Origin of the sequence: Amycolatopsis sp. lyj-109 (assembly GCF_046548995.1) — a bacterium.
In the GTDB taxonomy this organism is placed as follows: Bacteria; Actinomycetota; Actinomycetes; order Mycobacteriales; family Pseudonocardiaceae; genus Amycolatopsis.
Genome location: NZ_JAJPWR010000018.1, coordinates 1 through 114,687, shown reverse-complemented (window position 1 = coordinate 114,687; position 114,687 = coordinate 1). Strand labels below are relative to the sequence as shown.

Sequence of the window (114,687 nt, the reverse complement as noted above, 5' to 3'; positions counted from 1 at the left end):
AAGAACCCGGCTGCGTCGGCCGGGTAGGTGTCCTGGCCGGGGCCATCTCCGACATTCGGGTAGTTGCTGTGCTGCTCGAGCGAGAACGTCTTGGCCGACGGGGCCGGCGGAGACCACCGCAGGAAGCCCTGGCAGACGGGATCCAGCGCGTGGCAGTACGACCGGACCTTGTCCCTCGGCCCCGGGAATTCCTCCGGCGGCGCATCGTTGCGCCGGTCGGTCAGCAGGCCGTCGCGGCTTCGGTCGAGGTTGCCGAGGCTGGTCCGCGCCCGGCCGTTCAGCACCGGGTCACCGAACAACGCGACCCCGAGCACCCGGTCGCGCTGCGCCGCGGTCAAGCTCCGGTAGACGGTCCCGGTCACCTGAGCGCCCTGGTCGTAACCGGACAGCACCAGCCGGGTGACCGCCCCGCAGGGGCCGCCGATCGTGGCCGCTATCTTCGCTCTGAGGTTGTTCTGTCCCTTGGTCACCGAATCCCGGTAGCGGTTCAACCTGCCGTTACCGAACGCCGACCCCGTACCGATCGTGGTGGCCCAGGCGCTCCAACCGCCCGTCACCGGCGCGGCCGGGTACTGCTCGGCGGTCTCCCCGGGGGTGTCCGCGTTGCCGTTGCCCCAGAGCCGCACTGTCAATCCCGCGGCTTCTACGGCCGGCTTGAAACGCCCGAAGAAGTTCCCGACGGTCGGGCCGGCACCGCCGCCGTCGGTGGCGTCCTCACCGGACCCCCGCGAACCGAGGATCAGGATGTCCGGACAAGTTTCGTCAGCGTGCGCCGCGCCGTGCGGAAACGCGACGGAGGCGAGGGCGACCGTCACGATGACGCACAGAATTCCCCAGCTCCGCATTGCTGCCCCCCAGTAGAACTTCGTCAGGCGAATCTAGAACACGGTCCGCAGCCTGGCCATCCGCTGATCGGTCCTACGGCGGGCGATGCGGAAACGGCCTCCTCGCTGCGGCGGTTATTACCCATCACGGCGGAGTCCCGTTGGGCAGGCCGGTGTCGCGGTGAGCTCTACCCGAGTGGACCGGTCCGGTGGCGGCTCGCCCTGGGCCCAGCCGGGGCCGGCTCAGACGAGGCCCCGGGTCGCCGGCGTGGGCGGCCGCCTGGGTGCGGTCGCGCAGGCACAGCACCCGCGACAGCCCCGGCTGCTGCCGGTGTAGTGCACAAATTCGCGGGTGCGACATTCGGCCCAGGCGATCGACTGTCACCGGGGCAGACGCTGTCGATTCGGCGCCACTTCGTCCGGCCGGGCACCCTTCAGTATCCCGATCGGGCAGGAAGATTCGGCGGTAGCGGGGAAGCGAAGGGCACCGTGTCGGGATCTCCCGCTGTACGGATTTGCCCCGATCGGCGGTGGGGCCGGCCGGGAGCCGCCTCCCCTGGGCGGTGAGTCGGGTCAGTGACGAACAGTGGCATGATGGTTGTCTGGCCAATGGTCGCGACAATGCCGGCCACCCAGGCCGGGAAAGACCCCGGCAGAAGCGGCCAGGGTCGCCTCGCTGGAACGTGAGGTCGGCCGCCTACCCCGACGACGAACTCGATGGCGTTGTGTACCACCGGTCGTACTGACGTGTCCTGGCCGACAGGCCTATCCCCGGCAGAGCCAATGCGCTGTCACGGGGGTAATCGGGATCGGCGGAATGAGCATCTCCTCGCGCAACTGCGGCCACTTGCCTCCGCTCCTCGGCATGACGAACGTTCGCGCGGCCATGAGAAGGGGTCACCATTATGTGGATCCGCGCCCCCATTCTCGTCCCCGGAGCCCGGGAAGAAGTTACTATGGCGCGCTGGGGTAGGCCGCCTTCGAGAAGGATTCGCTGATGGAGCCATCCCACACCCGGGTCCTGGTCGAGGCGGCCTACGCTGCCGGAGCCCATGACCGACGCGAGGCCGCGATGACGGTGCTGAGGCTGCTCGAGCCGGTGACCCATCACGACGCCGGCGCCTTCATGGTCTGGGATCCGGTGGCTCGAGCGCACCGAGCGCTGGCCGCGGTCACCTACGGTGACGAAACGGTCGTTGCGCTGGGTGACCGCTATGCGACGAGCGCCGAAAACCGGCTGGTCCGGGAGCGGCGCCTGCCGATGCGGATCGACGACGTGCCGGGCGACTACCGGCAGTCCCCGATGTACCAAGAGGTGCTCAGGCCGGGTGGCTTCGAGGACGGCATGACCGCTTGCCTCTTCTCCGGCTGCGGCGCGTACACGGGCATGCTGCACTTCTCCGCGGCGGCGCGCGGCTCGTTCCGCGACGACGCGGCCGAACTCCTCGAGGCCCTGGCACCCGCGCTGGCCCGGATGTGCGACGTGGCTCGACGGCAACCCTCCGGTTGCGCCATCCCTCCGGGCGCGAACGCCACCCTGATCGACCGCAACGGCCGTGCCTGGGCCGTCGAGTCGTGCGCCCCGGCGCTCGCGCCCACGCAGCCCGGCTTCGCCGCCTTCCTGCGTCGCTTCCTGGCCTCGACGCAGGTCGCCGCCACCGGGATGCAGGCGTCGAGCGAAGGCTGGCTCGCGCTGCAGGTCCTGAAGGTGGCCGATCCGCTGGGACGGCCGGAGCCGGCGGTACTGGTGCAGGAGCTTCCCACGGCCGGTCTGCCGCACTCCCTTTCGCCGCGCGAGTACGACATCCTGAACGGGATGGCGGCGGGGTTCTCGAACCAGCAGCTGGCTGCGCAGCGCGACGTCTCCTTGCGCACGGTGACCACGCATGTGGAGCGGATCCTGCACAAGATGGGACAGCCTTCGCGAGCCGGTGCGGTGGCGTCGGCGCTGCGCGACGGGGTCCTGCGCCTGGACCGCTGACGGCCTTGTCGGTAGTAATGCGTATTGAGCCGAAAGGTTGCCGAGCGTCATATTCGAGGTGAAGACCAGCCCACGTTGAAGGTGGCTCCCACCCGCCGACCGGGCTCGTTCATCCCTCAGGAGGCCCGGCCATGAACGCTCCAGAATCTCCGCAAACCGCGCCGGAAAGAGCCGGCGGCGCGGAGGACGACCGCGGCCGCCTGCACGAACTCGGTTACGAGCAGGAGCTCGCCCGCACGCTCAGCCTGGCCGACGTCGTCATCTACGGCCTGATCTACATGGTGCCGCTCGCCCCCGTCGCGGTGTTCGGCATCGTCTACAACATGTCCGCCGGCGCCGTCGCCGCGGTCTACCTGGTGGCCGCGATCGCGATGTTGTTCAGTGCCGTCAGCTACAAGGAGATGGCGGTCCGGTTCCCGGTCGCCGGCTCGGTCTACAGCTACGTGCGGATGGGTGGCAACCGCTTCCTCGGGTTCGTCTCGGGGTGGGCCATCCTGCTCGACTACCTGCTGCTGCCCGCACTGCTGTGTGTCTTCGCGGCCAGTGCGATGACCGGTGTGGTCCCCGAGGTGCCCGCCTGGATCTGGGTGGTGATCTTCGTCGTCGCGACCGCGCTGATCAACATCATGGGCATCAGCGTCACCGCGGCGATGAACAAGATCTTTCTCTACATCCAGCTGGCCGTGCTGGCCGTGTTCCTGGTCTGGGCAGCCGTTCTCCTCGTCGAGGGCCGGGCCCACCTGTCGCTCACCCCGTTCGTTCCCGCCGGCGGCGGCTCCTGGTCCCTGGTCCTCGGTGCGGTCCCCGTCGCCGCGCTGAGCTACATCGGCTTCGACGCGATCTCGACACTGAACGAAGAGGCCGAAGGCGGCGGCAAGACCGTCTCCAAGGCGACCATGATCGTCCTCTACCAGGTGGCCGCGCTGTTCGTCGTGCAGGTTTTCGTGGCGGGCATCCTGGTCCCGAGCGGGACGACGTTCGCCGACGGCGACCTGGTCAACAACGCCTTCTACAACGTGGTGGGCACGGCCATGGCCGGCTGGTTCAAGACGGTCCTCCTGCTGACCGCCGCCTTGATCGCGATCTTCGCCAACACCATCGCCTCCAACGCCACCTCGGCCCGCCTGGTCTTCAGCATGGCCCGTGACGGGCAGCTGCCGAAGTTCCTGTCGCGGGTCAGCGCCCGGCACCAGGTCCCGGTCAACGCGATGATCTTCATCGCGCTTCTGTCGGTGGGAGTCGGCATCCTCGGCGTGGAGCAGTCGGGACTGCTGACCACCCTGGTGACCTTCGGCGCCATCACCGCCTACATCCTCCTGCACGTCAGCGTCTTCACCCACTTCGTCATCCGAGGCCGCAGCCGCCGCTTCTTCGTCCACTGGGTCTCCCCGGTCCTCGGCGCCGCGCTCCTGCTGGTCGCGCTGTGGAACGCGGACCCCAACGCCAAGATCGTCGGCTCGTGCTGGCTCGTCATCGGCCTCGGCGTGGCGGCGTACTTCAAGTTCACCGGCCGCTCGCTCGGCAGCTCCGACGCCTGACCGCACCCGAGAAAGGCACCCTGATGCGCACCAGTGCAGATCGCTCGGCCGAGCTGCTCGAAGTGTTCCGCCTGCGCAGCGAAGAACGCCTGCGCAAGGAATGCACCGGCGAGGTCGCCACCGCGCACGAAGCTGCTCCGCTGGGACCGCACGACGACCGCACCCAGCGCGTGCTGCGGGCGCTGCGCAGCCTGCCCACCGCGGGCAAGCACATCATCTTCTCCGAAGGTCCCGACGGCCCCTGGCGCGTGGCGAAGATCGTCCTGAGCATGCCGGGCAACCTGCTCCTGACGCAGCAGTCCTTTGCGGACTACGAAGACGCCATGCGGTCCATCTTCACCGCGCGTGTCGCCGAACTCCTGCAGAACTAGAAAGGAACGACGAGGGCCATGGCACTCTCGAGCGGCCGCACGACGACCCAGAACGTCTTCGGCTACACCGATCGCTTCTCCGCCCGTCCCGGCGAGGAACTTTCGTTCCACATCAGCTGTGAAGGCCCCGCGACCTACGACGCCGCCCTGGTGCGCCTGCGGCACGGCTACGACGGGCAGGCGGGCCCGGGCTTCCTGGAAGCCGAGGTCCCCTCCACCATCGACGGGACGTACCCGGGGCAGTACCACGCGTGCCAGCCCGGCTCCTACGTCGAAGTCCCCGACCCGAACGGCCTGCTGGCGAACCCCGGCGCACTGGTGATCAGCGCCGCCGTCTTCCCGACCCTGCCGCGCGACAACCGATCCGGGAACCTGGGCGCCTACCGGGTCAGCCAGAGCTCGGTCGGCTTCACCGGCGAACGCCAGGCCGTCATGGGCACCTGGGACGCGGCGACCATGACCGGCTGGGCCCTGCTGCTCGACGACGGCAAACCGTCCTTCGTGTGGAGCGAGGGCGGCCGGCAACAGACCCTCACCCTGGAACAGGAGCTGACGGGCCACCAGTGGTACCGGATCGACGTCGAGTTGCCCCGGTCGGCGGGGCGGATCACCCTGCGGCAGAGCCCGCTGGGCCACTGCGCGGACCGGGTGGCACCGGCCGCCGCGGCCGCCGTACCCGAGCAGGCGAGTGCGCCCGCCTCGGCGGTCTGGACGGCATCTTCGATGCCGTTCCGGATCGGCGCGCTGGCTCGCCGGGACGGTGACCGGTTGCTCGCGGCGACCGCGTTCAACGGGAAGATCGGCGGCCTCCGCGTCGAACGCGCCACCGGCGACGCGCGCGAGCCGGTGGCTGCCTGGCACTTCGGCCGCAGCCGGCGCCCCGACGGGCTGCTGCTGTGGGACGTGGTCGACGAGGGGCCACACGGGCTGCACGGCAACTGTGTCAACGCGCCCGTCCGGGGCGTCACCGGCCCCGCGTTCCGAGGTGTCGTGGAGGACTTCCGGCTCGAGCCCGACGAGTTCGACGCCATCCACTTCCACGACGACGACATCGCCGACGCCCAGTGGCCCGCGGCGTTCACCTTCGAGGTGCCCGAGGACCTGCCCAGCGGCGTCTACGCGGTGCGGCTGCGGGCCGACGGCATCGAGCAGCACGTGCCCTTCCTCGTCGGGCCGGGCCGGCGGCGCAAGGACATCGCCGTCTTGTTCCCCACGGCCACCTACCTGGCTTACGCCAACGACCGGATCGCCTTCGAGGCGGACGGGATGGAGATGCTCCTCGGGCACACGCCCATCGTCCACAAGGAAGACCTGGTCCTGCAGGACCACCCCGAGTTCGGCCGCTCCCTGTACGAAATCCACAACGACGGCTCCGGCGTCGTGTTCGGCAGCGTCCGCCGCCCGCTGATCAGCCTCCAGCCGCGGTACCGGGCCTCGTTCATGAGCGAAGGCCCCTGGGGCCTGCCCGCCGACCTGTCCCTCGTGCACTGGCTGGAGACCGCGGAGTGCGAGTTCGACGCCCTCACCGACGAGGACCTCGACCGGGAAGGTTATGACCTGCTGCGCGACTACCGCGTCGTGATCACCGGGAGCCACCCCGAATACGTCACGCGCCGCGAGCTCGACGCTCTCGAGGAGTTCACCGCCCATGACGGCCGGCTGATGTACTTGGGCGGCAACGGGTTCTTCGCGACGGTCTCCTACGACCCCGGCGCGCCGCACCTGATGGAGCTGCGCCGCGCCGACGGCGGTACCCGTCCCCACCAGTCGCCCTTCGCCGAGCGCCGCCACACCACTTCGGGCGAGGCCGGCGGCCTGTGGCGCAACAAGGGCAAGGCCCCGCAGCGCCTGGTCGGGGTCGGGATGGCGGCTCAGGGCTTCGACCGCTGCACCCACTACGAGCGCCTCGCCGACAGCCGGGATCCACGGGCGGCCTTCATCTTCGAAGGCGTCGGGGAGAACGAGCTCCTGGGCGGCTTCGGCATCATCGGCGGCGGCGCGGCCGGCTCGGAGATCGACTGCTGGAACCCGGCGCTCGGCTCCCCGCCCGGAACCCTCGTCCTGGCCACCTCCGGGCCCTTCTCCGACAACTACCTGCTGGTGACCGAGGAAATCTTCGAGATGCTTCCCGGGATGGGCGGAACCGAGCAGCCGGCGGTCCGCTCGGACATCGTCTACTGCGCGCTGGAAGGCGGTGGCGGATTCTTCTCGGTCGGGTCCATCGCCTGGACCGGGTCGTTGTCCCACAACGGGTACGACAACAATATCGCGACGATCACCGGCAACGTGCTGCGCCGTTTCCGCGACGAGAAGCCTCTGGAGATCCAGTGACCACCGTTCTGCGTACCCTGCGAAACCACATCGGCGGGGAGTCGCTCGACGCCGCCGACGGGCGGACGATCGAGATCGTCGACCCGGTGACGGGTGAGCCCTACGCGACATCGCCGCTGTCCGGCCCGGCCGACGTCGACGCGGCCATGGGCGCGGCCGCGGCCGCGTTCCCGGCGTGGCGCGACACGACCCCGGCCGAGCGACAGCGCCTGCTGCTGAAGATCGCAGACGCCTTCGAGGCCAGGGCCGGGGAGCTCGTCGCCGTCGAGTCCGAAAACACCGGCAAGCCGCTCGGGCTGACGGCGAGCGAGGAGGTGCCGCCGATGGTCGACCAGATCCGCTTCTTCGCCGGCGCCGCGCGCCTGCTGGAGGGCCGCTCGGCCGGTGAGTACCTGGCGGGTATGACCTCCATCGTCCGGCGTGAGCCCGTCGGGGTCTGCGCGCAGGTCGCACCGTGGAACTACCCGATGCTGATGGCGGTCTGGAAGTTCGCCCCGGCGCTGGCCGCGGGGAACACCGTGGTCTTGAAGCCGTCGGACACCACCCCGGCCTCCACGCTGCTGATGGCCGAGATCGCCGGGTCGATCCTGCCCGAGGGCGTTTTCAACGTCGTCTGCGGTGACCGCGACACCGGCCGCCTGATGGTCGAACACCCCACCCCGGCGATGGCCTCCATCACCGGCTCCGTGCGAGCCGGTAGGCAGGTCGCCGAGTCCGCGGCCAGGGACGTCAAGCGCGTCCACCTGGAACTGGGCGGCAAGGCGCCGGTCATCGTCTTCTCCGACGCCGACCTCGCCCAGGCCGTCGAGGGCATCTCGATGGCCGGCTTCTTCAACGCCGGTCAGGACTGTACGGCCGCTACCCGGGTTCTCGTCCAGGAATCGGTCCACGACGAGTTCGTCACGGCGCTGGCGAGGGCCGCCACCGCCACGAAGACCGGCCTTCCCGACGACCCGGACGTGCTGTACGGACCGCTCAACAACGCCGGCCGGCTCACGCAAGTCTCCGGCTTCATCGAACGCCTGCCCGCCCACGCCAAGATCGAAGCAGGCGGCCACCGCGTCGGCGACGAAGGCTACTTCTACGCCCCCACCGTCGTTTCCGGCCTCGAACAGGACGACGAAATCATCCAGCACGAGGTGTTCGGCCCGGTCATCACCGTCCAGCCCTTCCGCGACGAGGCACAGGCATTGGACTACGCCAACGACGTCGACTACGCCCTGGCCTCGTCGGTGTGGACCAAGGACCACGCCCGCGCGATGCGCATGTCCAAGCGGCTCGATTTCGGCTGCGTGTGGATCAACACCCACCTCCCGCTGGTCGCCGAGATGCCCCACGGCGGCTTCAAGCAGTCCGGCTACGGCAAGGATCTGTCCGCGTACGGCTTCGAGGACTACACCCGCATCAAACACGTCATGACGTCATGGGACGTGTGACGCTCACGGGCCTGTTCCCGACCAACGCCACCGATCGGGGCGCGCATCGTGGAGGTCCTCGCCACAGATCCGAGCACGACCGTCATGAACCGCTTCGTGGAGTTCATCAACACAGCCGATGAGGACCTCGCTTGCGAGGTCATTTCACCGGATGCGGTGATCCACGCGCCCGGTCATCCGCAACCGCTGCGAGGGCCCGCCGGGTACATGGAAGTCATCGGGATGATGCGCGGTGCCTTCCCGGACGTCGCATGGACGCTGGAGGAGATGGTCACCGAGGGGGACACGGTGGCTGCGCGGTTCACCATGCGAGGCACCCACGACGGGGAATTCTTGGGGATCCCGGCGAGCGGCAACAAAATCTCGGTGCAGGCCATGAACTTCTGCAGCAGAATAGAGACGGGCGCGGGTTCGGCTCCGATAGCGGCAGCGCCGCCCGGTCCTCGGCATTCAGCAGCCACGACAGTGGCCTGCTAGCCGCCGCTGGCCGACGTCTCCGGCGTCGCAACCAACGACGGGGCACAGATCATCCAGTGGACCGCCGACGGCGGGGCACCCAGTTGCGGCTTTGAAAGTTTCACGGGATTGCGCTCTTCTTTCGGCGCAATCCCTAGACATGTTTGACACCGCGAGCCGACGCCGCTTATCGTTCTGTCGAACCGGTTCGAACACGATTGCTTGCCGACCGATGCCCTGCTCCGCGGGGCATGGAGCCGGTAGACGAGTCCATAGTGGACCTTTTCATTTTGACGGCCCCGGCGGTAGTGACGATGGGTCCGATGATCGGTGTATCCCCGTAGACGCGACACCCGCGAAAGGGATTTCTTGATGCGTCAGAACAGCCCTCGCACGCTATCCCGGCGCTTCGCCCGCGCAGCGCTGGCCGGCGCCACCCTCCTCGCGATCATCGACACGGGACAACCCGCCGCCGCAGGACAGCCGGCCGTCGCACCACAGCCGGCCCCCGCGGCCGCAGCTGCCGGCGCCGCCGCGATCGCCTCGGTCGACCTGGCCGGGACGTGGAGTTTCACGCCGGCGGGGCGGGGGACGACCTCGATCACCGTGCCCGGCGGCGGCTGGTACAAGCAGGGCTTCACCGACGTGAACGAGGCGGTGTACTCGCGCAGCATCACCGTGCCCGACTCGGGTCAGCCGCAGTCGGCGTGGATCGAGTTCGGGGCGGTCAACCACCAGGCGACGCTGTCGGTCGACGGCCGGGTGGTGGCGACGCAGACCACGGCGTTCACGCCGTCGAATTTCGACATCACCGCCTACGCGGCCCCCGGCAGCACCCACACGATCAGCGTCGCCGTAAAGGGTCGCGGCGCGTTGAAGGCAGCCAACGGCCGGTACCTGGTGCCCGACGCCGCCGAGTGGTCCGAGGCGGTCCCCCAGGGGATCTACCGTTCGGCGTTCCTGCGGACGTACCCGGCGGTGTCCGTCAGCGACACCTTCGTGCGTACGTCGGTGGCGAACAAGACGTTGAGCTACGACGTGTCGGTGCGTAACACGTCGGGCAGTTCCCGGTCGGTGACGTTGACCGGGTCGCTGTCGTCCGACAACGGAACGGCGTTCAGCTACCCGGAACTGCCCAGCCGTACGGTCACCGTGGCAGCCCACTCGACCGCGACCGTGACCGTCGGACCGGTCGCGTGGAACCTCGACAGCACCTCGTACTGGTGGCCCAACGTGCCGTACCGGCCGGGGTACCAGGCGCAGCTGCACCGGCTGGCGGTGCGTGCCGTCATCGATGACGGGCACACCAGCGACGCCACGTACCGGTTCGGGTTCCGGGAGGCCACCCAGAACGGTGACTACTACTACCTCAACGGCGTGCGCGTGAACTTCCGCGGCGACAACCTGCAGGGTGCCGACTACGACCGGATCAACAACGGCGGCAAGGGCGACGCCTACGACACCCTGCCCGGCTTCCTGCCCCCTTCGTCGAACAACGGCGGCTGGCCGCAGACGGTGGACAACTACCAGCGCCTCAACTACAACGTGATACGCGTCCACCAGGAGCCCGCAAGCCCGTACATGTTGGATGTTGCCGACGAGATGGGCCTGATGGTCATCGACGAGGTCGCGATTCGCGGCTCCCAGTCCGGGCAGGATTGGATCGCCGGGCACGACAACATGGTCAACCACGCCCGTGCGCTGGTCCTGCGCGACCGCAACCACCCCGCGGTCATCCGCTGGAGCCAGAACAACGAGCCGAACCAGAGCGGCCAGGATTCCGAACAGTTCGAGAAGGACCTGTACGCGGCGATGAACGGCGCCGACGGCACCCGGCCGGTCATTGCCGAGCTGGGCGTCGGCGCGAATGTCAACAGTTACCCCGGGATGACGTACCCCAACTTCGCGGTGATCTCGCACTACATCGACGGCTTCGGCAGGTACGGGGAGGGCGTGGTCACCGCGAACGGGCGGCCCGACGGCGAGGGCGAGTTCATCTGGCCGGCGTGCAACACCAAGCAGGGCTTCGAGTGGTTCGCCACGGCAACCCTGGCCAAGCGCGGCAAGAACGCCACGGACCTGCGTCCGTACACGCTGCTGTCCGCCTGGGCCAGTGTCGTGCCCGGAGTGCGGACCACCGACTTCACCCCGGAGGAGGGCGGCCACCCCATCTACGGCGCGGACAACCTCCCGGCCCCCTGGAGCAACCCGCAGATCCAGCGCGTGCAGGCGGCGTACAACCCGGTGGCCGCGGTCGACCTCCCGTACTGGTCCGCCTCCGGCGCCTCGGACTCGAACGGCACGTTCCCCCTGCCGCAGGCCGTGCCCAGCTACGCCCGGAACGCCACGGTCACCCGCAACATCACCGTCTTCAACGACGACTTCGCCGACACCTCGGTGGGCTTCACCTGGACGGCGCGGCTCGACGCACCGGACGGCGCGGTCGTCGCGTCCGGAAACACGACCCTGACCGTCCCGCTCGGCTCGCGGGTCACCCAGCCGGTGTCCTTCACCACCCCGGCCACCGGCAACCGCGTGTACCTGCAGCTGTCGACCACGAAGTCCGGTAGCCCCGTCTTCACCGACGCGGTGGAGTACTTCACCCTCGCCGGAGGCGGCGGAGACGGACCCGCACCGGGCACCTACCGCATCGTCAACCGCAACAGCGGCAAGCCGCTCGCTGTCGCGGGCAACTCCACCGCGGACGGTGCCAAGGTGGTCCAGCAGAGCGGCACCGCCACCTGGACCATCGCCACGACCTCCGACGGCTCCTACACCCTCCAGTACGTCCCGAGCGGAAAGGTGCTCGACGTCAACGCCAACAGCAGCACGGCCGGGCTGCAACTGCAGCAGTGGACGGCCAACGGCGGCACCAACCAGATGTGGTACCTGCGGTCCACCGGCAACGGCTACTACACCATCGTCAGCCACGACAGCGGACTGGTGGCGGACGTCAACGGTGCGGCGACGAGCGACGGGGCGCAGGTCGTGCAGTGGGCCGCCAACGGCGGGGCCAACCAGCAGTGGCAACTGAACCGGGCCTGACCGGACGACCGGTTCTCGCCCGCTGCCAACTCCGAACGTCGGCAAGCGGGCACCACCGAGCACGAAAAGTTTCAATTTCGGCTTTCCTCGCCCGGTGGATGGGCGATGATCGCGACGTCGCGGCCGCGGGAGACCTGGCAACGCTCGATGGGAGCGCGGATGATCGGCGTCACTCGCGCAGGTGAATGACCTCGACCGGCGTGTGCAGGACGCGGTCGTGGCCGGCTTCGCGGACCGGGCCGGTGAGGTCGAAGGATCCGGTGCAGGGCAGGTCGTTGGCGGAGCGTCCGACGAGCAACTCGATGGTCCCGGGTTCGACGATGCGGTGGCAGTCGAGCCCGGTAAAGGCGGTGCGGTCGGTGTGCAGGGTGAAGACGACCCGCGCAGACGCTCCGACTGCGAGCGGGACGCGAGCGAACCCGGCCAGTTCACGGACCGGGCGGGTGACCTGAGCTTGGACGTCGTCCAGGTAGAGCTGCACGGTTTCGTCGCCGGCCCGCTCGCCGTGTTGCGGACGGTGACCGCGATGGACAGCTGTCCATCCGTCGGGAGCTTGCTTGCGCTGATGTCGAGGTCGGAGTAGGCGAAAGTGGTGTAGGAGAGTCCGTGGCCGAACGGGAACAGCGGGGTCGGGTCGAGGTTTGCTGATGCCTTCGCTGTTGCGGCCGAGCGGCGGGTTCAGGTAGGTGCCCGGCGAGCCGCCGGGCGACCGCGGGATCTGCACCGGAAGGCGACCCGGCGGGGTCATCCGCCCGGTCAGGACACCGGAGAGGGCGCTACCGCCTTCCTCGCCGGGCATGAACGCCTGGACCAGGGCCGCCGCGCGGCCGGCGTGGCGGCCGAGGGCCCGAGGTGCCGCGGCCGAACAGCCCGGCGCGATCGCCCACCACGGCGGGTCGGTCGAGCGGCCCGGCCCGTTCGGCAGCGCCCCGGCAGCCGCGGGCACCGCGAACCTGTTGCTGACCGCACGCCCAGGCGTTCGACCCGGCGGTCACCGCACAGACCGGCCAGTTCTGGGGGACCGGCGCCTACGACCCGGTCTGGGTCGGAGCGGGCCGGAATTCCCTACGCCTACACCATCGGCTGAATCGCCGGTCGGTGGAGAAGTTTTCTTGACGGCGAAGAAGAGCTCCGAGGGGTTCGGATATTTGTTTCTGAAAGTACTTGATCGGCTCCCTCCGGGGTGCTGCGGTGGGTAGCCTGCGTCCATCCGACGGCCAACCTTAGGAAGTTCCCATGAATACGGTCGAGCTTGCTGCCATTCGCGAGATTCCCACCCATTCAGGTGTGCTGCACCCGCTGCAGATGGCAGACCGGCTGGCTCCGGTGAGTTGCCTCGCTGCCGCACATGCTGCCGTGACCGACGCACTGTTGACCGTCCAGCTCGCTCGACAGGCGACCGCCACGCCGGCGGCCGCCCACTGGGCCGGGCAGGTGAACCGCGTACTCGGTCAGGTCGCCACGCACGCCGGCGGGTTCGACGCACCCGGCGGGAACGCGGCCGCCGGCTTGAGTGCTCAGGCGGCGAACATGTCGGTTGCCGAGTTGACGATGCTGCATGGAATCAGCTGACATCGGCCGATGATGGCGGCGGTCCTGCCGGAGCGTCAATTCTGGGGCTAGAACATCGTGTTGTCGTTCGCCGATGTCGCCGGTACGTCCTGGATCACGTCCAGTGCTCGACGATCTTGCCGTTCCGCACGCGGAAGAGGTCGACGATCGCCTGTCCGCGGTCGCCCGCCGCCTAGTCCGCGCAGTGGTCGCTCACCAACGCACTACGCCTCCAGCTCGCCGACCAGGGCATCCGGGTAGCCGGACTGCACGTCGCCTCCATGGACACCGGCATGACCGAGGCCGTCACCGCACCCAAGACCGCCCCGGCCGACGTCGCACGCCTCGCCGCCGACGGCCTCGCCGCGGGCACCTACGAGATCGTCGTGGACGACATCAGCCGCGAGGCGCAGGCCGGGCTCGTCGGCGGCGTCACCGCCCTGTACCCGCAGCTGCCCTGACAAGCGACTCCGCGAAACCGGCGAGTGTTCAGCCGACCGCCGCGACGAGCGTTTTCGCCAGCTCGACCGAGGAAAAGGGGTTCTGTCCCGTGTAGAGGGTCCGATCGACCACGACGTGTGACGACCAGGGTGCCGCGGCCACGAAGTCGGCTCCCAGTGCCCTGAGCCGGTCCTCGACCAGCCAAGGTGCTTTGGCCGCGAAGTCGTTGACGGACTCTTCGGCGTTGGTCAGCGAAGTCATGCGGTAACCCGCGAACGGCCACGAACCGTCCGGTCGCTCGGCCGCCAGCAGGGCGGCGGGTGCGTACGTGGAGTTCGCGAGGGCCAATCCAACGTACTTTCGCCTGATGTTCCGGCCGGAGCTGAAGCAGCCGCACAAGAGCGAGGCCGGAGCGGAAGCCAGCGAGGCGGCGTTCGCCGCGCCGGCGGACACCGTTGGCGAATGCCTGGACGCGAAGGTGATGCGTGCCGGCGACAAGAACGTGCTGGCCGTCACCTTGTGGAGCCTCGTCCACGGCTACGCGTCCCTGTGGCTGGACGGCCAGTTGAAGCACCGCACCGACGAAGCGGCCGCGCTCGCGCATCAGGTGGCCGCGCTGGTCACGAGCCTCGCCACCGAAGGTCCGTGAAGGCTGGACTTTGCTCGGGGCGGATGCTGAATCGTCCCCGGCCCTGGCGTACTGACCACTGACTGCGGCACTGCGGCTCTCAGCCGGGTCTGTCCGACAGGGGTGATGGTGCCGATAGTTGCGCGCCGGGGGAGAATCGGACCAGGTTGGCCCGCCTGCGTGAGGGCTCCTCACCGGCGTAAACAACGTCGAACCAGACGTCACCGGTGGACCAATCGGCCGGGGCCTTGGTCGTGGGCTGGGACTTGACGAATTCCGAAGGAACTGCAGGCGGGCATCCGCGCCGTGGCTGGGGCGACGCCGTCATCGCGCTCGCCACCAGGGCGGACCAGAGGTTCTGCTGCAGGAGCCGATCGGCGCGCTTGAGGAGCGGCACCCTCACCGCGTGGGCATCGCCGACACCGCCGGCCGCAGTCACGTCGACGGGAAACTCCGACAGCACCGTGGCGAGCATCCCGGCGTTCAATCGTTCGGTTGAACGCGAGTTCCCTCTCCCGCACGCGTCATCGCGCCGTCCGTACGACGCGGTCGCCGCCTCGGCCGCGCCACACTGACGGTGGCCCATGGCGCGTGGGCTTCGCACGTCCCCCAGTAGAGAGGTTTCTCCGACGTGGCCTTCCTGAGCAGACGAAGTGTCCTTGCCGCCGGGGCGGGTGCCGCCATCGGCATCGGCGTGGGTGCCACCTCGGCGTCGGCCTCGCCCGGGTCACCATCAGGCGGCGGCCCCGAGGAGACCCGGACGCTCGACCAGCTCTACCAGGCCGCGCTGGCGGAGGGCGGCAAGCTCGTCATCTACGCCGGTGGCGACACCCCGACCCAGCAGGACGGGACCAAGGCCGCCTTCAAGGCCCGCTTCCCGGGCATCGACCTGACGCTGATCGTCGACTACAGCAAGTACCACGACGTGCGGGTCGACAACCAGTTCGCCACCGGCACGCTCGTCCCGGACGTCGTGCAGCTGCAGACCGTGCAGGACTTCGTGCGCTGGAAGGAACAGGGGCACCTGCTGGGCTACAAGCCCGCCGGGTTCTCGAAGGTCTACAACGCGTTCAAGGACCGCCAGGGTGCCTGGGTCGCGGTTTCGGCGCTCGCCTTCAGCTTCATGTACGGGACGTCGGCGGTCGGGTCGGCAGCGCCGCGCACCCCGCTCGACCTCGTCGACCCGAAGTGGCAGGGGAAGATCGCGTCGTCGTACCCGCACGACGACGACGCCGTCCTTTACCTCTACACGCGCTACGTCCAGGCCTATGGCTGGGACTGGGCGGCGAAGCTGGCCACTCAGGGCGTGCGGTTCGCGCGCGGCAGCAATTCGCCAGGTGAGGCGGTGATGGCCGGGCAGGCCGCGATCGGCATCGGCGGCGCGGGCTCGCTGACCTCGCCCGCGTCGGCGCCCGTGCGGTTCGTGGCCGCCGACGGGCACCCGTTCATGGCCTGGGGCCAGCGCGCCGCGATCCTCAAGCAGGCCAAGAACCCGACCGCCGCCAAGCTCTATCTGAACTGGCAGCTGTCGCTTCCGCAGCAGCAGGCGTCCTTCAACGGCTGGTCGGTCCGCACGGACGTCACTCCGCCGGCCGGGCTGAAGCCGATCTGGGAGTACCCCAACGCCGACCTGGGCGGATTCCCGCGCTTCATGGCCGACCGCGCCGAGGTGGAGCGGTGGAAGCAGACCTTCGCGCTGTACTTCGGCGAGGTCAAGGGCGACCCCACGCCCGGCTGGCCCGGACTGCGCCCGGGCGCCTGACTTGACGTGAGCCACAACTTGACGTGAGTCACACCGGCATCGGCTAAGCTCCTGGACGGCACAGTCCTAATTGGATATCCGTCCAGGGGGTTCGCCGTGTCCGAACACTCGCCATCGTCGGCGCGCGGAAGCCGGCTCCTGTGGCAGGTGCCACACTTCGTGTTCTTCGTCGTCGTCGGTGCCGCGATGGTCCGGCTGGTCAGCCTGAACATGCCCCTGTGCTGGGAAATCGTCGCCGTCAGTTCGGTGCTGGCCGTGGTGTACGCGGCCGGTCTCGCGCTGTGGTCCACGATGGGCGTCCGCGTCCGGTATGCGTGGGTCGCGGCCCTGCTCCTGCTGTGGACGGTCCTGGTCGCGCTGAACCCGCCGGTCCTGACCGTCGCCTACGTCTGGTGCGCTGTGCCGCTGGCCTGGGCGGTGCTGCGGGCGCTCGGACGCCGTGGCGCGACGGTCGCGGTCGGCGTGATCACCGTCGTGCTGGTCGGGCAGCTGACCCGGTCCACCGGTGGGTTCGACGCGGAGATCGTGCTGATCCCGGTGGCGGCCGTCTGGGGCACAGTGGCCCTGTACCGGGCGCTGCAGCAGGAGCAGCGCCGGGCCGGTGTGCTCGAGGAGCGCATGCGCCTCGCCCGGGACCTGCACGACACCCTCGCCCAGGAACTGGCCGGCAGCGTGATGCTCCTGCAGGCGGCGGAGCGAAGCTGGGCCGAGCCGGACGTCGCGCGCACCCGCGTTCGCGCGGTCACCGACCGGCTGAGCGCTGGTCTCGCCGAGACCCGGCGGATCATCGGGGACCTCACCCCTTCTCCCCTCCAGGAGGCCGGGCTCGGCGGGGCCCTGCGGCTGCTGTGCGACCGCGCCCGGCAGGACGGCACCGCGGCGCGCGTGCGGTTCCGCTCGGTCGGCGGCCCCGGCCCCGACCTCTGCGAACAGGCCGCCACCGCTCTGTTCCGGGTGGCGCAGGGCGCGCTGGCCAACGTCCGTGAGCACGCGCACGCCACGACCCTGCTGGTGACCCTGCACCACCACCCGGACCGCGTCGAACTGGACGTGTGCGACGACGGCGTCGGCTTCGACCACACCGGCGACCCGGCAGGTCCGGGCCGGGGCGTCGGCCTGCCGTCGGCCCGGGCGCGGCTGCGGGAGCACGGCGGTGACCTCGAGGTCGACACCGCTCCAGGCCAGGGCACGCGGATCCGGGTTCGCGTCCCCGGCCGCCTGCGGCCCGGCCCGGCCGTGCCCGCGACCTCCACGGCGGTCCGATGACGACCACACCGCTGCGCCTGCTGATCGCCGACGACCACGCGGTCGTGCGGGCCGGACTACGGGCCCTGCTCGACGGCGAGCCGGACCTCGAGGTGATCGCGGAAGCGGGCAGCGGCGAGGAGGCAGTGCTCCTCGCCGCCGAGCTGGCGCCCGACGTCGTGCTGATGGACCTGCGCTTCGCGGGCACGGACCGCGGCATCGACGGAGCCGAGGCCGTCCGCCGGCTGACCGCCGAGGCTGCCGGCCCGGCCGTGGTGATGCTGACCAGCTACTCCGGCCGCGCCGACGTCGTCCGCGCGCTGGAGGCGGGTGCTCGCGGCTACGTGCTCAAGGCGGGGTCGCCCGAGGAGCTCTTCCTGGCCGTGCGCGAGGCTGCCGCCGGCCGCATCGGCCTCGCGTCGGAGGTCGTCGGGCATCTCGTCGGCCAGGTGGTCAGCCCGCCTCCGGAGCTGAGCGAACGGGAGCGGGAAGTCGTCCGGTTGCTGGCCGATGGGCACAGCAACCGCGCCATCGCGGAATCCCTGTACCTCAGCGAAGCAACCGTCAAGACGCACCTGGTGCGCATCTACCGGAAACTGGGCGCCGACAACCGGGCGGCGGCCGTCTCCGAAGCGGTTCGCCGAGGACTGCTGGAACTCACCTGAGCGGCGAGCTTCTCCCACGGGACGGGCCCGTGAGCGCGGCTGGGGTCTGCATGTCGAGCGGTCGTACCACGAGATGTCACGACCGCGGATCCGTCGTTCGACGTCCACCTCCAGTGCAGTGGAATCACCGTGCGGGTGCAGCCCGGCCGTACCCCTCGACGTGCCGGGAAGGCACCTGCGTATCCGGCGAGACAGTGCCTGATCCTCGACGTGTAGCTACGGCAACAGCGGCAACGGCGCCAAATCGTCGCGCTCCCAGAGTTGCCGCGAGTCTTCCTCGGGGTACGCCGTGACCGTGGGTCGTGCGTCGAAGACCTGGGTCAGGCGGTGGTCGGTGTCGAACGCGGGCCAGCCCGGGTCGCCGGTGGTGGCGAAGGAGATCCAGGCCGCGCGCATGCGCGCCGACAGCTCCACCGTCTCGACCGAAGGCGTTGGGCCGCCCAGCAACCTCCGGGCAAATCCACTCTCGAAATCGCCGAACACCAACGGCTGGTCCAGACCGTGGCACGCACCGAGCAGTCCACCCGCGCCCGGCGCGGGCCAGGTCAGCTCGTAGAAGTGGGTTCGCCCACCGCCGCTCGCGTGGGCCTGCGCCAGCCGCAGCGTCGGCATGCGAAACAGCCAGTCGGACTGGACCCATTCCCAGAGTTGTTCGGCCGTGGCGTCCGGGAAGGCAGCGCGGTAGGCCTGGTCAGCGTCCGTGCCGGGGCCGAAGACATCGAGCACCCGGGCTGCTTCTTGGTCGTCGATCGCGCCCAGTTTTCCGGACGCGAACAGGAACAGCCGGTACTCGTCGCGGTTGTGCCCGGCGATCAGCTCGATGTCGTGTCCCACGCCGGCGGCCAAGGCCTGGTACGGGGTGGCCGGGAGCACGTCGCCGTCCACGTTCGGGACGAAGAACGTGAGGTGCGCGGCCATCGGCCCCCATCGGTCGAGGTACTGGCGCTGGGTCGCGGCCGTCTCCTCGCCGGCCAGCGCAAGGTCGTCCGGGTCCAGTGTGGACAGATCGGCGACGGTCGGTCGCCTGCCACGTTGGCCCGCGATGGCGGTGGTGATGTCGGTGGCCAGTTCAGGTGAGAGGAAAGGGCCGCCGAAACTCTGCGCGATGACGCGGCGGAACAGCCCTGCGGCGGCGGGCATCGCCATGAGCGTGCCGACGGAGCTGCCACCGGCCGACACTCCGAAGATGGTGACCCGGTCCGGGTCGCCGCCGAACGCGGCGATGGTGTCACGCACCCACTCCAGCGCGGCGATCTGGTCGAGCAGGCCGCGATTGGGCGGGGCGCCCTCGATGGCGGCGAAGCCTTCGATGCCGAGCCGGTAGTTCAGGCTGACCAGCACCAGGTTGCCCTCCTGAGCGATCCGGGCGTTGGCCAGGAGGTCCGCGCCGGAGCCCAGTTTGTACGCCCCGCCGTGGATCCACACCATCACCGGGAGCCGCGCGGAGCGATCCGGGGCCGGTGTCCACACGTTGAGCGTGAGCCAGTCGTCGCCGGTCGATCGCGGGGGAGTGCCCTCGCCGAGACCGAGGTTCCGGAAGCCCGCGAAGTCCTGTGGCGCGGGCGGGCCGAAGGCAACCGCCTCGCGCACCCCGTCCCACGGGGACACGGGCTGAGGCGCGGCGAACCGCGCGGCACCAACCGGGGGTGCAGCGTACGGGATGCCCAGGAAGGCGGCGAGCCGGCCCTCCCAGCGTCCGCGCACCGTTCCGGCGGTGGTGCGGATCTCGGGCTCGGCATTCGACCGTTGCGTCGCGTCGGCTGTCATCAGGCTGACCCGAGGACCGGAAGCGTGATGGCGGACGGCTGATCCGGTCCGAAGTGGACGGTCTGGTCGGCGGCGAGCAGCGTGGTGGCGGTGGCTCGCGACTCGCCGGTGCCGGGATTGCGGGCGTACCGCGGGAAAGCGCCGCTGGCGACCTGGACCAATACACTGACAATTGATGCGTATCGGCTATCCAGGGCGTCTGGACGCTATGGCAAGCGAAGGAATTTCTCACCACGGCCCATCGTCGGCATGAACCGTCCAGTCGAGTCGTGCGGGTGGCGAGCATCCTGCGCGCCCGGCACTTGTATGTCGGGCCGCTGTGGACGAGGCTGCTTAGCGGTCTGCCCTTGGAGGTGCGTTATGGGGTCCTGGATGGTTCTGCGAGGCGCCGTGGTCGCTGCGGCGTTGCCGGCTCTGCTCGCCAGCGCTGTCACGGCCAGTGCTCAACCGGACCACCGGGGCCATGGCCGGGGGATCGATCACATCGTGGTGATCTACGAAGAGAACCACAGTTTCGACAACCTGTTCGGCGGCTGGGAAGGCGTCGACGGCCTCAAACGGCCCCAGACTCAGGTGGCGCCGGACGGCACGGCGCTGCCATGCCTGCCCCAGAACGACGTCAACCTCACGTCGCCGCCGCTGCCGGTCACGTGCACCGGCACGATCGGGACGACGACGGTCAGCTCGGCGTTCACCAACCGCCCGTTCCAGATCGACGACTACATCCAGCCCGCCGACACCACGTGCCCGGCTCCGGGCGTGTTCCTGCCCAACGGCGTGCCCAAAGGACAGGGGCTACCCGGCGGCTGCACCCGCGACCTGGTCCACCGCTTCTACAACGAGCAGTACCAGATCCACGGCGGCGCGATGGACCGCTACGTCGCGGGCAGCGACGCGGTCGGGCTGACCATGGGCCACTACGACACCCGCGGCCTGCCGATCTACGAGTACCTGCACGGCCGGCACGCGCCGGACTACGTGGTCGCCGACCACTTCTTCCAGGGCGCGTTCGGCGGGTCGTTCCTCAACCACCAGTGGCTGATCACCCCGAACACGCCGACCTGGCCCGGGGCGGTGCGCGACGGGGGCGCCGACGACCTGCACTCGATCGTGGGGCCGGACGGCTTCCCCGCGGGCACCCCGCTGCACCCCGCGACTCCCGGCACGGCTGATCGGGCGCTGACCCAGGCCGCGAACGCCGATGGCAGCTGTGTCGTCCCCGCGACCGTGGGGGCGCCACCGGCCGGGACGGTGTGCGGCGACTACGCGATCAACACCGTCCAGCCGCCGTACCAGCCCTACCAGCCGGGGACCCCGGTGTCCCGGCGGCTGCCGCCGCAGACCACGCCGACCATCGGCGACCGTCTGTCGGCCGCGAAGGTGGACTGGGCCTGGTACTCCGGCGGCTGGGACAACGCCAACGGCAACGTCGGCGGTCCTGGCTGGACCAACGGCGCCACCCCTGGGACCTGCGCCAGCCCGCGCACCGCGGCCGGGGCGGTCTACCCGAACTGCCCCGACGCCACCTTCCAGTACCACCACCAGCCGTTCAACTACTACGCCAGCTTGGCGCCCGGCACTCCGGCCCGCGCTGCCCATCTGCGGGACGAGGCCGAGTTCGTCAGCGCTGCCAAGGCGGGCCGCCTCAAGCCGGTGAGTTTCGTCAAGCCGGTCGGTGAGGAGAACGAGCACCCGGGTTACGCCAGCGAGGACGCCGGCAGTCGCCACCTCGTCGACCTGATCAAGGCTGTGGAGAGCGGCCCGGACGCCGAGCACACGCTGGTCGTGGTCACCTACGACGAGTTCGGCGGCCAGTGGGACCACGTGGCACCCCCGGCCGGCCGGCACGCCGCCGCGGACCAGTGGGGGCCGGGCACCCGGATCCCCGCTCTGCTGATCTCGCCGCAGCTGCGTCGTCCGTTCAGCGTGGACCACACGTCTCACGACACGACTTCGATCATGGCCACCATCGAGCACCGCTTCCACCTGGCGCCCCTGGGCACCCGCGACGCACGCGTGGCCGACTTGCTCGCCTCCTGCGGGTGATCGACGGGTTGTCCGAGGTGTTCCGTGCGTGGGAGGGCAGTTTCGGCGCTGTTGCTCGTCCTGCTCGGCACCGGATTCTGCGGCGCCCTCACCACGTACAGCTGTGGTGGCCGTGAGTCCAGGCGGTGTGCCATTCGCGGCCTGGCGTATAGCGTCCCCCGGCACGACGGCCAACGGTTGGTCGCGCGAATCGCGGCTCCACGACTGGAGGTTGCCGCACGCCGAACGTGGGCACATGCCAGGTCCGCCCGCCGGAGCGGCCGGACCTGACGAGGTGACCCGTTACCTGCCGTCGACGGAGATTCGGTGACGGGGCAGCGCAGATGACAGAGCGCCGACGCCGATGACGTCGATCCCGACATCGCCGATCAGGGCCACCGGGGAGCCGGGTGGCCGGCGGGCAGGGCGGCCGGTGCCGGGTCGAAGTCGAAGGTGGCTTGCGCCTTGTCCGCTGCCGACGTGACCTTGTCGAAGTAGAGCAGGTTGTCGGGTCCGCGGTGCAGGTACCGGCCCGCCGGGTAGCCGATCGCCTCGAACGAGACGCCGCTGCCGGACAGTCCCCGCCGCAGGAAGAAGCTCGCCCCGGTGACGAAGTCCTCGTGCGACGTGGCGTCGCGGACCCACGCCTCCCCGTTGTCGTCACGCAGGTAGTAGTGCGGGAAGTTGGCGGATTCCAGCGATACCGTCCCGCCCTCCGCCAACCCGGGCACAAGCCGGAACTGGCCGTCCTCCGCCGGGCTGACGGCGGTGTCGAGCCGGGCCCGGTACTCGTAGTGCCGCACGGACAACTCCGGTGAGGCGTGCATCCGCAGCTTGACCGGCGCCGGATCAGCCACCGGTACGCCGAAGTTCGGGGTGCCGTCGGCGTTCCAGGTAAACGGTTGGATGCGGGTGCGCCGGTTCACGTCGTCGAGGGCGCTTCGGTCCTCGTCCTTGAATGAGTAGTCCCGGTCGTGGTACACGAGAATGTCTGTCTTGCCGTCCTCGGCGACCACGAACGAGTTGTGCCCGGGGCCGTACTGGCCGGTGGCGGCGTCGGACTTGAAGACCGGGTCCGGGGTTTTTGCCCAGGACTTCGGATCGAGCAGGTCAGCTCCCTTCCGGGCGGTCAGCATGCCGAGGCAGTAGCGCGTGTCGGTGGCGCTGGCCGAGTAGGTGAGGAAGGTCCGGCCGTTGCGCTGCAACACCGTCGGCCCCTCGTTCACGCGGTACCGCTGGATCTCCCAGTCGTAGGTGGGAGCGGAAATCAGCACCGGAGTGCCGGTGATCTCCCACGGATGTGCGCCCATCTTCGCGATGTAGATGCTCGTGTTGGTCGGGTTGGCGACGTCCGCCGGCGGGCGCTGCGTCCAGATCAGGTAGCGGGTCTTCTTCCTGTCGTACTCGTCGACGAACGTCGAGGCGTCCAGGGCGAACTTCTCGTCGGCGATCCCGGTGTGGATGGCGCCCTTCTCGGTCCAGGTCGTGGTGAGCGGGTTGGCGCCGGCACCTTCCAGGACGTACATCCGGATGTCCCAGGAGTCCGAAGAGCGTCCGGCCGCGAAGTACACGTACCACTTGCCGTTGATGAAGTGCAGTTCCGGCGCCCAGATGTGGTTGGCCATCTCACCGGTTGCGTGGTGCCGCCAGATCACCGTCTCGGGTGCGGACGCGAGACCGGTCAGGGTCTTCGCCCGACGCAGCACGATCCGATCGTATTCCGGCACCGTGCCGGTGAAGTAGTAGTACCCGTCGGTGTGCTTCATGATCTGTGAGTCGGCGCGCTGCTGGATGAGCGTTCCCGCGTACACGGTGGGCACGGACGCGGTGGGCGCGGGCACTGCGTTCGCCTGCGACTGCTGCACGACGAACCCCACCGTCGCCGCCACTGCCATCACGGCCGCCAACGCAAGCCGCCGGATAGACCTACCTGTCATCACTGTCCTGTTCACCTTCGTTGGCCAACTCGAACGGCATCGACCTGCACGTGAGGGCGACCCCCGACGGGATCGATCACCCTCGCCTCAATGACGTCACGGCAGTGTGAACGCTAACATCGCGACCGTCAAGACGTGACCTTGAGTATTGGGGCATGCACGGAGTGAATCCCCGGGACCAGTGGCGTGCCTGTCCGTTGGTCGAGGGTGGTCCGGTGTGATGCGATTCAGAGCGCCCGGAATGCCGGCAATGCCCATTGTCTGGACCAGCAGCTACTGGGCCATGAAGCCGCCGTCCACCGGGATCGCTGCCCCGGCCACGGCCACGACCCATTCGAGGACCGGTCAGGCGCCACGCATTCGCTCGAGGCTCCAATTCCATGCACTGGCAAGCCAATCACCACCTTGGTGCAGTGGTCTGCGGAGTCACTCTGCCGGTTCCTGACCGCGGGCGGCTCCGGTGCGATGCCGGTTCTCGAATCCTTGGGTCGCCGCCCAAGTGGCGAGGATCGCGAACTTGTCAGCGGAGGCAGAGCCTGTGTCGACGCTGTAGGTACAGACGGACAGGCCAGGTTCGCCGGGGAGTTCGAACACGTCGAAGGTGACGTCGATTTCGCCGACTTCGGGGTGGCGGTAGACCTTCTGTCCGGTGCGGTGTTCGTGGACCTCGTGCTCGGCCCAGTCCGCGCGAAAACTGCGGGCTGAGCGTGGACAGCTCCCCGACGAGTGCGGTGAGGCCGGAGTCGAGCGGGTCGCGTCCGGCCGCGAGCCTCAGCATCGCGGCGGTCATGCTGCGGGCAAGAGGCCGGTCGGCGTAGAAGTCCCGGGCGCGCGGATCGAGGAAGATGAACCGGGCGAGGTTCGGCTTCTCGGCCTCGAACTGCATGGCGAACAGGGCACGGCCCATGAGGTTGGCGGCGATGAGGTCGTGCCGCGCGTTGATCACGACCGCGGGCACGGCGAGGTTGTCGAGGACCCGTCGCACCGAGGCCCGCACCGATGTCCTGGCCGGTCTCCGTGGCTCCGTGGTCGGCTCGTGGAGCGAGCGAGGAGGCAAAACGTTTCACCACGGATCGCCGTTCGGCGTTGACTTGCCTTTGTAGTGGATAATAGCGTCACGGCGCCGGGTGTTGAAACCTTTTAATCTCGGGAAGGCGCGATGGTGCGACAGGATCCGGGTCCGACGGCTTTCGGTGTGCTGCCGGGAGCTCCGCCCTTCAGTGGCCGGTGGGTCACGAGCCGCCGGTGAGATCGATGGCTTCGGTGGGGACATGCACGAGCCGGAGGTATCGTGCGGCCTCCTCGTCGAGGAGTGAACAGGCGGTGGGCCGGTGAATGGTGTGCCCGAACGCGAAGACCTCGATTTCCTGGTCCATCCCGATAATCACCGGCATGCGGTTCTCCTTGCCTCGACACGACGATGTCAGCAAGGAGGGCACCGCTACTTCGAGCAGAACAGACCCCTTTTCAGCCACTCCTCGCGCGGTGCTCGGCGAGACGCATGCCATGAGAGAGCCACGCCGATGCCACCGGCGGGCAGCCGATTGTGGGAGCGACTCGCCGAGCACCTGGACCAGAGTCTGGCCGGACCCGGTCCTGCTGCCCAGCCTCAAGTAGCCGTTTGGGGATTCGGGCCGTGCTGCAGCCGAGGACTACCCGGATGGTCGCCTGGGCCTGAGGCCGGCCGCGCTTCAGCGAGGTAGCAGGACGTCGACCTGCCTGCGGATGTCCTGCACGATCTCCTCGACGCTCAAGGCGATGTTCACGCCCGCCGCCATACTGATGAACATCACGGCGGACACGATGTGTGCCAGCGTCGCGGCGTCGCCCTCTGCGACCCGTTCGTCTCGGCGCAGCACGGCGGCGACGGCCTCCTCGGTCTGCGCGAGGATGGCCAATGCCGCGCCGTGCCGGGGCTCCTCGGGGTCGCCGAAGACCATCTCTCGCAGGTAGGTGCGTCCGTTGTCGATCTGGATGCGGTTGCACTCGACGATCGGCCGGATGATCGCCAGCACCGCGTCCAGCACGCCGGGGACGGTCTCGGCGTCCGCCCGGCCCTGCTCAAGTGCTTCGACGTACTTGGCGTTCTGGACAAGGAGGAGCAGTTCGCCCTTGGTCTTGGCATAAAGGAACAGGGTCCCGGTGCCGATGTCGGCCTTGTCGGCGATCTGCTGGGTCGTGACCTCATCGACGCCGTGTTCGGCGAACAGTTCACTGGCGGCAGCGACGATGCGGTCGAGTTTTTCCTGCTTGTTCCGCTCGCGCCGGCCGACCGACTGGGAGGCGGCAGACATGGGTGGTGTCCTCGTGCGTTCTGTGTCGCCCGTCGCGGTTGCGGCGGGTCAGCTGTGGCCGATGACGGCCTTGCCGCGGATGCCACCCTGGGACAGGGACTGCAGCGCCTGCGGGGTCTGGTCGAAGCCGGCCACCTTTCCCACGACCGGATGCACCACGCCCTGGTCGATGAGGGTGGTGATCTGGCGGAGCTGGTCGCCGCTGGCGCGCATGAGCATGAACTCATACGTTACGCCGAGCTTATTCGCCTGCTTGCGGATCTTGCGGCTCAGGGCGGCGACCCCCAGGCGCAGCAGCGGGTTGAGGCCGGCCTCGCGCGCGAAAGTGGGCTCCGGGGGACCAGCGATCTCGATGGCTTTGCCGCCGGGCTTGAGCACCCGCAGGGACTTCTCGAGAGTCTCCCCGCCGAGGCTGTCCAGCACCAGGTCGTAGCCGGTCAGGAGCTGCTCGAAGTCCTGGGTGCGGTAATCGATCACCGTGTCCGCGCCGAGCGCGCGCACGAAGTCCGCGTTGGAAGCGCTGGCGGTCGTGGCGACGTGCGCACCGAGGTGCGCGGCGAGCTGGATCGCGATCGAACCGACCCCGCCGGCGCCGGCGTGGATGAGGACCTTCTGCCCGGGCTGCACCTTCCCGCGCTCCACCAGCGCCTGCCACGCCGTGAGCGCCACCAGCGGCAGCGAGCCGGCCTCATTCATGCTGATCGAGGCGGGCTTGAGCGCCAGGTCGCCCTCCGCGACGGCGATGCGTTCGGCGAAGGTGCCGATGCGGTCCTGGTCGGGCCGACCGTAGACCTCGTCTCCGGGCTTGAAACCGCGAACCGCCGTCCCGACGCTGATGACAGTGCCCGCGACATCGTTGCCCAGGATCAGCGGCAGCTGGTAGGGCAGGATCTGCTTCAACTCACCGGCGCGGATCTTCTCATCCAGCTGATTCAGCCCGGCGGCCTCCACCTGGACGAGCACGTCGTGCTCCCCCACGGTGGGCTCGGGGACGTCCGCCTCTTGCAGCGGCTCCTTGTACTTGGCGACGACGAACGCTCGCATGGGGCACTCCTTGTCTTCATCCGATTTATCCAGGCGTGAGGCCAGGTCAGCCACTTCGGCGTGACATCTGGGGCCTCGCCTCACTCGCTCAACCCGAGCACACTCAATTATGAGTCTACTCAGAATTATCGTCAAGGGAGGCCCCATGGGACGTGGCCCACATGTCGATCGGACGCCGCGAGCGGCCACCGACGTCATCGTCCTCGGTGTCGGCTCGAGCGGGTACGTCGCCGCGATCCGCGCCGCGCAACTCGGCATGAACATCCAGTCCGGCAGTGCGGACAACGGACAGTCGCAAACCCTGTCCATGACTTCGGTTCCGGCGGGCTACCGGCAGGCGGGGCGGACCGCGGTGGAGGAGCGGGGGAGCGGCGTGGCCGAATCGCGGGTCGAGACGGTCCGGCGGGCGGCCGCCGCTGACGGGCGGCCGACGAGGCCGCCGTCCTCGGCGCCGAGGGCGTCCTGGGCCCGCAACGCGCTCTCCCCGGTGCCACATACCGGCCGCGAGCACCCGCCGGCAGCAGCAGGCCCCGGCCACCACCGAAGACACCCCTCCGGCGCGAGCCGTAGCCCTGCCTCCGCTCCCGTGCGAGCCGCCGCCCCGGACGTCACCGAAGCACCCCGCGAGCCGCAGCCCCGCCCCCTCCGAAGCCCGAGCCGCAGTTCCGTCCTGTCCGGCCGGCCCCGTCCCGTTCGGCCGCGCCCGGAGCCCCGGGACCGGGCGGTCCCGGGGCTCCAGTCCCGCTCCACCTGTCCGCAGCCGACCCGGCCGGGGTCAGGCGACGCTCAGGACGATCTTCCCGGTGGTGCGGCCCTGCTCGCCGATCTCGTGCGCCTTCGCGGCCTCGGCCAGCGGGACGACGGTCTCGACCACGGGCGTGAGCGCGCCCCGCTCGGCCAGTGCGGCGATCTCGCGCAGACCCAGGTGATCGGGCTCGACCAGCATCCACACCGCCCGCACGTGGCCGGGGACGTCGGCGGGGACGTCGTCGGGGCCGGGCAGGGTGATCAGCCGGCCGCCCGGGCGCAGCACCGTCAGGGACCGCTCGGCGTTCTGGCCGCCGAGCCCGTCCAGCACCACGTCCACGTCCCCGACGGCGTCCTCGAAGCGGACCGTGCGGTAGTCGATCACCTCGTCCGCGCCCAGCTGCCGCAGCAGGTCGTGCTTGCCGGCGCTGGCCGTGCCGATGACGTACGCGCCGCGGGCCTTGGCGATCTGCACGGCCAGGTGGCCGACCCCGCCGGCCGCCGCGTGCACCAGCACCCGCTCACCGGCGCGCACCCCGGCGGTGTCCACCAGGGCCTGCCAGGCGGTCAGCGCGGCCAGCGGCAGCGCCGCCGCCTGCACGTGGGTGAGGTTCGCCGGCTTGGGTGCGAGGTGGCGGGCCGGGGCGACGACGTACTCGGCGTAGGCGCCGGCCTGCCGCGGGAACAGCGGCATGCCGTACACCTCGTCCCCGGGGCGGAACATCCCCACGCCCGGTCCGACGGCCTCCACGGTGCCGGAGACGTCCCAGCCGACCGCCGGGACCTCGCCCCACTCGATCAGGGCCCCGCTGGCCCGGGTCTTGAAGTCCACCGGGTTGACACCGGCCGCGTGGACCCGCACCAGGACCTCGTTCAGTCCCGGCTCGGGCCGGGCGACCTCGCGCTCCACGAGCACCTCCGGTCCGCCCCACTGCTCCACGACCACCGCACGCATGCTGTCCGCCTCACTCTTCCGTCTTGATCGGATACCGGCCGCCCGGGCCCTTCCCGGCGCGACGCAGTCCACGATCCGGCACCCGCCCCCACCATGGTGTTGGCCGTCTGGTCACTATGTGACAGGATCTGGCCATGAGTGAGACGCAGTGGCCGTGCACCGACCCCCGCCCCGGCCCGAGCGCCGACGCGGCCGGGCGGCACCGCATCGCCGTCCTCGCCCTGCCCGGCGTCCCGCCCTTCGAACTCGGCATCCCCTCCCGCGTCTTCGGCAGCGTCCTGGACGCCGGCTCACGCCCGCTGTACGAGGTCACCGTCTGCACCGCCGACGGCGCCCCGGTCCTCAGCGACGCCGGGTTCACCGTGCAGCCCGCGGCCGGTCCCGAGGCCCTGGCCGCCGCGGACACCGTGATCGTCCCGCCCACGCACGCCATGCCCGAGCTGGGCCGCGGCGGCCCGCTGCCGCCCGAGGTCACCGCGGCCATCGCCGGCATCCGGCCGGGCACCCGCCTGGTGTCCATCTGCACCGGCTCCTACGTCCTGGCCGCCGCGGGCCTCCTCGACGGCCGGCCCGCCACCACCCACTGGCACCTCGCCCCCGAGTTCCGCCGCGCCTACCCCCGCGTCAAGGTCGACGAGGAGGTCCTCTTCGTCGACGACGGCGACGTCCTGACCTCCGCGGGCGTCGCCGCCGGCGTCGACCTGTGCTTGCACATGATCCGCCGCGACCACGGCGCCGCCGCCGCCAACCGCGCCGCCCGCATGTGCGTCGTCCCGCCCTGGCGGGACGGCGGCCAGGCCCAGTACATCGACCGCCCGGTGCCCGAACCCACCGTCGCCACCACCACCGCCACCCGCGCCTGGGCCCTGGAACACCTCGGCGAACCCCTCTCCCTGAACCGCCTGGCCGAACACGCCCGGATGAGCCTGCGCTCCTTCACCCGCCGCTTCCGCGACGAGGTCGGCATGACCCCCGTGCAGTGGCTCACCGCGCAACGCCTGGAACTGGCCAAGCAGTTGCTGGAGACCACCGACCTGGCCATCGACCTGGTCGCCCACCGCTGTGGCTTCGGCTCCGCCAACTCCCTGCGCGCCCACATGCGCACCGCCTTCGGTGTCTCACCCGCCTCCTACCGCCGCACCTTCCATACCGACGACCTGGTGGAAGCGGGCGTCTGAGGACGCATCAGCGCCGCACGTACCCGCTCCGCGGGCCGGCCGGGATCCGCCGGATCGTCCGCTGCCGGTGCCCCCACCAGCGGAGGCCCGCAGCATCATCGCCCGCCGGTAGCGCACCGAACTCGTGCTGCCCCGGCGCACGATCTGCTGCAGCTTCTGCCCCTCGTGGTCGGTGCGCGACGTGCGCGTCCCAGATCTTCTACGCGAGTGTCCGGCCCATCATGCTTCTCCGTGTTCACGGACGAGCGGTGCAGCGGAGGCGATTTCCCGGTGGATGGTGCGGACGGCCTCGTCGAGAAGATGCTCGTCGATTCCGGTGTGGATGCCGCGGGCGTGCAGGTGCCCGATCAGGTCCCTGACCACCCGGGCCGGCCGGCCGGACCCACCACCGCGATCGGCGGTGCCGCGCGAGCTTCGCGCCGCGCCTGCGTCCTTCGTGGGCCGCGCCGACGAAGGACGCAGGCTCGACGCCGCACTGGACGTCGCGAGGGCGAGCGGCACGATGATGCTCGCCGTCGTCCGAGGCACCGGCGGGCTCGGCAAGACCTGGCTGGCCCTGCACTGGGCGCACCGCCGGCTCGACCGGGTTCCCGGATGGCCAGCTCTTCGCCGACCTCGGCGGCTTCGGCGACGGCGCACCGATGACCCCGGCCGCGGCGCTCTTCGGCTTTCTCGCCGCGCTCGGTGTCGAGCCGGATTCGATTCCGCCGGACCTGCACGGCCGGTCGGCGTTGTTCCGAACCTTAACTGCGGGCAAGCGGCTGCTGGTGGTGCTGGACAACTCCGCCGGCACCGATCAGGTCGTGCCGCTGTTGCCCGGGGGTGCGTCGTGCGCCGTGGTCGTGACCAGCCGCAACGGGCTTGCGGGCCTGGTCGCGGCGCACGATGCCCGCAGCGTTGCGCTGGGCGTCCTTCCTGCGGCGGACGCCCACGAGCTGCTGGCCGCCCGGCTTGGTGCCGCCCGGGTAGATGCCGAGCGCGAGGCGGTCGACGAGCTGGTGGGCCTCTGCGGTGGCCTGCCGCTGGCGTTGAGTGTGCTCGCCGGCCGGGCCGGGGCGCGGCTGTCCGTCCTGGTCGGGAACTGCGGGAGTTGGGCCTGGACGGCCTGGCCGACGACGACCCGGCCGCGAGCCTGCCCGCAGTGCTGTCCTGGTCGTACGCCGCGCTGACCGACGACCAGGCCACCGCGTTCGGCTTGCTGGCCCTTGCTCCGGGGCCGGACACCGCCCTGGTCACTGCGGCGAACCTGACCGGGCTGCCGCCGACACGCGCCCGGGCCGTGCTGCGCGGCCTCGAGCAGACGTCGCTACTCGAGCACGACCCGGACGGCCGCTACCGGATGCACGACCTGATCCGCGCCTACGCGGCCGAAACCGCACGGACGCTGCGCCGTGGCCTCCGGGACGCGGCCGTGCACCGGGTCCTCGATTTCTGCGCCCACACCGCCTATAACGCCGGTCTGCTGTTGGACACGCATCGCGGACCCGTCGACCTCACCCCACCCGAACCCGGTCCGCACGTCCTCGAGCTGCCCGGCGCCGAGGCCGCCATGGTCTGGTTCGAAGCCGAGCGTGCCACCCTGCTCGCCGCCCAGGACGCCGCCGCGAGCCGGGACCGGCACGAGACCGTGTGGTGGTTGGCCCTGTCGATCGACGCGGCCCAACAGCGGCGAGGCCACCGTCACGACCGTCTCGCGGGATGGCGGGCCGCAGTCCACGCGGCGACGTCGCTGCCGGGCCCGGCTCCCGCGCTCGTCGCCCACCGGCACCTCGGGCGCGCGTGCGCCGCGTCGGGACTGCGCGACGAGGCGATCCGGCAGCTGGGGCACGCCATCGGTCTTGCCGGAGACCACGACGACCGCTACGAACTGGGCCACGCCCACCAGTCCCTCGCTCGGACGCTGGAGGGGCACGACGACGAGCTGGCGCTGACCCACACCATCCGCGCGTTGCGACTGTTCGAGGAACTCGGCCTGCCGGTGTGCACGGCCCATGGACACAACGCCGCGGGCCGGCAGGCCGCCCGCCTCGGCGACCACGACACCGCCCGCGGCCACTTCGACGCCGCCCTGGCTCTGCATCGCGACCACGGCAACGCCGCGGGGGAGGCCGACAGCCTCCACCGGCTTGCCCGCCTCGAACACGACGCGGGCAACCACGACGAGGCCATCTGCCTCCACGAACGGGCGCTCACCCTCCGACGCGATCTCGGCCACCTCCCGGCGTCCGCCGAAACGCTCGACCACCTCGGCCTTTCACACGCCGCCCTCGGACGGACCGGCGAAGCGCGCGAAGCGCGCGAAGCGCGGCAGGAAGCTCTGGAACTGTACCGAGGCCAGGGCCGGGACGAGGAGTGCTAACGGGTGGAGCAACAGCTCGGCGGGTTGGGAGCCGTCCGGCCAGGGCATACTCGTGTTTCCGCTGTTCACCAAAAGGGGGAGAAATGAAGAAGATCTTTACGCTTGCCGGGCTTGTGGTCGCTGCGGCGGTTCTGGTGGTCGCCCCGGCGGCCGCGGCACAGCAGACCGGGCCTCTGTCCCGGCCCGACTGCATCGGATGCTGGGAGTAGCCCGGCCGGAGCCGGTACCGCCCTGCGCCTGGCCCGCATGCGTGGCTACGGCCAGGCCGTCCGAGGCGACGCCCGCCAGCTCGAGACGCTGCTGCCGGCCGAGTGTGTCGGTGAGATCGCGGTGGTGACGCCGTCGCCGTCGCCGTCGGGGCACGGCTTGGTCAAGACCGACCAAGAGACCGAGGACGGCAAGGTCCGTAAGCACCACTACCCGTATGGCATCGCACTCGACCGCGGCGACCTCGCCTACATCGGCCACCACCTGTACCTTGCCAGAACTCATGCTGCAGCCGTGACCTGGCGTTTGTCGCCGCCGGCATTAGATGGTGACAATTCGGTCAGCCGGCGAACGTGGTGTTGCGTCGTGCGCGTGCTCCCGCGACCTAGAGGGTGGACGGCACGTGGAGGCGCTGATGGGTAAGAAACGAAGTCCCCTGCTCATGATGCTGGCGACGTAGGCGGTGCGGCAGTCGTCGGGCAGGGTGTGGAAGCAGCCGAAGTCCAGCACCAGGTCGTAGCGGCCGCAGAGTTGCTCTCTACACGAATTTCGAGGGGACCGGTCCCGGATTGGGGCTCATAGAATGTCTTCGGCAATCCTGATGTGAAATATCAGCGCTCCAAGTCGGGAAATTCCATCATGGGAGGTTGCGTGAAGAAGAGATTCTGTGTGTTCGTGGTCGCTGTGACGACCGCTGTCATGGCGGTCGTTGGACAATCTCCGGCGACTGCCTCGCCGGTGGCCTCGTTCGCGGACGAGACTGCTTACCTCCAGCGCGATGTCACGCTCAGCCCGACCGCGCCTAAAGGGTCGACCGCGGACATCGCTCGTGACATCTATCTCAGGGCCGGGACGTACACGTTCGACGTCTCGGCCCGCCTGGTCGGCCAACCCGAAGAGGTGTGGGACAATAAGCTGATCAAGCTGAACGCAGGCACTTATCGTTGGTACGTGGCATTCGTCAAGCCTGATGTAGATATCGGCGGATACAAGGTGTTCGCAACCCTTGCTACAGGAAATCTGCCACCCGCCCAGCGATTCGCGTTCTTCGGTGTCAACAGCCCGGGACTCTGGCGAATGCAGTCTTCGCTTGCTCGCCAGTACGATTAGCGGGTCGGACGGGGCCTCTGCCGCACGCTGGTCGCTGACCAGGCCCGCCCTGGCGAGGCACGGTCAGCCCGAACGGGCCTTCGACTGCAGGCAGGCGGAGGCCCGTTCGGGTCCGGACCCTCATGAAGTTGTCGGTGGGGCGGAGGGGTGCCGGGTCATGACGCAGGTTCGGTATGTGCGAGATTGCCGGAGTCGCCACGGCCATCGGGCTGGGGCGTAGCCTCGGACAATCCAGTTAGGTCTGCGAGCTGAGGTACTGGCCGATCGCGATCCGGCGAAAGCAACTCGCCTGCGTTCGGGACCGGTCCCGCAACGCCCCTGCTAAAACAGCACCATGATCGGACCTGTCACCGCTGTCACCAACGGCGTCACTCGTACGTTCTCGTGGCGCGGCCGATCCACCCGCAGCGAGTACTGGTTCTACTTGCTGTTCGGCTGGGTGGTGATCGTGGCGCTGGTCCTGACCTCCGAATTGGTCAAGGCCGACGCGGTCAAAGTCGTGGTTGGCTTCGTCGCCTGGGATGTGGTTTTCGATGTTCTCGGTCATAGCCCGCCGGCCGCACGAAACGGGCCGCAGAATCGTGGATGCTCATCGTGTGCGTGCCGCTCATCGACCAATTCTGTTGCTGCCAGGCAAGTCGCGAGGAATCGATCAACAGCTACGTGAGAAGCCTCGGACATCAGTGCAATCAAGCATCAGGCCGACACTAGGCCGGGCAGGTGAGCGCGCCTCCGGGTCGTCAGTCACCAGCATCCAGCCGTGTTCGAGGTCGGTGGTGATCGCGAGCAGACTCAGCTCGGATACGCCCTGTTCGGGAACAGTGTCAGTGTCGAAGAAGCGGGAAATGCAGCTCGCCGCTACGCACTGAGGCACTCAGTGAGGCGGTGCACGACGGCATCGAACAGTGAGATGGTCTGCTCATATGCGGCCGTCCGTGTGCAGGCATATACCCGATTCATGCTTGAACAAATACCTGATTGGCAGATGCTTGGATATGTCCGACTCTGGTTTGCTCGGAATCGGAATCGAGAGTTCTCAAATACCACGTAAAGGAAATTTATCATGTTCAAACGTTCGCTGCTGCATCTAATCGCCGCGATGGCACTTGCGGTCGCCCTTGGTGGGCCGGCCTCGATACTCATGCCGCCGAGCGCCGAAGCGGCAGGTCGGGCCACGCTGGCTCGCGATATCTACCTCGAATTGAAGCCGCCCGCCGGATCCACCGCCTCCATCGAGCGCAACATCTACCTGAGCGCCGGCACGTACGCCTGGAGGGCGGTTCTGAGCCGAGCTAATGGCATTTCCGGTGGAGGGTACCGGGAGATATACCTCGCGGCGGATACCTATCGTTGGGTGATGACCACTCGTTACCTGGGTTATCGAGGAGGCTACGAGGAAATCTCTACTCTCAGCAGGTCTAGCGGTGGTACCGGCGCCAGCGTGAGTGGCTCTGTTGTCATCGGCAGCGAAGAAACTTATATCATGAACTCCACCCTGGAGCGCATCTAGTGGATTGTTACGCGGCCTTGGCTGAGTAACCGGCCCGTTTTCGGATGGGTGAATCTGCGGCGAATCCTGTGATGGGCTGCACTCTGTGGCTGTGTTGACCAGTGCCGAAAATGCTCCGACGTTGATCTCGTGACCTTGGGATTCAAGGTGGCGACGATGAGCCGAGTGGTGGCCCTGGTGGTGTTGGTAGTACTTGGCGTAGGAACCTTCTGTCAGCGGTAACCAGGTGCACCTGTTCGGTGTGCGGTGACGGGGTCGTGCCATTTCGGGCGGCCCCGTCCTTCGTCGGGACGTTGGTTGCCCGGCTGCACAACTGTATGTCCTCAACGCGACTCAACTCACCCTGACACGCAGGGGGGCGACAAGCCGCATCGCGATATCCGAACACGTGGGGATGGCGCTGTGTCCTCGATCCTGCTGGGGGCTGGCGAAGCACAGATCAGAACATCAGTGTGGACGAGGCATGCGTAGAGCAGTACGGCTCCGGCGCGGTGTCTCACTACGACAACTACTCCGACAAGTACTCCTGGCGGTGCTGGCGGTAGCGCGCTCAGCGTGAACCGGATCATGCCGCCGTTGAGGACGTGCTCAAGTGGGCAACCGTTCGCTGAGCGGTCATGAACGCAGCCCGGCCGCCGTCGATCCGTGCCCTACGCCTATGGCTGCTCCAATAGCCGGCGGACGCTATGGCGCGGATCCGCACCGAGGACTTCACGGACCTGGTCGGTGGGCTCGCGGCGGTCAACTTCGCGGAGCGCACCGGCAAGTGAGCGCCGGACGCGCTGGTCGGGGTCGCGGGCCAGGAGCAGCCCTACGGTGGCGTCGATGGGTGTGCTGCCTGGCCACGTGATTGCCGCGAGGGAACGGGCGGCCCAGCCCTGGTGTACTGCCAGCAGCGTCACATGGTGGAACAGCTCTTTGGCACCGAGGATCTGCAATGCGCGCACTGCGTGGTATCCGGAGTTCTGTCCCGCTCCCAGCAAGCCGAGTGCGGTTGTGCGTACGCGTGACTTCTGTTCCTCGGTGCGGGCGAGCGCTGCCGCCAGAAAGACGGCGTAAGTGCGGGTGTCGGTTATTATCCCGGTCGTCCGGAGCATCCCGAGCGGGTGGTTGCCGAGAGTGGCGAACAGGTCGGGGTGCGAGGGGCTCGGATCGCTGGCCCGAAGGAGCGCTTCGGCAAAGAGGGCTTCGACATTTTCCAGATCTGTAAACAAGTTGGCCGCGGCCAGGTAGTAGTCGGCGCGGTTGCTGCCCGGCTCGTACGGCGATGCGGCTCGGTCGAACTGCGCTTGTACAAGCACAGCTCGACCGGCCGGTGGGAGGTGCCGGGCTAGCAGCGACTGCCGCAAGGCTCCCGTCCCCACACTCACAACCTCCGCGGTATTGCGCGAAGGTGCCTTGAGCTTTTCGGCGGCGGCGCGGGCGTCGGCGAGCTGCGCCTCCGACGGCTCGTCGGCGATCAGGGCGAGTAGCGCGCCGGCGAATCGATTGTCCTGCGCTGTCAGCTCTGACAAACGATCGTGGACCAGATCTGGGTACTGTGCGAACAGGTCACCGGCTTCTTGCTCGGTCTTCTGTGCGACTCCGGAGGTGGGCTCCGCGAGCAGGTCCAGCAACTGGCCGACCGCTTCCTCGCGCAGCGAGGCGTGCGCGGTGGCGATCGCGACGCACGCGCGAACGTGGTCGTCATCGGTGTGCCGGTACTGGTTCTTCCCACGTGGTATGGGCGTACTCGGCGGCCTCGCCGTCCGGGCGGCCGGTCAGGTCGATGCTGTGGGCGTAGGTGACCCGGTCTTCGGTCAGCGTGCCGGTCTTGTCCACGCACAGCACGTCCATCGCGGCCAGGTCCTGGATCGCGTTCAGCCGCTTGACGATCACCCGCTGACGCGACAGCCGCACCGCGCCGCGTGCCTACTCGGCGGACGGCAAAGCTTCAGCTTCCGGGTTGCCGAACCCGACGCCGCCGTTACCCCGAGCGGCTGACCGGTTGCGACACGGAATTCCGGGGTGCCCGGTCGCTACGGCAACCAGCGGCGGCGTCGGCTCGGGTGGTGATCGTCAGGACGCCGCGGCGATGTCAGTCGTCGAGTTCGGCATGGTGGGCGACCATGTTACGGGCGACCTCGACCAGTTTGACGTTGAGGTTCTGGGAAGTGCTGCGCAGCAGCGCGAACGCCGCGTCGGCGGTGATGCCCTGGCGCTGCATCAGAATCCCTTTCGCCTGCCCGATGACATCGCGGGTGTCGATCGCGTGACGGAGCCCGAGGTCGTTGAGGTCGGCGAGCTCGGTGCTGCGCGCGTGAGCCAGGGCGAGAGCGGCGTGGGTGGCCAGCAGCAGCACTGTGTGCCGGTCGGTGTCGTCGAGGGTGTGGACGTCGCGAAAGTAGATGTTCAGCGCGCCGTGGAACGTCCTGGGCCGACGCCCGGCAGCACCTCGGTGGAGTGCACGGCTCGGTAGCCGGCCTCGGCCGCCGCTGCGGCGAAGTCTGGCCAGCGCTTCTCGGTGGCGAGGTCGTGGCTGGCGGCGTAGGCCGGGCCGTGGGGGTCGGCCGCGTCCAGGCAGGGCCCACTTCCGGTGGTCGGCGGTGGCAGTGACGTAGGCCCGTGACTACCGGTGGTGCAGGCTGCTCTGCTCGGGACACCGCCCACGCGAGGGTTCCCGCTGCCGGTCACGGCCCCTTGACGGGTCCGATCATCAAAGGCGGAGGTTGGGTCTCAGCCGCCGGCCGGCGACGTGCCGGGGCGGACCCTCGCTGCCGATTTCCGACAAGTCGATCCCGTTTAGCGCACAAACATGCGGGAACCTGCGTCAATCAGCAACGAGTGGTCGCGCCGATTCCCGGCGACACAGGATTGGGACTTCGATGACTACGTATCCGGTGAACGCCGACGCGGATGCCCGTACGACGTCGCGTAACGACTTCGGCGAGCTGGCTCGCCTCGTGCGGGGTAAAGGTCTGCTTGACCGTCGCTATGGCTACTACGCGGTGAAAATCAGTCTTACCCTCCTCGCGCTCGTCGGCGGGTGCGGGGCGTTCGTGGTGCTCGGCGATTCCTGGTGGCAGCTGGCCACGGCCGTGTTCTTCGCGGGGATGTTCGCCCAGGTGGCGTTTCTCGGCCACGATGCGGGGCACAACCAGATCTTCCGCAGCGGACGGGCGAATGACCGTGCCGGCTACGCGTTCGGCGCAGTCGTCGGCATGAGCTACGGCTGGTGGATGGGCAAGCACAGCCGGCACCACGCCAATCCCAACCACGAAGGCGACGACCCTGACATCGACATCCCGCTGCTCGCCTTCAGCCGGGGACAAGCTGCGGAGAAGAGCGGCTTCGTGCGCTGGACGTCGAAGCACCAGGCGTCGTTGTTCTTCCCGCTGCTGTTCCTGGAAGGGCTGAGCCTGCACTGGGCCGGCATCCGTGCCGTGTGGCGCGGGGAGGTCAAAGCCCGGTGGCTGGAAGCGGCGTTGCTGGTCGTCCACTTCGGGGTCTACCTCGGCGCGGTGTTCGTGGTCTTGTCCCCGCCGGTGGCGGTCGCGTTCATCGCCGTGCACCAGGGACTGTGGGGCGTCTACATGGGGTGCTCGTTCGCGCCCGGCCACAAGGGTATGCCGACCTTCACCGACAAGACCCGGCTCGACTTCCTGCGAAAGCAGGTCCTCACCAGTCGCAACATCCGCGGCGGCCGGTGGGTCGAGTTCATGCTCGGCGGGCTGAACTACCAGATCGAGCACCATCTGTTTCCCAGCATGCCGCGCGTCAGCCTGCGCCGCGCGCAGCCGTTGGTGCGTGAGTTCTGTGCCGGCCGTGGCATCGAGTACGCAGAGTGCGGACTGGTGAAGACTTACTACCACGTCCTGCGACACCTGCACGACGCCAGCGCGCCGCTGCGGGAGAAGAACGAACGTACCCGCTGATCTTCGCGTGTGAGTTCCAGGGCGAGTGCCTGCACGAGTGGGAGTAGCACGCCTGGCGGCGATCATGGCGGCGCCGGGTCCTTCGCCGGAGCCCACGGTGAACACTATGCTGGCTCCCTCGTTAAGGATGGGAGCGCTTTCTTCAGGGTGACACCCATGACGGCGGCGAGCTGGTGACGGACGCCGAACGTCACGGCGGCCGACACTGCCCGCGCATCGTCTGTCGGTCAGCGGGCAGAACAAGAGAGGGGCACCGGAGTACTGCGGTGCCCCTCTGCGTATTGCGGTGGGTCAGGCGCCGAGCACGAAGCCGTCACCGAGGAGACCGCCGTTGTGATCGCCGTGGTTGTGTCCGGTGATCTGCAGGCCGAGCAGGAGGCTGAGATTCAGCCCGAGGCCGTAGTGATGATGGTGCCCGTGGCTTTCGTCGGAGCTCTGCGCGACCGCCGGGACGGGCGCTGTCGAGGCGGACGCCGCGCCGGGGGCGGCGAGCGGGAAGCCGAGTGCCGCGGCGGTCACCGGCAGGCGACGGCGGAGTGTGCTCGCGGTGTTCTCCTTCTCCTCGGACGGTCATCGGACACGACCCTTCGGGAACGACCTGGGGGCTCGCTCCCGGTGGATCACGAATAGTTCGGAATGGCCGGAGCGGGCGGACAGGTCGTAGCGGCGAGACCACGCGTGTGGGTGACCTGGTCCTTACTCGCCGATGAAGCCCCCGTTGCGCCGGAGACCAAGCCTTCTCTGCGGCTCCAATCGACCCGTGAAGCTGATCGTCGGAGTGGTTGGTTGCCGTGATTCCGGCGGGCCCGGCGGTGATCACGATCCTGGCCGTGCCGTTCGGGGCGGCGTCACGACGCTCCCGCCCGAGCCGAGCAGCTCTGTGGCCCGTCGGCTATCGGCGCCGACTGGGATTACCTGTTGCGTTTAGGTCAGCGTCGAGGGATGGAACCCCTCATGATCCAGCGGCAGACCGCAGGTTCCTCGAAGCGAAGTGACCTTGTCGCGACAGCTGAAGGACCCGTGTGCCGCGGCCACCGCCTTCGGCGCGTGCGCGCGAGCCGCGCAGGTCTTGGGAGAATTCGCCGAAGCCGAGCAGTACCTCCTCGAACAGGGCGATCTCAGCCGTGCGGTCTTCGACCTCGGCACGCAGGCGCCATCGCTCTCGGACCTCGCCGAACATCATCGCCGGACGGCCCACCGCGCCGAGGCGCGGGAGCTTCACCAGCGGAGCTTGGACGTGCGCCGGGAACTCGGAGACCCGCTCGGCACCGCCGACCAGCTGCGCAGGCTGGAGGTGGTCATCGCGGAGCTCGGCCTGGCCGACGAGGCGATCGAGCTCCCGACCGGCAGCGCCGTCCCCGCCGGGAACCTCGGCGAGATCGCACGGCTCGCGGACGCCTGCCGGGCACTCGCGACCGTACACGACCGCCGAGGCGACACCCGGCAAGCCGGGAAACAGCTCACCCGGTGCTGATCGCTGTACCGACCTTGGCATGCCGGATCTGCGGTCGGCGTCGGGCCGCCCCGCCCGCGGCTGAGGACGCCCACGGCCGCGGACACCGTCACCCTGGCAACAGGCTCTCCAGCAGCACGTCGCCGGGGACGACTACGGCCAGACCGCCGTCCGGGTCGCCCCGGCCAGGCGATGCAGCTGCGGGTCATCCAGCGGGAGTGTCTTCACTCCACCGGATCGCCGTCGCTGCCGACGAAAGCGCTGCGCAACGCGTCGGTCAGGACCTCGAATCCGCGGTGGTCGCTCACGCGGGATCCAGCGCGGCCGACAGCGTGGGGACGATCACCAGTTCGTCGGTCAGTCGCGTGAGCTCGAGCGGGCGCAACGTGATGCGTCCGGTGGCCACGACCCGTACTGCCATCGGCGCCGTGCTGCGCTGGGCCCGCACCAGTTCCGCCATCCCCGCGGACGCCAGGAACCTGACTTCGGTCAAGTCGATGACCAACACCGAGGGGGCCAGCCGCCGTGCGCGGTCGACGAGGTGGCGAAGCTTCGGCGCCAAGGCGAGGTCGAGTGCCCCCGCTACGCGCAGGACAAGCGCCTCGCCCAGCGTTTCGAGTCGCACCCCGTCCACCGCACCGCCGGCGTCCTCCTGTGGCTGCCCGGTCTCCGAACCTTCCGTCTCGAACATGCCGCAATTCTGCCTCGGCCTCGTGGCGCCTGCTCACCGGTGTCGCTGCGCCTGCCCACGAGCTTCTTTACTGGTTGAGCTCGGTCCTCGGCCGGGCGGACGGATCGCCGGAACGCGTCGACGTCGCCGAGCGTGATCGTGCGCCCTGCCTCGCGGGTGGCCAGGACGCCCCTCACCGCGGGCTGAGCCCAACGCGGGGAGCCACGTCGTCCGCGCGGGTGCGCGCCTCATCGGGCGGGTGTGCGAGTCGCGGCGGTCTTGCGTCCGGGCGGTGTGGATGATGTGGTTGGGTGGACTCCGAGTGGTCGGAGGTGGCCGTGGACGGTGGGGTGCTGGGACCGGACGATGTGCTGGCGGCGGCCGAGACCGCCCCGCCCGTGGAATCCGTCGAGGTCGTCGCGCGCGACCTGGCGAAGCGGCTGGGTGCCTTTGACGTGTCCTTCCTGCTGGTCGACCTCGTCGAGGAGCACCTGGTGCGGCTGACCTCGACCGCACTGGACCCGGACGGGCGCGCCCCGGAGCCGGTCGATCTGCCGGACAGCGTCTACGAAGGGGTGCTGCGCACTCAGCAGCCGGCGCGGGAGCAGATCGAGGGTGGGGTGCGGGCGCTGCTGCCGGTGACCAACCGCGGCGACTGCGTCGGTGTCCTGGAGGTGACCGTGCCCTACTGCGACGAGGACGTGCTGGCCCAGCTGGGGCAGGCCGCACACGCGCTGGCCTACGTCATCGTCACCGATCGCCGCTTCACCGACCGCTACCACATCGGCCGGCGCACCACTCCGATGAGCCTGGCCGCGGAGATCCAGCACCAGCTGCTGCCCTCGGCGTCCTGCTGCGAGGCGGCCCAGTTCACCGTCGCCGGCGCCCTGGTGCCCGCCGACGACATCGGCGGCGACACCTACGACTACTCCCTGGACCGCGAGACCCTGCACCTGTCGATCACCGACGCCGCCGGGCACGACGTGGCCTCGGCACTGACCGCGACCCTGCTGGTCGGCGCGCTGCGCGGGGCCCGTCGAGCCGGTCGCGACCTGGCCGAGCAGGCACGGCAGGCCAACCAGGCACTGCTCGACCACGGCGGGGAGGTCGCGCTGGCGACCGGGCTGCTGTTGCGAGTCGACCTGCAAACGGGACAGGCCGGACTGGTGAACGCCGGACATCCCCCACCAGTGCTGCTGCGCGACGGTGTGGTGAAGCCGATCGAGGTGGAATCCGACCTGCTCTTCGGTGTCCGGTCGTACCGGTACCAGGTGCACCGGCTGGACCTGCGTCCCGGCGACCGGCTGGTGTTGCTCACCGACGGCATGTTCGAGCGCAACGCCGCCGGCGCCGACCTGCCCGCGCTGATCCGCGAAACCGGCGGACTGCACACCAGAGAACTGGTGCGGGCCGCGACCAGGGCAGTGACGCACGCCTGCCACGGTCACCTCCAGGACGACGCCACCGTGCTGTGCCTGGACTGGCACGGAACTGATCGGACCGAGCGCCAGGCCGACAACGGCGCGGACGTCGACACCGCCTCACCCGCCTAGCACCTCGCCGATCGCGCAGACTGCCGGGCTTCGACCTCCACGGGCGGGCACCGGGGCGACGTGTGTGGGGCGGCCCCGGGGGACCACCGAGTCGGCGGTGACGAGAACCGCAGAGTCGAGATGTCGGTTGATGTCGGACTACGCGAAGAGGCAACACAGGGTGCGAGCAGCGTGCGAAGCTGAGGGAGTTCTTGTGGTCTCGCCGGGTCGCGTATGACCGCCAGGATGCCGGCCTGCCGAGGTACGGGTTGTGAATGCCAGAGCTGGGGTGGGAGGAACTGGCGCAGCTTGCCGGTGTCGGTCGCGTGTTCCGCGCGGCTGGCGCAGGGTACGGCGACGGCATACCGGCCTCGGGACTGGATGCGTCTTACAGGTACTGAGCTGACGGAGGTCCCGCGCCCGCTCACCCGCGGGGTGCCGGGGGTGTAGCCGGGGGTTGAGCTTGCGGGCCAGGCGTTCGGGCTTGGGCCAGCGGACCTCGGTGGCCCAGCCGAGCTTTTCGAAGAGCCAGATCAGGCGCGCGGACATGTCGAGCTGGCCGCGGCGGACGCCGTGGCGGGCGCCGGTGGGGTCGGCGTGGTGGGAGTTGTGCCAGGACTCGCCCATGGACGCGATGGCCAGCGGCCAGAAGTTCGCGGACTTGTCGCGAGCGGCATAGGGGCGCTCGCCGATCAGGTGACACAACGAGTTCACCGACCAGGTGACGTGGTGCAGCACCGCCACCCGCACCAGGCTCGCCCAGAAGAACGCGGTGATCGCGCCCCACCAGGACATCGTCACCGGCCCGCCGATCAGCGCGGGGCTGAGCAGGGTGAGGACGGTCAGCGCCGGGAACCAGCGGTCGATCCGGGCGATGTCGCGGTCGACGTTCGATGGTCTCTGTCATCTCCATTGCTCTTCCTGCTGAAATCGCCGTTCGTCAGGTCCCGGGGTGATCTAGTCCGGGGGAGTAGCCCAGCGATGGCGCTTCAAACAGTGCTGTCCGAACGATCACCGGCTCTTCCTGCGCCGATCGACCGGCCGTCAGACCCGCCGATCGGTGGCCCTCTAGCGTGGCGGGCATGGAACACTCCGAACCCGACACCCGGATTCTCGAACGTGGCCTGGGCGGCTACGTGCGCGCGGTCGCGGCTGCCGTCGGCGTCCCGGACGAGAGCACCACGGTGGAAATCAGCGACACGGCCACCGCCTACCTCGGACTGCTCCGGAGGTGGCCCGGCCGGCCCGACCACGACGTCATGCTGGTGTGGAGCGAACGACGCGGGTGGTCGCTCGCCGTGGAAACCGACCCCGCGGACGCCCCGATCGTCATCGCGCGTCACAGTGATGACGACCTCGTGCCGCCCCCGGACGCGGTTGCACGGTTCGTCGCCGACACCGTCGCCGGGCACCACACCGGCCATGAGGGCCCCGGCCCAGCGACCGCCGCGACCCGCAGGTCGCTGGCCGAGCGGCTCAGTCCCTATCTCCACGCCCCAGGGGATCTCGACGCCGAAGGGGCTTGATCGACAGCCCGCCCTTTGGCGTGGGCTCCGCGCCGGGCAGTGGCAGCGGCCCGGCGAGCGTGTCTACCGGCCTGCGCTCAGACACCGAGGCGGCTGTAGATCCGACTGGCCATGGTGGCGGCGAGCTGGTGCACTTTGTCCATGGGATCGAGCTGGGCGAACTGGCCCAGCAGTTCGGCCACGGCGTAGGCCTCAGTGCCCGACAACAAGGCGATGCACCGTTCCCGCCGGCCCCGGTCGATCAGCCGGGTGAGGGCGTCGGCGTAGTCCTCGCGGTTGCGCACCGCGTCGAACTCGAACGGCTCCTGTCCGGCGACCTGATCACTCATCGCACCTGTTCTCCCCTGTCCGTGTGCTCCGGGGCGTCCACCCGAGCATTGACCTGCGAACTCCGCGAGGTAGGGGTACCCCGTTCAGGTCACGTAGTAAATCTATGTCGGCCGGATTAGACATTCGGTGCTGGGTGTGTGTAGAGTCCTGTTCGTACCGAGAGAGACAACGTCAAGCAGGCGCGGGAGAGGACGTAACTACCCGCGAAGTGAGACAGGCGGTCAGGCAGGACGGGGCCGATCAGTGAACAGGTCCCGGCTGGTGACCGAAGCAGTACCCGGGACCGGGTTGTGAAGATGAAGTCAGAGGTAACGGTCCCGGTGAAGTTAAGTAGTGCAGTAGTCAGCAATACCCGTAGTTGGCTAGATCGCAGTATGCAGTGATGCCAGGTGACCGGGACCGATCACGGTAAGGGGTTCCGGTCAGTGGCCCGCGGTAGTACGCGTGCTGGGGCCGATCAGTGGAAGGGTTCCAGCCGGTGACGACCGTGACAGCAGTACCCAGCAAGAAGGAAACACGGGAAAGAAGGGATAGGGCACATCATTGGATCGCCCGCAGCGGCTGGGCAGTAGTGCCGCGCGGGTACCGCAGTCCCATCGGATTGGCAGGTGGTTCTCGGTTACGAATCAGCGATCCCCGCGTCATCGGCCTCGGTGCCGGACGCGAGTGCAGGAAGCCGGCGGTCGCGTCGGTTGACAATGGTGAAACCCCAACCCTGGGACCCCGGGTGCCGTGCATGGCACCCGGGGTCCCTTGTGCTGTGGAGGTGGCATGATCCCTGCCCAATATGACCCGGCCGCACCCAGACCGGCCGACAAGTTCGACGACGAGCACTACCCCGGCTACACGATGGGCCGGGCGGCCGAGATGCTCGGCACCACCCAAAACTTCCTGCGCAGTCTCGACGAAGCCGGCCTGATCGAGCCACAGCGCTCCGCGGGCGGGCACCGCCGCTACTCCCGTCACCAGCTACGTATCGCCGCGCGGGTACGGCACCTCGTCGACGAGGGCACGGCGATCGACGCCGCCTGCCGCATCATCTCCCTCGAAGACCAGGTCCACGAAGCCCAGCGACGCAACACCAGTCTCCAACCCGCCGGCAAACTGAGCAGCGAGGTGTACCGCCGAAGCACCGCGGGTGGTGCACCTCGATCGCTCAATCCGGATCCGGTCGAGCGGTCAAGCTCCGCACGCCCGAACTGAAGACCGCCACCAGCGGCACAGCCAGCAGGGCACCGACGATCCCCGCGGTGACGAGCCCCACAGCGAGGGCGAGGACAACGGCCAGCGGATGCAGCCGGACCGCCCGCCCCAGCAGCAGCGGCTGCAGAACATGGCTTTCGACCTGCATGACCCCGACCACCACGGCGAGCACGATGACGGCCGACAACGCACCCTTGGTCACGAGCGCCACCAGGACGGCGACCGTGCCGGCGATCACCGAGCCGATGACCGGGACGAACGCGCCGAGGAAGACCAGCGTGCTCAACGGAGCGGCCAGGGGGACCCCGATGATCACCAGCCCGAGGCCGATGCCGGCGGCGTCGACGAACGCGACGGCCGCGGTGCCGCGGATGTAGTGGGCCAGGGTGGTGAATCCGCTGCGCCCGGCCACGTCGACGCGGTCGCGGAGTCGCGCCGGCACGGCCCGCAGCACGAACATCCAGATTGCGCGGCCCTGAGCGAGGAAGAAGATCAGGCAGAACACTACCAGCACGAACTCGGCGAGCAGTTCGCCCACGGTCACCGCCGTGGTGAGCGCCCCCGAGGCGATGACCGACTTGTTCCGGCCGAGCATGGCGGTCAGGTTGCCGAGCATGTCGTCGAGCTGGCCCTGGCTCAGGTGCAGCGGCCCGGTGCTCAGCCACGTGTGCAAGTCCGTCACGCTCGCGGTGACCTGGTCGATCAGGCCGGGCATGCCCGCGGTGACCGTGATGACCACGAACGTGACCACCCCGCCGGCCACCGCGATTCCCCCGACCAGCACGATCGCGGTCGCCAGCCCGCGCGGGACCTTCCTGGCCGCCAGCCACGAAACGGCAGGCGCGAACAGGCCGGCCAGCAGCAGGGCGACGGCGACCGGCACCACCACCGAAGCCAGTTTGACGGCCAGGAAGCCCACGACAGTCAGGGCGCCGGCGACGACCAGCGCGCGCCAGGAGGCGGCGGCCGCGACCCGGAGTCCGTAGGGAACCGCGGACAGCGCCTCTTCGGAGGATTCGCCCTCCCGGCTCACCGGCTGATCGGCTCTCATGAGCGTTCACCTTTCCATGACGTCGCCACTCGTCCCGGCGAGGACGTGGCCTGCTCCAGCGTGCTCGGGATGTCACGCCGTCGCCGGGCGGGGATTCCCGGCCGACGTAGCGGCTAACCGGTTCTCGGCCGGGCCGGGCCACCACAGCCGGAGCAGCGGCACAGCGCCTTCCGGATGCCCCAGCTGGTGCCGTCCGGATGGGCGGGCTCGGTGGCCGGTATCCGGCCGACCAGCGCCGGTCTCTTCCTTGTTCCGCGGGGCGTGGTGATCACGTATTGTGCTATCGCCCATGCACGCCTCGTTGAACGGGAGACGCCATGCAGTTTGCCAGCGAAGAGCGACAGGGGCCGCGGCAAGTGAAGGTCCTCGATCGTGAAGATATCGCTTGGTTGTCGACGAAGGCAAAAGCTTCGGCTCCGGCGATGCTCATGTTTACTGTGTCGGCGTCCATTTCCCGGCCACCGGGGAAGTGAAGTTCTACGACAAGAGCAAGGTCACGACGGTCTGACGCCGTGACATCCAAGCGCCGCAGCCGGAGCTCACGACAGTGCCGACGGTGCTTGGTGTCGACGACTTCGCGCTCCGCAGAGGACATGTGTACGGCACGGGCAAGGCGATCGATGTCCTGGACGGTCGTGAAGCCGAACTCTTGGCTCAGTGGTTGCGAGACCTCGTCGAGCAGCCGCTCCCAGATTCGGTGCGCGGTATGCCGCTGCTTGCGCGGTGCGTCCAGATCCGCCCGCGGCATCTCGTCCATCGCCGCGCGCAGCGGATCCGTCAGCGGTGTGGACCGGGCCGGTGTCTTCCGCGGCGGCGGTACCGCCGATTCCAGTGCCTGGCGCACCGTCCGCCGGTGCACCCCGTGCCGGTCAGCCAGCGCCCGAACAGACAGGCCTTCCACCCGGGGCATCCCGCCGGATCAGCGCGAACAACTCCACCCTGGACACCATTCCGGCTCCCACGCGGACGGCCCCTTTCCGGCACTGTCCACTCGGGACCCTCAACTCGGCTCACTGAATCGCACGCCACGAGCAGGAATTCGCCCGATCGGTGGGGCCCGCTAGCGGTGCCGAAGCGAACCTTCGCCAGGACCGGGTACATCATGATCAGCAGCCCGAGCGCGATCGGCAGCGAGATCCCGCCGACCTGCACCGCGGACAGCGCCGTGTTCGGCCCGGGAACCCAGCGGCCGGGAAGTCGAGCCCTCCGTGCCGACGCGGGCCGTCAACTCCGACCTCGATGCAGGCGGGCACCCGGTGCCGGATTTGCACGCACACCCGATGCGGCGCACAACACCTTCCCGATGTCGCGGCGCGCCGCCGCCGGGGTCGGCTGCCGTGATTTCACCCGGGTCGCCGAGCCGGTTCAGGCGCAGCTGGGGCGTTGGCCGTGATCAGCTTGTCGCGCCGTACAACTCAGCGGCTGTACCCCGCGACCCTGTCGGCTGTTCGTCCCCAGCCACTCGAGCAGCGTGTGGTAGACGGCGTCGTCGTGCAGCAGGCTGAAGTGGTGCAGCCCGCCGAGCCAGGCGATGTCGGCGTCTTCGGTCAGGTCGTTGCCGGTGAGGGGTGACACGAGGAGGTCGCCGACGATGCGGCCCCAGGTGCTTCCTTCCGTCCGGGACAGCGTCGCGGACACGAACAACCGGCGGATTCCCGTCTCGTCTTCGGGCCGCCACGGGGAGCCGGCGCCGGTTGCCCATTGCGTCCGGTGGACGTAGCCGTGGGCGAGGTCCTGGATGCCGTCGCTGCGGATGGCGAGCAGGCGGGCCAGGGGAGCGGTCAGGGGGGATTTGCTCAGCAGCCCGGCGAGCTGGGCGACGCGGCGTTCCAGTGGTGCTCCGGTGTGCGGGGTGCCCAGGCACACCAGCCGGCTGGCGAGGGGCAGCCATGGCGCGTTCCGTTCTTGTGCTTGGTAGAGGGCGCTTCTGGCTACCAGGCCGCCCATGGAGTGTCCGATGAGGATGATGTCGGTGACGGGCACCGGCCAGGAGGCGACGAGCCGGGTCAGGAGGGTGACGAGGTCGCCGCCGTTGTCGGAGATGTGCCGGCCGGAGTTGTAGCGCACGTACACGGAACTGGTGCCGAGGTCGTCGGCGAGGCGTGCTCCGAAGCTGGTGCCGCGGAACCAGCAGCGTTCGGTTTCGACCAGTCCGTGCAGGAAGACGACCAGGCGGCCGGTCGCGTTGGGGAAGGCGGTGGTGAGGGATCGGTGGTCGAGGCCGATCGGTCGTCGGTCGGCCCGGACGGTCATCTCTGCGGTCGTCGCTCGTCCGGCCGTGGGCAGGTGTGCTCCGAACATTCCGTGGGCGACACCGGTGGCGAAGTGTGCGGGGGGCGATTCGAGGACGGAGGTGGCCCAGTGGTCCCGGGTGAGCAGGGCGGGCAGGTGGGACGTCGCCAGGGCGAGGGCTGCCAGCCCGCCCGTCATGTCGCCGAGGGCCGAAGTGGCCGTTTTGATCATGTGCTTTTCTTTCGTGCCGCGTCGCCGCAGGACCGGCAAGCTTCGAGGGTGGATACCCGCCGCGGGGCGCGCTATGCGGATCGGCGCGGGTTTCGACGTGACGCTCGGCGCACAGCGGCCGGTGACGGCACCGACACGATCACGACGCCGTGTCGGCTCGCGGAGTCAATCGTCGAGCAGGGTGTGGCGTGCGACCATGGTCCGCGCGAGCTCGACGAGTTCGAGGTTGAGGTTGAGGTTCTGGGAAACTGAGGCCGGACGGCGAAGGCAAGGCGCCGGTTCGGGGGGACCAGCGCCGCAGAACTACTTCCGGCTGGGCGCCAGTGCGCTGACCCTGTCACGGCGCCGCCGCCATGCCGCGGTCAGAATGCCGACACTGTCTCGATGGTGAGGAATCCGGTCGAGGCGTCCGTCAGGCCGGCCATCTCCAGTATTCGCAGCGGCGCGGACTTCGTGCTCACTCGGACGATCAGCGCCGTGTCCCGCGTCTTCGCGAGCGCTGCGGCGTCCAGCAGCAAGGCAATACCGCAGCTGCTGAGATAGCCCAGCCCGCCGAGGTCGACGACGAATTCCTTGGCGCCGGAGGCTTCGACGGCGCGCAAGACCGCAGGTCCTGTGTCGTCGATGGTGTCCAGGTCGAGATCGCCGACCACGCTGATGATGACCGCGCCGGTTGCGGATTCGGTTACCGACACCGTCGCCGGCTGCATGGCGCCGGAAGGCGCCTGTGCGCTCCGGCCGGGCTGGTCCGGATCTTCGGCCAAGCGGAACCTGATGGTCGTCCCGAGTTCGTCGTGGTCGATGGCGTGGTCCTCGGACATGGCCTTGATGATGGCGAGGCCACGCCCGCGGTGACCGTTGTCGGTCGGCTCAGGCCGCCATGTCCCGTCATCGCGGACGAGGACGTCGAGCTTCCCGGCGGCGCTTCGCGTGACCGAGTACGTGACGTTGCCGGGCCGCTGGGAGTAAGCGTGTTCGACCGAGTTGGCTACCGCTTCGCCGAGACCGAGTGCCAGGTCCTGGTGCAGTTCCGGGGACAGGCCGGTCAAGGCCGACCAGTCGGCGACGTCGGCGCGCAGCTGTTGCAGCACCGAAGTGTCCGCGGCGCGGCGCCGGTGCAGCGGCGGCGGGAGGAGACGTACGGCCAGCAGGGCGACGTCGTCGATCTGGCCGCCGTCGAGGAGCGTGTCGGTGATCGCGCCGACCAGTGGTTCCGGTGCTACGGCAGCAAGCCGCGCCGCTGCCTCGCACAGGCGCTGCAGCCCTTCGTCGATCACCTCGTCGCGCCGCTCGATCAGGCCGTCGGTGTAGAGGAGCACCGACGCTCCCGGGCTGAGGGGCGCCGACCACTCCCGGTAGCTCGACCGATCCGGACCGCCGAGCACGCGGCCGCCGCCGGAGAGCAGACGCGCCGCGCCGGCGTCGATGACCAAGGGCGGCGGGTGCCCGGCCAGGGCCCACCGCAATTCGCCGGTCTCCCAGTCGAGGGTGAGGCACGCGCACGTCGTGCCGGCCGCTCCGTCCGTGCGGGCCGCGAACGCGTCGAGGCGTTCCAGGGCGGCGGCGGGGCCGTGCCCGTCGAGCAGGTTGCTCGCGAGTGCGCTGCGCAACTGTCCCATCACGGCCGCGGCCCGCGGACCGTTGCCGACTACGTCGCCGACCGAGAGAGCGACCAAGGAACCGCCCAGGGCAACCAGTTCGTACCAGTCCCCGCCGGTCTGCGCGTAGGCGGCCGCAGGCCGGTAGCAGGCCGCCGCGGCCACCCGGGACAGCGCGGGCAGTTCGCGTGGCAGCAGGCTGCGCTGGAGTGTCTCGGCGATCTCGTGTTCGCGGTGGAGCAGCAGTTCACGCAGCGGACTGGCCGACCATCTGACGGGTCCTGCGCGCGTGCTGCCGGTGACCTACTGGGCGACCTTGAGCTTCGTCGGATTCCGATTGTGCTTGCTCGTGGCGCGCATCGGCCGCGTCGCCGTCCCGCCGAGCCTCGAGCGGCTGCGGCTTGCGTTGCTGTGCGGCGGAACCGGGCTCGCGCTCGCCGCCGTACGGGCTCTCGCCACCGTCGGCCCGAGTGGTATGCGCACCGGTGCGGTGGTGTTGGCGTCCGGCCTGGCCACCCTCGCCGTCGCGGTGATCAGCGTCGGCCGGGACTTGTGTCGTGTTCCCCGGCCGGTGCGGTGACCGGATCTGTCATTGGCACGGATTGACGCCCGACCACCCGACGTTGATCGAGCGCCTACCCGGGTCTGCCGGACTATGCGGCTTGGTTGATCATGGCGGGCGCGGGCAGGCCGAGCAGGATCCGGTACTGGGCCTCGAATGTGGCCAGCGAGTCGTCGATGTCGTGGCGCGCGACGATGGCCCGGGACTCCGCGCCCATCCTGACCCGGGCTTCGGGATCCGCGGCCAGGTCGGCGATCCACCGCGAAATGGTGGTGATCGCGCCCGGTTCGAAGAGGTAGCCGTTGGTGCCGTGGTGCACCAGGTGCGGGAGGGCGAGCGCGTCGGCGGCGATCACGGGCAGCTCGGCGGCCATCGCCTCCATCGTGGCGAGGCTCTGCAACTCGGCCGTACCGGGCATGCAGAACACGTCGGCTTCGGCGTACCGGTGGACGAGCTCGGCGTCGGCAACGAAGCCGTGGAACGTCACGCGATCGGTGAGGCCCAGCTCGGCGGCGAGCGTCTCGAGGTCGTGGCGGCGGGTGCCGTTGCCGACGAGGTCCGCGCGGACGTGGGGCAGTGGCGTGAGGGCGCGCAGCAGCTGGTCGATGTTCTTCTCCGCATCCAGGCGGCCGACGAACAGCACCGACATCGGCCGGTCGGCCGGGCGGACGGCGGGCGCGGCGTAGTGGGCGAGGTCGATGCCACAGGAGACGACCTGGACCGGCTGGTCGAGCCCGATCCCGGTGAGGACCTCGGCGGCGCGCGGCGTCGGCGTGGTCACCAGGCGCGCGTCGCGGTAGACGCGCAGCAGGTCACGCCAGGCCCAGCGGGCGATCGCGTCCTTGATCCGCCGGGGGAAGGGTGTGTAGCCGAGCAGGTTGTCCGGCATGAAGTGGTTCGTGGCCATGCCGGGAACTTCGCGTTCGGCCGCGGCCTCGAGCAGGGCGCGGCCGACGCCGAAGTGGGCCTGGACGTGGACGACGTCGGGGCGCAGCCGGTCCAGAAGCGGCCCTACCTCCGCACGGGCGCCGCCCGGGGTGCAGAACCGGTAGTCGCCGTGGAAGGGGATGGCCCGGGATCGGATCCGGTGGACGGTGTAGCCGTCGCGCTCCTCGGTGTGCGACGGGCCGTGGGCGGACGGGCACGCGACATGGACGTCGTGGCCACGCGCCGCCAGCCCGCGGGCCAAGCGCTCGGCGAAGAACGACGCGCCGTTGACGTTGGGCGGGAAGGTGTCGGCGCCGATCAGGATGCGAAGGCCGGACGGGTGCTCGGGCACGGAGTTCTCCTTGGCTCGGGACGGATCTTGCGAGAGGGCACCGGCGAGCACGCGCACACCGGCGAGAGCGAGGACAGTGGCCGCGGCCGCGAGGACCGCGGTGGTGGCGGTGAGGTGCGGTGCTTCGCCGTAGGCCAGGGTGGCCACGGCGACGGCGGTCAGCGGGTCGAGCACGGTCGTGGTGCCGACGACGACCGCGGTGTGCCCGGCGGCGTAGGCGCGGTGCAGGACGACCCCGCCGGCGCCCAGCAGGAGCAGGGCTTGCGCACCGAGCGGGACGGCGGCGGCGAGCGGCTGGGTGACGGCGGCGTGCACGATGGCCGAGCCGAGTCCGAAGAGGACGGCCGCGGCCCCGGCCAGGACGGCACAGCTCGCCCGGGCGAACCAGACGACCGCGGCCAGGACGAACCCGGCCACCGCGACCGATTCGGCTGTTCCCCAGCTGATCGACGTGGCCGTGGTGGCGGACGCCGCGAGCGTCACGAAACCGGCGACGCCGAGCAGGACCAGGACCACAGCGCCGAGGACCCGGCGGTTGCGGGCGCGGCGGGCGAAGACGACCGTGAGGACGAGGCTGAAGACGCCCAGCGGCTGGACGACGGGAAGCGGCGCGAGGGACAGGGCGACGACGTGCAGCAGGCTCCCGCCGATGGCTAGGGACGTCCCCGCCCACCACCCGCGGGACCGCAGCAGCCGGGCGAGGGTGCGCAGCCGAGGGGTGCGGTCGACGGCCAGGCCGGCGACCTCGTCGTGCTGGCGGGTGGCCGCCGCGGCGAACAGGACGGCGGCGAGCAGGGCACAGGCGATGGCCAGGGCGGTCATCGGACGGCCCGCCGCAGCGTGGTCGCCATGGTGGCGATGATCAGGAATTCGGCCAGGAGCGCGATGCGTTCGAGTAGGCCGGCCGGGAGCCAGCCGACGATTTGCGCCATGCCGAACGCAGCCGCGGTCACGACGCCGGCGACCGCGCCACGCCGGAGGGTGGCCGCGGCGGCGAGCCAGCGGGTGTCGGTCCGGAGCCGGGTGCTGAGTGTCCACGCGGCCAGCGGGAGACTGGCGAACAGCACGGCCCCGCCGGCGCGGTGAATCTCTCCGGACGCCGTCGGGTTCGCGGCGTTGAGGTTGCTGCGGAACAGCAGGATCACGACGAGCCCGGCCGTCCACAGCAGGAACAGGGCGCTCGCGAGCGGTGTCCGGGGCAGCGCGGCGAGGTGGGCGGCGATCGCCAGCGCCGCGGCGGCCGCGAGCAGGAGCACGACGGCCACCGCGAACAGGAACCGGCCGCCGCGGTGCCAGGCGTAGTCGCTGACCGGGTCGTGCCAGGGGTTGACGTTGCCGGCGAAGCCGAGGGTCAGCCCGGCGATGATGGCCTGGGCGACGGCGGCCATCACCAGCGTCAGGGTCGCCAGCGGAGTGGGCGAGAGCGCGGACCGTGGAGTCACCCCTCAGACGGTGGTGCCCGTCCATGAGAGTTCGATGAAGATCACGCGCGGTTTCGTTAAGAAGCGGCCGGCGGGAGGACCAGGTCGAAGCGAGCGCCGCCGGTGTCGGCCCGGCCGGCTTCGGCGCGTCCGCCGTGCTGGGTGAGGACCTGGTCGACGATGGCCAGCCCGAGGCCCGAGCCGGGCAGGGCGCGGGCGGCGTCGGCCCGGTAGAAGCGCTCGAACACGTGCGGCAGATCGGCGTCGGCGATCCCCGGGCCTTCGTCGTCGACGCGGACCCGCACCGCGTCCGGCGTCACCGACGCTGTCACGGTCACGGTCCCGCCGGGTGGTGACCACTTCGCGGCGTTGTCGAGCACGTTCAGCACGGCGCGTTCGAGGGCGGCCGGCCGGACGAGGATCTCGGCGTCGGTCAGTTCGGCGGTGAAGGTCACCTTCGGCCACCGCGACCGGGTGCGTTCGAGCGCGGAGCCGACGATGTCGGCCAGTGCCACCCGCTCGGGCACTTCGCTGGGCCGTTCCCCGGTGGAGAGGTCGACCAGTTCGCCGATCAGCGCGGTCAGCTCCACGGCTTGGGTGTCGAGGTCGGCCAGCAGCCGCGACCGGTCGTCGGCCGACAGCTGCCGCTGCGGGTTCGCCTCGGCGTGGATGAGCAGCTCGATGTTGTTGCGCAGGCTCGTCAACGGGGTGCGTAGCTCGTGGCCGGCGTCTTCGACCAGCCGCCGCTGTTCGTCGCGGGAGCGGCTCAATGCGCTCAGCATCGCGTTGAACGCCGTGGCCAGCCGGCCGATCTCCCCGGCCGCGGTGACTTCGATGGCCGCGGACAGTTCCTGCGTCCGGGCGACGTCCTCGGCCGCCGCGGTCAGGTCGTCGACCGGGCGCAGCGCCGACCGGGCGATCACCCGGCCCACGAGCGTCGCCCCGACGACCCCGGCCAGCGACACGACGACGAGCCAGAAACCCAGCCGGCCGAGCGTGTCCTCGACGTCCTCGGAGTCCTGGGCGACCTCGACTGTGCCCCCGTCGGACCGCTGGGCCGTCCACACCCGGTACCGGTCGCCGTCGATCCGGCGGGTGTCGGAGGTGCGACCGAGCGCGCCCGAGGCCGGCGGCGCTGCCGATGGCAGGGGCGGGATGAAGGGTTTGGCGCCCGCCGTGCCCGTGACGACGCCGGTGGGGGACAGGAACTGCACGGTCAGGCCGCCGCCGCGGCCGGGTCCGTCCCGGTTCTCGGTGGAGCGAAGTGTTGCCAGCGCTTCGGCCGGGGACGAGGTCTTGGCCGCCAGCTGGGCGTAGGACTGCAGCCTGGCGTCGAACTGGTCGAAGAGATCCGCGCGGGTGATACTCCAGGAGATCGCCGACACCAGCACCACGGCGATCGCGACGGCGGCGGCCACCAGGACGCCGAGCCGCGCGCGCAGCGAGAGCTGCTTCCACCGTGGGCGTTTCACAGTGGTTCCTCGCGCAGCACGTAGCCGACCCCGCGCACGGTGTGCAGCAACCGGGGCTCGCCCTCGGCCTCCAGTTTGCGCCGCAGGTAGCTGACGTAGACGTCGAGGCCGTTGGACGCGGTGCCGAAGTCGTAGCCCCAGACGTTCTCGAACATCACGGTCCGGGTCAGCACGATCCGCGGGTGGCGCAGGAACGCCTCGAGCATGGCGAACTCGGTCCGGGTCAGGTGCACGGGACGGTCGCCGCGGAACACTTCCCGCGTTGCGGGGTCCAGGGTCACGTCCGCGAACCGCAGCGCCGCGGGGGCCGACGGTGCGGGCGGGGCGTTGTACTCGGTGCGGCGCAGCAGTGCGCGCACACGCGCCAGCAGCTCTTGCAGTGCGAAGGGCTTGACCAGGTAGTCGTCGGCGCCGGCGTCGAGTCCCGCCACCCGATCGGTCACGGCGGTCCGCGCCGTCAGCATCAGGACCGGCACGGTGTTGCCTTCGGCCCGCAGCAGCCGGCACACCTCCAGGCCGCCGAGCACCGGCATGGTGACGTCGAGCAGCACGCCGTCCGGCGCTTCGTCGCGGATCAGTTTGAGCCCGGCCGCGCCATCGCCGGCGACGGAGATGGTGTAGCCCTCGAAACGCAGGGTCCGCGAGAGCGAGTTCTGTAAGGCTGTCTCGTCGTCGACGATCACCAAGTGCACGCGGCGTTCCTTCGTCCCAGTGGCGATGACACAGGGTAACTGTAGTTGAGAGCGGAGTGGGGGCGCGCAACTCTCATCGAACATTAACGTTCGACGGGGCCGAGTGCGGTTTTCCGCGGTTAACCTCGCAACAAGGGCTATCCGCCACGAAGGAGGAAATGATGAGGGAGAATCCGGCCGGGTCGACGTTGCCCACGGACACCGCGGACGGGATCCGCTGCTCGGATGCGGAACGTGAGCAGGTCCGGGCCGCGCTCTACGGGGCGGCCGGCGAAGGTCGGTTGACGATGGATGAGGTCGAAGAACGCCTGGCGCGGATCGAAGAGGTCCGCTTCCGGCACGAACTCGCGGAGGTGACCGCGGATCTGCCCGCTCCTTCGCCGGAGGTGGCGCCGGGCTGGCGGCCGATCGTGGCCGCCGCTCGCCGGAACCTCGCCGCCGACCTCGCGGTGCTGCTCGGGCGTGCCCCCGAACCGGCCCCCGGCCGTCGTCGGCTGCTGATCATCGTGACTGTCCTCATCGGACTCGTGGTCGCCGCGGCGATCGTTCTCGCCACTGTGCACGGTTTCGGTGGCGACGGTTTCGAGCCCCACGGAATCGACGCGGGTGAGCACGGTCACGGCTGACGCCCCCATTCTCGATCGGCGCACCCCCGGCTGAGTTTGCCCGCCGCGACGAGTTGCACGGTCACCAGGATCGAGACGGCTTCGGCGGCGAGGAGCCCGATCAGCACCAGTACCTGCGTCATCCCGGCCTGGATCGGCCCGGCGCCGCCGAGCAGCACGCCGACGTAAGCTCCGGGCAGAGTCACCAGGCCGACCGTGCGGGTCTGGTCCAGTGCCGGGATCAGCGCGTGCCCAGCGGACGGGCGGCAGATCTCCAACGCGGCCGGGCGCGGCAGGAAGCCGAGCGCAAGCGCGGCTTCGTATTCGCCGTGGCGGGCCTTCAGCTCGTCCAGCGCCCGCCGGGCGGCTTGCGATGTCGCAGTCATCGCGCCGCCGATGACGATGCCGGCGATCGGCACGACCGCGATCGGCTTCGGCGGGACCACCCCGGCGCCGAGGACCAAGGAGAGCACCGGCGCGACGCCGGCGGCGATGGCGAGGGCCGTCCAGGGCAGGTTAGTCCAGGTCCCGGCGCGGCGGGCCGAGGTCACCGCGGCGATGCCGAACATCAGCAGCACGAAGAGGCCGGTGAGCGGGGCCGACCGCAGGACGGCGGTGATCACCAGTGACACGGCGGCGAGCTGCGCGATCGCGCGGGCAGCGGCGATCAGCACCGCCCGGCCCTGCCCGAGCTCACCCCAGCGGACGACGGCGGCGCCGGCGGCGGTGAGCAGGATGAGCACCACTACCAGGGCGGGTCCGAAGGTGATCGCGGCGTCGTTCACTCTGCCGACTCTGCCGTGGTCGCCGGCAGTGGGGGTTCGTCGAGCAGCTGCAGGACGAGGGCACCGGACAACCACGCGGTGACGAACGCCAGGCTGCCGAGGACGTCGGTGGGCCAGTGCACCCCGAGGTACACCCGGGTCCAGGCGATCAGGAGGGCGTACGCGACCGCGATCAGCCACACCACCCACGGCGTCACCCGGCCGGCGAACCGGCGGATGACGAGCCAGCCGATCAGGCCCGCGGCCAGGGCACCGTCGGACGTGTGTCCCGACGGGAAGGACAGCCCGCCGGCCTGGACGGCCCAGTCCGCAGTGGACGGACGCGGGCGGGCGATCAGTTCGGAAATCCCGTAGCGGCACAGCACGGCGCACAGCATCACGGCGAGCACGAGGCAAGCGCGGACGAGCCGGGCGCGGAGGTTTCCGTGGGTGAGCACCGCCGCGACCACGAACACCAAGGGGGCGGTGAACGCCGAGGACGCGGTCGACGTGATCGCCGCGGCGACGGAGGTGAGCGCGGTCGTCCGGTGCGAGATCACCCACGAGTGGACGCCGAGATCGAACCCCGAAGCCCACGGCAGTGCGTCGCTCGCCGAGGCCAGCAGGGCCAGGAACGCCAGGACCCCGAGCGCCGTGGCCAGGAGCGGTCGCCGGACGCGACGGCCGGTGTCCTGTTCCGACGACATGGAGGCCACGGCGCCAAGTTATGACGAATGCGGTCAGCAACCGGTTTGCGTCAGGCAAAGGCGCGTTAACCCGCGGAACCGGAGGGACAATGACGGTCATGCGGATGCTGCGGACCGTCGCGTTGGTGGCCTGGCCCATGAGCTGGTACCTCATCTGGAAGGAGATTTTCGTCTGGCGCCACATGACGAAGTCGTTGCGGTTCCAGGTGCCTGACCTGCCTCCGGGGGTGACGGTGACCCCGCGGCCGGGTGTTCCGGTGATCTGTCTCCGCGCGGTCGCCGTGGCGTCGCCGATCGTCTGTGTACTGGGGTTCGCCGTCGAGGCGTGGCGTCGAGAACAGCTCAGGCGGGCGGGTTCGGGCGGGTCAGGCCGAGGTCGTAGGCGAGGATGACCGCTTGGATGCGGTCGCGGGCACCGATCTTCGCGAGCACTCGGCCGACATGGGTTTTGACCGTCGATTCCGACAGCACGAGGCGCTCGGCGATTTCCCTGTTGGTCCACCCTTGCCCGATCGCCACCAGGATGTCCTGTTCCCGGGCGGTCAGCGACTCCCAGCGAGGATCAGCGGGGTGCTCGGGCGTGGCTCCGCCGTCGGGGAGCCGGTGGCCGTAGGTGTCGAGGAGCCGCCGGGTCACTGCGGGCGCGATGACGGCGTCGCCGCCGGCGACGGCCCTGATCCCGGCGAGCAGTTCTTCGGGGTGGGCGTCTTTGAGCAGGAACCCGCTGGCTCCGGCGCGGAGGGCGGCGTAGGCGTATTCGTCCAGGTCGAAGGTAGTCATGACGAGGACGCGGGAGCGGCCGCCGGTGGCGAGGATCCGGCGGGTGGCTTCGATGCCGTCCATGCCCGGCATGCGGATGTCCATGAGGACGACATCAGGCCGTAGCTCCGCGGTCCGGCGCACGGCCTCTGCCCCGTGGGCTGCTTCGCCGACGACTTCGGTGTCCGGGGTCGCGTCCAGCAGCATGCGGAAGCCGAAGCGTTGCAACGGCTGGTCGTCGGCGATGAGGATGGTCGTCACGACGCCCCGTCCGGTAGGCCCGGCAGAGGCGCGACGTCGAGAACGGCCGTGACGACCCACCCGCCGCCGGGTGTGGGGCCCGCGTCGACCGTGCCGCCGTACAGGGCGGCACGCTCCCGCATCCCGGCCAGCCCGTTCCCCTTCTCCGACGGGTTGACAGGTTGTGCCGGGCCGTCGCCGCGCCCGCTGTCTCGGACGCGGATGCGCAGCTCCCGGCCGTCGGCGGCGATCAGGACGTCGATCCGGGTGCGGGGACCGGCGTGGTTGAGCGTGTTCGTGAGCGCTTCCTGGACGATGCGGTACGTCATCAGCTGCACGCCCCGGTCGAGCCTGTCCAGGTCGCCGCCGGACCGGTAGACCACCTCCGGGCCGGCCGCGCGGATCCGCGCGCACAACGCGTCGAGGTCGGCGATGCCCGGTTGGGGATCCAGCTCGGGTGCGTCGCCTTTCTCGCGCAACACGCCCAGCATGCGCCGCAGTTCGCCCAGCGCTTGACGGCCGGCGTCGCCGACCAGCCGGAGTGCTTCCTTGCTGCGTTCGGGGGCTACGTCGGCCGCGTAGGCGCCGCCGTCGGCCAGGGTGATGATGACCGACAGGTTGTGGCCGACGATGTCGTGCATCTCGCGGGCCACCCGGACGCGTTCGGTGGCGGCGGCCAGCCTGCTGCGCTGGTCGCGTTCGATCTCCAGCTGGGCCGCGCGGTCGCGCAGGCTCGCGAGCTGGGCCCGGCGGATCCGCACGGCCAGCCCGAGCGCGACGGCTGCGGTGACCGCGGTGAGCAGGAAGAACAGCGCCTCCCAGAACGACACGAACCCGGAAACTCGCGCGGCTACGGGAATCAGGAGCGCGACCTCGGCCGCGCAGGCCCACGGCAGGTGCCGCAGACGCCCGTGCAGGGTCACGCTGTAGAGCGCCACGAGCAGCGCGACGTCGGCGCGCAGGACGACCCCGAGCGACCACTGGATCAGGAAAACCGCCGCGGTCAGGGCCAGCGCGACCGATGGCGCCCGCCGCCGCCACAGCAAGGGCAGCACCAGGCCGGCCTGCAGTGCCAGGGTGCCCACCGGCGGCAGGTGCCTGAAGGTGAGGAGGAGTTCCTCGGGGCCCCCGTCTTCGTCATGCGGAATCAGATCCGGCAGGCAGAACATCACGAACAGCGCGGCGACGACGGCCAGGTCCAGTACCCACGGGCGGCGCCGGTCTGCCTGCCGGACCCGCTGGCCGAGCCGGGTCAGCCAGGTGACCAGCGGGTGCGCCGGCAGGGGAGCGGTCCACGACGAAGGCGGGTGGCCCACCTGTTCGTCACTGCGCACGTGCCTCACCTGTCCATCGTGGAGGGAAACCGCCGGTGCGGCACCCGGGCGACGCGCACCGGCGGAGCCTCGGTCAAGCGTCCGACTTCGCCAGCCGGTAGGCGGCTCCGCCCAGCAGCAGGACGGTCCAGCACAGGAAGACCAGCAGCCCGGCGGTCGGCGACAGGCTGGTCGAGTCGTGGGTCAAGGCGAACATCGACTGTCCCGCGTTGCTCGGCAGGTATGGGCTGATGTCGCCCTGCCAGGACTTCGGGAGCAGCGAGATCAGGCCCGGGATCAGCATGAGTGCCGCGACCAGGACCGAGATGCCGCCGGCGACCGAACGCAGCAGCGCCCCGAGCGCGACGCCGATCACACCGACCAGGCCCAGGTAGAGACCGGCGCCCAGCAGGCTGCGCAGGACACCGGTGTCCGACAGCGTCATCGCCGCCGGCGTCCCGGCCACGATGGCGCTGCCGAACACGAAGGCGAGGAACGCGCCGATCACGCCGACGAGCAGCGCGACGACGCCGAACACCGCCGACTTGGACCACAGCACGGGCAGCCGGCGCGGAACCCCGGTCAGCGTCGAGCGGATCATGCCGGTGGAGTACTCACCGGCGGTGACCAGCACGCCCAGCACGCCCAGCGCCAGTTGCGCGAAGTTCGTCCCGAAGAGCGACAGGCTGAGGGCGGTGGCGCCGGCGAAGTCCTCGTCGAGGGGCTGGCCGGAGCCGATGTTGGACTTGTACCGGGCGGCGGAGATCAGCCCGAACGCCACCAGGAAGACCAGGCCGAGACCGAGGGTGATCCAGGTGGAGCGCAGGGACCAGAGTTTCGTCCACTCCGAGCGCAGGACGTGGCGTCCGGTCACGCGGTAGGCCGGGCGGGCAGCGCGGGTGGTGGGGGCCGCGGGCGTGGTCATGGTGCTCATGCCGCGCTCCCGAGCGTGTCGAGTCCGGTGGTGGCGCCGTGGTATTCGACGGCGTCGCGGGTCAGGTCCATGAAGGCGTCCTCGAGGGAGACGGTCCGGGGGGAGAGTTCGAACAGGGCGATGCCGTGCTCGGCGGCCTTGAGCCCGATGGAGCGGGTCGAGAGGCCGCTGACCTGGAGTTCCTCGGAGCCAGTGCGGCCGACGATCTCGACGCCCGGTCCGGCCAGGACCTCACGCAGCCGGCCCGGTTCGGCCGTGGCCACGTGCACGGTGTCGCCGCCGGCGTCCCGGACGAGGTCGTGCACGCTGGTGTCGGCGAGCAGCCGTCCCCGGCCGACGACGATGAGGTGCTCGGCGACGAGGGCCATCTCGCTCATCAGGTGCGAGGAGACGAAGACGGTCCGGCCGTCGGCGGCGAGGTCCGTGAGCAGGGTGCGAATCCAGAGGACGCCCTCGGGGTCGAGGCCGTTGACCGGCTCGTCGAGGATGACCGTCGCCGGGTCGCCCAGCAGGGCCGCGGCGATCCCCAGCCGCTGACCCATGCCGAGGGAGAAATTTCCAGCGCGCTTCTTCGCGACCGACTGCAGCCCGGCCAGCTCGATCACCTCGTGGACCCGCCGGCGCGGAATGCCGTGGGTCTGGGCCTGTGCGAGCAGGTGGTCGAAGGCCGACCGGCCCGGGTGCACCGACTTGGCCTCGAGCAGGACCCCGACCTCCTGCAGCGGCGCGCGGTGCTCGGCGTAGCGGCGGCCATTGACCATGACCGAACCACTGGTCGGCGCGTCGAGCCCGACGATCATCCGCATCGTGGTCGACTTGCCCGCGCCGTTGGGCCCGAGAAAGCCGGTGACGGTGCCCGGCCGGACGGTGAAGTCCACTGTGTCCACCGCGGTTTTTTCCCCGTACCGCTTCGTCAGCTGGTGTGCCTCGATCATCGCTCATCCCCTGGATACCCGGACCGGACGACCCGGTCCGTTCGCTCCCCACGTTAGGCACGGAATCCCGGCGGCTCGTGGTACCGGAGAGGGGAATCCGATGTCGTCCGTAGTACCGCGGTACGACAAATCACCGAGTGGTTGCGAACCCTCTTCGCAATGCCGGAAAATGGCCAACCTTGCCGGGGGTGAGCGAGAATTTCAGGTATCCGTTGAATAACTTCCCGCGCGTTCGCTAACGTCGTTCACGATCAGGTCGACTGGAGTTCAAGAGAGGGTAAAGGCTGCACGATACGGACGGGATTCTTGGGGGCGCGTGATGCAGTCGTTTCGTTCGCTCGTGGTGAGAACTTCGCGTGTGCGGCTTCCCGCGGCGCTGGTGGAAGCCGGAGCTGCGACGACTCTGGCGGTGCTCGTGCTGTGGCAGTTCGACCGATGGGACGGTGTACCGCTCGGCGCGCCCACTGAGGACGCCGGCGTTGTCCTGGCGCTGGCGGCTGCCGGGCTCGCCATTGCCGCGGCGGTGGTCGACGTGCTCGGACCCGCCGGGGCCGGATGTCGGAAGTTGTGGGCGCCATTGGGGTTCTACGGACTCGTGGTCATCCCGGTCGGGGTCGTCGGGGTGCCGGGTCCGGGTATGACGATCGTTCGGTTCGTGGCCGGCAGTGGTTTCCTGGTATTGGCCGCGAGCGCGTTGCCCTGGCGGAGCCGGTGGCGTGCGGCGTTCTCGCTCGCTGGGTTGCTGCTGGCCGCGGGTGCCGTGGCAGCGCTTTCCGGGGATTTGAATGCTGCGCACATTGTCGTCGTCGGTGGCTGGTGGATGGTCGCGGCCGGCTTCGTGGCTGCGGGCAACGCGCGGCGCGAGCCGAGGACCTGGCGAATCGGCATCGGCCTGTCGCTGGTCGCACTGGCACACCTGGAAGCGTTCACGAGCATACCCCGGTTCAGGTCCTTGCCCGAGCTGGAGTTCGGTGCGCTGCGCCTTCTCGGGTTCGCCGTGCTGCTGATGGTGCTGTTCAAGCCGGTCGCCGGGGCCGTGGCGACGGCTCGCGGTGCGGCCGAGCGCGAGCACGAAATCCGCAATGTCCTTTCCGGACTGTCCGGGGTGGGGCACCTGCTCGGCGCCGGCCCGGACGACCTGAGGCACGGGGACCGAGCCGAGCTCGTCTCGGCCGTGCGGGCCGAGCTCGACCGGGTCGGTGCCCTGCTCGGCGGTTCTGCCGGTCGTCAGGAGGCCGAGACCCTCCTGCACCCCCTGTTGAGCCGGCTCGTCGCCCTGCGGTGCGCCCGCGGCGAACGGCTCGAGCTCGACGTCCCACCGCGGCTGCGGGCCGCCATTCCTCCGCACGCGCTGACCCAGGTGATGGCCAACCTGCTGGTCAACTGCGACCGGCACGCGCACGGCAGCCGGGTGCGGGTGCGCGCCGCGGCGGAAGGCGAACGCGTGACGATCACGGTGGCCGACGACGGCCCCGGGCTACCGGTGGACGGCCCGCCCAGGACCGGTATCGGCCTGGGCGTCTGCATGCGCCTGCTGGCCGAACACGGTGGGACGCTGTGGCTCGGCCCACCGGGTCCGGGCTGCACGGTCGAGGTTCGCGTGCCGGCCGTCGCGGACATTCCGGCACCCCGAGGCGGGGCGATCCCGGTCGGTGTGCCGCGGGCCGGCTGACCATGGCGTGCCGTCCGGTCCTGGTCATCGACGATCACCCCCTGGTCAGCACCGCATTGGTGGTTGCTTTGCGTGCCGAGGAGATCGACGCCACGCGGATCCCGGTCGTGGACCGGGCCGGGATCCTGCGCGCGGTCGCGCAGCACCCGCCGGGTCTCGCGTTGCTGGACCTCGACCTCGGTGAGGCGGCCGGGTGCGACGGGTTGGATCTGATCACGCCCTTGCGCGAAGGCGGCTGGGCGGTACTGATCGTCACCGCGTTGCGAGATCGCCGTCCGGTCGCGGCCGCGATAGCGCGGGGCGCCGTCGGCTGGGTCAGCAAGCTGGAATCCTTCGAGCGGCTCGTGGAGGTCGTCTCCGCCGCGGCCGCCGGACGCGAGGTGCTGGCTCCGTCGATCCGCGAGGAACTCGTGCTTCTGCACCAGTCCGCCCATCTCCGGCGCGAGCAGCTCGAGCGGGGTCTCGCGCGGTTGTCGGCCCGCGAACACCTGGTGCTCACCCGGCTGGCCGCCGGGCACGCCGCGGCCGAAGTAGCGGCCGAGTTCGCCGTCTCGATGACGACAGTGCGCGCGCAAATTCGTTCCATCCTGGTGAAACTCGACGTTCGCTCCCAGCTCGCCGCGGTCGCCGTGCTCAACGAAGCCGAACGTTCCGGTCTTGGTTGACGGCTCGGGAAGCACCAATCCTCAAATTTGACGATGCGGCTTCCGCTGCCGCGATGGCGCAATGGAAAGCCATCGTGTGGGAGGGGAGTCCTGCCATGACGCGCTGGATCGTCGGTCAGAGCGTGAAGCTGCGGCTGCTGGTGCTCGTCGGCGCCGCGGCACTGCTGGTCTTCGGCTTCACCCAGCTCCGGGCCTCGTCGCTCGACGCACTGCCGGAGTTCTCGCCGACCTCGGTCGAGGTCCAGACCGAGGCGCTCGGCCTTTCCGCAGCCGAGGTCGAGCAGCTGATCACGGTTCCGCTCGAGGCGGACCTGCTCAACGGCGTGGCGTGGCTGAAGACGATCCGCTCCGAGTCGGTGCCCGGGCTGTCCTCGCTGACGTTGGTGTTCGACGAGGGAACCGACCCGCTCAAGGCCCGCCAGGTCGTGCAGGAGCGCATCACGCAGGCCAAGGCCCTGCCGAACGTGTCCAAACCGCCGATCATGCTTGAACCACTGTCCTCGTCCAGCCGGGTCATGATGATCGGACTGACTCCGAAAACGATCTCGCTGATCGATACCTCCGTGCTCGCCAGGTGGACCATCAAGCCGCGGCTGATGGGCGTGCCCGGGGTGGCCAACGTGTCCATCTGGGGCCAGCGCGACCAGCAGCTGCAGGTTCAGGTCGATCCGAAGCGCCTGGCCGCCGGCGACATCTCGCTCGCGCAGGTACTGCAGACGGCGGGCAACGCGATGTGGGTGTCCCCCCTGAGCTTCCTCGAAGCTTCGACGCCCGGTTCCGGAGGCTTCTTCGACACGAACAACCAGCGGCTCGGCATCCAGCACGTGTCGCCGATCGTGTCGGCCGAAGACCTCGCCAAGGTCACCGTCGAAGACACGCCGGACCGCATCGTGCGGCTCGGCGACGTCACCACCGTCGTCAAGGACCACCAGCCGCTGATCGGCGACGCCGCCGTTGGCAGCGGCCCGGGTCTGGTGCTCGTCGTCGAGAAGTTCCCCGGCGCGGACACCCTCGCCGTCACCCACGGCCTCGACCAGGCGATCGGTGAGCTGAGCCCCGGCCTGCAGGGCGTGAACGTCGACACCGGCGTGTTCCGCCCGGCGGTGTTCCTCGAGTCCGCGATCGGCAACGTCGGCCTCTGGCTGCTGATCGGCGGCATCCTGCTGCTGGCCGTGTTCGCGCTGACCCTCCGCTCCTGGCGCGGCGTGCTCGCGGCCGCCGTCTCGCTCACCGTGTCGCTCGCCGCCGGCTGGGTCCTGCTCAGCCTGGCCGGCGCTACGGTCAACCTGCTCACCATCGCCGGGCTGGTGGTCGCCGCCGGCCTGATCGTCGACGACATCCTCGTCGACCTGAGCGAACTCCGCCGGGGCGCGGGAGCGACCGGGGAGTCCCGGTCCGGGCATGCGGTCGAAGCCAGCCTGCGCACGCGCGGTTCAGCGATCTTCGCCACCGCGATCGCCCTGCTGGCCGCGGTTCCGGTGCTGTTCATCGACGGCCAGGCCCGTACGTTCTACCTGCCGCTTGTCCTGGCCTACGGTGCCGCGGTGCTGGCGTCGTCGGTCGTCGCGCTGACCTTGACGCCGATGCTGGGTGCGCTGCTGCTCCGTCCCGGCCGGGCCGGGCCACGACCGACCGGCCCGGGAGCGCGTTACGTCCGGTTCCTCGTGCGCGCGCTCGCCCACCCGTATCGGATCCTGGTCGGCGCACTTGTCGTGGTGGCCGCTGGAATCGGCCTCTTCCCGTTGCTCGGGTCGTCCCTGATCCCCGCCGCCAAGGACCCGGACGTGCTCGTCGAGTTCGACGGGCCGGCCGGCACGTCGCTGCCCGAGATGAACCGCATCACCGCGCGGGCGGGCGACCGGCTCAAGCGGATCGACGGCGTGCGGCGTGTCACCGTGCAGGTCGGCCGGGCGGTACTGGCCGACCAGGTGGTCGGCACCAACTCCAGCCAGCTGTGGGTCACCGTCGATCCGGGTGCGGACTACGAGGGCACCCTGGCCTCTGTCCGCCGGGCGGTCGGCGGCTACCCCGGTATCAAGAGCAAGGTGCTGACCTACGGCGCGAGCCGGACGGCGGAGATCCTCGCGACGAACAGCGACGACGTCACGATCCGGTTGTACGGGCAGGACAGCGACATCCTGCGCCGCAAGGCCGAGGAGGTCCGCGCGACGGTCGCCGGAGTCTCCGGCGTCGTCGGCTCGCGGGTCGAGACGCAGGCCGAGGAACCGACCATGCTCGTGGACGTCGACCTCGCCGCGGCGGCGCGGTCCGGGATCAAACCGGGTGACGTCCGGCGTGAAGCGGCGACGCTGGTGAACGGCACCGAGGTCGGCAGCCTGTACGAAGGTCAGAAGATCTTCGAGGTCGTCGTTCGCGGTACGCCCGCCAGCCGGGCCAGTCTCTCCGGCGTGCGCGATCTGGTGCTCGACACCCCGAGCGGCGGGCACGTGCGGCTCGGCGACGTCGCCAAGGTGACCGTCGGGTCCAAGCCGACGGTGATCAAGCGCGAGGACGTCTCGCGGCGGGTCGACGTCACGCTCTCGGTGTCAGGGCGGTCGGTGAGCGAGGTGTCCGCGGACGTGCAGAGCCGGCTCGACGACGTCCGGTTCCCGCTGGAGTACCACGCCGCGCTGCTGGGCGACTACTCGGAAAGGCAGGACGCGCAGGGCATGCTGCTGGCGGTCGCGATCGCCGCCGCCCTGGGCGTGTTCCTCCTGCTGCAGGTCGCGTTCGCCGGCTGGCGGCTGGCCGGGCTCACGTTCATCGCGCTGCTCTTCGCGCTCTCCGGCGGGGTACTGGCGACCGTGCTGTTCGACGGCGAACTGTCGCTGGGCTCCTTGGCGGGCATGCTGCTGGTGTTCGGCGTCGCCGCGCGGGGCGCTGTCGCACTGGTCCGGCGCTACCGCCGCCTCGGTGACGACGGCGCGGAGTTCGGTCCTGGCCTGGTTGTGCGCGGCACGCACGACGCGCTCGGCGGCGTGGTCGCGACCGCCGGCGCCTTGGCCGTGTTCTTCCTGCCAGTGCTGTTCTTCGGCACCGCGGCCGGGCTGGAGATCGTGCGTCCGATGGCGGTGACGGTACTCGGCGGCCTGCTCACCTCGACGGTGCTGGTCGTGCTCGTCGTCCCGGCGCTGTACCTGGCTTTCGGGGCCAGGCGCGGTGAACAGGTGACCGATACGGCACTCGCCGACGAGCAGCCCACAGCCGATGGTCATGTCTGAGTCCGTGGAAGGAGCGAAAATGCGCAGCAGCAAGCACGTCTGGACCGGCGTCCTCCTGGCCGCCGCGGGCCTGGCCACAGCCGGCTGCGGCGCCGCGACCGGGGCGGCGGCCGAGGAGCCGCCCGCGGCCGTCGAGCAGGTCGCCGAGGGCGAGATTCCCGCGGTGACGCTGAAAGCCGACGCCGCGGAGCTGATCGGGTTGCAGACCGACACCGTGCGCGAGGAGAAGGTCGACGGCGTGCCGCGCAAGGTCGTGTCTTATGGGGCGCTGCTGTACGACGCGAAGGGCGACACCTACGTGTACGGGACTTCGACACCGCTGGTCTTCAAGAGGGTCAAGCTCGTTGTCGACACGATCTCGGGTGATCGTGTCGTGCTCACCGACGGCCCGCCCGCCGGCACGACCGTGGTGACCATCGGCGCGGCCGAACTGTTCGGCGCCGAATCCGAGATCGGCGACTGACGTCAGGAGCCCTGGCATGCTGCGGTGGATCGTCGGGTCGAGCCTCAAAGGCCGGTTCCTGGTACTCGCGCTGGCCGGCGCGCTGCTGTTCTTCGGCGCCCTGCAGCTGAAGAAGACGCCGGTGGACGTGTTCCCCGAATTCGCGCCACCTCGCGTCGAGGTGCAGACGCTGTGCGTCGGGTTGAACGCGACCGAAGTCGAAGCCCTGGTCACCGTTCCGCTCGAGCACGCGTTCAACGGGGTCGCGGGCATCGAAACCATCCGGTCGAAGTCGGTCTCCGGCGTCTCGTCCATCGAGATGATCTTCAAGGGCGGCACCGACGTCCTCAACGCCGAGCAGCTGGTGTCCGAGCGCATCGGCACCGTCGCCCACCAGCTCCCGACCTGGGCGGCACCACCGGTCATCCGCCCGCCGCTGTCGGCGACCAGCCGCGCGATGCACATCGGAGTCAGCTCGAAAACCGTCGACGCGCTCGACCTTTCGACCATGGCCTACTGGACGCTGCGATCCCGGATCTTGCGCGTCCCGGGCGTGGCGAACGTAGCGATCTGGGGTGAGCGACTGGATCTGCAGCAGGTGCAGGTCGACCCGAAACGCCTGCAGGAAAAGGGAGTCACCCTCACTCAGGTGATGGAGGCGACCTCGAATGCGGTGGACTCCGGGCTGCTGCAGTTCACCAACGGTGCGGTCCTCGGCACCGGTGGCTTCGTCGATACGCCGAACCAGCGGCTCGGCCTGCAGAACCTGCCGCCGATCGTCACCCCGAACGACCTCGCGCAGGTCGCCGTCGAGCGGACCGACGGCACGTCGGTGCGGCTCGGTGAAGTCGCCGACGTCATCCGCGACCATCCTCCGCTGATCGGCGACGCAGTGATCAACGACGGCACCGGGCTGATGCTCGTCGTGGAAAAGTTCCCGTGGGGCAACGCTCTCGACATCGACAAAGGCGTCGAGCGGGCGATCGACGAAATGCGGCCCGGCCTGCAGGGCATCGACATCGACACGACGATCTTCCGGCCCGCGACGTTCATCCAGTCGGCGCTCGGCAACCTGACCACGTCGATGATCATCGGCGCCCTGCTGCTCGTGCTGATGCTGGGCCTGTTCCTGTGGGACTGGCGGACCGCATTGATCAGCGTAGTGGCGATCCCGCTGTCGGTGATCACGGTGGGGCTGATCCTCGACGCCGCGGGCTACACGATCAACACGATGATCCTGGCCGGGCTGGTGATCGCGCTCGGCGACGTCGTGGACGACGCGATCGTCGATGTGGAGAACGTCTTCCGGCGGCTGAAACAACATCGCGCCGCACATCCGGACGCCACGCGCGGTGCGACCGCGCGGGTGATCCTGTCGGCGTCGCTCGAGGTCCGGAAGGCGATCATCTACGCGACGGCGATCGAAGTCGCCGCGGTGTCGCCGGTGATCTTGCTGCCCGGGCTGTCCGGTTCGTTCTTCCGGCCGTTGGCACTGGCCTACGCGCTGGCGATCCTGGCGTCGATGTCGGTGGCGTTGACCGTGACGCCGGGTCTGTGCCTGATCTTGTTGCGCAAAGCCAATTTCGAGCGACGCGAATCACCGGTGGTGCGTTGGTTGCAACCCCGGTACACGGCACTGCTGACCCGGGTCGTGCGTCGCCCTCGGCGCGCGTTCGCCGCGGCCGGTGTGCTGCTGGTCGCCGGAATCGCGGTCCTGCCGCTGCTCGGGCAGTCGCTGTTCCCGGAGTTCAAGGAGCGTGGCTTCCTGATCCACTGGGTCACCAAGCCGGGTACGTCGCTCACCGAGGAGCGGCGGATCGTCGAGAGCATCAGCAAGGACCTCCGGGAGATCCCGGGCGTACGGAACTTCGGCTCGCACATCGGGCAGGCGTTCCTCGCCGAGGAGATCGTCGGCGTCGACTTCGGCGAGAACTGGATCAGCATCGATCCGGACGTCGACTACGACAGCACCCTCGAAGCCGTCGAAGAGGTGGTCAACCGGTACCCCGGCATGTTCCACAACGTCGAGACCTACCTCGCCGAACGGATCGAGGAGGTGCTGACCGGGTCGAGCTACCCGATCACGGTGCGGATCTTCGGCACGGACCTGGAGGCCATGCGGGCCAAGGCGGACGAGGTCAAGAACGCGATCGCCGGGGTCGAGGGCACGGTGGACGCGAAGGTCGAGCTGCAGCAGGACGAGCCGCAACTGCAGGTGACGGTGAAACTCGACGAGGCTCAGAAGCACGGGCTCAAGCCGGGTGACGCGCGCCGGGCAGCCGGCACCTTGATCGCGGGGGAGGAGGTCGGCGACATCTACCGCGGCGGCAAGACCTACGACGTCCAGGTGTGGAGCGTGCCGCAGGTCCGCCACAGTGTCACCGACGTCCAGAACCTGCTGCTGGACAAGCCCTCCGGTGGCCAGGTGAGGCTGGGCGACATCGCGGATGTCACCCTCGTCCCGGTGCCCAACGCGATCAAGCACGAGAACGCCGCACGCCGCATCGACGTCACGGCGGAGGTGTCCGGTCGTGACCTCGGCGCGGTGGTCGGCGACATCGAGCAGAAGCTGAAGGACGTCCAGTACCCGCAGGGGTTCCACGCCGAGCTGCTCGGCACGTACCAGGAAAGGCAGGCGGCGCAGGAGCAGATCCTGCTGGTCGCGATCGGCGCGGCGGTGGCGATTCTGTTGCTGCTGCAGTCCGCGTTCCGCAACTGGCGGATGACGATGCTCGCGTTCGTCGCGTTGCCGATGGCCGTCGTCGGCGGCATCCTGGCCGCGCTGATCAACGGCGGCGTGCTTTCGCTCGGCGCCCTGGTCGGGTTGTTCACGGTGTTCGGGATCGCCGCGCGCAACGGGATCATGCTGATCAGCCACTTCCACCACCTGGAAGAAGTGGAAGGGATGCCGTTCGGCCTGGACCTGGTGCTGCGCGGGGCCCGCGAACGACTGCGGCCGATCGTGATGACCGCGCTCGCCACCGGGCTGGCGGTGCTGCCGCTGGTGGTCGCGGGAGACATCCCGGGACACGAGATCGAGCATCCGATGGCCGTGGTGATCGCCGGGGGCCTGGTCACCTCGACCCTGCTCAACCTGTTCGTCCTGCCGGCCCTGTACCTGCGCTTCGGCCGGGCCGGGCGGTCCGCCGAGGTCGAAGACGCACCTGCGCCGCAGCACGTTTAAGCAGTTCGCCGCCGATGGTGGAGGTCCTGGTCGGCGCCCGCGCTACCGAGGGAGGGTGACGGTGATGGTGAGGCCGCCGCCGGGTCTGGGGTGGGCGGTGATCTGCCCGTCGTGCACGGCGGTGATCGACGCGGCGAGGGCCAGACCGAGGCCGAAGCCGTCGCTGCTGGTGCGGTCGTGCAGGCGCCGGAACGGTTCGAACAGTCCGTCGAGGTCGTCCGGGGGAACTGCCGGGCCGGTGTTGGCGATGGTCATGACGGCCTGGCCGTCCCTGGTGGTCGTGGCGAGCCAGATGTCGCCGCCGGGGACGTTGTAGCGTGCGGCGTTGTCGACGAGGTTGGCGACGAGGCGTTCCAGGAGTACCGGATCGCCGGAGGTGACAGCCGGTCGCAGGGCCGGGTGCGGGCGGCGGTCGCGGAGGTCGGCGGAGTCGAGCACGTCCTCGGCGACGGTGGCCAGGTCGACGTTCTCCCGTGCGGTGAGCCCGGTTTCGTTGCGGGCGAGGGTGAGCAGCGCGTCCACGAGCCGCTCGGCGTTGTCGACGGCGACGCGGATGTCCTCTCCCATGCGGATCAGGTCGGCCGATCGGGGGTCCGGCTTGGCGTGCACGACGTCCACGGTGGTGCGCATGACGGCCAGCGGGGTGCGCAGTTCGTGGCTGGCGTTGGCGATGAACCTGCGCTGGCTGGCGAACGCGGCCTGGAGCCTGCCGAGCATGTCGTCGAAAGTGTCGGCCAGGTCGCGCAGCTCGTCTCGGGGGCCGGTCAGCGACACCCGAGCGGACAGGTTGTGCTCTGACGCGGTGCGTGCGGCCGCGGCGATCTGGTGGACCGGCCGCAGCACCCGGCCGGCGACGACCCAGCCGGCGAGCGCGGCGAGCGCGATGACCACCGCCAGTGTTGTCAGTGAGTACCCCAGCAGGTGGGACAGGGTCGCGTCACGCTGGTTCCGGGCGCCCTGCAGAGCATCGATCATCGAGGGCAACGAAGCGCATTTCTCTCGCAGGTTCGCGTCCACGGCGGCCTGGCTCTGCTGACGGCACTGGTCGAGGGCCGCCTGCGGATCGCCGGACACACTGATCTGCTGGGTGCCGTTGACGAGCGGCAGGCCGGCGACGAGCACATAGGTGACGACTACGACGACGGCTCCACACGCGGCGAACAAGCCGGTGTACAGCACGGTCAGGCGCGTCCGGACGGTCAGCCGTGGCCGGATCAAATCCGGTACCCCTTGCCCACCACGGTCTCGATCAGCGGTGGCGACCCGAGCTTGCGACGCAGCCGAGTCATCGTCACGGAGACGATGTTGCTGAACGGGTCCACATGCGCGTCCCAGACGTGCTCGAGCAGTTCCTCGGCGCTGACCACGGCGCCGTCGGCCGCCACGAGCAACTCCAGGATGCCGAACTCCTTGCGCGTCAAGGACAGCGCGCGGGTTCCGCGGCCGGCGCGGTGCCGGGCGCGGTCCACGGTGAGATCACCCCGCCGGGCGACGGGCGGCGCGGACGGCACCCGGCGGCACAGCGCGCGCACCCGTGCCACCAGCTCGTGGAACGCGAACGGCTTGCCGAGGTAGTCGTCGGCGCCGAGCTCCAGCCCGTCGACCCGCTCGTCCACCCCGGACGCCGCGGTCAGCATGAGGATCCGGGCGCCGCCCTCGGCCGCGGCGAGCGTCCGGCACACCTGGTCACCGTGCACCCCCGGCAGGTCCCGGTCGAGCAGCACCACGTCATAGGCGGTCTGCCCGGCGAAGTCCAGCGCGGTCGCGCCGTCGTGCACGACATCCACGGCCATGCCCGCGTCGCGCAGCCCCTCGGCGATCCGAGCGGCCAACGTCGTGTGGTCCTCGACCACCAGCACTCGCACGGCACCATTGTGCGCCGCCGTGCATGACATCCGCGCAACATCCGCCGTAGGGCTGGTGTCACCGGCTCCGGCGTAGACCTGACGGCCATGAGACGACTTGTTCCGTTGACCCTCCTGCTGCTGGCCTTGCTCGCCGCCTGCGACAACGGTGGATCGGCGCCCGGGGCGGGCCCGACGACGAGCGCGAGGGCGGTGAACTCGATGGCGGACTTCGCCAGGTGCCTTCGTGAGCACGGCCAGAACGTGCCGGACCCGGATCCGAACTCCGCCGAGCAGTCCCTCGCCGCGCCTGCCGGGGCGTCGAGCCAGGAGTGGAACGCGGCCACGCGGGCCTGCCGGCATCTGCTGCCCGACGGCGGAGCACCGCAAGTGCAGGACCAGCAGGAGCTCGACGGGCTGCGGGCGTACGCGGTCTGCATGCGCGAGCACGGAATCGACATGAGCGACCCCGACCCGGAGACCGGCCAGAGCACGATCGGTGGGCGCCTCGCCAACGCGGACCGGGCCGTGATCCAGAACGATCCGGGCTACCAGGCGGCGCAACGGGCGTGTGAGGGCAAACTGGCCGGGCCGAAAGGCAAGGGCAAGTGAATCGGCGAGCCATCGTGGCGACCGGCTCGGTGGTGCTCGCCGGGGCGGCGGTCGCCATGATCGGCATCGGCGGGCAGGGTTCGGCGCCGCCGTCCCGGGCAGCGGACTTGCCACCGGCCACCGCGCCCGTGATCCGAACGACGTTGACGCAGACGCAGGACGTGGGCGGGACGCTCGGCTACGGCACCGCGGTCCCGGTGACCACGAGTGGTCCGGGCACCCTCACGTGGCTGCCGGAGCCGGGGTCGGTGGTCGGCCGTGGGCGGCCGGTCTGCAAACGGGACAACCTGCCGGTGCCCCTGCTCCTCGGCAGGCTGCCGCTCTACCGGCAGCTACGGTCCGGACTCGACGGCGACGACGTCAGGGAGGTCGAGGACAACCTCGCCGCGCTCGGCTACACCGGGTTCACCGTCGACAGCAGCTACACGGCGGCAACCGCGAGCGCGGTGCGCGAATGGCAGGACGATCTCGGGTTGCCCCGGACCGGTGTACTCGACCCGGCCGGCGTCGTCGTCGCGCCCACCGCGTTCCGGGTCACGTCGATCACCGGGCACGTCGGCGACCACGTGGGTGGTCAGCTGCTCACCTACACCGGCACCACCAGAGTCGTGCAGATCGCCCTCCCCGTGGCCCTGCAGACATTGGTCCGGCCCGGCATCGCGGCAAAGATCACCCTGCCGGATGCCAAGAGGGTCCCCGGCACCGTCGTGACAGTCGGGTCCGTGGCCGTCGCCGGGCAGCGGGAAGGCGACCCCGCGACCATCGCGGTCACCGTCCGCGTGGCGGACCAGGCCGCGCTCGGCACCCTCGACCAGGCGCCGGTCACCGTCAAGCTGATCTCGGCGACCGCACAGGACGTGCTGACGGTCCCGGTCGCCGCGCTCACCGTGCTCCCCGACGGCCGGTACGCCGTGCGGGTGGTGACCGGATCGGCCGGCCACCTCGTGCCCGTCGACCTCGGCATGTTCGCCGACGGCCGGGTGCAGGTCGCCGGCGCCGAAATCACCGCGGGCACGCGGGTGGGAGTGCCCTCGTGATCACCCTTGATCGGGTCGGCAAGACCTACCCCGGCGGTGTCCAGGCCCTTCGCGACGTGTCGCTCACCATCGAACACGGCGAGTTCGTCGGCGTCGTCGGTCCGTCCGGATCGGGCAAGTCGACGATGCTGCACCTGATCGGCGCGCTGGACCTGCCGTCCAACGGCTCGGTCACGGTCGCCGGGTACGACCTGTCCCGGCTCTCCGATCGCCGGCTGTCCGCGCTGCGCGGCCGAACCATCGGCTTCGTGTTCCAGCAGTACCACCTCGCGGCGGGCGTACCGGCGCTGGACAACGTGGCCGACGGCCTGCTCTACGCCGGAGTCGGGCTGCGCGAGCGGCGGCGTCGTGCCGAGCGGGCCCTACGCCGGGTCGGCCTGGAACACCGCACCACCAACCGCCCGCACCAGCTCTCCGGTGGCGAGAAGCAGCGGGTGGCGATCGCCCGTGCCATCGTCGGCGAGCCGGAGCTGATCCTGGCCGACGAACCCACCGGAAGCCTCGACTCCCGCTCCGGGGCACAGGTGCTGGAGCTACTGCTCGACCTGAACGCCGCCGGAACCACAGTTGTGGTGATCACTCACGATCGTGAGATCGCCGCCGGTTTGCCGCGCCGGGTGGAGATCCGCGACGGGCAGGTGATCTCGTGACCACCGCGACGCAAGCCGCCCGGCTCTCCCCTCGGGACGTCGTCCGGGTCGGGGCGGCCGGCCTGCACACCCGCCCGCTCCGGGTGGTGCTCTCCGCGCTGGGCATCGCGATCGGCATCGCCGCGATGGTCTGCGTGGTGGGCATCGCGAGCTCGAGTGCGGCGAGCCTGGACCGCCGGCTCGCCGCACTCGGCACGAACCTGCTGAAGGTCGCCCCCGGCCAGAGCCTCTTCGGCGACGCGTCCCACCTGCCGACCGAGTCGGTGGCGATGATCGGCGGGCTCGACCGCGTCACCTCGGTGACCGCGACGGCGAAGCTGACCACCGCACACGTGTACCCCAACGACCGCACACCGCCGGCGGAGACAGGCAGCCTCTCGGTGCTCGCCGCGCGGACCGACCTCCTCGGCACGGTCGGTGGTCGAGTGGCCGGCGGCACCTGGCTCAACGCAGCGACCGACCGGTACCCCGCGGTGGTGCTCGGCTCGACCGCCGCGCGGCGGCTCGGTGCCGGGACCGCGACGGTGGACACCCAGGTCTGGCTGGCCGGCCGGTGGTACACCGTGGTCGGCGTGCTCGACCCGGTCCCGCTCGCGCCGGAGCTGGACTACGCGGCGCTGATCGGCTGGCCGACTGCGATGTCCGACCTGCGCTTCGACGGGTACCCGACGACCATCTACACCCGGACCCGCGACGACGCCGTCGTGGACGTGCAGGGAATCCTTGCCAGGGCAGCCAATCCGGAACACCCGAACGAGGTCAGCGTGTCACGCCCATCGGACGCGCTCGTGGCCAGGCAGGCCGCCGATGCCACCTTGACCGGGCTGCTGCTCGGGCTGGGCGCGGTCGCGCTGCTCGTCGGTGGCGTCGGCGTGGCCAACACGATGGTGATCTCCGTGCTGGAACGGCGCCCGGAGATCGGCCTGCGCCGTGCGCTCGGTGCCACCCGCGGGCAGATCCGCATGCAGTTCCTCAGCGAGTCGCTCCTGCTCTCCGTGCTGGGCGGGCTCGGCGGCGTAGTGCTCGCGACGGCGGTAATCACCGGATATGCCACCTACCAGGACTGGCCCGTGGTGGTACCGGCCTGGGCGACCGTCGGCGGCGTGCTCGCCACGCTGGTGATCGGCGCCGGTGCCGGCGTCTACCCGGCCTGGAGAGCCGCCCGCCTCTCGCCCACCGACGCCCTGAGCACGACCTGAACACGTCGGCTCCCGTCACCGGGGTCACGACGCGCCGGCGCTTCGATGCTCGCGGATGTGAACCGGTCGGCCGGGCTTCCCGGGGCGGGTAGTCGCGACCGGGGTCCGGGAGTACCGGACCGCGGACGTCGAGTACACCGGGCCCGATGGGCGAACCAGGACGGAGACCTTCGAACACAACAAGGGTGGGATCCGCCCGGGCCACCGGGTCCATATCCGGGTGTGACCGGATGAGCGGCGGGCGAAATTCGACGAAGGCGATAAGTACACCGCGCCGATCGTGGTCGGTAGTATGCTGACTCTGCTCGGCGAGGCCGCCACCGTGGTGGTTTTCACGTGGCACCATTGCGCACGACGATGGTTCGTGTAAGAAGGGTGACTCTGCGCTACAGTCATCGCATGATTTCCCCAAACACGGGAGATATCCCACGTATGGGGGTTCAAGTCCCCCTTTGAACACGCAGACATGGGGTAATCTCCCGCGTTCTGGGCGCTTCCCGCAACCCGGCCGCGCGGATCGTCGCCTGTGGGTTCGAGGGTGCGCGGGTCGGGACATTACTGATAGCCGATGACGCTGGTGGTTTCGTGGTCATGGCGCAATGACGCTGCCGTTGTTACTTCGGGTGGGCCGCTCGGGGTTGTCGGGAGCTGTGGTGTCGCCGTGCACTTGGAATTGTCATGAGTGTCGGTAAGCCGGTTCGGGCGTGAGCTCACCCAGCTGGCAATGGACTCGAACGCGTCCGGGTCGGTCGCGGAATTTGTCAAGGTGGGTGAGACCAGTGGGTGTTAGGCGGCTTCGGGCTTGGGCTCCTGGCTGGTGTCGTCGGCTGGTCGGTTGATCCACACGGTGGCGGGGAGATCGAGCACCTTCGGTGCCGTGGTGATGCCACCGAACCGGTGCGGGTGCCTGGCCCGGACCTGCGGAACGCCGTGGACGGTGAAGATCTGTTCCATCAGTTCCTTCGCCAGGACACCGGATTCGTGGGCGTGGACATGGACGCCGACGATGAACCGGGAGTAGATATCGATCATCACGTACGCGTCGAAGTAGGTGCCTTTCACCGGCCCTGCGAGCTTGGTGATGTCCCGGCTGTAGACCTGCCGGGCTGCGGTCGCGACCAGTTCCGGGCAGACGGCCGAGGGATGGCGCGCCAGCCGGCGGCGTTCCTTGACCTGCTTGTTCTCCGCCAGCACCCGGTACATCGTGGACACCGAGCACACGTAGACGCCCTCGTCGAGCAGCTGGGCATAGATCTGCAACGGCGCCAGGTCCACAAATCGTTCGCTGGTGAGCACCTGGATTATCCGCAGGCGTTCGGAAACGGTCAGCTTGTTGACCGGGTCCGGCGCCGGATGCGCCACGACCACCGGCGTGGGCGCGGCGGCGGTCGTGCCGTGACGGATCGCCGTCGAGCGCGCCAGCCCGGTCAACCAGGCGGCTTGCCTCGTGGGCACACCATCGGCGGTCATCGACGCGTAGGCGTGGGTCAACGCTTCTTGCGCTTCTCGTCGGAATCCGCTCTCTCGGAAAGACCTTCCAAGAGAGCGTGCGCTTTTCCCATGATGTCCAGAGCCGTCTCGGTGGTGTTCAACCGCTTGCTCAAACGGGCGTTCTCCCGCGTGAGCCGCGCGATCTCAGCCTGCTCGGCGGACAGCCTGCCGACCTTCTCGCCGGGCTTTTACCCGCCAGCACGCCGGCATCACGCTGCTTGCGCCACTCGCTGATCAACGACGAGTACAGGCCTTCCCGCCGCAGGTACCCGCCGCCGTCGCCCTGCTCGCACGCCGCCTCGTAGGCGTCCAGATGCGCGAGCTTCTCCGACGCGGTGAACGTGCATCGCCGCCGTGGCCCGTCGCTGCGCGGGTGCTGGGAATCCATCCTCTCATTGTCGCCCTCGACTACCGGGGACATGGTCTTGCGGGTCATGTCAGTCGATCCGTATCTCGCCCTGCATCAGGCCGGGTTGCTGTGACCCAGTGGACTCAACTCACCCTGACACGCAGGGCCTCGGCGATCTTCCCGGCCTGGAGCAGGCTGAAGTAGCGGCGAACGACCGCACCGACGTCGGTCTTGGCGGGGTGCTCCGTCCAGATCTGCACCCCGAGACGCTACAACACCGCAGGTAGCCCTCCGTGAAGTCGCTGCTGACCGGGTCCGCAGCTCACACTCGGAGCAGGGTGTGCACCTCGCCGAGCGGGTCGGTAGCGGCGAGCACGCGGGCGCCGTCGGGGAGCAACCGCAGTGGGCCGGAAGAGGTACGCGCCGCGAGCAGCGCCTGCTCCCAGATCAGGACGATCTGGACGATGACCGCCTGGTAGGCGTGGTGGGCGTCGCTTCCGCGGGGCTTGCCGAACCGGCGGTAGATCTCCTTGTCCAGCACGTTCCTGGCTCGCTCGCGCCCCAGTCCGACACCCGTGAACGTCACCACGAACGTGCTGGCAGCGAGCGGGAGGATCGCCTCGCTGAGCAATGCCTCGGCGCCGGCAGTGGAACTCTCGGTCATGAACAGCACAGTACCGACAAACGTGTGGGAGCAAGGCGCGGCCGCGGCGTACGCAATCTGACGTACGTGAGATCAGAGCGTGAGCGGATGATGCGGGCGCTCGTGGTGGCGAGAGTAGGAGGCGACACCACGAGAGAAGGACTGCACCAAGCTCTCGCGGGCCATATAGGGACTTGGTCGGGGCGGCTGCTGTTTGGCGGTGAACCGGGTGCTGGAGGGAGAGCCGTTCGCTGCACCGGAAATCCGGATCTCATGCATGGCGTGGCGAACTGCCGGGCGAGACTGATCGACGCGAGCGGGGGGCTGCTCCCCTTGCCAGTACCCGGAGTCCAAACGCGATCTGCCAGAGGCCGATGAAGAGGGTCGGCAGCCGCTCGTGGATACCGGCCGGGGACCCTCCGCCGTCGTGGCCGTTTGCCGCTGAGACGGCTGCGAAGAACAGTGCGACGGCGATGAGCGACAGAACACCGCTCGCGCTGGAAAACGCAGCCCAACCACGAGACATGCGGACCGCTGTGACGAGGATGGCGGCCGGAAACGCCAGGAAGACCACCAGAGCTCCGATGCTGTGTATGGTGCCGCCAGGTGTGACGATGCCGGGCTGCCCTGGGGGGAAACCCAGGATGGGGTCGGTCCGGAACGTGCCGATGACCAGGAGCCCCAGCCCGGCGAGGGCAAGGAGGGCAAATCCCCACGCGCTGACCGCGCTCGAACGTCTGAGCCCTTCGGCAAAGCACAGCGTAAGTACTCCGTAGAGCACGAAGCTGGTGTCTTGGATCCAGCCGTGGTCGGCCAGGCTGAGTGTGCTGATGGTGTTGTGCCATGAGCTGTAGCCGGCCTGTGTTGCCCCGTTGACCACATAGGACGCGACGAAGGCTATCGGCCCGGCTGCGCCTGCGGCGAGAAGGACCAGACGTGTACGTAGTACGTTCATATGTACAACGTACACACGCTAGGATACGTTGTACACATCTGGGAGGAAGTGGCATGACGTCCCTGTGGGAGCGGCTCGAACAGGCGTCCACCGCGGCCCGGCCGGCCCTGTCGGCTCAGCGGATCGCCACGGCCGCGGTGGGCATCGCCGACTCGGACGGACTGGACGCCATCACCATGCGACGCCTCGCCACCGAGCTGGGTGTCGCCCCGATGGCCGCCTACCGCCACGTGTCGGGCAAGGACGACGTCCTCGAGCTGATGGTCGACCTCGTCTACGGCGAGGTCGACGTCCCCGACGGCGCCGGCTGGCGCGAGACCATGCGAGCGTTCGCCACTGGCATTCGCGCCCTCGTGGTGAAACACCCGTGGCTGACCCAGCTTTCCGCGCCACGGGCAGCGTATGAGCTGACGCCCAACCGGATGGCCCTCGCAGAGCGGGCGTTCGCCTCCCTGCGGGGCTTCGATCTCGACGCCGACACGATGATGAGCGTCTTCCGCACGGTCGCCGCCTATGTGCACGGGGCCACGAGCGCCGAAATCGGCCTACGCCAACTGATGCAGGAGAAGGATTGGGCCAGCGGCACCGAGGCGAGGACCGGACTGTCGGCGCAGATGACGTGGCTGCTGGGCACGGGCCGCTATCCGACGTTCGAACGCTACGTCCACGAAGGCACCCGCAAGGACGACCTGCGATGGCAGTTCGAGACCGGGCTGGAACACGTCCTCGACGGCATCGCCGCCCATCTCGGCTGATCAACCACACCGCCTCGGCGGGCGGTGATGCCGACTGCTTCCTCGTCGGTCGGGTTCTCCTCGCGGTGCGGCACGTACGGCGGCACGAAGATGTAGTCGCCGGGGCGCACACATCGAGGCGGCCGCCGCGGGCCGCTTCAGCCCCGACGGCCGGACTCCGGTCAGTACCGGATACTACTGGACCGTCCGCGTCTGGGATGTCACGCGCGGCGCGCTCACCGCACCGGTGGTCCTTACCGGACACGCCGACACCGACACCGGTGCGTCTTCAGCCCGGACGGGAAGTCACTACTATCGCCAGTCGCGACAGAACCGTCCGCACTTGGTCCATGGCCGACCCCGCCAACCGGTATTGACCGCGGCGGTGTCCGACCCGGACGCCCGGATACCGCCCTAGACCGAGGATTCCCGCACCTTCTACACCGTCGACGACACGCTCACCCCGCGTTTGGGGCACCGATCTCGAGGCCGTCGCTCGGCAGATCTGCAGCCACGCCGGCGCGCCGATCACACCGGTGGACAGGGAACAGCACTTCGGCGACGACCTCTACCGGCCGTCCATTTCGCCGATGGTCCCGAGTATGGAGCTCTCACCCGCGCATTTCTGATCGACGGCGGGGCATGCATGGTCGAGCGCGGGTTCCAGGCACGAGAGCTGCCGCATGCGGCAGGAGTCATGACCAAAGGCGCAGCCGGTGACTCTGCGCTACAATCAACGCATGATCTCCCCAAACACGGGGGATATCCCACGCGTGGGGGTTCGGGCCGGCGTCGGCGAGGCGGTAGCCATAGGGTGGCCGACCGCCAAGGAACCTACCCTGCACGCAGGTCTGAATGTGCATCGCAGCCAGCACCCGGTGCCGGGCGCGCAGCACCTCGCGACGCGACTGGGACCCGAGCGGCGGCATCAACGCCTGGTGTACCGGGTCGTCAAGGTTCACCGGACCGCCCGCTTCGGGTAGCCACAGCTGGATACCCTGCTCCCGGAGCGCGGTCAGCACGTCGTCGAACTGGTCTCCGTAGAACGCTCGCTTGTGCTCTCCGATGACGACGGCGTCGAATGAACGGTTCGGTTGTTCCGCTGCTGCGATCAGCTGTGCAGCGGCCGGCCGTTCGCGCCAAGGCAGCCGACGCGAACACCCTTCGTCGAAGTACTCCGCCACGATCACGCCGTGCCCTCGGATTGTCTCCTCGGCGACCTCGCGCTGCCGCCCCGACGACGTCGTCCGGTCCTGGAACTCGACCGTGGACATCCGCCCGTAGAACGCGAACCTCAGCCCATGGCCACCGACGGTTCGCCGGCTAAGCCGGGCACCGGCCCGACGCGGGGATACGGAGCCTGTCACGGCGGCTCTGTGGAGACTGCTGAGCATCGTGCACCTCGGTGCTTGGGGCGGTTCGGGTCGAGGGCGGAACGCAGTCGCCTGGCACCTGCTGGCGCCGCCTGACCGAATGGCACGAGACCGGCGTCTGGCACAGCGCCGGTCATTCCGGCCAGTTCAGGCGCGGCGAACGGGCACCCGGGACGGCACGAGGTCCGTGGGGAATGTCGGCCCGGCGGCTGATCGCGCGACGGTGCCGCGGGCAACCCTGTGGCGACACGACGGCGTCACGTTCCACGCTTGGGTCCGGCCGCTGCTTCCGGACGAAGCGGACTGCCGGGCGATCGAACGGCGCTATCTGAGGTAGCCGGCACCGTGACCGTGTGCCGTCCCGGTCCCGCGCCGGTGCTTTCCTGGCAGGACGCCGAATGTCGGTGCAGTGCCGGGCGCGGATGCGGGCGGCGGCGGGCACGATCGCCGCGCCGGCGACGAGCGCACCGATGCCGGGCCGTTCGCAGGGTGCGGGACTCCAGGCCACGGTGACGTACTGCGCGGCCAGGTAGGTCACTCCGCCGACGAACGCGAGCAAGGCCGGCTCCGGGCCGTAGGCGCCGGCTCGCGAGTCGGGTCGACGCCGGCGAGGCGGGGAGTCCAGTCATATCGTTCCACGTACCGCGACCCGCCGGCGGTTCTCGGCAGTTTGCCGGGCTCCGGCTCACCGCTGTGCGCCGCCGAATTGCCCGGCCAAGTTCGGGACCACGGATCCGAGCGCGTCTGCAGTGGTCAACGCGGCGACGTAGCGATCAAGGCCGTTGCCGCTGTTCTTCATCGGGGACATGCTCGGTGTCGAGCCGGTGGACCGCCCGGATCTGCTCTGCTGGTCGGACGACATGATGGGTGGGCTGGGATCGCCCGATCCCGCCCGCCTGTCCCGCGCGATGACGGCGTTCAGCGAGTACACCGGCTACATCGCCGAGCGGATCGCACGGCGACGGCGGGACGGCGACGAGAGCGGCCTCGTCGGCGTCTTCGCCAACGCACCGTCGCCGGGCTCCCAGGCGAAGTCCTGATCAGACGTCGCCGGCCAGGTCGCGTCGGACAGGCGCGACCTGGCCAGGACAGGCTGGCTACGCTCCGGTCAGTGGACCTGCCATTGCTGGTTCGTCCCGCCGTGGCACGTCCAGAGCACGATCTTCGTGCCGTTCGTGGTGCCCGCGCCGTAGGCGTCGAGGCACAGTCCGGACTGCACGCCGGTGATGGTGCCGTTGGAGTTGACGTTCCACTGCTGGCCGCCGCCACCGGAGCAGTCCCAGATCACCACCGGGGTACCGGCACTCGTGCCGCCGCCCTGGGCGTCCATGCATTTGTTGCCGTAGACGGTGATCTGTTTGCCGGCGGTGCGGTTCCACTGCTGGTTGCCGCCGCTGTTGCAGTCCCACAATTGCACCGCGGTGCCGTTCGCCGTCCCTGCCCCGTTGACGTCGACACACCTGCCCGCCGACACCGACGTGATGGTCCCCGGCGTACCGCCACCGCCCGGCCGCTGGAACAGGCCGAACTCGGCGATCGCCGGTACCGCTCGGGAGCCGGTGATCCGCAGTCGCACCTGGCTGGTGGTGACAGGCGAGGACAGGCGGATGAGCTTCTTCTGGCCGATCGTGGTGTCGCTCGCGATCTGGTTCCAGGAGGTGCCGTTCCACGCGTCCACGGCGTACGACTTGACCCGCTGGCCGATGTTGAGGTCCTCCTGCGTGGAGACGACGTCGAAGGTACGTGCAGCCGGTAACGTGAACACCAGTCCGCCGGTGGTGGAGGTGAGCTGCCAGGAGGTGTCCAGGTTGCCGTCCAGCGCCAGGTTCGGGGTGTGCCCGGCGGTGTTGGCCGATCCGGTGTCGTCGGCCACCGTGGCGCCGCCGGCGAGGTTGGTGCCGAACGTCCCGGTGATCCTGGCGTTGAGCTGGGACAGCGCGGTCACGGCCGACTGGTCGAACACGCCCTGCCGGTTCGGCGGGACGTCCAGCAGGAAGTTGCAGTTGCGGCCCACGGAGCTGTAGTAGATCTCCTCCAGTTCCTGGGCGCCCCGCCAGGTGTCACCGGGCTGCCAGAACCAGTTGTGGTGCGCCGACAGCGTGCCGTTGCACTCCGGGGGCGACCAGCGCAGCAGGTTCCACGCGCTGGTCCCGTCGGACTTGCGCTGGGACAGCAGGCTGTCACTGCCCAGATCGGGGGCGGCGTAACCGCCGGGCGGGTTGATGACGGTGTCGGCGGCGGTCGCGGCGTTGCCGGTGAAGGGCACGACCGACCATTCGGACTGGCGGGCGTAGCCGTTCTCGTTGCCGACCCAGCGGATGTCCGGCCCGCCGTCGTTCTCGATCGCCGCGCCGGGTTGCAGCCCGCGGACGATCTTGATCCAGTCGCTGAAGTTGTACGGCTGGTTGCGGCCGGTCGGGTTGGCGCCGTCCAGCCACAGCTCGTCGATGCTGCCGTAACGGGACATCAGCTCGTAGAGCGTGTTCTCGTAGTAGGTGTTGTAATCGTCCGAGTTGAGGTGGAACGTCACCCCGTTGACGACCTCCGAGGAGTCGCTGGGAATGGTCACCGCCCTGGCCGGGCTGCCGTTGGCGAACTTCCCGCCGGGCTGGTTCTCGTGCAGGTCGGCCGGGGACAGGTAGATACCGACTTTGAGCCCGTACTTGTGCATGGAATCGGCGAAGTTCTTCACCACGTCGCCGTTGCCGCCTTGCCACGCGCGGTCGGACGCGACTCCGAACGCGGACGCTTTGGAGGGGAACAGCAGGAAGCCGTCATGGTGTTTGGCGGTGAGGACAGCCCCTTTGAACCCGGTGTCCTTGAGCGAGGCCGCCCACTGGTCGGTGTTCAGGCCGGTGGGCTGGAAGATGTTCGGGTCCTCGGTCCCGGTGCCCCATTCCCGGCCGTCGAAGGTGTTGACGCCGAAGTGGATGAACGCCATCTGCTCCGCCCGCTCCCAGGCCAGCTGGCGCGCGGAGGGCACGACGTTCGCGGCGTTCGCGATGATCGTGGCCGGTGCGTCGTTCGGCGCCACGGCGATGACCTCGGCCGGGTTCGCCGCGGCGGCCGTGTTGGTCATGGACAGGGCGAGTACGGCCGCACCAAGTGCGGACAGTGTGCGCCTCTTCGGCACGGATCTGATGTCCATGGCTGTGATCCCTCGTTCAGGCTGGTACGAACTGCCATTGCTGGTTGGCGCCGCCGTTCGCGCTCCACTGCACCACCTTGGCGCCGTCGGTGGTGGCCTGGCCGTACACGTCGGCCAGCAGCCCGCTGTCGTGGCTGACGATCGTGTAGTAGCCGTCGCCGGTGGACCGCAGGTACCACTGCTGGTTGGTACCGCCCTTGCCGCTCCACTGCTGCACTTGCAGCCCTTCTGTCGAGGAAGAGCCGTTGACGTCGAGAACCTTGCCGCTACCGGTGTAGGTCAAGGTGACCGCGCCGCCGGTGGTGCTGACGGTCCAGGGAAGGCCGCCGGTCTGGTGGACGACCAACGCTCCCATCCGCGGTGAAACCATCATTCGAATGTTAACGTGAACATTTGAGCGATGATTCAGCGACATGGAGAAAACGGATGACCACCAGGGAGCGTGCAGGGTGCGAGACGTCGATGTCACGGATACTCCTGGAACGGATTCGAGGGAGTGTGCTCGAAGGTGCGCACCGCTCAGCTGATGTCGCCCGTGGAAATTCGACACAATCGACACATGCGCGACGCCAACGGTGAATCGCGGGCTGCGCAGCCGATCGCGGGGTTGCCCCATTTCTGGTTGGCTCCGCTGACATCCGAGCACCTGCCGCCGCGCGTGAACATGCCATTGGTGAACGCCCGCAGCTGGGCAGGGCCTGCGTTGCAATCCCATGTCTGTACGGCCGAGCCACTGCTTGGCGCACCCCAGCCGGTCGAAGCTCGAGGATGCACCTGCCGGCCCCGTACCCCGGCTCGAACAGGTAGTCCCCAGGATCGCGTTTCGCGCGGTTTCGGGGTGGTCCACCAGCAGGTGGGTGTTTCCGCCGCCACCGCCTTCGCGGTGGGGGTGTCGATCACGAGCCCCGACGGCAAACCCGGCCGCCGAGGGCCGGTGGGCCGCCCGCCGCGAGGATGTCCTTGACATCAACCGCCTCCGGAGTGTGTGCCGGTCGAGGTACCTTCCAGCGTCAGCCCGACGCGCGAGGAGAGCCCGGTGTGTTCCGCGCTCGGCTCGTGGACGCGCTGTCAGCTGCGCAGGCTCCATCGTTGGTTGGCCCCGCCGTTGCACGACCAGAGGATGATCTTCGTGCCGCCGGCTGTGCCGGCGCCGCTGGCGTCCAGGCAGAGGCCGGACTGCGCGCCGGTGATGGTGCCGTTCGAGTTGACGTTCCATTGCTGGTTCGCCTGGCCGTGGCAGTCCCAGATGATCACCTGGGTGCCGTTGGTGGTGCCCTGGCCGTTGGCGTCGAGGCACTTGGTGCCGTAGACCTGCAGCCCTCGGTCGGGCGTGGTGGTCCAGCGCTGCCGGTCGGCGCTTTGGCAGTCCGCCAGCTGCACCTGGGTTCCGTTGGTGGTGGAGCTGTTCGGCACCTCGACGCACCGGCCGGACTGGCTGCCCACGATCTGGGCGCTGCGCGGCGGGCTGCCTCCGCCGGGTGGCGCGTACTGGGCGGCGGTGATGTTCGCCTGTACAGCCTCTTCGGTGGCGTTGGACGGGTAGCCGGAGGTCAGAACGCCTTCGTAGAAGGTTCCGGCGCCGGAAACGCTGTTGTCTCCGCCGATGCCGAGCAGGATCGCTCCCTGCTTCTTCATCGGGTGGTACCCGCTGGGGCGCGGACCGTCGAACGTGGTCGACAAACCACCTGACTGCGCGTCCCCGCTCCGGATGGCCCAGTGGTTCGGTTCGCCCTTGACGATGGCGGTCACGAAGCGGTGGTTGACGGTCGGGTTCGGGTTGTGGCCCGCGTTCACGCCGGAGAACAGTCCCCACTCCAGGTCGGCCATGACCCACGGGCCCGGGCCGTCCCCGTAACCCCACTGCCGGTCGGCTCCGAAGTAGACGGTCTCCATGATGGCGGGCGCGTCGGCGTGGTTGGTCGTCTGCGCGTTGCCGTAGTCGAAGCAGCACCAGTTGTTGTAGTGGACGCCGTCGACGACCGCGTAGATGCCCTCCGGCTGGTCACCGGTCGCGACGCCGTGAGTGCTGTTGTTGCGGTAGCCGGTGCCGGGTGAGATGTAGACGCCGTACGCTTTCTGCCCGCCGACGGTGATCGGGGCCGCCGTCGCGTCGGCGAGGTTGTCCCAGCCGCCGGGTGCGGGGCCGGGCCAGTTGCCGGGGGGCGCCTGGGTGAGGTGGTTGCCCTTGCCGGACTGGTCGTAGATGACGGTGATGAGGCACGTCGTGCCCGCGCAGAACGAGTCCTGGGCGGCGGCGTCGGCCGTACCGCCCGCGCTGAGCACGCCGATGTCTCGCACGGTGTTGTCCGACGCTCGCTTGACCTGGTACAGCGGGCCGTTGTACGAGCCGTACAGCGCGCGGGTCGTGCTGTGCGCGGCCACGCACGGGGTGCCGCCCGAGGCGTAGACGTCGCATGGTCCCGTCGTGGCGGCTTGCGCGACGGGAAGAACGGGTGCTCCCACGGTGACGGTGAGCGCGAATGTGGTCGCGACGGCAGCCGTGATGCGAGCGGAAGCGGAAAAGGTGGTTCGCCGTTGAACCATGACGACTCCGAACGAATCAGTAGTACTCGAATCGGTTCGACTAGACATCGAACGATACGCCGTCTCTGCCTGCTACAGCAAGAATTGAACTTGTCGAATCGGTTCGCTCCGCCCGCCGGGTGTGAGAGCGGTCGTCGGTGACGGTCACCGTCGCGACGTGTCCGGTGCTCCAGCCGCCGTTGACGTACCGGCTTGCCGAGCACCCGGCCAACGGCCGGACCACGGTCACCGGCAGCGGTAAGGTGAGGTCGCCGCCGCCGCGGTGTCCGTACCGGTGAGCATCATCGCCACGAGGGACGCCGTGACCGCTCGTCGTTTCCGCCATCGCCGGCAGCCATCGACGTCTCCACCCGATCCCGTGCGCGGACGATTCCGTTCGCCGTCAGGATGCCGGAGGGGAGGTGACAGCTGTCAAGCTTTTCCGGGTCCAAGGTGAATTCCGTTGTTCGGTAAGGAAAATCCGGCCGGGCCGGAGGTGGTGACCCGTGAAACTTTCACCGCGTCCCTGATCGGTCACCCGGTCCTGATCACCATGGCAAGACCGCATCAGGCTGTTCACGAGGCTCCCGCCGGCCGGTGAGAGGATTCCTCCGGCGCGCCGGTCTCCTTGACGGGTAGTTCGATGTGGATCCGGGTGCCGGTGCCGCCGGAGGATTCGATCGTGACCGTTCCGTCGTGGGCGGCGATGGTGTCGGCGACGATCGCGAGCCCGAGGCCGGAGCCGGGCAGTGCACGGGCTTCGGGGGCGCGCCAGAACCGTTCGAACACGTGCGTGCGGTGGTGTGCGGGAACACCCGGCCCCTCGTCGGTGACACAGATCCGGCCGGGCTCCGACTCGACCATGATCGTCGACCCGGCCGGGGCGAACTTGATCGCGTTGTCGAGCAGGTTGACCACGCAGCGCTCGAGTGCGCCCGCATCACCCACGGTGGACCATTCGGTGGCCTCGACGTCGATGTGGTGCCTGGTGGAACGACTTGCCGCGCGCCGTACCGCCCGCTCGATGACGGTGTGGACCCGGACCGGCAGGTGATCGAGGGTGCGCTGGTCCCTGGCGAGGGTGACCAGTTCGGTCACCAGTTCACCGAACTCCTTGGATTGGGACTGGAGGCTGGCGATCAGCTGGCGCCGATGGGCTTCGGGAAGCGGCCGGCGCGCGTTCTCGCTCCGGGCAAGCAGATCGATGTTGGTGCGCAGGCTGGTCAGCGGCGTGCGGAGTTCGTGAGCGGCGTCGGTGACGAGGTCGCGTTGACGGCGCCGGGATTCGGTCAGGGCGTCCGTCATCGCGGCGAAGGCCCGCCCGAGCCGGCCGGCCTCGTCCCGGCCGCTGACGTCGACCGGCGTCTCCAGATCCTGGGTGCGGGCGATGTGCTCGGCGGTACTGGTCAGCCGTTCCATGGGCCGCAAAGCCTGGCGGGTGAGCAGGAGACCCGCGGTTCCGGCCACGGCGACGCCGATGAGAGACACTGCGAGCAGGGCCGCGCGCAGGCCGGCGAGAGCGTTGTCGATGTCGGCCACGCTCCGGCTGGTGATCAGCACCGCGTCGCTGCCGAACGGCCGCACCATGGCACGCACGGTGACCCCGCCGGCGGTGACCCCGTCACGCAGCTTCGCCGTGGTGACGGCGAGATCGGCGGCGGTGGTGACGACCGGGTCGACTCCGTCGGGCACACAGGTGGAGCCGTCCCGGAAGAGGAACTGCAGGCCTTCGACGAATCGCTGGAGTGGCTTCCCGGCCGCGGTCTTCCGGCACATGGCCTGGAGGTCGGGGAGAGGTGGTGCCCGGTCGGCCGCGCCGGGCGCGGGCGGGATCGGCGCCTGGGTCAGCGTGTCATCGAGCTGGGTGCGGAGGTTGTGTTCGGTGACCAGCCAGGCGATGACGCTGACCCCGGAGATGGACAGGGCGACCACGAGGGCGGTGGTCAGCGCGATCCGGCTGCGCAGGAGCAGTCGTCGTTCGCGGGCCGGACGACGCCGGCGCCTCATCCGGGCTCACGCAGGACGTAGCCGACGCCGCGGGCGGTGTGGATGAGCCGGGAGCCCCCGCCGGCCTCGAGCTTGCGGCGCAGGTAGCCGACGTAGACGTCGAGACTGTTCGTCGCGGGTTCGTGGCCCCAGATCTGCTGTTGCAGGTGAGCGCGGCTCTGCACCCGGCGAGGTTCGGCCATCAGCTGAGCCAGCAACTCGAACTCCGTCGGGGTGAGCGTGAGCGCGTGCCCGCCGCGGTTGGCCTCCCGGGTCGCGAGGTCGAGCTCCAGGTCGCCGAACCGCACTACGTGCCGGGCCGGCACGGCGCCGGCCGGTCGAGCCCGGCGGGTCAGCGCGCGGAGCCGGGCGAGCAGCTCTTCCAGGGCGAACGGCTTCATCAGGTAGTCGTCGGCGCCGGCGTCGAGGCCGGTGATGCGGTCGCCGAGGCCGTCCCGAGCGGTCAGCATCAGCACCGGCATGCGCTCGCCCGCGGCACGCAGGTTCCGGCATGCTTCGAGGCCGTCGGTGCCGGGCATCATCACGTCCATGATCACCAGTTCGGGACGCAGGGCGGTGGGCCCGATGCACTGGCGGACGGCTTCCGCGCCGTCGGCGGCGGTAGCCACGTCGTAGCCTTCGAATTCGAGACTGCGTTGCAGGCTGTCGCGCACGTCGGGATCGTCGTCGACCACCAGGATCCGCAGGGTGATCACCTCATTCTGCTTGCGTCCTCAGGGCAGGGACCGTTCCGCCACCCGGCGAGGCGGAACGGTCCCGTTCGGGTGACCTCAGGCGTGGCACTCGTTCAGCGTCGACGAGTCAGTGCCACCGTAGGCCGCGGGATCGATCTTGGTGCAGTGCTGCTCGATCCACTGCGAGCGGGCACTGGCAGCCCCGCCGGCCCCGCCGAACATACCGCCCGGGCCGCCGGCCCCCATGCCGGAGGACGGGCTGAGGACGAACCTCAGGGTGCCGTCGGCGACCCAGCGCTGCAACTGCCCGACCGACGGCGAGTCGTCGGTCCCGCTGAACCCGCCCATGCCGATGACGGTGTCGTCCGAACCGAGGATGTAGGGCGCCGCCATCATCGCGGAGCCGTCCACCGCGAGCGTGATCGCCGCGCCACCGCCGTGCTGTTCGGCATAGGCGAGAACCTTGCGTTGCTCCGTGCTGAGCCCCGCGGCACCACCGAACATGTTCCCGGCCATTCCGGCACCCGGGCCGCCGGCGTCCGCGGGCCGGCCACCGCCCGGCTGCTGTGGTACCTGGCCCCCGGTGGGCATTCCGGGGACCTGCCCGTTCGAGGGAAAACCGCCGGTACCCGACGGAAGGCCCGGCAGCTGTCCCTGCCGCATGCCGCCACCCATTCGCCCGGCACCGGGAAAACCGCCGCTCGGGCCCGCGGCCGGGATGTTCCCGTTGTCGCTACCGGTGGTGGCCGTCGCCACCGACCACGCTCCCGGGGTCACCAGCGCCGCGACGAGCCCGATCAGCACGGCCGGGCGCTGGGCCCGGCCGAACTGCGCCGGCGCGGTCCTGGCGACGGCCAAACCCGCGACGGTCAGCACCGTGGCGACCAGCACGACCCAGCGGAGCCAGCCGAGATAGCCGGTGTCGCGGGACACCAGGACGAAGGCCCACCCTCCGGTGATCGCGATCGCGGCCGGCAGCAGGAGCCAGGCAGACCCGTCCGGGGCGCGGTAGAACCGCCAGAACTTCGCCAGGCCGGCGGCGGCGATCGCGGCGATCGCCGGAGCGAGCATCGTGGTGTAGTAGGAGTGCCAGATCCCCTGCGCGTAGCTGAACACGACGGCGGTGACCACCAGCCAGCTGCCCCACATGAGCCAGACTCCGCGTGCTGCCCGGTCGGTGGCCGTCTTGGTGGCGATGCGGCGGATTCCGCCCACGCTGGCCACCGCGATGACCAGCAGAGCGAGGGGGAGCAGCCAGCTGATCTGGCCGCCGACGTCGGCACCGAACATCCGGCCGGGACCGATGTCGCCCCCGAACATGCCACCCATCCCGCCCGTGGGCAGATCCATCCCGGCCGGCAGTTCCAGGCCCGAGGGTCGCGCGCCGCCGCCGGGCATGCCCTCGCCTCCGCCGAAGATCCGGCCGAAGCCGTTGTACCCGAAGATCAGGTCGAGGGCGCTGCCGTCGGTACTTCCACCGATGTAGGGCTTCTCGCCCGGCCACAGGTCCACCAGCGCGACCCACCAGAACGACGACGCGACCAGGACGGCGGCCGCCGCCAGGACGTCGAGGATACGGCGTCTGACGGGTGCGCCGCTACCGGCGAGGTAGGCCGCAGCGAATCCCGGAACCACGATCCAGGCCTGCAGCATCTTGGTGACGAACCCGCAGCCGATGAAGAACGCGCACCACAGCAGCCAGCGGGTCCGTGGCCGGCTCTCGGTGGCCTGGACGGAGCGGGTGAAGGCGTAGGCCGCGGCCACGAGCAGCAGGACCAGCAGCGTGTCCGGGTTGTTGTCCCGGTTGATCGCCACGGTGATCGGTGTGACGGTGAGGATCAGGGCGGCCGCCAGCGCCACGTTCTCGCCCGCCCACCGGCGCACCGTGCGGTGCAGCAGGACCACCGCGGCCACGCCTTCGAGGACCTGCGGCACCAACAGCGCCCAGCCGTGGAACCCGAACACCCACGTCGACACCACCTGCGGCCACAGGCTCATCGGTGGTTTGTCCACAGTGAACACGCCGTAGGCGTCGAACGAGCCGAACAAGAAGTTCGTCAAGCTCGACGACATCGACTTCACCGCCGCCGAGTAGTAGGAGTTGCCCATCCGGCCGTCGGCGATGCCCCAGGCGTAGAGGATCGCCGCTCCCACGCAGATCCCGGCGAGGGCCCACGGCTGCCATCGCCGTTGTGGGCGCACCGGCGGATCGGGATCCCGCGTCGCGTGGATGTCGGTCGTCCTGATAGACAAGTCTTCTCCTTTTGTGGCGGGCGGATCAGGCTGTTGGAAGGCGTTCAGATCGTGGGTTCGGCGGTGCTGGCGAACACCCAGCCGCGCAGCAACAGGAAGCGCCCGATGGTGCCGACCACCGAAGCGATGGCCAGTACCAGTACTTCCACCAGTTGCGACGGCGCGGCGACGAGCGCGTGCAGCCCGAGCAACGCGCCCGAGGTGAAGGCGTAGTACAGGCCGAACACGACCAAGCCCTTCAGGTGCGCCCGGTCGGCACCGCCGCGGCGCCTGGCGAAGGTGAACCTCCGGTTCGCCTCGGTGTTGAACAGCGTGCACAGGACGAGCGCCAGCAGGTTGGCTCCGAGCACGGGCAGCCACTGCCGCAGCAACGCGTACAACACCAGGTACGCCGCGGTGGACAGCACACCGATCACGGCGAACGACAGGACCTGCCAGGTCATCGTGGGGTTCCCGGCGCCGATCACCGCGTCCGGGTGGGCCGCGCGCGGCTCGGGGCGCCGGGGCAGATCCGGGATGCGTGCCGTGCCCACGGCCTTCGCCCGCGCGACCCGGATCAGCCCCCGGAGATCATCGCGGGCGGTCGAGACCACATCCACCCGGCTGTCGACGTCCTCCACCCAGTCCACCGGTACCTCGTGGATGCGGAGCCCGTTGTGTTCGGCCAGCAGGAGCAGTTCGGTGTCGAAGAACCAGGCGTCGTCCTCCACGTGGTCGAGCAGCTGCCGCACGATGTCGGCGCGGGCAGCCTTGAAGCCACACTGGGCGTCGGAGAACCGCGCGCCGTGGGTCCACTTGATCACGGTGTTATAAGCGCGGGAGATGAGTTCCCGTTTCGGACCTCGGACGGTCCGTGAGCCGGGCGCCAGCCGTGATCCGATCGCCAGGTCCGAATGTCCGTTGACCAGCGGCGTCACCAACGGCAGCAGGGCGTCCAGGCCGGTGGACAGATCGACATCCATGTAGACGACGACGTCGGCCGGGCTTGCGCGCCATGATTCCTTCAGGGCGTGCCCGCGGCCCTTGCGTTCCAGGCGCACCGCGCGCACCCGCTCGAACTGAGCGGACAGTTCCATCGCCAGTTCGAAGGTGCCATCGGTGCTGGCGTTATCGACGATGGTGATCGAAGCCGGGAAGGGAAATTCCCGAGCCAGGAAGTCGTCCAGCACCCGCACGCAGCCCGGCAACGACCGGACCTCGTTGTACACCGGTACGACGATGTCCACGGTCGCCGTCGAGAGCGTTGCCATGGTGCCGGGTGCTGCGGATGCCGCCCCGGTTGCCCTGTTCCCCGTCATCATCACCAATCTCTTGCCGCCCAGCCGGACAGGCCGGCGCCATCCGGCGCCGCCGGATCAAGTACCTCCCGCGTACGTGAAACCACGCTCTGGGCAACCTGAAAAGATCATGAGAAGCGGAACTCCGCGCAGGGCGTTGCCATGTCGTCCACTGCGAAACTTTCCTGTATCGGCATCACCCGACCTGCCGGATTTCTTGGCCGGGAGCAGGAATCTGATACCCGGTGCAGTGAACGAAATTGCTGCCATTCCCGGCGGGGTACCGGTCGGCTTCAGATCGCCGGCTCACCTGCTCTGCACCCCACGTGCTCGCCGCTCTCAGCAGGGGATGCGCCCCGCGGGCCACGTGGTGGCCCGCGGGGCGAAGAACGGTATTCGAAAGCGTTGGTGAACGATCCCCGCTGTGTTTGCGGGTAATTTTCGCGACTCGGTCAGAGCCCCAGAAGGGGCACAGGCGTTGTGCTCCAGGATGTGGTCGACCTGCTCGGTCGGCAGGCCGGCGTCCTCGATGGGGGTTCGTGCTCGCAGGTACACGTGGAAGTTGGCGGCGTCCCACCACATCTTCTTCCATGCCTCCGACGGCTCGGAGAATCCTTGCTGCCAGTAGGGGCGGTTGTCGTCGATTCGTTGGGCGAGGAAGGGCAAGGGGCCACCCAGGTGGGCGACAAGGACCTTGATGCCGGGGTGGCGCTTCAGGACTCCGGCGGTCATGAAGTGCAGCAGGCCGATGGTGTCCTCGAACGGCGCGCCGACCACCCAGCGCAGGCCGTGGTCGGCGATCAAGGGGGATGCGGCGTCTGGCCGGAGGCGTGGATGTAGAGGATCGCGTTGCGGCGGCTGAGCTCGGCCCAGAGTGGCTCGAACGCCGGGTCGCCGAGGGTCCGGTGTGCGACTTCGGTGCCGATGGAGGCGCCGAGGAGGCTGAGGTTGTCATGGCGCGGGCCAGTTCTTCGGCGGCGGCTTCGCCGTGCGGAAGCAGTGTCGTGGCCAGCCCGGCGAAGCGTCCGGGGTACCGGGCGATCAGGTCGGCGTAGAGGTCGTTCGCGAGCCCGGCACTGTCGATGGCGTGGGCGGCATCGTCGAAAGTCGGCAGCTGCGGGGTCGCGGACAGCAGTTGCATGTCAACGCCGGCGGCGTCCATCAGCGCGAGGCGGTTGTCGATCTCGCCGGGCCCGTCGCCGGCGCCGAGGCCGCGGGCGATGGGGGTGAAGTCGCTGCCGTGGCTCTCGAGCTTGTCGAGGTAGCGGGTGGGGAAGTAGTGGGCGTGCATGTCGATGCGCACGGGTGTTCGCTTCCAGGTTGCGCGGATGGTTCTGTGGTGGGGTGGTGTTACCGGGGTTCCAGCACCAGGACGGGGATCGTGCGGCGTACTGGGGGAACGCCGTGACGGCGTAGTCCCACCATTCCGCCCGTTCCTCGCCCTCGAGCTCGCGGGCGAGGAAGGCGCGGGTCTCGGTGCCGTCCTGGAGGTCGGGATGCCCTGCGGCGCCGCTCTTGGAGGCGACGACGGCGTAGCGGCCGTTGTGTTCCACGCGCACGACGGGCGTGTGGCGCACCTTGCCGGACTTCGCGCCACGCAAGGTGAGCAACACGATCGGCAGGCCCTGTGCGTTGAGACTCCTGTGTTTCGCCGAGCGGATGTCGCTCGGTCAGTTCGATGTGGTGGTCAGTCCGAGGCCGGGGGTGGCCGGGGGCCGTGGTGGTCCCCGGCATGGGGTCGGGGCGTACCCGCCAGAGGACCAGCCGCCCGCCCAGGACGCCGACGGCGCCCGCGACGAGATAGCCGGTGTCCAGGCCGGCCACGATCGACGCGGCGGTCGATTCGGTGCGGGGGGGCTTGTCGGGCGGCGGCCGCGCCGACGAGGCCGGGATCGTGGGCGTGCTCGCGACCGTGGTCCGGAACACCCGTCACCCGCACGGATGCGGACCGTCCGCTGCTGCGCGTACTGTCGCATGACGGGCGCGCCTCCTACCCCTCGCTTGCCGGGGAGACGGGGTGGTCGGAATCCACGGTGGCCCGGCGCTGCGAGCCGCGGGGGTCCTGTTCTTCGACGCCGACATCGACGAGAAGGCACTGGGCTTCCGCGCGGAAGCCCGGCTGGGGGCCGCCGTGCCCCCGTCGCAGCTGGCCGAGACCGGCGCGGCGATCGCCGCCCACCCGGAGGTCGCGTTCTGCGCCGCCACGACCGAGGTCACCAACATCCTCGCCGCCGTCGTGTGCCGGGACGGACCTGACTTCTACCGGCACCTGATCGAGCGGATCGGAGGGCTGCCTGTCGTGCGCGAGGTGGAGACGGCGCCGTTGATCCGGACGGTGAAGTGGGCCGGTGCGCTGCCCTGAACGTCGGCTCCGGTGCTCGGCGGCGGCCACGAGGCCCGACTGAAGCATCCGGCGGTACGTGCAGGCGATTCCGGGGGCGGAGCAGCGGTCAAGTGACTGGTGCTCGCGATCAGGGCGAGTAGCCGGCGCGCGGCGGTCGGTCCTGACGCGCGCAGCCATTTCGCGCCGGGGAGCTGGCGGCCGGTGGCGCCCCTTCCTGCCGGGCCGAGGCCCGGTCATGCGCCGGGTGCGGCGGGGTCCGGGCGGCGATGAGGGCCACGTCGTCGCGGGTGCTGCCGAGGTCGCGGGCCAGCTGGGCGCACAACGGGGACAGCGGCAGGTCCTGGTGGCCGGCGGTGTACCGGCGCAGGCGCGTCATGCCGGTGTCGATGTCCTGGGTGCGGGATTCGATCAGCCCGTCGGTGTAGAGCACGAGGGTCGAACCGGGCGGCAGTGTCTCGCGGGCGGTGGGGCGGGGCCGGTCGGGGTGGGCGCCGAGGAGGACGGCGTGCGCACCGTTGAGGTAGGTCGTAGTGGTGCCGGTGCCGAGGAGCAGGGGTGGCGGGTGGCCGGCGACGGACCAGGACAGCTCCCACGATCCACCGTCCGTGGGGTGGAGGCGGGCGAAGATCACGGTGGCCAGATCGTCGAAGGCGAGGCGGGACTGGGCGAGGTCCAGTCGTTGCAGGATCTGCCCGGGTTCTTCATCGGGGCGGTCCACGGCCAGGGCGCGCAGCATGTTCCGCAGCTCGCTCATGCGGGACGCGGCGCGGATGTCGTGACCGACGACGTCGCCGATGACCAGTGCGATGCCGTCCTCTCCCAGCGGGAAGGCGTCGTACCAGTCGCCGCCGACTTCGGCGACGCTGGCGGCGGGCCGGTAGTGGGCGGCCAGTTCCAGACCCGGCACCGTGGGGAGTTCCGTCAGCAGGGCGCGCTGGAGGGTCACGGCGATGTCGGCTTGCGCGGCGTGCAACCGGGTGTTTTCCAGCCCGAGTGCGGTGCGCCGGGCGACTTCTTCGGCCAAAGCCCGGTCGGCCTCGTTGAACGGTGGGCCGGCCGCGGCGCGGGTGAGGGTCAGCGCTCCGAACGTCGTGGCCCGCAGCCGCACGGGCACGACGAGCGCGTCGGCCGCCGCCGACGGCGTGGAGAGGTGCCGGGTTCCGCCGCCGCGCAGAACACCCCGCAGGGCGGCTTGGTGAGCGGAATGCTCCGCCGTTCTCGGAGGCACCGCGTCACCGAGATCGTGGGCCCAGGCGATGCGCCGCAGTTCCCGGCCCTCGGCCAGGTCGATGACGGCGGCGTCGGCGAGGCGGGGTACGAGCAGCCGCACGAGGCGTTCGAGGGCCTGCCCGGCGTCGAGGGTGCTGACCATGGCGAGCGTCACGTCGCTCAGCCAGCTGATCTCCGCCAGGTCGTATTCGGCCTGCTCTCGCATGGTTTCGCTGTGCGCGTAGCGGTTGGCGCGCCGGCCGTCGCGCTCACGCTGCGCGGACATGTCGTGGAAGACGACCACGGCGCCGGTGCCGTGCCCGGCCTCGGGCGGCAGCGGCGCGGCGGACCACCACGCGGCAAGCGCGGAGCCGTCCCGGCGCAGCAGCACCGCGCGGTCACCGCTGATGCGCTTGCCGAGCGCGGCCTCGCGCAGGACCGGCTGCCGGCCGGGGAAGCCGGAGCCGTCACCGGTGTGCGGTTCGAGCACGTCGTGGGCGTTGACGCCCGGCAGCGTGCCCGGTTCGTAGCCCAGCAGCCGCTCCGCCCACGGGTTGCAGGCGATCACCACACCGTCGGCGTCCACGGCGTACACGCCCGCGCCCGCCGCCGCGAAAATCGCCGGCACCAGCGCTTCCGCCGTCCGGGAAACAGGCGGCGCATCGGTATCGGGGATGCTCTCCACGCATTCTCTTTGCCCCGCGCGGCCGGCGTTCAACCCCGGGCAGGAGCCGTCGGAGCGGAGCCGGCGCTCACACTCGGTCGTCCGAGTTGCCGGGCGGCGAGGCGGTGTCGGTGTCGGCGCCGTTGTCGGCCTGGCGTTCGGTGCGGTCGGTGCCGTGCCAGTCCAGGCACAGCACGGTGGCGTCGTCCTGGAGTTGATTGCGGCAGGCGTGCCGCACCGCCCTGGTCGCCGCCCGCACCACCTCCCGGGAGTGGAGCTCCTCGGTCTCGCGGATCAGAGCGGGCAGGTCGACGCCGGCGGCGGCGCGTTCGAACATGCCGTCGGTGAGCAGTACCAGCCGGTCGCCGGGGCGCAGGTCCAGCCGTTGCACCCGGTACTGGTACGGCTTGAAGCCGAAGAGCAGGTCGATCTCCAGCTCGATCTCCGTCACCGCGCCGTCGCGCAGCAGCAGTGGTGGGGGATGTCCGGCGTTCACCAGCTCGACCCCTCCCGCGCGCAGGTCCACGCGGAGCAGCAGCCCGGTCGCCAGGGATACGTCCTCGCCGTGGTCGAGCAGGGCCTGGTTGGCTTGGCGGGCCTGTTCGGCCAGGTCGTGGCCGGCTCGGCGGGCGCCGCGCAGCGCCCCGACCAGCAGGGTGGCGGTCAGTGCGGAGGTCACGTCGTGGCCGGCGGCGTCGGTGATCGACAGGTGCAGGGTGTCGCGGTCGAGGGTGTAGTCGTAGGTGTCGCCGCCGATGTCGTCGGCGGGCACCAGGGCGCCGGCGATGGTGAACTGGGCTGCCTCGCAGCAGGAGGCCGAGGGCAGCAGCTGGTGCTGGATCTCCGCGGCCAGGCTCATCGGAGTGGTGCGCCGGCCGGTGTGGTAGCGGTCGGTGAAGCGGCGGTCGGTGACGATGACGTAGGCCAGCGCGTGTGCGGCTTCCCCCAGCTGGGCCAGCACTTCGTCGTCGCAGGAGGGCACGGTCGCTTCCAGGACACCGACGCAGTCGCCGCGGTTGGTCACCGGCAGCACCGCCCGGACCCCGTCGTCGTTCTGCTCCTGCCACGGCTGCTGGGTGCGCAGCACCTTCTCGTAGGCGCTGTCCCGCAGATCGACCGGCTCCGGGTCGTGCCCGTCGGGGTCCTGTGCGGTCGAGGTCAGCCGGACCAGGTGTTCCTCGACGAGGTCGACCAGCAGGAACGACACGTCGAAGGCGCCCAGCCGCTTCGCGAGGTCGCGCGCGACGACCTCGACCGACTCCACGGGCGGGGCGCTCTCGGCCGCCGCCAGCACATCACCCGATCCCAACGCCCCTCCGTCCACGGCAACCTCCGACCAACACCTCGAGCCCGCTCAACCTCATCATCCACTGCCCCGCCGCAGTGCGGGCGAGGTGTCGTACGACGGGGTTGACCGCGGCCGCCGCTGACGACGGGACCGGTCGTTCCCCGGCGCCTGAATGTCCGTTCTGCTGGTCCGGTCCTCGCGCTGCGATGTCCGCGGCCTCCCGGGCCGCCCAGGTGCGGCGCAGGTGGGCGAGGAGGTCGTTCAGCCGGTCGCGGTCGGCTTGGGCGAGACCGCGCATTTCCTCGATCGCCGCGTCCGTGACGCGCGCGAAGTCGGCCTGCGCCGCGGCCACGCCGGCGGGCGCCGCGACACGGTCGTCACGGTCCCCAGCGTGAGCGGCCGCCCACGCGGCATCCTGGGCAGCGGACAGCCGGCGGCCTCCGCAGCGAGCAAGTCCACACCGCGAGCCTCGGCGACGACGCTCTCCGCGGTACTGACCGCGATCTGGTGCATCAGCGTGCGCTGCTCGGCGTCGGCGGTCTCGGCCAGCCGCTCTGGCACACCTGGATCTGTGATCCGGTCCCGTTCGGGACCACCCCTCGGACGGCTCGGTCATGATCACCACGTTTCCGGTCGCGTGGGCAGCGCGTGTCCCGTGTCGTTCACCCGCGTCGGCCGGTCGGGTGTCAGGTGCCGAGACGGCCGTAGATGCGGCCAGCTGGTTCAACGCGGCCGGCGGGTCGAGTTGCGCGAACTGCCCGAGCAGCTCCGCCGCCGCGTAGGCCTCGGCCTCCGACAGCACGGCCGCGCACCGCTCCCGCCGGCCCTGCTCCAGCAACCGCGTCAAGGCTTCGGCGTACTCGGCCATGTCACGCACTCCGACCAGGCCGTAGCGCTCATCGAGCGGGCTCTCCTGCGTGATGTCGTCGCTCACGGTCGTACGCGCTTCTCGTCACCCGTTCGGCTGGCTCCAGAAAACCTGTGCCGCCCGGAGTAGACATTCAACGATGGGTGTGTGTAGTGTTCTTCTCGTAGCGAGAGAGACAACGTCTGGCAGGCGCGGGAGAGGACGTAACTACCCGCGAGGTGAGACAAGGCGGTCAGGCAGCACGGAGCCGATCTAGGGAACAAGGTTTCGGCTGGTGACCGCGAGCATTACTCCAGGACCGGGTCGTGAAGAAGGTCCGACCGAGCAGTACCGGTTCCGGAGCGGAAGTGCAGGACGCGGGCGGAGTGAATGTGCCCGTGAAGAACGGCAGTATCAGTGTTGCAGCAGTTGCAGGATCGGTAGTTGAAGATCAGCAGTACCAGTAGTAGTTGTTGTGCGAAGTTGAAGTGCAGTTGCAGGACGTGTCAGGTGGCCGGGGCCGATCAGTGGAAGGGGTTCCGGGCAGTGACCAGCGGCGTCAGCGTGCTGGGACCGATCAGTGGAAGGGTTCCGGCAGTGACGGCTGCAGCAGGAAGCGAAGTAGCAGTACCGGCAAGTGAAGTGGCAGTACCGAGTAAGTGGAAAACACAGGAAAGAAGGGAACGGGAACATCATTGGATCGCCCGCAGCGGCCAGGTAGTGCCGCGCGGGTGCCGCAGTCCCATCGAGTTCGGAGGTGGTGCTCGGTCACGAGTAAGCGATCCCCGCGGAATCCGGCTTTCGGCCGGACGCGGGTGCAGGAAGCCGGCGGTCGCGCCGGTTGACAATGGTGAAGATCCCTACCCTTGAGGACCCCGGGTGCCGCAGTGGCACCCGGGGTCCTCTGTGACGTGGAGGTGGAATGATCCCTGACCAACAAGGCCCGGCCACGCCGAGCGCGGCCGACAAGTTCGACGACGAGCAGTACCCCGCCTACACGATGGGCCGGGCCGCCGACATGCTCGGCACCACCCAGGGCTTCTTGCGCAGCCTCGACGAAGCCGGCCTGATCACCCCGCAGCGCTCCGCCGGCGGGCACCGCCGCTACTCCCGCCACCAGCTGCGTCTGGCCGCCCGCGCGCGGGAACTGGTCGATCAGGGCACTGGCATCGATGCCGCCTGCCGCATCATCACTCTCGAAGACCAGCTCCACGAAGCCCAGCGCCGCAACGCCAAACTCCCGGCCGGCGACTGAATCCCGACTTCGGCACGCGGCCCCGGCGCCACGTGCCGATGTGCATCCGACGGTGTCCCCACGCCACTGCCGGGCCGGTAACGCGGCACACCGTCTTCGGCTGAAGGGGACGTCTGCGCACCGGATGCGCGGACGTCCCCTTCAGCTCACGTCACAAGGCGAGGACGAACGCGACCGCCCGCGCCCAGCGTTCGTCGGCCGCCAACGCGCGTTCCGCGTCCGGGAGGTTGATCGCGCCGTCGCCGGCGTGGTCGTTGGCCAGCGTCGAGAACGTGCCCTCCAGGTACGTCAGCACGGTCGCGTGCAGAGTGGACTCGAGGTCGTCGTCCTCCAAGGCCGCCAGCAGCATCGTCGTGAGGTCCAGGACGTGCTGCCACTCGGGCGACCCGTCGTCTTCGACGTCGAACGCGCCGAGGCGCGCCAGGTCCTCGTCCGCCGGATCGGCCGAACCCGTGGCCCGGGCCAGCGCCGTGGTGAACGCCGCGTCGGCCGCGGCCCGCAGGTGCGGCCACTTGACCCACCCGGGGCCGGCTTGGACGTAGGCCCGCGCCCAGATCGAGGCGCAGGCCGCCCAGCCGTCCGCCGGGGGGCGGGTGGCCAGCCCGCTGGTCGTTTTGCCGACCAGCGAGCTGATGTCGACTGACGTCATTCGGTTCCCTCGATGATGCCCTTGACGATCTTCGCGCACATCTCGGTACAGGGCCAGGGCGTGTTGTTCACCCCCTTGGCGATGCCCCACCGGACCTGCGTCGCGCCATCCGGTACCGACATGATGATGTTCACCTCCGCGTGATACTTGCCGCTGACGATATTGGCCCTCGGTACGCCGAGTTCCACCAGGCGTTCGATCTGTTGATCCGATAGGGCGCGACCGGAACGCGCGGCGAAGATCTGCGTCGTACCGTCGGGCAGCCGGGTCTCGTGCAACGCCACGGTGGACCTGTTGTGGGCTATGTTTCCACCCTTCTGGAGCAGGGCCAGGTCGTGCACCTCGACCGCGGCCTCCCGCAGCGCGCCCGGCTGGGACAGCCCACCCGCCGCCAGGCCGCCGGCACCCGCCTCCCGGCCGGTGGTTCCGGTGGCACGGCCACCGGACTCGGCGGTGGCGCCCAGCGCCTGCGCCGTCTTCGTCACCGCCGACATGTGGAGCGTGGCCCCGAGCGAGATGACGGCCTCGGCCCGGTCGACGGTTTCCTTGCTCAACCCGGTCGTGGCCTGGACGGCCATGCTGGTCAACGTGCTTTCGTCCTCGCCGGAGTAGAGCTGCCGCAGCCCGGTGGCCGCGGTGTCGGCGCCGTGGACGAACACGACGGCCCCGGCGACCGCCCCGACCCCGGTCCACGACGTCGCCGCGCCGAACGCAGCGCCGGTACCCGCCTCGGAGAACCCGCCGACCAGCTTCAGCCCGCCCATCACGCGGTTCCACGTGCTGAGCCCGTCCGGGTCGGTCAGCCGCACCGGGTTGTCGGAGGCGTAGCTGTAGGACGCCAGGTTGAACGGCTGGTGCACCCCGCCGTTCGGTGCTCCGTCCAAATAGGACGACGACGCTGGGTCCGCGCTCTGCCAGAGGTTCGTCCGCGGGTTGTAGTAGCGGGCGCCGTAGAAGTAGAGCCCGGTCTCCTTGTCGAACTCCTTCCCGTTGTACTGGTACGGCACCGGTTCCTGGGTCTTCGTCTCCTCGACCCAGCTTTCCCCGTAAGCGAAGTACTCCTGGTGCGAGGCGAGCTTGCCGCGTTCGTCGGTGACGTACGTTGCCGAGCCCAGGTGGTCGGGGTGGAAGTAGAACTGGTCGTGCTCGTAGCCGGAGTCGGCGGCCTTCTTGCTCAGCAGCCTGGTGTCGCCGAGGAAGTAGTGCTTGACCGCCCTGCCGTCGACGCGGCTGTAGTTCGTGCCGATCGCGACGTGGGTCTGCTTGCCCTCCTTGGCGACCCGGTTGCCCGCGTCGTCGTAGACGAACTTCACGGTGGGCTGGTCGCCCTTGTCGTCGCAGGACGTCGGGTCCTGCTTGACCGTGCCCGATTCGTCGCCGTAGACGCACTCGAGCCGGTTCTCCTCGTTCCAGACGAACTGCGTGCGCTTGCCGCCGGTGGTCTCGGCGGCGGCCAGCACTGCGTTCGCCTGCACGGCGGCGTCAGCGCTGCGGCCGGTGGTGATGTCGATCAGGTTGCCGCCGGCGTCGTAGGACTGCACGTCGGCGCCGATCTTGCTCGGTGCGTGCGGCAGGCCGCCGTAGGTGTACTTCTGCGTGTAGGTGGTCGGGGCCTGCGGCTGCGTGCTGCCCGACGTGGTCACCAGTTCGTGCTTCTGCTGCTTGCCGGTGGTGTTGTTCAGCGTGTCGTAGGTCAGGTCCAGCTGGTAGCGGTTGACCTTGCCGGTGTCGTTGCGGTACGAGCCGGTGGCCGACGTCAGCCGGTACAGGTCGTCGTGGCCGTAGGTCTGGGTGCTCGGCCCGCCGATCTCCTTGGCGCCCGGCACCGCCACGTCGTTGGTCAGCGAGGTGACGTTGCCGACCTTGTCGTAGCCGTAGGAGACGTTCTGGAACTCGCGGTCGTCGGACTGCGCCGTGCTCAGCGTGGCCAGGCGCCGGTCGGTGTCGTTGTAGCGGTAGGTCGTCCGGACCCCGGAGCCGGTCTCCTGCAGCACCTTCTGCCCGAACTTGTCGTAGTCCAGCCGGGACAGGTAGCGGTAGGTGCTGCTGCCCTTGACGCCGGTGGCCGAGGTGACCTGCCCGCCGCTGTCGTAGCCGTAGGTGAGCTTCTCCCCGTCGGGGTAGGTGGTCTCCAGCACGCGGTTCCAGGTGTCGAACCGGGTCGTCGTGGTGAACGACTTCCCGCGGTCGTCCTTGGTCCCGACGTCGGCGCCGAGCGTCCGGGTCTCCCGCGTGAGCTCGCCGAGCGGCCCGTAGCCGCGGGTCAGGGTGCCCGCCGCGTCGTGGATCGCGGTGATCCGGCCGGCACCGTTCTCCGGGGCGCCGAGCGCGCCGTAGGTGTAGGTGACGTTGTTGCCGGTGAAGACCGGGTACCGGATCGCGGTCAGCCGGGTGAACTCGTAGTCGTACTCGATCGCCTTCTTCTTGGCCCGCAGCGTCGGCGTCACCTTGCCGACGACGTTCCCGGCCAGGTCGTAGGCGGTCTCGACCTTCCCGGAGTCCGGGCTGTCGACGACCGTGCGGCGGCCGAAGTTGTCGTACGCGGCCTTGGTCGTGTTGTTCCGGTCGTCGGCCACGGACGTGATCTGGCCCATGACGTCGTAGCCGTAGCTCGTCCAGATCACAGGCTGCCCGGCGGCGGGGTTGGCCTCCTTGACCGCGGTGGTCAGCCCCCGCGTGTCGGTGTAGCCGCGGCGCTGCTTGCCGTTGGCGTCCGTGGAGACCGTCTCGAACCGCGTGGTGCCGGACCGGTCGGCGCCGAACCCGAACGCCGTGGCCGAGGTGCTGCCGTCCGGGATGACCGTGCTGGTCGTCCGGTCGAGGATGTCGTAGGCGAGCCGCGTCGGCGTGACGGCGTCGACGGCCGGATCGAACGCGAAGTTGCCGTCTCCCTTCGGTTCGGTGGTGGGGTAGTACTGCTCGACCGTGCGGCCGGCGAAGTCGAACACGGTGTGCCCGGACACGGTCATCACCGCCGCCGCGTCCGCCCCGGCTTCGGGGGCGACGTCGGCGTCCTTCTTGGTCTGCAGGATCCGGCCGAGCCCGTCGGTGAACTGGACGGTGTCGATGGTGTCGTCCCGGACGCTGGTCGCCGTGTTGTCGATATGTCGGCTGACCGCGTAGGGCACCGGCGCCTCGGGGTGGTACTCGAAGCCGACGGTGACCCGGTTCTCGGGGATTTCGTGCGGCCCGGCCACGAACGACACCCGGCCGAACCGGTCGTAGTTCGTGTGCACGCGCTGGAAGTTCTTGTCCAGCGTCGTTTCCGGCAGGCCGTACTTGTAGTTGTGCGTGACGGCCGTGCGGTAGCCGTAGCTGTCCACGGTGGTTTCGAGGTGAACCCCGACCACCGGGTCGTAGCCGTAGTCCAGCCGGTACCGCTGACCGGCCTTGTTCACCGGCCCGACGACGGCCTTGAGGTTGCCGTTGCCGAGGTACTCCAGATCGGTGACGGCCTTCGTGCCGTCGGCCAGTGCGGCCCGCACCTGTTTCACGTCACCGGTCGTGCAGTCCACTGTGGATTCGCGGTGGCGCGTGGTGTTCTTCGCCGCGGTGCCGATGACGTCGACCACGCTCGCCACGTCGACGATGTTGCGGGCGCGGCACGCGGCGTCGGTCGCCGAGTACTGCGCCCTGGTCTCGACGTCGTCGGCGGTCCCGGTGTCCGCGGCGTCGAAGATCCGGGTCGGGTTGCCGAACTGGTCGTACTCGTGTTCGGTGTAGGTGGTCTTGCCCGCCGCGGCGCCGCCCTCGTAGAAGCGGTCTTCGGTGCGCGACGCGAGCGGGAAGACCGTGGCCGTCGTGCTCGCCGGGTCCGCGACCTTGCCGGTGGCCACGTCACGCAGGGTGTAGCTGGTGAGCGACTCGGTGAACAGGCGTCCGGCGCCGTCGGCGGTGAAGGTGCGGGTGAGCAGGCCGCGGGTGTAGACCGAGTCGGTGCGGTACTCGCTGGTGGTGCTGCGGTAGACGGCGTTGCCGGGGGCGAGCTGTTCGCTGACGACGCGCCCGTAGCCGAGGAACTGGCGTTCCAGCCGGTCGTACCGGCCGTCGGTGTAGCGGAAGCCGGACGACTGGAAGTCCTGGCCGTCACCCGGGTGCCCGTCGAACAGCGTGGTGCGCGAGAGGACCCAGCGTGACTGCGGCAGGTCCTCGGTGTTGCCGTCGCGGGTGTAGTCGAGCTCGAATCGCGCGCCCAGCGGGCGGTTCACCGTGCGCAGCAGGTTCGTGCGCCCGGTTTTGTTCTCGGCCACCACCAGCTCGTTGTCACGGGTGGAGCGGACCTGGTCGGCGTACCCGTCGCCGTTGACGTCGCGCAGCGCGACCTCGGACCGGCCGATGCCCCGCGAGGTGTCGGCGCCCGGGTTGAACACGACGCAGGCGCCGGCCAGGATGCCCAGGCAGAACCCGAAGGTGAAGTACGCGCCACCGCCGAGGTTCGCGCTGCTGTCGGCGGTGATCCCGGCGGTGCTGCCGCCGAACGGCGTCGGTGGCGCGAACCCGCTGCCGGTGTTGATCGCGACGGCCAAGGGCTGACCGTCGCGCGAGAACACGCGGTCGGCGAGGCCGTCCCCGGTCACGTCCTGGAGCCCGGCTTCGGTCTTGGCCTGGCCGGTGCCCGCCGAGACCCCGCCGGCCAGGCCGTAGAAGTCGTTGTTGAAGCCGAGGTTGACGGCGGCGTTGCGGGTGCTGGAATCGGCCAGCGGCCCGCCGGGCCACGGTTCGGCCGCGGCGAACTCGTAGCCGAGGTTCAGCGCCGCGGTCCCGTTCGCGTAGACGCGGTCCGGCAGCGTGTCGCCGTTGATGTCGAGCAGGTCGAACGCGGCGTCGGACTCGCCGCCGCCGACGCTGCCGCCGATGCCCAGGCTCGGCAGCTCGCTGCCGGACTGCGCGGTGGTGGCGGACTTGTCCGCCGAGGGCCCGGTCAGGCCCCGGCCGTTGGCTCCGCTGCGCGCCGGGCTGCCGGCGTTCGCGGACGCGGTGAACGCCGTGGTGTCGGATTCGCGCACGGTGCCGGTGCCGAGGCTGCCGCGGGTCGCGCCCAGCCCGCCGGTGACGTCGGAGTACTGGATCCCGGCCGGGCCGACGACGTCGGGGAAGCGGTCGCCGTTGAGGTCGAGGAAGTCGACCTGCCCGGAACTGCGGCCGCGCGCGACGCTCGCCCCGGCCCCGATCGGGACACCCGGGATGCTCGCGCCGAACGTGGTCGAGATCTGCGACGTGCGCGCCACCCGGGACACGCCGGTCGCGCCGGCGATGTCGGCGTCCTGGGCGACGTCGATGCGGTCGGTGCCCAGCCGCGACGACGCGGCCGTGCCGGCGGCGACCCAGGTGTTGCCGTCGTCGCTGCCCCAGCGTTCCAGCGCGGGCCGCGGCGCGAGCAGGACCGCGTTCGGCCTGCTGACCCGCCCGTCGAAGCCCGGCACGTCGGATTCCCGCGGGGCGCCCGGGATCTTGTCGCGGAAATTCGCGTCGAGCACGAGGTCGCGCTGCACGATCGGGGTGCCCGCGCGGTCGCGGTTGCCCTGGTAGCCGATGGCCGCCCAGCCGCGGTAGGGCTCGGCGAACGCGCCCTGCTCGGCCGCGGCGTGCAGGGCGCTCGGCACCGGCGTGAACGGCATGCCGTCCGTGCTGACCGACGCCGTTTGGCTGGTGACCCGGCTCGGCAGGCCGGTGTCCAGGGTGGAGTAGTCGAAGAACAGCTCGTCGCCTTCGGTGACCGGCACCGTGAGCTGCGCGTCGGGCACCTGGCCGTTCACGACGTCGAGCACGCGCTTGGCCAGCAGCGCGCCCCGGCGCTTGACGGTGAACACGACGTGCGCGTCCCCGGTGAGGGCGAGTTCGGGCCGGACGGTGAGGTCGCCCGTGCGGCCGGCGGTGTAGCTGCCCTGCGGCGTCGCCGACGAGTCGACCGGGTACAGGTCCACCGCGTAGGGCGGGTCGATGACGAAGGTCGGCTTGCCCTGCTGGTCGAAGACGGGCACGTCGCCCTGGGCGGCGGTGTAGTGCGCCGACGGCACCCAGTGCAGCGTCCCGGCGTCGATCGGGGAGTCCGTCTTGAGGCGCCACGACAGCGTGTCGTTGGCCGAAACCGGGATGTCCAGGTCGACCGGCACGGTCGTCGCGCTCCCGGCGGGCAGCGGGCGGTTGAGCACCTCGGTGCCGTTGCGGGTGATCACGACCGTGACGTCGTCGGTGGTCGGGCCGACCTTCGAGACGTCACCGGAGAGGTGCAGGGTGCCGGTCAGCGGCGCGGTGACCGTCGACGGGCGGCCGCCGAGGGTGAAGTCCCGCGAGGCCCGGTAGTGGTGGACGTCGAGGCCGTTGACGTCGGTGGCCGGCGTGACTCCGGTGTAGGTGACGTCGGGGTCCCAGTCGACCTGGTCGAACCGGCCGTCGGCGACGGACTGGACGCGGAAGTAGAGCCGGTCGCCGCGGTGCACGGCGACACTGTCCACAGTGGCTGGGGGATAGGGGGCGTGGTCGCGCGCGGTGATGCGCTGCGCCCACAGCTCGGTGTCCTCGTGCTGCACGGCCACGCGGACGCCGTCGGCGGCGCGGTCGTCGCCGGGGTCCGAGGCCAGCCGGGCGGCGCCGCCGATCTTGACCGTGCCGTCGTAGGGCGCGACCCACCGGCGCACGCTGTCCAGCAGCGGGAACGCGTCGATCTGGCGCTCGATCTCGGCGGTCTGGTCGCCGACGACGGGCCCGTTCACGGCGCCGCTGCCGATCGGGACCGGCGTGTCCTTGCTGTTGGCGCTGTAGACCGGGTTGCCCTGCGCGTCGAGGTGCCCGAACAGGACGCCGCCGTCGTTCACCAGGTCGGCGATGCCGTCGCCGTTGACGTCGGTGAGGTAGCGCTCGGTGCGCGTGGTGGTCGCGACGTGGTCCAGCTGCGCGGCGATCCCGAAGTACGACTCGGCGCCCGAGGTCGTCGAGCGGGACGACTCGGCGGAGATGCCGGGCAGGTTGGGGAGCTTGATCGGCGTGTCGCCGAACTTCGGCGCGCCGCCGGGCCGGGCGAGGTTCGGCCGGTAGAAGACCCCGGCGCCGGTCCGGAACACCTTGTCCGGCAACGTGTCGCCGTTGACGTCGGTCAGCGAGAGCAGGCCTTCGGACTCGCCGGCGCTGAACCCGGCCTTGGCGCCCGCGGAGCCGGCCTTGCGGACGGCGACCGGGTTGAACCCGACGTAGAGGTGCCCGCCGGCGCTGCGCGAGGTGGTGGCCGACAGCGCGCTGGCCTGCCCGTCGGGGACGCTCTGGCCGAGCGAGTCGCCCGGCACGCTCCACCCGAGCGCGTCGCCGAACGCCTGGTACCGGCCGTCGGCGGCGCGGATGTCGTCGTAGTAGTCGAAGGTGTGGGTGGTGAACGGGGAGCCGTCCTCACCGAACTGCGTGACCGACTGCAGGAGCGTCTTGTGGAACGCGCCGGTGCGGTAGTTCAGCTCGTAGCCGCGCACCGGCTTGTCGTCGAGCTGGATGTCGACGCGCCGCAGCAGGTCGGCGGTGACCTGCTTGAAGCCGTTGCGCCCGTCGATCATGACGTCCGGCCGCCGGGCCTCGCCGCGTTCGCGGTCGCGGGTGAGGTTGATGCTGTAGCGGCCTTCGATCTTGCCCTGGCCGGTGTAGGTGATCTTCTTCGCGTACAGGGCGACGCCGGGCACGGTGCCGCCGGTGACGCCCGGGTCGGCCACGCGGACGTGGTGGTAGCGCACGAAGTTGTCGTGCGTGTCGCGGATTTCGCTCAGCGCCCAGACGGCGATGTCGCCCGCCTCGCGGGCGAGTGTGGTGCTGTCGCCGGTGGCCGCGGTAGGGCCGCCGAAGATCGAGCGTGTGCCTTTCTTGTCGGTGACCTCCCACCAGTATTCGCGGGGGTTCGCGCCGTGCCGGACAATGGTGCGGAATTGTCCTTCGGTCCGGGTGTGGAACACCTTTTCCGCGGTGCGCGCCTGCAACGGCGTCCGATTGGCCACCGGGGTGAGCTGTTCGCCGCCGAACAGGTAGGTCTCGGTTTCGAGGCCGGCGTCGTAGCGCGGCACGCCCCAGCGGGTGTCGATGGTGATCGACGGCAGCCCGAGGTCCCAGCCCTGCCCGGTCCAGCCGCCGGTGTTCGAGGAGTTGTAGGTCAGTGCGAGGCTCGGCTGCGCGTCACCGCGGCCGGGCGGCAGTTCGATGGGGTAGGTCAGCCGCGCTTCGCCGTTGTTGTTCGCGGTCGGCGGCTCGATGAGGTTGATCCCGGTGGCGGGGTCGGCGGCCTGGATTCCCTTGAGCTGGTTGGGGTTGAAGGACACCCCGTCCGGGTGGGCTGGCACGTCGGAGACACCGGTCCCGGGCGCGGCGGACGACAGCAGGGGTGCGAGCGGACCGTTCTGGGCGGGCGGCAGCAGGGCGACTACGAGGAGGAGGACCACTCCCCGGGCCACGTGCTTGCGGTTTCTTCGAAGGGTGACCGACAGGCGACGACGAGGGTTCCAGGCCATGTTCCCGAGACCTCCAGTTCGGTGGCACCGGGGTCGTCGTGTGGATCAACCGAACAGTTACCGTTTTTGTCTGGTTTCTGTCTTGGTGGGAAATTCTTCGTCCGAAGGGTCGCTCGGGTGTTGAAGCCACTGCGGGAGACAGTTCACCTGGATGGCCGAATCGTGAATGCGGGGCTGTCCGCGCGGCACGTGACCGGCCGACCGGCAAAATTGCCGCTTTGCACGGTTTTTCCGATCAGCTGAATGGCCGATTGACGCAGGTCATCGCCATGTCGACGGGTGTCGGAGGAACTACCGGTCCGTGCCTGTCGTCGTCCCTAGGCTCCTTCCGAGGGTGATCGCAACCGTCGCGTCGCGGCGGAGGGGGAGGCCCGGGTGGCCGGGGGCAACCGCGCTTTGCTGCGCGCACTGGGGGTGGCGGTGACGCTGTTCGCGACGGGGGTCACCCCTGCCTACGCAGGGCAGGGGACGACCGCCGTGGCCGAGGCGCCGTCGGCGGACTGGGTCTGGGTGCGGTATCTGGCGCGTGCCCACCCGTACGGCACGGCGATCGCCGAGTCTGGTGCGGCTCAGTCCTCAGCTTCGCGACAGCGGAGATCCGGCTGGCGACGAAGCCGTCCTGCGGTGAGCCTGGGTTTTAGCTGACGCCCTGCGGGGCCAGCCTTCGGGCGGGCGGGCGGGCGAAGTCGACGACCGCGACCCTGGTGGTCACGCCCGTTAGTTCGTCGGGGGTTATGTCGTCAGGGGCGGGGGTGCGTGGTGATCGTGACGACCGAGGCGGGTCAGTAGCCGGTTGAGGTCGTCACGTGTGAACGTCCAGTCGAAGGGTTGGGCCGTGCGGTTGTATCGGTCTTGAAAGGACAGAAGTCGCTCCGTCACGTGGTCGAGGTCGCGGAAGTCGTCGGGTGTCAGGGCTTTGCGTTGGACGACGGAGAAGTAGATCTCTACCTGGTTGAGCCAGGACGCGTGCACGGGTAAATGCACCATGTGCGCGTTGGGCCAGGCTTTGGACATACGGTCCGCGGCGGCCCAGTTCTTGTGGGAGGCGCCCTGGTCTACCACCCAGAACACCCGCCGGGCCGAGGCGTAGGGCTCGGTGGTCATAACCTGTTCGACGAGCCGGGCGAACGGGACGATGCCGGTGGTGTCCTCGCAGCGTCCGAATACCCGAGCGTGGTGCACGTCGTAGGCGGCGAAGTAGGCCAGGGTTCCTCGCCGGGCGTATTCGTGCTCGACCCGCATCGCCGGCCAGGCCCGGCCGGCAGGCTGGGGTGGATACGCGGACGCGCCTGGATGCCTGGTTTCTCGTCCGCGCTGATGACGAAGTCGTTGTCACCCAAGGGCTCGCCTTCCCATCGCCGGTCGTACAGGTCGAGCACTCTGGCGGCTTTGACCGCGAAGTGCGGGTCGCGAGGGAAGATCCACGACTGGTGCTGCCACGGCTTGATCGCGTCCGCGGCCGGCCAGCGGCGCACCGTGGACGCCGATATCCGCTCGCAGATGCCGCGGCCGGCCGCCTCGCGGGCTAGCTCCGGGCAGCTCCATCGGGCGAGCGCGGCGCCCGTCTGAGCGGGCGGCTCGCAGGCCAGCGCCTTGACCTCGGCCACCACTGCGGCGGGGAAGACCCGCGGCCGCCCGCTGCGGGGCCGGTCGGCCAGGCCCGGCATGCCATGCCGGCAGAACCGCCCGCGCCATTTGCGGACGGTGTCGTCGGTGCTGCCCAGCCGGCGCGCGATCACCGCGTTCGGGTCACCGTCGGCGGCGGCCAGCACGATCCGCGCTCGCAGCACCTGACGGTGCTCGGCACAGCCCCGTCGCGCGAGGGCTTCCAGCGCCTGCCGGTCGGCTTGGCCGAGAATGACCACATACGGACTGGACGGCCCCACGCGACACCCATCACGAAGATCAACTATGTGGGTGTGACGGTATCGGGCATCATGAACCGCATGGCTGTCCCGCCCGAGTCGACCAAGACCTCGCTGCGTCAGCGTCTGCTGGCCCGAGCACGGGAACGCTGGCCCCAGCTGGGTGATGTCACCGTCCGCCATCGCGGCGCGTTCGCCTACGTCACCGGCCATCTTCCCGACGGTACGACCATGCCGCTGTTGCGGTTGCGCTACACCGGCTCCGCCTCGACCTGGGGCTTCGCTATCTACCGCGCAAGCCGTGACGGCTACGAAGACTCGTTCCTGCCCAGCGGATACTCGGCAGGCAGCCCGCAGGAAGCACTCGACTGCGCCTGCGGGCTCTACCTCAACGACTACACCGCGTGGCTACAACCCCCGACGAACTAACGGGCGCGACTACTAGCGTGCTCGATGTGGTCTCCGGCTTCAGGTTCCCCAACAGTGTGAAGCTCGTGGATGCGGCCCGGCAGACACAGGATGCGCATGTGAAGAGGCTGGGTTGTCCGGATGAATGCTGATCGCGCAGCGGAATGGTCGGCGATCGCGGGCATCGCGGGCGCTGTCGCCGCGATCGCCGGCGTCGTCGTCGCGGTTGGCGTACCTGATCGGTCGGCACGCCCGGGACGCGAGCCGAACTTCGGCGGTTGCATCGAAGGACGCCGCTGCTGCGGCTGACGCGATGCTGAAACTTGAACAGGGCCGCCGCTACGGCGAACTCGCGCCGCAGCTGTCGGTTGCTCTGACGGCGTATTCGCCGGATGAAGCCAACGACCTCTCGAGATTGACTTTGACGCTCACCGGTCCGATCGAACTGCCAATGTTGGACAGCGTCGAAATCCGGGTCCGTGACGTTTATTCGCACGCGGCAGGCATCGCAGGCGGTCCCACTGAGGAAGAGTTGGCATCGGTGATCTGGGGACCGCTGCGATTCCGCCCGCACATAGACGACGCCGACTCCGTCGGGCGAGCAACTCCGGGCGTGTCGGCCGTCAAAGGGACTCCAATCGTCCGGATACTTGAGCTGTCTCTGTCACCGCGCTGGACCGACCTCAGGTCGTGGCGTCAGCGGTACCGAACGAGCCCCTTGCAGCTGTCTGTCATCTGTCGGTTTGGGACGTACACCTGGACCCGCGTCATCGACGATCTTGTTGGAGTAGCAGTCCTTGACCGCACACAGATACAGCTTGCCCTCACCGGTCGGGTGCTCGGTGATGTCGGTCAGCCACTTGGTGTTCGGCGCCGTGGCGGTGAAGTCGCGGCGCAC

At 69.6% G+C, this 114,687-nt stretch carries 95 protein-coding genes and 11 pseudogenes (1 of these 106 only partly in view); 44 read left to right on the top strand and 62 right to left on the bottom strand.

All coding sequences use genetic code 11. The features are described from left to right. On the bottom strand, nt 1–845 hold the start of the coding sequence (locus ACLJQF_RS34115; protein ID WP_410614457.1) for a fibronectin type III domain-containing protein. It extends 2,404 nt beyond the left edge of the window; the window shows 845 of its 3,249 coding nt (coding positions 1–845); its start codon is at nt 843–845; the stop codon falls past the left edge of the window. A 976-nt stretch (nt 846–1,821) separates the two neighbouring features. Between ACLJQF_RS34115 and ACLJQF_RS34110 the strand changes: the two genes are divergently transcribed. The 7 genes from ACLJQF_RS34110 to ACLJQF_RS34080 all read left to right on the top strand — a co-directional run bounded on the left by ACLJQF_RS34110 (nt 1,822) and on the right by ACLJQF_RS34080 (nt 11,982). After that, the gene (locus ACLJQF_RS34110) at nt 1,822–2,805 is read left to right on the top strand and encodes a response regulator transcription factor (protein WP_410614456.1); all 984 of its coding nucleotides are present in this window, start codon (nt 1,822–1,824) and stop codon (nt 2,803–2,805) included. Nucleotides 2,806–2,936: 131 nt separating this feature from the next. Next, nucleotides 2,937–4,343 (top strand): APC family permease, encoded by a 1,407-nt coding sequence (locus ACLJQF_RS34105; protein WP_410614455.1) that lies wholly within the window; start codon nt 2,937–2,939, stop codon nt 4,341–4,343. A 23-nt stretch (nt 4,344–4,366) separates the two neighbouring features. Further along, complete coding sequence (locus ACLJQF_RS34100) at nt 4,367–4,714, top strand: hypothetical protein (protein WP_410614454.1); 348 nt, start codon at nt 4,367–4,369, stop codon at nt 4,712–4,714. A gap of 18 nt (nt 4,715–4,732) precedes the next feature. Continuing rightward, on the top strand, nt 4,733–7,045 hold the full coding sequence (locus tag ACLJQF_RS34095) for a N,N-dimethylformamidase beta subunit family domain-containing protein (protein ID WP_410614453.1): 2,313 nt from the start codon (nt 4,733–4,735) through the stop codon (nt 7,043–7,045). A gap of 8 nt (nt 7,046–7,053) precedes the next feature. Further along, complete coding sequence (locus ACLJQF_RS34090; RefSeq protein ID WP_410614533.1) at nt 7,054–8,481, top strand: gamma-aminobutyraldehyde dehydrogenase; 1,428 nt, start codon at nt 7,054–7,056, stop codon at nt 8,479–8,481. A 48-nt stretch (nt 8,482–8,529) separates the two neighbouring features. Further along, nucleotides 8,530–8,958 (top strand): ester cyclase, encoded by a 429-nt coding sequence (locus ACLJQF_RS34085; protein WP_410614452.1) that lies wholly within the window; start codon nt 8,530–8,532, stop codon nt 8,956–8,958. Between the two features lie 351 nt (nt 8,959–9,309). Next, nucleotides 9,310–11,982, top strand: a complete 2,673-nt coding sequence (locus ACLJQF_RS34080) for an RICIN domain-containing protein (protein WP_410614451.1) — start codon at nt 9,310–9,312, stop codon at nt 11,980–11,982. 169 nt (nt 11,983–12,151) lie between these two features. Here ACLJQF_RS34080 and ACLJQF_RS34075 read toward each other — a convergent pair. Continuing rightward, a pseudogene (locus tag ACLJQF_RS34075) lies at nt 12,152–12,835 on the bottom strand (fibronectin type III-like domain-contianing protein); the annotation flags it as partial. Nucleotides 12,836–13,218: 383 nt separating this feature from the next. On the opposite strand from ACLJQF_RS34075, the gene ACLJQF_RS34070 reads away from it, so the two are divergent. Continuing rightward, a complete protein-coding gene (locus tag ACLJQF_RS34070; RefSeq protein ID WP_410614450.1) occupies nt 13,219–13,554 on the top strand; it encodes a hypothetical protein in 336 nt (111 codons plus the stop codon). Nucleotides 13,555–13,826: 272 nt separating this feature from the next. Continuing rightward, nucleotides 13,827–13,994 carry a hypothetical protein gene (locus tag ACLJQF_RS34065; protein WP_410614449.1) on the top strand — a complete coding sequence of 56 codons (168 nt, stop codon included), beginning with the start codon at nt 13,827–13,829 and terminating at the stop codon, nt 13,992–13,994. Nucleotides 13,995–14,022: 28 nt separating this feature from the next. Here the strand turns inward: ACLJQF_RS34065 and ACLJQF_RS34060 are convergent, their stop codons facing one another. Continuing rightward, the gene (locus ACLJQF_RS34060) at nt 14,023–14,322 is read right to left on the bottom strand and encodes a hypothetical protein (protein WP_410614448.1); all 300 of its coding nucleotides are present in this window, start codon (nt 14,320–14,322) and stop codon (nt 14,023–14,025) included. A gap of 19 nt (nt 14,323–14,341) precedes the next feature. On the opposite strand from ACLJQF_RS34060, the gene ACLJQF_RS34055 reads away from it, so the two are divergent. Beyond that, nucleotides 14,342–14,623: a TetR-like C-terminal domain-containing protein gene (locus ACLJQF_RS34055; protein ID WP_410614447.1), complete on the top strand. Its 282-nt coding sequence runs from the start codon at nt 14,342–14,344 to the stop codon at nt 14,621–14,623. Between the two features lie 79 nt (nt 14,624–14,702). Here ACLJQF_RS34055 and ACLJQF_RS34050 read toward each other — a convergent pair whose 3' ends face one another. Continuing rightward, complete coding sequence (locus tag ACLJQF_RS34050) at nt 14,703–15,077, bottom strand: hypothetical protein (RefSeq protein WP_410614446.1); 375 nt, start codon at nt 15,075–15,077, stop codon at nt 14,703–14,705. A 156-nt stretch (nt 15,078–15,233) separates the two neighbouring features. Between ACLJQF_RS34050 and ACLJQF_RS34045 the strand changes: the two genes are divergently transcribed. From ACLJQF_RS34045 to ACLJQF_RS34035, 3 genes are all read left to right on the top strand, one after another. Then, nucleotides 15,234–16,364, top strand: a complete 1,131-nt coding sequence (locus ACLJQF_RS34045; protein ID WP_410614445.1) for an ABC transporter substrate-binding protein — start codon at nt 15,234–15,236, stop codon at nt 16,362–16,364. A gap of 147 nt (nt 16,365–16,511) precedes the next feature. After that, nucleotides 16,512–17,630 (top strand): sensor histidine kinase, encoded by a 1,119-nt coding sequence (locus ACLJQF_RS34040; RefSeq protein ID WP_410614444.1) that lies wholly within the window; start codon nt 16,512–16,514, stop codon nt 17,628–17,630. Beyond that, the gene (locus ACLJQF_RS34035) at nt 17,627–18,274 is read left to right on the top strand and encodes a response regulator (RefSeq protein ID WP_410614443.1); all 648 of its coding nucleotides are present in this window, start codon (nt 17,627–17,629) and stop codon (nt 18,272–18,274) included. Before ACLJQF_RS34040 ends, ACLJQF_RS34035 begins: the two co-directional genes overlap by 4 nt. Nucleotides 18,275–18,490: 216 nt before the next feature. Here the strand turns inward: ACLJQF_RS34035 and ACLJQF_RS34030 are convergent, their stop codons facing one another. Both ACLJQF_RS34030 and ACLJQF_RS34025 read right to left on the bottom strand, forming a co-directional pair. Then, nucleotides 18,491–20,041 carry a carboxylesterase/lipase family protein gene (locus ACLJQF_RS34030; RefSeq protein WP_410614442.1) on the bottom strand — a complete coding sequence of 517 codons (1,551 nt, stop codon included), beginning with the start codon at nt 20,039–20,041 and terminating at the stop codon, nt 18,491–18,493. Next, entirely contained in the window at nt 20,041–20,202 is a 162-nt protein-coding gene (locus tag ACLJQF_RS34025) for a hypothetical protein (protein ID WP_410614441.1), read from the bottom strand. The genes ACLJQF_RS34030 and ACLJQF_RS34025 overlap by 1 nt, the downstream gene beginning before the upstream one ends. Before the next feature lie 325 nt (nt 20,203–20,527). On the opposite strand from ACLJQF_RS34025, the gene acpA reads away from it, so the two are divergent. Further along, a complete protein-coding gene (gene acpA, locus ACLJQF_RS34020; protein WP_410614440.1) occupies nt 20,528–22,087 on the top strand; it encodes an acid phosphatase in 1,560 nt (519 codons plus the stop codon). Nucleotides 22,088–22,455: 368 nt separating this feature from the next. Here the strand turns inward: acpA and ACLJQF_RS34015 are convergent, their stop codons facing one another. The 8 genes and pseudogenes from ACLJQF_RS34015 to ACLJQF_RS33980 all read right to left on the bottom strand — a co-directional run bounded on the left by ACLJQF_RS34015 (nt 22,456) and on the right by ACLJQF_RS33980 (nt 29,043). Next, nucleotides 22,456–23,961 carry a family 43 glycosylhydrolase gene (locus ACLJQF_RS34015; protein ID WP_410614532.1) on the bottom strand — a complete coding sequence of 502 codons (1,506 nt, stop codon included), beginning with the start codon at nt 23,959–23,961 and terminating at the stop codon, nt 22,456–22,458. A gap of 468 nt (nt 23,962–24,429) precedes the next feature. Next, nucleotides 24,430–24,642 (bottom strand): annotated as a pseudogene (locus ACLJQF_RS34010) (hypothetical protein); the annotation flags it as partial. 73 nt (nt 24,643–24,715) lie between these two features. Continuing rightward, nucleotides 24,716–24,988: pseudogene (locus tag ACLJQF_RS34005) on the bottom strand (transcriptional regulator); the annotation flags it as partial. Nucleotides 24,989–25,235: 247 nt separating this feature from the next. Continuing rightward, complete coding sequence (locus tag ACLJQF_RS34000; RefSeq protein WP_410614439.1) at nt 25,236–25,478, bottom strand: hypothetical protein; 243 nt, start codon at nt 25,476–25,478, stop codon at nt 25,236–25,238. Nucleotides 25,479–25,694: 216 nt separating this feature from the next. Next, nucleotides 25,695–26,297: a TetR/AcrR family transcriptional regulator gene (locus ACLJQF_RS33995; protein ID WP_410614438.1), complete on the bottom strand. Its 603-nt coding sequence runs from the start codon at nt 26,295–26,297 to the stop codon at nt 25,695–25,697. Between the two features lie 48 nt (nt 26,298–26,345). Beyond that, complete coding sequence (locus tag ACLJQF_RS33990; protein ID WP_410614437.1) at nt 26,346–27,341, bottom strand: NADP-dependent oxidoreductase; 996 nt, start codon at nt 27,339–27,341, stop codon at nt 26,346–26,348. Nucleotides 27,342–27,668: 327 nt separating this feature from the next. Then, nucleotides 27,669–27,815, bottom strand: coding sequence for a hypothetical protein (locus ACLJQF_RS33985; protein ID WP_410614436.1), 147 nt, complete (start codon nt 27,813–27,815; stop codon nt 27,669–27,671). Between the two features lie 301 nt (nt 27,816–28,116). Then, nucleotides 28,117–29,043: an NADP-dependent oxidoreductase gene (locus ACLJQF_RS33980; protein ID WP_010982638.1), complete on the bottom strand. Its 927-nt coding sequence runs from the start codon at nt 29,041–29,043 to the stop codon at nt 28,117–28,119. 134 nt (nt 29,044–29,177) lie between these two features. Between ACLJQF_RS33980 and ACLJQF_RS33975 the strand changes: the two genes are divergently transcribed. After that, nucleotides 29,178–30,221, top strand: coding sequence for a GlxA family transcriptional regulator (locus tag ACLJQF_RS33975; protein WP_410614435.1), 1,044 nt, complete (start codon nt 29,178–29,180; stop codon nt 30,219–30,221). A 219-nt stretch (nt 30,222–30,440) separates the two neighbouring features. On the opposite strand, the gene ACLJQF_RS33970 is transcribed toward ACLJQF_RS33975, so the two are convergent. Continuing rightward, nucleotides 30,441–30,749: a hypothetical protein gene (locus ACLJQF_RS33970; RefSeq protein ID WP_410614434.1), complete on the bottom strand. Its 309-nt coding sequence runs from the start codon at nt 30,747–30,749 to the stop codon at nt 30,441–30,443. Between the two features lie 113 nt (nt 30,750–30,862). On the opposite strand from ACLJQF_RS33970, the gene ACLJQF_RS33965 reads away from it, so the two are divergent. From ACLJQF_RS33965 to ACLJQF_RS33940, 6 genes are all read left to right on the top strand, one after another. Further along, complete coding sequence (locus tag ACLJQF_RS33965; protein ID WP_410614433.1) at nt 30,863–31,390, top strand: NB-ARC domain-containing protein; 528 nt, start codon at nt 30,863–30,865, stop codon at nt 31,388–31,390. Further along, on the top strand, nt 31,312–32,580 hold the full coding sequence (locus ACLJQF_RS33960; protein ID WP_410614432.1) for a tetratricopeptide repeat protein: 1,269 nt from the start codon (nt 31,312–31,314) through the stop codon (nt 32,578–32,580). Before ACLJQF_RS33965 ends, ACLJQF_RS33960 begins: the two co-directional genes overlap by 79 nt. A gap of 246 nt (nt 32,581–32,826) precedes the next feature. Then, nucleotides 32,827–33,210, top strand: coding sequence for a hypothetical protein (locus ACLJQF_RS33955; RefSeq protein ID WP_410614431.1), 384 nt, complete (start codon nt 32,827–32,829; stop codon nt 33,208–33,210). A 228-nt stretch (nt 33,211–33,438) separates the two neighbouring features. Beyond that, the gene (locus ACLJQF_RS33950) at nt 33,439–33,897 is read left to right on the top strand and encodes a hypothetical protein (RefSeq protein ID WP_410614430.1); all 459 of its coding nucleotides are present in this window, start codon (nt 33,439–33,441) and stop codon (nt 33,895–33,897) included. 334 nt (nt 33,898–34,231) lie between these two features. Then, nucleotides 34,232–34,564, top strand: a complete 333-nt coding sequence (locus tag ACLJQF_RS33945; protein ID WP_410614429.1) for a hypothetical protein — start codon at nt 34,232–34,234, stop codon at nt 34,562–34,564. Nucleotides 34,565–34,960: 396 nt separating this feature from the next. After that, a complete protein-coding gene (locus tag ACLJQF_RS33940) occupies nt 34,961–35,407 on the top strand; it encodes a hypothetical protein (protein ID WP_410614428.1) in 447 nt (148 codons plus the stop codon). A gap of 656 nt (nt 35,408–36,063) precedes the next feature. Here the strand turns inward: ACLJQF_RS33940 and ACLJQF_RS33935 are convergent. From ACLJQF_RS33935 to ACLJQF_RS33925, 3 genes are all read right to left on the bottom strand, one after another. After that, nucleotides 36,064–37,023: a hypothetical protein gene (locus ACLJQF_RS33935; protein WP_410614427.1), complete on the bottom strand. Its 960-nt coding sequence runs from the start codon at nt 37,021–37,023 to the stop codon at nt 36,064–36,066. A 70-nt stretch (nt 37,024–37,093) separates the two neighbouring features. Beyond that, the gene (locus ACLJQF_RS33930; RefSeq protein WP_410614426.1) at nt 37,094–37,306 is read right to left on the bottom strand and encodes a hypothetical protein; all 213 of its coding nucleotides are present in this window, start codon (nt 37,304–37,306) and stop codon (nt 37,094–37,096) included. Between the two features lie 178 nt (nt 37,307–37,484). Continuing rightward, complete coding sequence (locus ACLJQF_RS33925) at nt 37,485–37,748, bottom strand: ANTAR domain-containing protein (RefSeq protein WP_410614425.1); 264 nt, start codon at nt 37,746–37,748, stop codon at nt 37,485–37,487. 523 nt (nt 37,749–38,271) lie between these two features. Here ACLJQF_RS33925 and ACLJQF_RS33920 point away from each other — a divergent pair. Next, nucleotides 38,272–39,321: a fatty acid desaturase family protein gene (locus tag ACLJQF_RS33920; protein WP_410614424.1), complete on the top strand. Its 1,050-nt coding sequence runs from the start codon at nt 38,272–38,274 to the stop codon at nt 39,319–39,321. Nucleotides 39,322–39,612: 291 nt separating this feature from the next. Here ACLJQF_RS33920 and ACLJQF_RS33915 read toward each other — a convergent pair whose 3' ends face one another. Then, on the bottom strand, nt 39,613–39,840 hold the full coding sequence (locus tag ACLJQF_RS33915; RefSeq protein ID WP_410614423.1) for a hypothetical protein: 228 nt from the start codon (nt 39,838–39,840) through the stop codon (nt 39,613–39,615). A gap of 478 nt (nt 39,841–40,318) precedes the next feature. Between ACLJQF_RS33915 and ACLJQF_RS33910 the strand changes: the two genes are divergently transcribed. Beyond that, a complete protein-coding gene (locus tag ACLJQF_RS33910) occupies nt 40,319–40,795 on the top strand; it encodes a hypothetical protein (RefSeq protein WP_410614422.1) in 477 nt (158 codons plus the stop codon). Nucleotides 40,796–41,078: 283 nt separating this feature from the next. Here ACLJQF_RS33910 and ACLJQF_RS33905 read toward each other — a convergent pair whose 3' ends face one another. Further along, entirely contained in the window at nt 41,079–41,465 is a 387-nt protein-coding gene (locus ACLJQF_RS33905) for an STAS domain-containing protein (protein ID WP_410614421.1), read from the bottom strand. 290 nt (nt 41,466–41,755) lie between these two features. On the opposite strand from ACLJQF_RS33905, the gene ACLJQF_RS33900 reads away from it, so the two are divergent. After that, a complete protein-coding gene (locus ACLJQF_RS33900; RefSeq protein WP_410614420.1) occupies nt 41,756–42,997 on the top strand; it encodes a PP2C family protein-serine/threonine phosphatase in 1,242 nt (413 codons plus the stop codon). Between the two features lie 438 nt (nt 42,998–43,435). Here ACLJQF_RS33900 and ACLJQF_RS33895 read toward each other — a convergent pair. Continuing rightward, nucleotides 43,436–43,861 (bottom strand): annotated as a pseudogene (locus ACLJQF_RS33895) (acyl-CoA desaturase); the annotation flags it as partial. Between the two features lie 197 nt (nt 43,862–44,058). Between ACLJQF_RS33895 and ACLJQF_RS33890 the strand changes: the two are divergent. Beyond that, nucleotides 44,059–44,502, top strand: coding sequence for a DUF6292 family protein (locus ACLJQF_RS33890; protein ID WP_410614419.1), 444 nt, complete (start codon nt 44,059–44,061; stop codon nt 44,500–44,502). A 77-nt stretch (nt 44,503–44,579) separates the two neighbouring features. On the opposite strand, the gene ACLJQF_RS33885 is transcribed toward ACLJQF_RS33890, so the two are convergent. Beyond that, nucleotides 44,580–44,831 carry a hypothetical protein gene (locus tag ACLJQF_RS33885; protein WP_410614418.1) on the bottom strand — a complete coding sequence of 84 codons (252 nt, stop codon included), beginning with the start codon at nt 44,829–44,831 and terminating at the stop codon, nt 44,580–44,582. Between the two features lie 772 nt (nt 44,832–45,603). Between ACLJQF_RS33885 and ACLJQF_RS33880 the strand changes: the two are divergent. Continuing rightward, a pseudogene (locus ACLJQF_RS33880) lies at nt 45,604–45,924 on the top strand (MerR family transcriptional regulator); the annotation flags it as partial. A gap of 64 nt (nt 45,925–45,988) precedes the next feature. On the opposite strand, the gene ACLJQF_RS33875 reads toward ACLJQF_RS33880, so the two are convergent. The 5 genes and pseudogenes from ACLJQF_RS33875 to ACLJQF_RS33855 form a co-directional block, all read right to left on the bottom strand. After that, on the bottom strand, nt 45,989–47,086 hold the full coding sequence (locus ACLJQF_RS33875; protein WP_410614417.1) for an AI-2E family transporter: 1,098 nt from the start codon (nt 47,084–47,086) through the stop codon (nt 45,989–45,991). A 280-nt stretch (nt 47,087–47,366) separates the two neighbouring features. Next, nucleotides 47,367–47,987 (bottom strand): hypothetical protein, encoded by a 621-nt coding sequence (locus tag ACLJQF_RS33870; RefSeq protein ID WP_410614416.1) that lies wholly within the window; start codon nt 47,985–47,987, stop codon nt 47,367–47,369. A gap of 170 nt (nt 47,988–48,157) precedes the next feature. After that, a pseudogene (locus ACLJQF_RS33865) lies at nt 48,158–48,283 on the bottom strand (arsenical-resistance protein); the annotation flags it as partial. Nucleotides 48,284–48,451: 168 nt separating this feature from the next. Then, on the bottom strand, nt 48,452–49,549 hold the full coding sequence (locus ACLJQF_RS33860) for an esterase/lipase family protein (RefSeq protein WP_410614415.1): 1,098 nt from the start codon (nt 49,547–49,549) through the stop codon (nt 48,452–48,454). Nucleotides 49,550–49,911: 362 nt separating this feature from the next. Further along, nucleotides 49,912–51,312: a SpoIIE family protein phosphatase gene (locus ACLJQF_RS33855; RefSeq protein ID WP_410614414.1), complete on the bottom strand. Its 1,401-nt coding sequence runs from the start codon at nt 51,310–51,312 to the stop codon at nt 49,912–49,914. A gap of 184 nt (nt 51,313–51,496) precedes the next feature. Between ACLJQF_RS33855 and ACLJQF_RS33850 the strand changes: the two genes are divergently transcribed. Next, nucleotides 51,497–51,727, top strand: coding sequence for a hypothetical protein (locus ACLJQF_RS33850; RefSeq protein WP_410614413.1), 231 nt, complete (start codon nt 51,497–51,499; stop codon nt 51,725–51,727). Nucleotides 51,728–51,800: 73 nt separating this feature from the next. Here the strand turns inward: ACLJQF_RS33850 and ACLJQF_RS33845 are convergent, their stop codons facing one another. The 4 genes from ACLJQF_RS33845 to ACLJQF_RS33830 are packed head-to-tail and all read right to left on the bottom strand — an operon-like array spanning nt 51,801 to nt 56,573. Continuing rightward, the gene (locus tag ACLJQF_RS33845; RefSeq protein ID WP_410614412.1) at nt 51,801–53,810 is read right to left on the bottom strand and encodes a glycosyltransferase family 4 protein; all 2,010 of its coding nucleotides are present in this window, start codon (nt 53,808–53,810) and stop codon (nt 51,801–51,803) included. Further along, nucleotides 53,807–54,430, bottom strand: a complete 624-nt coding sequence (locus ACLJQF_RS33840; RefSeq protein ID WP_410614411.1) for a DUF998 domain-containing protein — start codon at nt 54,428–54,430, stop codon at nt 53,807–53,809. Before ACLJQF_RS33840 ends, ACLJQF_RS33845 begins: the two co-directional genes overlap by 4 nt. A 56-nt stretch (nt 54,431–54,486) precedes the next feature. Further along, nucleotides 54,487–55,881 carry an ATP-binding protein gene (locus ACLJQF_RS33835; RefSeq protein ID WP_410614410.1) on the bottom strand — a complete coding sequence of 465 codons (1,395 nt, stop codon included), beginning with the start codon at nt 55,879–55,881 and terminating at the stop codon, nt 54,487–54,489. Continuing rightward, nucleotides 55,878–56,573, bottom strand: coding sequence for a response regulator transcription factor (locus ACLJQF_RS33830; protein ID WP_410614409.1), 696 nt, complete (start codon nt 56,571–56,573; stop codon nt 55,878–55,880). The genes ACLJQF_RS33835 and ACLJQF_RS33830 overlap by 4 nt, the downstream gene beginning before the upstream one ends. A gap of 161 nt (nt 56,574–56,734) precedes the next feature. Here ACLJQF_RS33830 and ACLJQF_RS33825 point away from each other — a divergent pair, with 161 nt between their 5' ends. Beyond that, nucleotides 56,735–57,199 carry a DUF1707 domain-containing protein gene (locus tag ACLJQF_RS33825; protein WP_410614408.1) on the top strand — a complete coding sequence of 155 codons (465 nt, stop codon included), beginning with the start codon at nt 56,735–56,737 and terminating at the stop codon, nt 57,197–57,199. Here the strand turns inward: ACLJQF_RS33825 and ACLJQF_RS33820 are convergent. From ACLJQF_RS33820 to ACLJQF_RS33795, 6 genes are all read right to left on the bottom strand, one after another. Continuing rightward, nucleotides 57,190–57,963 carry an ABC transporter permease gene (locus ACLJQF_RS33820; RefSeq protein WP_410614407.1) on the bottom strand — a complete coding sequence of 258 codons (774 nt, stop codon included), beginning with the start codon at nt 57,961–57,963 and terminating at the stop codon, nt 57,190–57,192. The genes ACLJQF_RS33825 and ACLJQF_RS33820 overlap by 10 nt on opposite strands. Then, nucleotides 57,960–58,649: a phosphatase PAP2 family protein gene (locus tag ACLJQF_RS33815; RefSeq protein ID WP_410614406.1), complete on the bottom strand. Its 690-nt coding sequence runs from the start codon at nt 58,647–58,649 to the stop codon at nt 57,960–57,962. Before ACLJQF_RS33815 ends, ACLJQF_RS33820 begins: the two co-directional genes overlap by 4 nt. Before the next feature lie 342 nt (nt 58,650–58,991). Continuing rightward, nucleotides 58,992–59,669 carry a response regulator gene (locus tag ACLJQF_RS33810; RefSeq protein ID WP_410614405.1) on the bottom strand — a complete coding sequence of 226 codons (678 nt, stop codon included), beginning with the start codon at nt 59,667–59,669 and terminating at the stop codon, nt 58,992–58,994. After that, nucleotides 59,666–60,982 (bottom strand): sensor histidine kinase, encoded by a 1,317-nt coding sequence (locus ACLJQF_RS33805; RefSeq protein ID WP_410614404.1) that lies wholly within the window; start codon nt 60,980–60,982, stop codon nt 59,666–59,668. The genes ACLJQF_RS33810 and ACLJQF_RS33805 overlap by 4 nt, the downstream gene beginning before the upstream one ends. A 73-nt stretch (nt 60,983–61,055) precedes the next feature. Beyond that, nucleotides 61,056–61,895: an ABC transporter permease gene (locus ACLJQF_RS33800; protein WP_410614403.1), complete on the bottom strand. Its 840-nt coding sequence runs from the start codon at nt 61,893–61,895 to the stop codon at nt 61,056–61,058. Beyond that, nucleotides 61,892–62,830, bottom strand: coding sequence for an ATP-binding cassette domain-containing protein (locus ACLJQF_RS33795; protein WP_410614402.1), 939 nt, complete (start codon nt 62,828–62,830; stop codon nt 61,892–61,894). Before ACLJQF_RS33795 ends, ACLJQF_RS33800 begins: the two co-directional genes overlap by 4 nt. A gap of 343 nt (nt 62,831–63,173) precedes the next feature. Here ACLJQF_RS33795 and ACLJQF_RS33790 point away from each other — a divergent pair, with 343 nt between their 5' ends. From ACLJQF_RS33790 to ACLJQF_RS33770, 5 genes are all read left to right on the top strand, one after another. Beyond that, nucleotides 63,174–64,502: a sensor histidine kinase gene (locus ACLJQF_RS33790; RefSeq protein ID WP_410614401.1), complete on the top strand. Its 1,329-nt coding sequence runs from the start codon at nt 63,174–63,176 to the stop codon at nt 64,500–64,502. 2 nt (nt 64,503–64,504) lie between these two features. After that, nucleotides 64,505–65,167 (top strand): response regulator, encoded by a 663-nt coding sequence (locus ACLJQF_RS33785; protein ID WP_410614400.1) that lies wholly within the window; start codon nt 64,505–64,507, stop codon nt 65,165–65,167. A 95-nt stretch (nt 65,168–65,262) separates the two neighbouring features. Then, nucleotides 65,263–68,388: an efflux RND transporter permease subunit gene (locus ACLJQF_RS33780; RefSeq protein WP_410614399.1), complete on the top strand. Its 3,126-nt coding sequence runs from the start codon at nt 65,263–65,265 to the stop codon at nt 68,386–68,388. 19 nt (nt 68,389–68,407) lie between these two features. After that, nucleotides 68,408–68,851, top strand: a complete 444-nt coding sequence (locus ACLJQF_RS33775; RefSeq protein WP_410614398.1) for a hypothetical protein — start codon at nt 68,408–68,410, stop codon at nt 68,849–68,851. Between the two features lie 16 nt (nt 68,852–68,867). Beyond that, nucleotides 68,868–72,014, top strand: a complete 3,147-nt coding sequence (locus ACLJQF_RS33770; RefSeq protein WP_410614397.1) for an efflux RND transporter permease subunit — start codon at nt 68,868–68,870, stop codon at nt 72,012–72,014. 42 nt (nt 72,015–72,056) lie between these two features. Here the strand turns inward: ACLJQF_RS33770 and ACLJQF_RS33765 are convergent, their stop codons facing one another. Together ACLJQF_RS33765 and ACLJQF_RS33760 are read right to left on the bottom strand one after the other, a co-directional pair. Beyond that, on the bottom strand, nt 72,057–73,232 hold the full coding sequence (locus ACLJQF_RS33765) for a sensor histidine kinase (RefSeq protein WP_410614396.1): 1,176 nt from the start codon (nt 73,230–73,232) through the stop codon (nt 72,057–72,059). Next, nucleotides 73,229–73,879 carry a response regulator transcription factor gene (locus ACLJQF_RS33760; protein ID WP_410614395.1) on the bottom strand — a complete coding sequence of 217 codons (651 nt, stop codon included), beginning with the start codon at nt 73,877–73,879 and terminating at the stop codon, nt 73,229–73,231. The genes ACLJQF_RS33765 and ACLJQF_RS33760 overlap by 4 nt, the downstream gene beginning before the upstream one ends. A gap of 87 nt (nt 73,880–73,966) precedes the next feature. On the opposite strand from ACLJQF_RS33760, the gene ACLJQF_RS33755 reads away from it, so the two are divergent. From ACLJQF_RS33755 to ACLJQF_RS33740, 4 genes are read left to right on the top strand one after another with little or no spacing between them, the layout of a single operon-like run. Further along, the gene (locus tag ACLJQF_RS33755; protein WP_410614394.1) at nt 73,967–74,470 is read left to right on the top strand and encodes a hypothetical protein; all 504 of its coding nucleotides are present in this window, start codon (nt 73,967–73,969) and stop codon (nt 74,468–74,470) included. Next, nucleotides 74,467–75,507, top strand: coding sequence for a peptidoglycan-binding protein (locus ACLJQF_RS33750; RefSeq protein ID WP_410614393.1), 1,041 nt, complete (start codon nt 74,467–74,469; stop codon nt 75,505–75,507). The genes ACLJQF_RS33755 and ACLJQF_RS33750 overlap by 4 nt, the downstream gene beginning before the upstream one ends. Continuing rightward, nucleotides 75,504–76,157 (top strand): ABC transporter ATP-binding protein, encoded by a 654-nt coding sequence (locus ACLJQF_RS33745; protein WP_410614392.1) that lies wholly within the window; start codon nt 75,504–75,506, stop codon nt 76,155–76,157. Before ACLJQF_RS33750 ends, ACLJQF_RS33745 begins: the two co-directional genes overlap by 4 nt. Next, nucleotides 76,154–77,356: an ABC transporter permease gene (locus tag ACLJQF_RS33740; RefSeq protein WP_410614391.1), complete on the top strand. Its 1,203-nt coding sequence runs from the start codon at nt 76,154–76,156 to the stop codon at nt 77,354–77,356. The genes ACLJQF_RS33745 and ACLJQF_RS33740 overlap by 4 nt, the downstream gene beginning before the upstream one ends. Nucleotides 77,357–78,142: 786 nt before the next feature. Here ACLJQF_RS33740 and ACLJQF_RS33735 read toward each other — a convergent pair. From ACLJQF_RS33735 to ACLJQF_RS33720, 4 genes are all read right to left on the bottom strand, one after another. Then, nucleotides 78,143–78,847, bottom strand: coding sequence for a hypothetical protein (locus ACLJQF_RS33735; protein WP_410614390.1), 705 nt, complete (start codon nt 78,845–78,847; stop codon nt 78,143–78,145). Nucleotides 78,848–78,956: 109 nt separating this feature from the next. Next, nucleotides 78,957–79,235: a hypothetical protein gene (locus ACLJQF_RS33730; RefSeq protein WP_410614389.1), complete on the bottom strand. Its 279-nt coding sequence runs from the start codon at nt 79,233–79,235 to the stop codon at nt 78,957–78,959. 283 nt (nt 79,236–79,518) lie between these two features. Beyond that, nucleotides 79,519–79,860: a hypothetical protein gene (locus tag ACLJQF_RS33725; protein WP_410614388.1), complete on the bottom strand. Its 342-nt coding sequence runs from the start codon at nt 79,858–79,860 to the stop codon at nt 79,519–79,521. A gap of 250 nt (nt 79,861–80,110) precedes the next feature. Continuing rightward, on the bottom strand, nt 80,111–80,794 hold the full coding sequence (locus ACLJQF_RS33720) for a DUF998 domain-containing protein (protein WP_410614387.1): 684 nt from the start codon (nt 80,792–80,794) through the stop codon (nt 80,111–80,113). Between the two features lie 53 nt (nt 80,795–80,847). Between ACLJQF_RS33720 and ACLJQF_RS33715 the strand changes: the two genes are divergently transcribed. Next, a complete protein-coding gene (locus ACLJQF_RS33715; RefSeq protein ID WP_410614386.1) occupies nt 80,848–81,549 on the top strand; it encodes a TetR/AcrR family transcriptional regulator in 702 nt (233 codons plus the stop codon). A gap of 674 nt (nt 81,550–82,223) precedes the next feature. Here ACLJQF_RS33715 and ACLJQF_RS33710 read toward each other — a convergent pair. Continuing rightward, nucleotides 82,224–82,802 carry a hypothetical protein gene (locus ACLJQF_RS33710; RefSeq protein WP_410614385.1) on the bottom strand — a complete coding sequence of 193 codons (579 nt, stop codon included), beginning with the start codon at nt 82,800–82,802 and terminating at the stop codon, nt 82,224–82,226. A gap of 497 nt (nt 82,803–83,299) precedes the next feature. On the opposite strand from ACLJQF_RS33710, the gene ACLJQF_RS33705 reads away from it, so the two are divergent. Then, on the top strand, nt 83,300–83,434 hold the full coding sequence (locus tag ACLJQF_RS33705) for a hypothetical protein (RefSeq protein WP_410614384.1): 135 nt from the start codon (nt 83,300–83,302) through the stop codon (nt 83,432–83,434). Nucleotides 83,435–83,707: 273 nt separating this feature from the next. Beyond that, complete coding sequence (locus ACLJQF_RS33700) at nt 83,708–83,941, top strand: hypothetical protein (RefSeq protein WP_410614383.1); 234 nt, start codon at nt 83,708–83,710, stop codon at nt 83,939–83,941. A gap of 68 nt (nt 83,942–84,009) precedes the next feature. On the opposite strand, the gene ACLJQF_RS33695 is transcribed toward ACLJQF_RS33700, so the two are convergent. The 10 genes and pseudogenes from ACLJQF_RS33695 to ACLJQF_RS33650 all read right to left on the bottom strand — a co-directional run. Further along, on the bottom strand, nt 84,010–86,049 hold the full coding sequence (locus ACLJQF_RS33695) for an RICIN domain-containing protein (protein ID WP_410614382.1): 2,040 nt from the start codon (nt 86,047–86,049) through the stop codon (nt 84,010–84,012). Nucleotides 86,050–86,065: 16 nt separating this feature from the next. After that, a complete protein-coding gene (locus ACLJQF_RS33690) occupies nt 86,066–86,419 on the bottom strand; it encodes an RICIN domain-containing protein (protein ID WP_410614381.1) in 354 nt (117 codons plus the stop codon). 698 nt (nt 86,420–87,117) lie between these two features. Further along, complete coding sequence (locus tag ACLJQF_RS33685) at nt 87,118–88,593, bottom strand: arabinofuranosidase catalytic domain-containing protein (protein WP_410614380.1); 1,476 nt, start codon at nt 88,591–88,593, stop codon at nt 87,118–87,120. 555 nt (nt 88,594–89,148) lie between these two features. Beyond that, a complete protein-coding gene (locus ACLJQF_RS33680) occupies nt 89,149–90,579 on the bottom strand; it encodes an ATP-binding protein (protein WP_410614379.1) in 1,431 nt (476 codons plus the stop codon). Beyond that, complete coding sequence (locus ACLJQF_RS33675) at nt 90,576–91,265, bottom strand: response regulator transcription factor (RefSeq protein ID WP_410614531.1); 690 nt, start codon at nt 91,263–91,265, stop codon at nt 90,576–90,578. The genes ACLJQF_RS33680 and ACLJQF_RS33675 overlap by 4 nt, the downstream gene beginning before the upstream one ends. Nucleotides 91,266–91,349: 84 nt before the next feature. Beyond that, nucleotides 91,350–93,506 carry an ArnT family glycosyltransferase gene (locus tag ACLJQF_RS33670; protein ID WP_410614378.1) on the bottom strand — a complete coding sequence of 719 codons (2,157 nt, stop codon included), beginning with the start codon at nt 93,504–93,506 and terminating at the stop codon, nt 91,350–91,352. A 44-nt stretch (nt 93,507–93,550) separates the two neighbouring features. Beyond that, the gene (locus tag ACLJQF_RS33665) at nt 93,551–94,756 is read right to left on the bottom strand and encodes a glycosyltransferase (RefSeq protein ID WP_410614377.1); all 1,206 of its coding nucleotides are present in this window, start codon (nt 94,754–94,756) and stop codon (nt 93,551–93,553) included. Between the two features lie 366 nt (nt 94,757–95,122). Next, nucleotides 95,123–95,587, bottom strand: coding sequence for a hypothetical protein (locus ACLJQF_RS33660; protein ID WP_410614536.1), 465 nt, complete (start codon nt 95,585–95,587; stop codon nt 95,123–95,125). Nucleotides 95,588–95,744: 157 nt separating this feature from the next. Further along, nucleotides 95,745–96,074: pseudogene (locus ACLJQF_RS33655) on the bottom strand (amidohydrolase family protein); the annotation flags it as partial. 148 nt (nt 96,075–96,222) lie between these two features. Then, nucleotides 96,223–96,360, bottom strand: a pseudogene (locus tag ACLJQF_RS33650) (nitroreductase/quinone reductase family protein); the annotation flags it as partial. Between ACLJQF_RS33650 and ACLJQF_RS33645 the strand changes: the two are divergent. Both ACLJQF_RS33645 and ACLJQF_RS33640 read left to right on the top strand, forming a co-directional pair. Beyond that, a pseudogene (locus tag ACLJQF_RS33645) lies at nt 96,328–96,780 on the top strand (hypothetical protein); the annotation flags it as partial. The pseudogenes ACLJQF_RS33650 and ACLJQF_RS33645 sit on opposite strands and share 33 nt — an antisense overlap. 20 nt (nt 96,781–96,800) lie before the next feature. After that, entirely contained in the window at nt 96,801–97,145 is a 345-nt protein-coding gene (locus tag ACLJQF_RS33640; protein WP_410614376.1) for an Lrp/AsnC family transcriptional regulator, read from the top strand. A 109-nt stretch (nt 97,146–97,254) separates the two neighbouring features. Here the strand turns inward: ACLJQF_RS33640 and ACLJQF_RS33635 are convergent, their stop codons facing one another. The 3 genes from ACLJQF_RS33635 to ACLJQF_RS33625 form a co-directional block, all read right to left on the bottom strand. Further along, nucleotides 97,255–99,021 (bottom strand): SpoIIE family protein phosphatase, encoded by a 1,767-nt coding sequence (locus tag ACLJQF_RS33635; protein WP_410614375.1) that lies wholly within the window; start codon nt 99,019–99,021, stop codon nt 97,255–97,257. Between the two features lie 67 nt (nt 99,022–99,088). Continuing rightward, nucleotides 99,089–100,309 (bottom strand): PP2C family protein-serine/threonine phosphatase, encoded by a 1,221-nt coding sequence (locus tag ACLJQF_RS33630; protein ID WP_410614374.1) that lies wholly within the window; start codon nt 100,307–100,309, stop codon nt 99,089–99,091. A 240-nt stretch (nt 100,310–100,549) separates the two neighbouring features. Then, nucleotides 100,550–100,849, bottom strand: coding sequence for a hypothetical protein (locus tag ACLJQF_RS33625; RefSeq protein ID WP_410614373.1), 300 nt, complete (start codon nt 100,847–100,849; stop codon nt 100,550–100,552). Nucleotides 100,850–102,057: 1,208 nt separating this feature from the next. On the opposite strand from ACLJQF_RS33625, the gene ACLJQF_RS33620 reads away from it, so the two are divergent. Beyond that, a complete protein-coding gene (locus ACLJQF_RS33620; RefSeq protein ID WP_410614372.1) occupies nt 102,058–102,390 on the top strand; it encodes a MerR family transcriptional regulator in 333 nt (110 codons plus the stop codon). A 151-nt stretch (nt 102,391–102,541) separates the two neighbouring features. On the opposite strand, the gene ACLJQF_RS33615 is transcribed toward ACLJQF_RS33620, so the two are convergent. The 4 genes and pseudogenes from ACLJQF_RS33615 to ACLJQF_RS33600 all read right to left on the bottom strand — a co-directional run. Next, a complete protein-coding gene (locus ACLJQF_RS33615) occupies nt 102,542–103,039 on the bottom strand; it encodes a hypothetical protein (RefSeq protein ID WP_410614371.1) in 498 nt (165 codons plus the stop codon). Next, a complete protein-coding gene (locus ACLJQF_RS33610) occupies nt 103,036–111,516 on the bottom strand; it encodes a SpvB/TcaC N-terminal domain-containing protein (protein WP_410614370.1) in 8,481 nt (2,826 codons plus the stop codon). Before ACLJQF_RS33610 ends, ACLJQF_RS33615 begins: the two co-directional genes overlap by 4 nt. A gap of 732 nt (nt 111,517–112,248) precedes the next feature. After that, nucleotides 112,249–112,758 carry a transposase gene (locus tag ACLJQF_RS33605; protein WP_410614369.1) on the bottom strand — a complete coding sequence of 170 codons (510 nt, stop codon included), beginning with the start codon at nt 112,756–112,758 and terminating at the stop codon, nt 112,249–112,251. Nucleotides 112,759–113,039: 281 nt separating this feature from the next. Further along, nucleotides 113,040–113,564: pseudogene (locus ACLJQF_RS33600) on the bottom strand (helix-turn-helix domain-containing protein); the annotation flags it as partial. On the opposite strand from ACLJQF_RS33600, the gene ACLJQF_RS33595 reads away from it, so the two are divergent. Continuing rightward, nucleotides 113,454–113,810 (top strand): hypothetical protein, encoded by a 357-nt coding sequence (locus ACLJQF_RS33595; protein ID WP_410614368.1) that lies wholly within the window; start codon nt 113,454–113,456, stop codon nt 113,808–113,810. The pseudogene ACLJQF_RS33600 and the gene ACLJQF_RS33595 sit on opposite strands and share 111 nt — an antisense overlap. A 751-nt stretch (nt 113,811–114,561) precedes the next feature. Here the strand turns inward: ACLJQF_RS33595 and ACLJQF_RS33590 are convergent. Then, nucleotides 114,562–114,687: pseudogene (locus tag ACLJQF_RS33590) on the bottom strand (IS3 family transposase); the annotation flags it as partial.

What these genes read in the sequence shown, in the direction of transcription:
- ACLJQF_RS34055 (WP_410614447.1), top strand. Translation starts at nt 14,342, where the DNA reads ATGTTCCGGCCGGAGCTGAAGCAGCCGCACAAGAGCGAGGCCGGAGCG.
- ACLJQF_RS33680 (WP_410614379.1), bottom strand. Translation starts at nt 90,579, where the DNA reads ATGAGGCGCCGGCGTCGTCCGGCCCGCGAACGACGACTGCTCCTGCGC.
- ACLJQF_RS33885 (WP_410614418.1), bottom strand. Translation starts at nt 44,831, where the DNA reads ATGAGTGATCAGGTCGCCGGACAGGAGCCGTTCGAGTTCGACGCGGTG.
- ACLJQF_RS33605 (WP_410614369.1), bottom strand. Translation starts at nt 112,758, where the DNA reads ATGCGGGTCGAGCACGAATACGCCCGGCGAGGAACCCTGGCCTACTTC.
- ACLJQF_RS33595 (WP_410614368.1), top strand. Translation starts at nt 113,454, where the DNA reads ATGAACCGCATGGCTGTCCCGCCCGAGTCGACCAAGACCTCGCTGCGT.
- ACLJQF_RS33685 (WP_410614380.1), bottom strand. Translation starts at nt 88,593, where the DNA reads ATGGTTCAACGGCGAACCACCTTTTCCGCTTCCGCTCGCATCACGGCT.
- ACLJQF_RS33905 (WP_410614421.1), bottom strand. Translation starts at nt 41,465, where the DNA reads ATGTTCGAGACGGAAGGTTCGGAGACCGGGCAGCCACAGGAGGACGCC.
- ACLJQF_RS33815 (WP_410614406.1), bottom strand. Translation starts at nt 58,649, where the DNA reads ATGTCGTCGGAACAGGACACCGGCCGTCGCGTCCGGCGACCGCTCCTG.
- ACLJQF_RS33695 (WP_410614382.1), bottom strand. Translation starts at nt 86,049, where the DNA reads ATGGACATCAGATCCGTGCCGAAGAGGCGCACACTGTCCGCACTTGGT.
- ACLJQF_RS33700 (WP_410614383.1), top strand. Translation starts at nt 83,708, where the DNA reads ATGCTCGGTGTCGAGCCGGTGGACCGCCCGGATCTGCTCTGCTGGTCG.
- ACLJQF_RS33780 (WP_410614399.1), top strand. Translation starts at nt 65,263, where the DNA reads ATGACGCGCTGGATCGTCGGTCAGAGCGTGAAGCTGCGGCTGCTGGTG.
- ACLJQF_RS33825 (WP_410614408.1), top strand. Translation starts at nt 56,735, where the DNA reads ATGAGGGAGAATCCGGCCGGGTCGACGTTGCCCACGGACACCGCGGAC.
- ACLJQF_RS33710 (WP_410614385.1), bottom strand. Translation starts at nt 82,802, where the DNA reads ATGTCCACGGTCGAGTTCCAGGACCGGACGACGTCGTCGGGGCGGCAG.
- ACLJQF_RS33755 (WP_410614394.1), top strand. Translation starts at nt 73,967, where the DNA reads ATGAGACGACTTGTTCCGTTGACCCTCCTGCTGCTGGCCTTGCTCGCC.
- ACLJQF_RS33980 (WP_010982638.1), bottom strand. Translation starts at nt 29,043, where the DNA reads ATGCGTGCGGTGGTCGTGGAGCAGTGGGGCGGACCGGAGGTGCTCGTG.
- ACLJQF_RS34110 (WP_410614456.1), top strand. Translation starts at nt 1,822, where the DNA reads ATGGAGCCATCCCACACCCGGGTCCTGGTCGAGGCGGCCTACGCTGCC.
- ACLJQF_RS34050 (WP_410614446.1), bottom strand. Translation starts at nt 15,077, where the DNA reads ATGCTCGCCACGGTGCTGTCGGAGTTTCCCGTCGACGTGACTGCGGCC.
- ACLJQF_RS33845 (WP_410614412.1), bottom strand. Translation starts at nt 53,810, where the DNA reads ATGACCGCCCTGGCCATCGCCTGTGCCCTGCTCGCCGCCGTCCTGTTC.
- ACLJQF_RS33775 (WP_410614398.1), top strand. Translation starts at nt 68,408, where the DNA reads ATGCGCAGCAGCAAGCACGTCTGGACCGGCGTCCTCCTGGCCGCCGCG.
- ACLJQF_RS33965 (WP_410614433.1), top strand. Translation starts at nt 30,863, where the DNA reads ATGACCCCGGCCGCGGCGCTCTTCGGCTTTCTCGCCGCGCTCGGTGTC.
- ACLJQF_RS33945 (WP_410614429.1), top strand. Translation starts at nt 34,232, where the DNA reads ATGATCGGACCTGTCACCGCTGTCACCAACGGCGTCACTCGTACGTTC.
- ACLJQF_RS34100 (WP_410614454.1), top strand. Translation starts at nt 4,367, where the DNA reads ATGCGCACCAGTGCAGATCGCTCGGCCGAGCTGCTCGAAGTGTTCCGC.
- ACLJQF_RS34070 (WP_410614450.1), top strand. Translation starts at nt 13,219, where the DNA reads ATGAATACGGTCGAGCTTGCTGCCATTCGCGAGATTCCCACCCATTCA.
- ACLJQF_RS33955 (WP_410614431.1), top strand. Translation starts at nt 32,827, where the DNA reads ATGCGTGGCTACGGCCAGGCCGTCCGAGGCGACGCCCGCCAGCTCGAG.
- ACLJQF_RS33730 (WP_410614389.1), bottom strand. Translation starts at nt 79,235, where the DNA reads ATGGATTCCCAGCACCCGCGCAGCGACGGGCCACGGCGGCGATGCACG.
- ACLJQF_RS33620 (WP_410614372.1), top strand. Translation starts at nt 102,058, where the DNA reads ATGATCCCTGACCAACAAGGCCCGGCCACGCCGAGCGCGGCCGACAAG.
- ACLJQF_RS34030 (WP_410614442.1), bottom strand. Translation starts at nt 20,041, where the DNA reads ATGACAGCCGACGCGACGCAACGGTCGAATGCCGAGCCCGAGATCCGC.
- ACLJQF_RS33995 (WP_410614438.1), bottom strand. Translation starts at nt 26,297, where the DNA reads ATGTCTGCCGCCTCCCAGTCGGTCGGCCGGCGCGAGCGGAACAAGCAG.
- ACLJQF_RS33800 (WP_410614403.1), bottom strand. Translation starts at nt 61,895, where the DNA reads ATGAGCACCATGACCACGCCCGCGGCCCCCACCACCCGCGCTGCCCGC.
- ACLJQF_RS34080 (WP_410614451.1), top strand. Translation starts at nt 9,310, where the DNA reads ATGCGTCAGAACAGCCCTCGCACGCTATCCCGGCGCTTCGCCCGCGCA.
- ACLJQF_RS33610 (WP_410614370.1), bottom strand. Translation starts at nt 111,516, where the DNA reads ATGGCCTGGAACCCTCGTCGTCGCCTGTCGGTCACCCTTCGAAGAAAC.
- ACLJQF_RS33975 (WP_410614435.1), top strand. Translation starts at nt 29,178, where the DNA reads ATGAGTGAGACGCAGTGGCCGTGCACCGACCCCCGCCCCGGCCCGAGC.
- ACLJQF_RS33990 (WP_410614437.1), bottom strand. Translation starts at nt 27,341, where the DNA reads ATGCGAGCGTTCGTCGTCGCCAAGTACAAGGAGCCGCTGCAAGAGGCG.
- ACLJQF_RS33795 (WP_410614402.1), bottom strand. Translation starts at nt 62,830, where the DNA reads ATGATCGAGGCACACCAGCTGACGAAGCGGTACGGGGAAAAAACCGCG.
- ACLJQF_RS33615 (WP_410614371.1), bottom strand. Translation starts at nt 103,039, where the DNA reads ATGACGTCAGTCGACATCAGCTCGCTGGTCGGCAAAACGACCAGCGGG.
- ACLJQF_RS34095 (WP_410614453.1), top strand. Translation starts at nt 4,733, where the DNA reads ATGGCACTCTCGAGCGGCCGCACGACGACCCAGAACGTCTTCGGCTAC.
- ACLJQF_RS33785 (WP_410614400.1), top strand. Translation starts at nt 64,505, where the DNA reads ATGGCGTGCCGTCCGGTCCTGGTCATCGACGATCACCCCCTGGTCAGC.
- ACLJQF_RS33860 (WP_410614415.1), bottom strand. Translation starts at nt 49,549, where the DNA reads ATGATCAAAACGGCCACTTCGGCCCTCGGCGACATGACGGGCGGGCTG.
- ACLJQF_RS33890 (WP_410614419.1), top strand. Translation starts at nt 44,059, where the DNA reads ATGGAACACTCCGAACCCGACACCCGGATTCTCGAACGTGGCCTGGGC.
- ACLJQF_RS33940 (WP_410614428.1), top strand. Translation starts at nt 34,961, where the DNA reads ATGTTCAAACGTTCGCTGCTGCATCTAATCGCCGCGATGGCACTTGCG.
- ACLJQF_RS34035 (WP_410614443.1), top strand. Translation starts at nt 17,627, where the DNA reads ATGACGACCACACCGCTGCGCCTGCTGATCGCCGACGACCACGCGGTC.
- ACLJQF_RS33725 (WP_410614388.1), bottom strand. Translation starts at nt 79,860, where the DNA reads ATGACCGAGAGTTCCACTGCCGGCGCCGAGGCATTGCTCAGCGAGGCG.
- ACLJQF_RS34065 (WP_410614449.1), top strand. Translation starts at nt 13,827, where the DNA reads ATGACCGAGGCCGTCACCGCACCCAAGACCGCCCCGGCCGACGTCGCA.
- ACLJQF_RS33875 (WP_410614417.1), bottom strand. Translation starts at nt 47,086, where the DNA reads ATGAGAGCCGATCAGCCGGTGAGCCGGGAGGGCGAATCCTCCGAAGAG.
- ACLJQF_RS33705 (WP_410614384.1), top strand. Translation starts at nt 83,300, where the DNA reads ATGTCGGTGCAGTGCCGGGCGCGGATGCGGGCGGCGGCGGGCACGATC.
- ACLJQF_RS33690 (WP_410614381.1), bottom strand. Translation starts at nt 86,419, where the DNA reads ATGGTTTCACCGCGGATGGGAGCGTTGGTCGTCCACCAGACCGGCGGC.
- ACLJQF_RS33920 (WP_410614424.1), top strand. Translation starts at nt 38,272, where the DNA reads ATGACTACGTATCCGGTGAACGCCGACGCGGATGCCCGTACGACGTCG.
- ACLJQF_RS33665 (WP_410614377.1), bottom strand. Translation starts at nt 94,756, where the DNA reads ATGGCAACGCTCTCGACGGCGACCGTGGACATCGTCGTACCGGTGTAC.
- ACLJQF_RS34105 (WP_410614455.1), top strand. Translation starts at nt 2,937, where the DNA reads ATGAACGCTCCAGAATCTCCGCAAACCGCGCCGGAAAGAGCCGGCGGC.
- ACLJQF_RS33770 (WP_410614397.1), top strand. Translation starts at nt 68,868, where the DNA reads ATGCTGCGGTGGATCGTCGGGTCGAGCCTCAAAGGCCGGTTCCTGGTA.
- ACLJQF_RS34015 (WP_410614532.1), bottom strand. Translation starts at nt 23,961, where the DNA reads ATGGCAGTGGCGGCGACGGTGGGGTTCGTCGTGCAGCAGTCGCAGGCG.
- ACLJQF_RS33720 (WP_410614387.1), bottom strand. Translation starts at nt 80,794, where the DNA reads ATGAACGTACTACGTACACGTCTGGTCCTTCTCGCCGCAGGCGCAGCC.
- ACLJQF_RS33715 (WP_410614386.1), top strand. Translation starts at nt 80,848, where the DNA reads ATGACGTCCCTGTGGGAGCGGCTCGAACAGGCGTCCACCGCGGCCCGG.